Source organism: Chlamydiales bacterium (assembly GCA_016185065.1).
GTDB lineage: Bacteria > Chlamydiota > Chlamydiia > Chlamydiales > Rhabdochlamydiaceae.
The window spans coordinates 634,388-745,984 of sequence record JACPOL010000008.1 but is presented as its reverse complement, the minus strand read 5'-3'; the positions used below and the strand labels follow the sequence as shown (position 1 = coordinate 745,984).

Genomic DNA, 111,597 nt, shown 5'->3' with positions numbered 1-111,597 from the left:
TATCAGTAGCACTTTCCAGAGTCTCTTGGAGTTTTTTGATAGCAGCTAGGTCTTCTGCGGCTTTTCTAGCAGCGGCAGTCTGAGCTTCACCAAGCTGAGCAGTAAGCTCCTCGATTCTGACTTGGTCTTCGCCAGCTTTCCTGGCAGCAGCTGCTTGAGCAGCTTTGAGTTGAGTAAGCTCTTGCTCGAGCTCCTCTATTCTACTAGCAGAGGTTTCGCCAGCTTTATTTGCAGCGGCAAGTTCAGCAGTGAGTTTTTCGATAGCAGCTAGGTCTTCTGCGGCTTTTCTAACAGCAGCTTCTTGAGCGGCTAGGAGTTCTGCGATCTGGTTTCTAAGCTGTGCAGCTTCTTCAGCAGAGGTACCGCCAGCTTTATTTGCAGCGGCAAGATCGGCAGTGAGCTTTTCGATGGCAGCTCTGTCTTTGTCAGCTTGCTCGGCAGCAGTTCTTTCTGCGGCAGTTTGAGCTTGTCTGAGTTGAGCGAGCTCTCGCTCGAGCTCCTCTACTCTACCAGCAGAGGCTACGCCAGCATTATTTGCAGCGGCAAGATCGGCAGTGAGTTTTTCGATGGCAGCTCTGTCTTTGTCTGCTTGCTCGACAGCAGCTCTTTGAGCTGCTTGAAATTGCGCAATCTGCTGCTGGAGCTGTGCAGCTTCATCAGCAGAGGCTCTGCCAGCTTCTTGAGCTGCGGCAAGCTGAGTTTCTAGTTGTTGGACGCGTGCACGCGCAGTGGCGAGATCTGCGCCCATTTTTGCGGCGCGCTCTCGAGACTCTCTGTAGTCGGTGATGAGGGAGCGAGCGCCTGTGGCTACTTCTATTTGAAGGTTTTGAGGTAGCTCGTTGAATGCTTCTTGGTTAATGACTTCGTAATTTCTAACTGCATCAGCAAGTCTAGCTTTGGTTTGCCTAATTGCATCTTCGATGTCTGCGATAGTGACTTGAGCTTGTGGCACATGACCTAATGCAAGGGTGATGAGCTGTTGTCTCTCAGCCTGCTGAGCGGCTCGGAGGCGGGCTTCAGCATCAAGTGCATTTTGGAGTTGCAAGCGCAGGGCATCGAGACCTGCTTGATCGATGAGGGGAGCAGCGGCTCCAAGGCCTGGAGGGGGAGCAGCAAGTGGGGGCACGGGAGCGGGAAGCGCTCTCTGTTTTTCAAGAGCTCTTTGACCGGTGTACTCTTCAACAAATCTATAGAGGAAGTAGTTGCCGACGAAGGAGACGACGAGGGGGATGGCTGCAAAAAAGAGGAGGGCGTAGGCGCAGGCCTTTGTAAAGAGATTCTGGTCTTCCGCAGCGATGAAGAGAGCGACGAGCTCTTCTGTGAAGTTGTGAGTATAGATGTTTGCGGGTGCTGCTGGTACTCCTGCTGCTGGTGCTGCCATACTAGATCTCCATCGTATTTGTGTCGTGTCGTTTTGCGCGTAGCGTTCTTCAAAAAAGTTAGAAAAGCCTTTCTGAAGAGGGAGCATTAGAGCAAAAAAGTGTTTGAAAGACAATTCTTAAATTATTTTTTGCGCAGCCATTTCCTTTTCAATAATTTCTCTAGGATCTAAACTTACCGCCAAAATTGATGGTTTTTTTAACATGCGTTTTCTTCCTCTACTACTTACTGTTTTTATCGATAGTCTTGGCTTTGGCCTCGTCTTTCCGATGCTCGGCATGCTTATCATGCAGGCGGATGGCGGGATGATGCCGGTGGAGGCGTCGGTTGCAACGCGCGGGTGGGTCTTTGGTCTTCTGGTCTCCTGCTTCTGTATGGGGCAATTTTTTGGGGGGCCGATTCTCGGCGCTCTCTCAGACCGCAAGGGAAGGAAGAAGGTTCTCCTGGCAACGCTTGTTCTTGCTTTTTTCGGTTATATCTTAGGGGTTGTTAGCCTCTGGTCTCAGAGTATTTTTCTCTTTCTCTTCTCTAGAATTGTCTCGGGAGTGGCGGCGGGCAACTTTTCGATTGCGCAGTCGATGGTTGTGGATTCTAGCAGCGAAGATAAGGCGAAAAATTTTGGACTCATCGGCATGGCGTGGGGAGCGGGATTTATTCTGGGGCCCTACTTTGGAGGGCAGCTTGCGACTCCCGATCTCTGGAGAGGGGCGATGCCACTCTGTTTTGCAGCGGCGCTCTGTCTGGTTAATCTCATTTGGCTCTTGCTGGCGGTAAAAGAGACGCTGCCGGTTGCGCAGATTCGAAAAATAAACTTTATGGCGGGCTTTGAGGATCTTAAAAAAGCCTTCTCTCATCCAAAGCTGCGTGGAATTTTTTTAGTGATGTTCATCTTCTCTTTCGGATGGGGCTTTTTTACAGAGTTCTCAGCACTTTTTTTAATCAGACGGCTCGATTTCAATCAGCAGCAGATCGGCTATTTCTACGCGTGGGTGGGGATCTGGGTAGCTCTCTCTCAAGGAGTATTTATACGTCCCTTCCTTAAAAGATTTTCTCCTCAGGCTCTTTTAAGAGGCGCTCTTTTGGGACTTGGTCTGGTGCTTCCTCTGATGCTGCTTGTGCATACCTCGTTCTACCTCTTCCTCTTACTGCCGCTTCTTGCTCTATTTGAATCTTTTATTTTTCCTACAGCATCGACGATCGTCTCGGATCTGACTTCAAAAGAGGCTCAAGGAGAAATTTTAGGTGTACACAGCTCGATACAGTGGGCAGCAATCGGAATTGCTCCACTCTTTTCAGGTTCTGTCGTGGCTCTTTATCCTCATCTTCCGATCACGGTAGCAAGCGCCGGGATGTTCCTGGCCTATCTACTCTTTCTATGGATCTGGAGGAGAAAACCTGTAGAAACCTGAATAAAATCAATTCTCCTTGAAGTGGCAGGAAAAACCTGTTAGAGTTGGTTTAAATTTCTTTTATTTTTGTATTATTATGGCAAAGACTCTTCCTCAAGCTCAAAACCCTCTTATTCTGCGCTACCATCGTCTGATGGATGCGTTTGCTAAGTCCGATGACGAAAGGGACTTCTGCCTCGATCGAGTGGAGGGTTTTCTCTTTTTCATCGATCTCGATAAGAACGAAGAGGAGCTGCTGCAGCTAGATGAAGAGCTCACTCTTCACAGCGGTCGCTACTGTCTAATTCCCAAGATGACTTTCTATGAGACAAAGAAGTTCATGGAGGGGTTTGTAAACGAAAAAGTTTACGATATCGATACGAAAGAGAAGCTCTTAGATATTATTCAGTCAAAAGAGGCGAGAGAGAACTTTCTAGAGTTCATCTACGACCATTTAACCGAGCTTGAAAAGTGGCAGCAGTACTACCACGAGCGTTCGCGCATTCGCATCATCGAGTGGCTGCGCAGCCAAGAGATCCAGTTTGTTTTCGAAGAGGACCTCGATCTTCCTCCAGGTGTCATCGAGAAGCTCAAGCGCCACATCTTTGATGTGAAGGTGTCGAAAGACGTCTCTCTAGCGCGCGATGTGCTCTTTAATAAAGCAAAGACCTACTACTCAAATGAGGCGCTTAATCCTCGTCCGAAGAGAGGTCGTCCGCCGAAGCAGGTGGTGAAGGTTGAAACAGAGCCTCAGCTGACTCCGGATATGTACACGACGGTGCCTGCAGCAATTCGTCACTTCCTATTCCTTCCAGAAATCACGAGCTCTTCAGGTGTTACCTTCTCTGCGCGCTACGATACGGAAGCGCAGCTCTTGGCAAGTCTTCGAGGAAGTTCCCGCGTGAAGGTCGATGCGAAACTTCAAGCGCTCTCTGAGCGTCTGGAGTCATTGCGACATCTCTCTACGCGTCTTGTGGACATTCATGACATTACCGGCATCGAGAAGGAGCAGAAGCTCATTAAAGCGATTACTAAAGAGGTGGTCGAGCTTCCAGAGGCTACGGCTGAAAGAGAAGCTGCTGGCGGCGAGAAGAAGCGCAGCCTAACAGATGTAGTAAAAGTATTTCTTCCCAAGAAGCGTGAAAAACCTGTTAAGACTTCAGATGAACCTGTAGTTGCAAAACGCAAAGAGATTAAAATGGTCACGCAGCTTCAGCATAAAAAAGGCAAAAAGAAGTAGGCGGGTCATGTTTAATAGTAGCACAAACGAGAAGAGCTCTCTCCTCGACGATCTTCCACTGAATGGAAAAGAGAAGTGTCTAAGGACCTACGACGCGATGCTGCAGACGCGCGCGCTCGACGATAAGATGTCTAAACTCGTCCGTCAAAATAAGGGCGGCACTTTCCATATTTCAGTTGCAGGTCATGAGATGGTGGGAGCTGTCTCGGCGCTCAGTTTAATTCCTGGCAAAGATTGGGGTCTTCCCTACTACCGCGACCGCGCCTTTGCAGTTGGGCTTGGCTGCTCATCAAAAGATCTATTAGGAGCCTTCCTTGCACGTGCAGTTCCGCACCATTCTGGCGGACGCATGATGCCTGAGCACTTCTCTCATCGCGGCCTCAGAATTCCCTGTCAATCGAGCTGTGTAGGTTCGCAGTTTCTTCAGGCAGTTGGTGTTGCTAAGGGTGTGCAGCTTGCAGGTCATGACGAGGTGGTCTATGTCTCAGCAGGCGATGGAGCGACCTCTCAGGGCGACTTCCATGAGGCTCTCAACTTCTCATGCATACACCGTTTACCTGTCATTTTCGTCATTCAAGATAATGGCTGGGCGATCTCCGTTCCTGTGGCAGAGCAGACGGCCGGTGGCTCAATTGTTAAAATGGCTCGAGGCTACGAGGGTCTTTCTGTGTTCGATGTGGATGGCTGCAATTTCGAGCAGCTCTCTACGGCTCTTGCGTCGGCAGTTTCAAAAGGGCGTGCAGGAGAGGGTCCAAGTCTCGTTGTAGCAAAGGTGCCAAGACTCGGTGCTCACAGCAGCAGCGACGACCCGACGAAGTATAAAGAGTCGCACCAGAGTGAAGCTGAGAAGGCGCGCGATCCAATTCTTCTATTCGAAAGCTGGCTAAAAGAGATGGGTCTTGCGACCGATGAGGAGCTAAAGCATAGGAGAGAGCTGGCCTTTGCTCAGGTGGAGCTCGCTGCCCAAGAGGCGGAAGAGATTCCCTTTCCACCTGTCGAAACCGCTGCAACGCGTGTTTTTAAGGATATTGCAGAGATTGCCGAAGAGGAGAGCTCCTCTCAGGCTGAGTCGATCGTCATCGTCGACGCGCTCAACCACGGTTTAGATGAAGAGATGGCAAGAGATCCTCATGTTGTGGTCTTTGGTCAGGATGTGGCTCACGGAAAAGGCGGGGTTTTTGGCGTTACACGGCACCTGACTGGAAAGTATGGCAAAGAGCGCTGTTTTAATACGCCTCTTGCCGAGTCTACAATTATCGGCCTTGCGATTGGTCTCTCTTGTACTCATGGCTATAAGCCCGTCGCTGAGATCCAGTTTTCAGACTACGTGTGGACGGGGATCAATCAGCTTTTCAATGAGCTTTCTAGCATCTACCATCGTTCAAATGGCGAGTGGAACTGTCCAGTGGTTATCCGCATGCCTTCAGGTGGATATATCCAGGGCGGGCCCTACCACTCTCAGAGCATCGAAGCATTTCTGGCTCACTGCCCAGGTTTAAAGGTTGTGATTCCGAGCAATAGCGCCGATGCAAAGAGGCTGCTTAAGGCGGCTATCCGCGATCCTAATCCTGTGGTCTTCTTAGAGCATAAAGCGCTCTACAGACAGCGCGTTTTCTGCGCGCGTCCTGAAACGGGCAGCGAGGAGATCCTGCCTCTCGGAAAAGCAAAGGTTGTCCGAGAAGGCGACGAGCTCACACTCGTGGCTTGGGGGATGACCGTTGTCATGGGCTCCGAAGTGGCTGAGAAGCTTGCAAAAGAGGGGATCTCTGTTGAACTGATCGATCTTAGAACGATCGTTCCTCTCGATCTCGAGTGCATCCTTAAGTCTCTTCGCAAAACGGGCAAGCTGCTTATCGCGCATGAGGCGCCTGGAGCCGGCGGTTTTGGCGCTGAGATCGCAGCGCGTATCATCGAGGAGGGCTTTGCTCTTCTAGATGCGCCGATTGCACGGGTCACCGGCAAAAACTGCATGGTGCCCTACTGCAAAGATCTAGAAAATGCGGTTCTTCCTCAAACGGAAGATCTCGAACGAGCAGCTCGCAAGCTCGCCCGCTATTAAAGAGCGTCTTTTTTAGTGCAGAGGTCGCGAATAGCGTGGAATAAGAAGATAAAGAAAGATGCCATTAGTGTTTTGAGAGGCGGCTTTTGCGGAGGTGCATGGGTCTTTTTCCCGTAGGGAGAAAGCGCTCTTTTATCTGGCGAACGAGCCTCTCATTCAAAAGTCCAAAACGCTCGACCTTTTTCTGAAGATCTTCGCTTTCCGGCTTTCTGTTAAGTAGCTCTTGTCTATGGATAAGACGCGCGTGCAGACTCTGCTGCGTTTTATGTAGCGCTTCAACCTCATTCTCTTCCAAGAGATGAAATGAGAGTCCTTCTGCTACTTCAGCATTTCTGATGAGCTGATCTAATGTTCTATCGATCTCTGCGAGGAGATCTTCTCTGGTTTTCCGCATAAATATCATTCTTAATATAGAGTTTGATCTATGTCAAATAAATAATTGAATTATTTTTTTGATTGAATCGCTTTCTGAATTATTTAAAGATACTTTTCATGATTGGATTCTGTCCTCTTGCATCCGGTTCGAAGGGTAACTCTATCTATTTGGGTACTCCTGAGACGAAAATTCTGATCGACGCGGGGATAGGGCCCAAGAGCCTGATTGCACGCCTCGCAGAGATTGGGGTGGAGCTCAGTCAGATCGATGCGATCCTCATCACTCACGAGCACACAGACCATATCCACGGGCTTGCAACGCTAGGCTGCAAGTTAAAGATCCCCATCTTTGCCAATCGAGAGACGGCAAAGGGGATCTACTCAATTCTAAAGGAGTGTCCAAAATTTAAGATCTTCTCCACAGGAGAGGCCTTCGAGTTTGGAGATCTAGAAATTTTACCTTTCTCAATTAAACACGATGCTCTGGACCCTGTGGGGTTCACAATACGACATGGCGGGCTCAAACTGGGCTTCTGTGCGGATCTGGGCTTTGCATCGACGCTTGTGAAGAAGGCTCTGATGGATTGCGACTACCTCTACGTTGAGGCGAACCATCAGCCCTCGATGGTCCACGCCTCCTCAAGACCTGCTGTTTATAAGGAGCGCGTGCTCAGCCGCCAGGGGCACCTGTCGAATGAAGAGTGTGCAGATCTGCTGATCGATATCTTCCATCCTAATTTAAAGCATGTGCATCTGGCTCACCTCTCTTCCGAATGTAATAGCGAAGAGATGGCACTACACGTCATTCGATCCAAGCTGGGAGAGAAGAACCTCTCTGTCGATCTCTCGATCGCCTATCAAGACAGGATCAGCAAGCCTATCTTTTTCTAAAAATCAGTTACTCGACTTTCGTGTTGAGTTTTAATCTAAAATGTTGATTTTTAGAGCTATAGGGGGAGTTTTAAGCCGTCGAAGGCGAAGCGGACTCTGCACGTGATCTTGCAGTCGTCTAAGATGTCGTGGTGGCACTGGAGCTTGCGCTGGAGATCCTCGTCAGAGTGGCTCGGGTCGTGGTGGGTAACAACCCACTCTTTGATGCCGGTGTGCTTAACGAGAGCGGTAGCATTGGTGATGGAGGAGTGGCCCCAGCCTATCTTTTTTTGGTATTCAGCAGGGAAGTATTGCGCCTCGTGAATGAGGAGGTCGCAGCCTTTCAAAAACTTGAGCATGCTCTTATGCGGCTCTAAGAGAGGATGTTCGCTATCAATTTCATTCGGATCTCCCTGGTATCCCATGAGCATCTCATTGTCTGTCACATAAGCGATGGTCTTATTTCCGGGGGTGGAGATCTTAAAGCAGACAGTGGCGCCAGGATGGTAGGTGTAGTGGGTATCTATCTCGATATCTCCAATAGAAAAGGGGACTCCCTCGGTGATATCTTTAAATGAGATGCGCGCGCGTATGTCATCGAGTCTAACGGGAAAGTAGGCGTAGGCGAGCATCTCTGTAAAGAGCTCTTTAGTGGGTTTTTCAAAGCCGACGGGTGACCAGATTGTGACATGGCAGTCGGGTCGATAGAGGGGAGTGAAGAAGGGAAAGCCGATGATGTGGTCCCAATGGGTGTGGCCCACAACAAGGTGAATCATGTTGGCGTCTTGGATAAATGGGGTGCTTCCAAGCGGGCGAATGCCTGTGCCTGCATCGATAATAACGAGATCTTTTCCATGTCTAACTTCGAGGCAAGAGGTGTTTCCTCCGTAACGGATATACTCTTTTCCTGAGACCGGGTTGGAGCCGCGTGTTCCCCAGAATTTAATGTATGAGTTGTTGGAGTGGTGGCGAGGGTGATAATTAATTGCGGCCTCTCCATCTCCCGACTCTTGTCCTAAAAAGGGGGGCGGGGTCAGCGTCCCTGCAAAGTAGTGTTGAAAGATCTCAAAGAGGTGTTCGATCTCAAAGGGTTTTTCAAGGAAGTAGTCGGCACCTGCATTGAGTGCCGTATGGTAGTTCTGGATCATCGCCTGCGCAGATGAGAGAATAACACCGACATTTTTTCTGCTCTCATCGGCTTTGAGTTTTCTTAAGATCTCGATGCCATGCATTTGGGGAAGGAGAAGATCGAGGAGAATGAGGTCGGGTTGAAAGGTGTCGATCTTTTTCAGGCACTCTGTGCCGTTTAGAGCTGTCTCGAAGAGGTAGGTTTTGCTATCTGGGGCGTGCAGGATCTGTCGCATCAGCTCTTTGGACGGATCGGCTAGAAGGATCCGCTTCTTCGCCGAGCTCATTCAGCCCTCTCCTTCGGCAGGAGGTGCGTCACTGGTCACTTGCATGCGCTCTTTTTTTTTCCAGAAGTAGAAGAAGCAGGCGATGCCGATGAGTCCAAAAACTGAAGAGACGAGAAAGAGGTTGAGGCGCTGTCCTTTTGTAACTAAAAAGTCTGGCTGCTCTTCTAGATCGGGAAGGCCTATTCCTGCTTCTTCGACGGTTCTTTCGATATTCTGTTCGACAACGGCGGGGAGGTAGGGTTCTGAAAGAAGAGCGTAAGTGAGTGTAAAGAGGCAGAGAAAGATAAGAATGAATCCCATCATCCGAAGACGTGGGAGAAGAGCTTTTTCGATTTCTAGTTTATCCGAAGGGGTCTTCTTCATCTATTTCTCCTCGCTTATCTTGGTTTACCTGACCGCTCAATAAAACGCGACGAGGTTTACTTCCCTCTTGCGGTCCGATCACTCCCTTAGCTTCGAGTTCATCCATCAGAGAAGCGGCTCTTGCATAGCCTATTTTTAGCTTTCTCTGAAGATAGGTCGTCGAAGCTGTTTTGGTCTCCACGACGATGTTAAGGGCCTCGGTAAAAAGGCTATCCTTGGTCTCGTCCATCTCTCCCAACTGGGCTTCGTGGCCCATCTTATCGAATGATTCAATTAAATACTGCGTAGGAGTCTGGTCGCAGATGAAGTTAACGATGCGAGAGATCTCTTCATCGCTGACATAAGCTCCTTGAGCTCGCGTTAAATGCGAGGTTCCGGGAGGAAGAAAGAGCATGTCGCCATTTCCAAGAAGGCTGTCGGCGCCAGTCTCATCTAAGATGATTTGCGAGTTAATACGGCTGGCAACTTTAAAGGCGATGCGGGTGGGAAAGTTAGCTTTGATGAGGCCTGTAATGACCTCGCGCGAAGGGCGCTGTGTGGCAAGAATTAGGTGAATGCCGACAGCGCGCGCCATCTGTGCAATACGGGCGATGGGGGTCTCTAGATCGGAGCTTGACGCCATCATCAGATCGGCAAACTCGTCGATGATTGCAACAAGAAAGGGCATCTTATCAGGAACAGCAATGGGAAGTTCCGACTCGACCTCTTTGTTCACCTTCCGGCTGTTGAATGCAGAGATATTGCGAACGCCGAGCTGCTTTAATATATCATAGCGGAGAAGCATCTCTCTCACCAGCCACTGAAGAGCCGCATAGGCTCCATGCGGTTCTGTAATTACAGGCGCAAGAAGGTGAGGAAGCTGTGCGTAGGGTGTGAGTTCGACCTTCTTGGGGTCGACGAGTAGTAGACGCACCTCGTCAGGTCGGGCGTTCATGAGGATCGACAGGATGAGCGTGTTGATACAGACCGACTTTCCAGAACCGGTAGCTCCTGCAATGAGACAGTGGGGCATTTTAGCAAGGTCGCTCATCACAAAGTCGCCGGTTACAGTCTTTCCTAAAAGGACAGGGACCTGAAACTTGCGCGGGCTCTCTTGGTAGTTGACCAGCATCTCTTTGAAGCTTACCTCTTGTGGGACGAGGGAGGGGATCTCTACGCCCACTGCAGCTTTTCCGGGGATGGGTGCGATGATGCGGATCGATTTTGCCTGAAGGTTTAAGGCGATATCATTCTCAAGGGTGGTAATCTTCTGGACTTTGACACCGACCGCTGGGTGGACTTCAAAAGAGGTGATGGTGGGGCCGCAGTGGATGTCGCCTACTTTTGCTTCGATGCCGAAGCTCATGAGGGTCTCTTCTAGAATATCGGCTTGTCGGCGCAGATCTTTCTTAATGGAGGGCTGGTCGACTTTTTTGGGATTATTAAGAAGAGAGAGAGGAGGAAGGGTGTATCTTGTGAAGTCGCCATCTATTTTAGAGGCTTTCGGTGCGCGCGGTTTTTTTATAGCAGGGGCCTTTGAGATCTTCTCCTCTTCGATTTGCTCTTCGGTTTTTATAGCGAGTGCATTTGTAGGGGGATAGAGAGGTTGAGGAAAGCGGCGTGTGAGGGTGTCTTCGATCTCGGTCGGGCTCTTCTTCTCTAAGCTCTCCTCTTTTTTCATCGAATCCAAATGGAGTTTTAGCTTTTCAATGAGGTTTTGAGAGACTGCAAAAGCGCGCTTTAGCTGCTCCCAAACAGAGAGGGGTTTAATTTCGAATAGCAGCATGAAGGAGACGAGCGCAGTCGTGGAAAAGGTGAGGCCGATGCCTACATCGCTGAGTAGTTTTTGAAGGTTAAATGGGGTGAGGTCTCTGTAAAGGAAATAGAGAGGTGCGCCACCTAAATAAGTTCGGATAATGCGATGAGGATAGGGCCATTTTAACAGAATGGATTCATTTAAGATTTTTCCTTCCAGTAGCGGAGAGGAGATCTGCTCTGCAATCAGATTTAAAAGAAGAGCGGCCGAGATAATGAAGACGGAGAAGTAGACTGTTTTGAGAGGGAGCTTCTCCAATTTTTTTGCGCAGAGAAACCTCCATCCTATCCATCCCAGAAAAAGGGCTACGGGATAGCTCATCAAGCCAAAGATATAGGCTTGAACCCACGCGATTCCATGCCCGATGAGTCCTAACCAGTTTGATGCTGAACTCTGGGAGTTGAAGCTTAAAAGTGTAATTAGTAGGACGAAGGAGCCTCCCAAGAAAATAAGGCCTTTACCTTCGGGTTTTAAGCCGGAGCTCTTCTTATCGGATTTTCTGCTCTCAGATGTACGGCTCATGAACCTATCCGCAAATTATATGTTTTTGAGTTTTGATGGGTTTTTCGTCAGATTTTTGCGCTGCTTCGCAGGACATACTTAAATAAGTAGGCCAAGAAGCAGCGCGAAAATATGACGGAAAAGGCGCAAAAGGCAAGAATTTAGAGTTTGCGGATAGGTTCATATTGTTAGACACAGGGTTGTAATTAGTCCTAGGGCGAGGCAGTACCAAGCAAACGGGCGTAGATCGCCTTTTTCTAAGATTCTCACCGCAAAGCGGATGACGATAAAGCCAACACTGCAAGCTCCGAAAAAGCCGATGAGGCAGCTGCTAACTCCGAGGTTAGTTGATTGAGAAGAGGGAGATAGGAAGATTTTAAGAAGTTCGACGCTATTTCCTCCTAAAATTGTTGGAACAGAGAGGAGAAAAGAGAAGCGAACGGCATCTCTTGCGCTCCATCCCAGAACATGCGCGCAGGAGATGGTCGAGGCGCTTCGGGAGATGCCTGGAATGAGAGCTGCAGCTTGCATGATTCCAATCCAGAGAGAGTCTCTCATCTGGTGTTTAAGGGTAGGGGCTTCCGGACGGCTGATTCTAATGCGAGAACCGATGAATAGGATGAAGGAGGTTACGATGAGAAAGATTCCTAAAAACGACGCTTGAGAGGCCCAGTCGCGGAGAGGTTTAAGAAGGAAGTAGAAGGGGAAGAGAGGGATTGTTGCGACCAGAATCATCCAGAGTCTTTTTCGATCTGTGCGGAAGAGGGTTACGATATCTGTGCGTAAAAACAGGAGGAGCGCAACTAGAGTGCCAAGATGGCAGACTAGGTCGAAGACGACCAGGTTGTCTCCTTCAGCAACTCCTAGTAGAAGTTTACTGAGTTTTAAGTGGGCAGATGAACTCACAGGCAGAAACTCGGTGAGTCCCTGCAAAATTCCCATGATAAGTGCTTGGAAAGCTGACATATATAAACCTACTCCAACCCTTACTCTTCTCTCTTCTTATAATAAAAAAAATATTATTGATATAGGTGGGTAGGAAAAATGGGGCGATCGACGGGGCTCGAACCCGCGACATTTGGATCCACAATCCAATGCTCTAACCAACTGAGCTACGACCGCCACGAGCCACCACTTTTACCCCACACGCCCCGTTTTCGTCAATAAAACCCATGCTTTTAGTTTAATGCGGCGCGGCCGCATTTTGCTTTAAGGTTTTCGTAAGTCCTGAATAGACATGTCGGTGGTCCAGGAGAAAGGCCTTCGGCGTTCTCTCGGGGACCCCCAGCTGCCCCCTTGGGCCTAACTATGGCTTTGATCACCGCTCACTGACGTGAGGCTATCGCGTCTCGGGTTGCTCGCCGTGCGGAGCACTGTTCTTCGCAACTTCGACGCAATTGCTCTTTGCCCTAGCGGCCATCGGCTGCTCATGCGTTCATACCCCGCCGGACTAACGTCTCGGTTGCGGGGCCCCTTTCACGTCAATCGCAGGGCTATACAAAGAGTTTGAAGAGAAAAGTTTTCAGTCTCTTTATCTACACCTGCGACTGGACGCGAAAGGGACCCACGACGGAGGGAGTGGGATGAGCGCCTCGAGCAGCCAATCGATTCAGATCGCACAGCAAAACCGTAGCACAGAAAAGCCGGTGAGGCGTACAGGGTAGGGCAGTGGCCCACTCTGTTTTCGAGCACACGGTTTGGCAAAGCGAGGTGAAGCGCAAGAGGGTCGCAGGGAGGCCCCGAGAGAAAGCGAAGCTTTCCCCTGGCCTACCCGACATGTCTATTTTGGCCTTAAATAAGAGTCTCATCTGTCTTTTTTTAAGAAAAAAGGGAGGGCGAAGAGGAGGGAGAGGAGGAGGATGAGGAGCCAGAAGGGGAGGGTGTGGGTGCGGATGGAGAGATCGAGGAGGGGGGAGGCGTTTCCGATCATATCGAGGAGTCCTCCTGTGAAGGCGCTGTTGCAGGAGTGAAGGAGAGTGCCGAGAGGGGGAATGAGGAATGAGAAGATGATGGAGATGAGTAGAAGGAGGAGCGAGGCGCTGAAGCAGAAGGGAAAAAAGAGGTTGTAGATGAGGCTTTGCAGGGGAAACTTATGAAAGAGAAAGAGCAGAAGTGGAAGAGAGGCGAAGTGGACTGCGAGGTTGAGGGAGAGCGCTTCTCGAATGAGAGAAGAGAAGATGTAGCCATGCTGATGTAGGGGGCTCATCTCCACTGCTGTCTGCAAGGTGCGCTTGGGCAGAATTAGGTTTATGCCTCTTCTAAAGAGAGGGTAGAGGATGAGTATGGCCCAGGTGCAGAGGAAGCTCAGCTGAAAGCCGATCGTCGTGACCGAGATCGGATTCCATAATATCTCGACAGAGAGGCCAACTCCTAAAGCGTTTAAAGCGCTAGTATTGAGATGGAAGAGTCGCGCGACTAAAAAGACGCAGATAGCAACCCATCCACGGACGACTGCAGGCGCGCTTCCGACAAAAAAGAAGTAGAAGCTAAGAAGAATGAGGAGCAGAAGAGCCGTGGCTTTAAAAGGGAGAAAGAGACGAAGCAGAAAGCCGAGAAAAGCTGCGAGAAGGACGAAGTGAAAACCGGAAACGCCTAAGATGTGCTGGAGGCCGACCTTGGCAAATTCTAGGGAGAGAAGTCTATCGTCTAAATCGCCAATCGTAAGAGCAATAAAGAAGGAGGCAGCGCGAGGGTTTGGAATCTGCTCGTGTAAAAAGCTGCGCGCCCGCTCTTTTATCTGGTAGCGCCACTCTGCGAAGCTAAAGCTATTTGGCACTGGCTGCCAGATGGAGCTTTTTGCCGGTTTTAAGACGAATGTATGAGCTCTCTTTTGAAAGAGAGAGCCTTCGACAAGATAGTCGCAGCTGGCGAGCGGTCTCTCTTTTTTGTAAGGCAGATGGATGTTGCAGGGGATATTTTTTAGCTTTTCTCCCTCTTGCGTTTCGAAACTTCTGAGGCTTCCCTGATAGAGATAAGATCGATTGAAAGGCGATTGAACTTCCCGCACCGATTCGATCTCAAAATAGCCCGTTCCAGAAATCGAAGCTGCACCGATTTGAGGCTTATCAGTTTCAGATTGGGGAGGGTGGTAAAGATAGGAGAGGTGGGCAAAAAATAGAGAGCAGAGAAGAAGTGTTGAAAGGAGTTTTTTCCACTCTCTTTGTAGGGCGAGCGGGACCCAGAGAACGGCGCACGCGAAAATATAAGCTGGATGAGGGTAGTAGACCGCAGCAGCAGAGAGGAGAAGATTGCAACCGACAAATAGCGCAGGGGCCGCCCGCCAGAACTCCGAGAAGTAGATCAATAGACCTCTTGCGTAATTTGCTTTGCTTGGAAAAATTTGCAATTTTTATACAAATTTGCCGCAAAATTTTGAGAGCATATGTAGACATATGGTCGAGAAATTTTGCGGCAAATTTGTCAAAAAGTGCAATTTTAACGAGAAAATGGAATTACGCAAGAGGTCTAATGGTTCTTTTTCTTCAGCTCGGGATCAAGGGTGCGGTAGATGAGGCGGACGCCTCTTTCTCCTGTGAAGAAGTGGTAGAACCACTCTGTCATGACGCTCAGTCTATTGCGGAAGCCGATGAGATAGACGATGTGGACAAAACACCAGGCGAGCCAGGCGAGTAGACCAGAAAATCGTATCGAGCCGATTGCGACAACGGCTTTTGATCTTCCAATTGTAGCCATGCTTCCTTTATCGAAATAGACAAAGGGTTTTCTCTGCTCTTGAGGAATCGCATGTAGAATATTCTTTGCTACATATCTGGCCTGTTGAATAGCGACAGTTGCAACTCCTGGAAGAGGCTTGCCATCTTTACCAGGTGTATGTGCTGCGTCGCCGAGGACGAAGACGTCGGGATGGCCGGGGATCGACAGATCGGGGCCGACGATAACACGCCCAGGTCGGTCGAGAGGGACGTCCAAGCTTTTTAGAAGGGGAGAGGCCTGGTTTCCTGCCGCCCAGATTACATTTCGAGCTTCAATGAATAGTCCTTCAGTCTGCACTCCTTCTATGGTGACATCGGTGACTTTTGTGCTGACGAGTACTGTGACGCCTAGTTCTTCAAGATCGTGTTTAGCACGGATGGAGAGCTTTTCGGGATAGGTAGGAAGGATGTGCGGCGCTGCTTCTATCAGAAAGATGCGCGATTTTTCGGGTTTGATCCTACGAAAATTTTTGAACAGGGTGTGGTGAGCGATCTCTGCGATTGCACCTGCCATCTCAACGCCTGTTGGGCCGCCGCCAATCACAACGAAATTTAAAAACTTTGCAGCTTCAGCAATGCTATCCATCCGCTCCGCTTTTTCAAAGGAGACGAGGACCTGTTCGCGGATTTTAAGAGCGTCGGAAATCGTTTTTAATCCGGGGGCATTTTTTTCCCACTGGTCATTTCCAAAATAGGAGTGGCGTGCGCCAGGTGCAATGACAAGATAGTCGTAGCCGATGATATCGCCATTGGCAAGTGTGAGCTGTTTGAGAGTTTTATCTATCGAGACAACCTCCCCCATGATCACAGTGGCATTCTCTTGTTTGCTGAGAATCTCGCGGATAGGAGTCGCGATATCTCCAGGAGAGAGGGCTGCAGTTGCAACTTGATAGAGAAGCGGCTGGAATAGATGGTGGTTGGTCTTATCGATGATAAGAACATCAAAGTTCGCTTTTTTAAGCGCTTTCGCGGTATTCAAACCAGCAAATCCACCACCGACAATCACAACTTTTGAGTAGGCCATAAATAAGAAATATCCTTCATGACGTTTGTCTTCAACAAAAAAGCGCTTGTATCACTAAACTCGGGAGAGCCTATCCCATTCCTCTTTTAAAAAACAACGTGTGCGCCTAAAATCGAACCTCAATTTCAATTTGGTATGATTTTTGTCTATGTACCGTGTTCAAAACCTCTTCGATAAACATGGTGGGCCTCTTGGGCTTACGGTGATTGCCGGATCGAAAGGGATGCAGCGCATTATTAAATTTTCAGAAGTCTACTCTCCCGGTCTTGCTCTTTCAGGCTATCTGAAAAATTATGCTGGCAACAGGCTTCTTGTTTTTGGAAATCCAGAGCTTCTGTTTCTCAAGGATCTAAAAGATAGTCAGCTGAGAATGGAGCGTTTAAGGGGGATCTTGAAGAGCGAGATTCCCGCTGTCATTGTATCCGGACGCTACGCTCCTCCAAAGGAGCTAAGCCTGTTATGCGAAGAACTTGGTATTCCTCTTTTCCAAACGGCGATGAGCCAGATGAATCTCATGAGTCGGATGACCTTTATACTTAATGAGGAGTTCTCTCCGAGTGTTACCTGTCATGGAACTCTCGTTGAAGCTTTCGGGGTCGGGGTCTTGATTCAAGGAGACTCCTCTGTGGGGAAGAGTGAAGCAGCCCTAGGCCTTATCGAGAGAGGCCACCGCTTAATTTCGGACGATGTAGTGAGAATCAGGCTGAGAGAAGGGCCCTATTTGGAAGGGTGCGGGCCCGACCTTACGCGCCACTTGATGGAGATTAGAGGAATTGGAATCATCAATGTCGCCCACCTCTACGGAGCGGTATGCGTGCGCGATAGTAAAGCGATCGATATCGTTGTAAAGCTAGAGGGCTGGGATGACCGTCGCTTTTATGATCGAGTAGGGTTAGAGGAGAAGTACTGCGATATTCTAGAGGTTAAAGTTCCCTACCATATTCTTCCCGTTAAACCGGGAAGAGATGTCGTGCTTCTCATTGAGACGATCGCCCTCAACCATCGTCTGAAAGGGATGGGTTACAATTCTGCTAAAGAGTTTAATATAAAGTTGCTAGAGACGATCAAGAAGAAACAGACCTCAAGAAAATCGAAGGCACCACGTGAAACTGTCGCAAAAAGTAAAAATTAAGAATGCTCTTGGTTTACATGCAAGGCCAGCTACGGCTGTTGCAAGGCTTTTACAGAGTTACAAGTCCTCTGTCTGGTTTACCTGCCGCAAGGAGACGATCAACGCGCGCAGCATCATGAGCATACTCATGCTTGCAGCGAGTAAAAACACCCAGATTGTAATTACTGTTGAAGGTGAAGACGCTCAAGAGGCGTTGAACAAGTTAGTAGAGGCTTTTGAGAATAAGTTTGGGGAATAATGGATTTCAAAAAGGAAGATGAGAGCAGATTAGAGGGTTCTCCTGTTAGCGATGGAATCGCCATCGGATCTCCGTTTTTTCTCTCTATACCTGATCTAGACTACTCTCCTGAATTTCCGATTACTGTGGGAGAGATCGACCGAGAGATCTCTCGCTACCGCAAAGCGCTTTTTTCAAGCCGCGAAGATCTGCAGCAGCTGCAAACACACCTTGAAAATCAGGGCTCATTAGAAGCTGTTACAATCATCGATACGCATCTTCAAATGCTAGAAGATCCGATGATGACGACGCATGTAGAAGAGCGTATTCGGCTCATGCAGCGCAATACGGAGGCTGTTTTTCGTTCCGTCATCAAAGAAGTTGAGAAGAAATTTTCTAAAGTTGAAGACTCCTTTTTCAGAGAGCGTTTTGTAGACGTAAAAGACCTCTCAAAGCGCATATTAAACCATCTATGCCCAGAACCCGTAAAGTCGTTCGCTGAGATTCCCCCAAACTCCATTGTTTTTTCAAAAGAGCTAGCTCCCTCCTACACCGCAGCTCTGCAGGCTCATCAGGTTGCAGCCTTCGTCACGGAACTGGGAGGAGGAAACTCTCATGCTGCCCTCATCGCACGCGCTAAGGGCGTTCCCTACGTGGCGAGCATCGATATTGAGGATGTAATAGCTAAGAAGCCCGAGCGGGTGATTGTAGATGGAAGCCTGGGGCATGTGATCTTAAATCCGCTTCCGAGCACTATCCTTTTTTATGAAGAGAAGAGATCTAAATTTAACACCCACTATCAGCACCTTGAGTCGGATGCGCGCTTGAAAGCCGAAACTCCCGATGGCCATGCTGTAACGATTTTAGCGAATATTTCTAGCCTAAGCGAGGTCGAGTTCTTGCATATGCAAGGAGCGGCTGGCATAGGCCTCTTCCGTTCGGAGTACCTCTTTTTGCACCATCCTTTCCTCTTTGAAGCCGAAGAGGAGCAGTACCTGACTTATCGTCAGCTAGCTGAGCGCGCAGGTGGAATGCCTGTGGTGATACGCGTCATGGATCTAGGTGGAGATAAGAGTCATGCTCTTAGTGGTCTTCAGAAAGAGTCGAATCCTGTACTGGGATGCAGAGGCATCAGACTTCTACTTCGTTGTACAGAGATCTTCAAAACTCAACTTCGCGCCATTCTCCGCGCGACTCCCTATGGTGACATCCGCATCCTACTTCCTCTAATTTCTGACATTGAAGAGCTTCGAAAGTCTAAAGAGATACTGGAAGAGGTGAAAAGAGAGCTTAGAGCCAAAGGAACTACATTTAATGAAAAACTCTCTGTAGGGTGTATGGTTGAGGTACCCTCTGCAGTGCTCATCTGCGATTCTCTTGCAGAAGAGTGCGACTTTCTCTCTATGGGAACAAACGATCTTATGCAGTATACGCTAGGTGTGGATCGCAGCAATCCATTAATGAGCGACTTCTGTTTTCCCGCGCATCCGAGTATCATTCGCATGATTAAGCATACAGCTGAAGAGGCGAAGAAGAAGGGGAAGAGAGTTGCTGTCTGTGGCGAGATCGCCTCAAACCCACTCTTTATTCCTCTGCTTCTGGGACTTGGAATTGATGAGATCTCGTGCGCGCCCCGCTATATTCCATTTGTAAAGAAGGCCGTGCGCAGCTGCCCGCTTAAAAAAGCAAAAGCTCTGGCTAAGATCGCTCTTGGTCTGAAAACATCCTCCGAGATCTCCGCCCTTCTCACTAAAAACGTCGCACTAATTGGCCAATCTCTTTTTGCAGACTCGACTTTGTGATTTTTTTTAGGACACATACAGGATCCAGCGAAGGGATCCTGTTTTTTTTCTGAATCTATTTCTTAGAGGCCGAAGGGGAAGGAGAGGCCAGATGCGGCGCCTGATTCGGCATCGATTTTTTCGTAGGCTTCTTTGCAAGCCGCTCTGATTAGATCTTGTAGACCCTCTAGATCGCTAGGGTCGACGCATTCTGGGCGAATCTGAATCGACTGAAGCTCTTTCTCTCCATTTAGAGTCACCTGAACTAAACCGTTGCCGGCAGATCCAATAACTTGTTTTGCCTTCATCTCTTCGCGCATCTTCTCCATCTGCTCTTCCATTTGACGCGCCTGCTTCTTCATCTTAGAAAATCCGCTTCCCATCACTTTTTACCTTTCTATAGTTCCTTCTAATTCAACTGCTGTAAAACGCAAAAGCGTCTCGTGTTTAACTGTACGTTTATTCTCAACCGGGGTCACCTCTTTCCATGAGAGCGGAGTCGGGGGAGAGGGAGGCTCAAACTGGACGGCCTCTCGCCGCAATTCCGGCTCCTTCAGGGCCGGGTCTAGGCGGGATTCATATTCTCTCTCATCCTTAGCCGAAGAGGATCTCCTTTCTTCAGGAAGGAGTTCTTTAACCTCCTGCTTAGCTGCTGGAGGTAGAGCTAGGGGAGGTGCAACCTCAACAGGAACTTCTGCAACCTTAGAGACTGGCTTAGGAGGTGGCGCTGCTTGCTCTTCTTTGACTTCTGGCAGGCGAGTAATTTCTATTTTTTCTTTAAGCGCTTCTTCAATTGTTCTAATCTTTACTGGAGCTTCTTTTATACCGTCGTCCGCATGAAATGTTGGTTTTTGACTGGCTGCGACATTATCGGTAGAAAAAGTGCCTTCAAGCTCTGAGAGGCGTCTGACTAGGCTATCTAAGGAGACGCGTGATCCAGTGCGCAGAAGGTGCAGTAGAATCATTTCGAGCGTCACTCTCTTAAGTAGAGTTTTAGAGAAGTTCTGCCACTCTTTTTTCAAGAAGTCGAGAATATATAGACACTGCTCATCAGTATACTTCTGAGCTGAAGCAAGATAGCTGGCTTTCTCACGCTCTGTAAGAAGAGGAAGCGGCTGGCGTAGCTTAATAAGCAGCAGGAGGCGGAAGTGGTCCATCAGCCCTTCTAAAAAGCAGCCCAGATCTCTTCCCGCATTAAAGATCTCCTCAGAAAGGGTAAATGCGAACGAGAGATCCCCTTTAGAAATGGCCAGATCGAGCTCAAAATAGGAGCTCTGAGGAGTGAGCCCCAGATGGGCCACAACCTTCTCCTCTGTGATCACACCATCTGAGTAGCAAGAGAGCTGATCTAAGAGAGACTCCGCATCGCGTAGAGACCCTTCAGATCTCTGGGCAATTCGAAGCAGCGCCTCAGGCTCCACTTCAATTTTAAGTTCTGCCGCGATGGACGAGAGTTTTTTTACGCACGCCTCTTCGGAGATTCTGCAGAGGTCGAAGCGCTGGCATCTGCTGGTAATGGTAGGTGGGACCTTGTGCGGCTCTGTAGTAGCAAAAAAGAATTTAATTTGAGCAGGGGGCTCTTCGAGAGTTTTTAGGAGAGCGTTGAACGCCTCCTTTGTAAGCATATGAACTTCATCTATGATATAAATTTTATACTTTCCCGAAGCTGGCGAGTAGCCAACGGTCTCGTTGATCTCTCGAATATCATCGATGCCGCGGTTAGAGGCTCCATCGATTTCGAGCACATCTAAAGATCTGCCGCTGCTAATCTCAAGGCATGAAGTGCAGCTGTTGCAGGGCTCTTGTTCAGGAGTAAGATTTTGACAGTTTAACGCTTTTGCAAAAAGCCGAGCGAGAGTCGTTTTACCTGTTCCTCTGCAGCCGCAGAAGAGGTAGGCGTGGGCGAGCCTTTCAAAGCGCAGCGCATTTTTTAATGTTGTGACTATAGCTTCTTGGCCGACCATTGATGCAAAGGTCTGCGGGCGGAAGCGGCGCGGAATCACCAGGTAAGGTCTGCTTTTGCTCATGCCCGAACTATACCTTGAATTTTGTAAATCTTGAAGAATTTAAATATTTTCTATCATTTCAAGAAGGTCTGTTGCGAGTATAATGCTCACCTCTGGTATAAGGGAGAGGTATGGAAAATCTATCGAGTGAACGGGTAAAGGGGAGAAGCTGGCGGCTATTTATCGGCCTCTCATTTCTCGCCGCACTCTCCCTCTTTTTTCACTTTCGCAACGACACATCGTATACTCCAGAGCTAGGGACGATCTCTCCAAGATACGTCACGAGCCAGATCGACTTTGACTTCCCCGATGATGAAGCAACAGGGCTTCTAAAACAGGAGGCGGCTAAAGATATCGGTTCTATCTATGCAACCTGCGTACAAGATGTAAAGAAGCGCTGTGCTGAGGTAGGTTTAAAACTTAGGGATGAGAAGGTCTGGAGAGAGCACTTTCCGGAGATTCCTTATGAGAAGCTAGCTCAGAGCATCGACTATATCGAAGCCGCTCTAGTGCAGGCGCGCCACACGGATGCGCGCACCTACTACCGCGCGCAGACCCTCTTTGCAGACCAGTCTCCTCTTTACATATCTTTCCCAGTCAAAGAGGGCAGACTGCCCGAGAATTTCTGGAAGAAAATTCAGGAGAGTTTAAAAAGCAAAACGGGATTGGAAGGAAGAGCCTCCGACTACCTCCTCTCTTTTTTCGCCAATTCGGAGTGGAAGCTTGAAGAAGATGACTTGGCAGAGAGAAATTATCGCGAGAGCGCCGAGAGAGCAATTGGTCCCAAGCTGACAAAAGTAAGTGCGGGGAGCCACCTTATTCGCACAGGAGAGCGCGTTACACCGCGGCACGTTGCGATGTTCGAAGCGATGACCGCATCGATGAAAAAGATGAATGAGCCCTGGTATCCTCTCTCATTTATCGGTAGTTTTCTTTTTAGCTCACTCTTCACCTTTTCAACCGTTCTCTTTCTCTATCGTAGACACCCTAAAGTTTATCAGAGCCTGCAGCAGCTCTCCCTCCTTGCTTCAATCGTGCTTATCACTCTTATTTTTTTTAAAACAGGAGAGCACTACCTCTTTGGATCAGGAAAGCCCTTTGCCGATCTGATCCGCTATCCTCTGGTTGTTCCTTTTGCTTCGATTCTTATTGCGATTTTCATGGGCTGGGAGGTCTCCCTATTCGTCTCTCTCTGTCTAACAGCCGCTCTTGCGCTTACAACCTCTGGCGATCAGATAAAAGTGTTTATCTTTAACGCCTTCGCCTCATTCATCGCTCTCCTCTGCTGCTTCAGGCTGCACAAGAGACGAGAGGTTTTTGTTATCTGTGGAAAGATCTTCATCTGCACGATGCCGATGCTTCTAGCATTTCATCTCTGGGATCACACCCTCTTCAACCCTGGCCTTCTGGTCGATCTTACTGCCACATTTGGATTTCTCTTTTCAACGGCAGCTCTCGCTGTTGGCTTTTTAACTGTTGTCGAGTCTCTCTTTCCTGTGGTTACAGACATGGCCCTCATCGAGTACATGGACCCGCAGCATCCACTGCTGCGCAGGCTCAGTGTAGAGGCCCCCGGAACCTACCAGCACAGCCTGGTTGTGGGAAATCTGGCCGAGTCTGCAGCGCGGGCAATTGGAGCCAATGGCCTCTTCTGCCGCATTAGCGCCCTCTACCACGATGTTGGCAAGCTCTTTAATCCCCACTATTTTACTGAGAACCAGCTGGGTGGATTTAATATGCACCAGCTGCTCACACCTCTCGAGTCGACTCAAGTGATTATTGCTCACGTTGCAGAGGGAGAGCGCCTTGCTCGCAAACATAGACTGCCTCCTCCATTCATCGATGTGATCCGCGAGCATCACGGCACGCAGCTCGTCTACTACTTCTATTCAAAACAGAAAGATTTAGATGGCGAAGAGAAGGTCTCAACAGATCAGAAGAAGTTTCGCTATCAGGGACCCAAACCGCAGACGAAAGAGTCTGCGATTCTCATGATTGCAGACACCGTTGAGGCTGCCTCTCGCTGCCTGGAAGAGGTGAGCGAGGAGAGCATCACTGCTCTAGTTGAAAAACTCGTAGAAACAAAGATCCGCGATGGTCAACTCGAAAGATGCGAGCTCTCATTCGAAGAGCTCGAGCGCGTCAAAAAATCGATGATACAATCCCTCATCGTCGCCAACCACCTCCGCATCAAATACCCCCCCAAACCCTAATCCGCATAAACGCGTTTTTTTGAAAAAAACGCACAATATTCTTTTATTGTTATCCAGAGAGACATGTCGGGTAGGCCAGGCGAAAGCTTCGCTTTCTCTCGGGGCCTCCCTGCGACCCACTTGCGCTGCATCTCGCTTTGCCAAATCGCGTCCTCGGAGAAGGGGCGTACCTCTGTACGACCCCTGACGCGCTCGCCGCGCTTCTCCTGCGGGTGCAATTTTGCTGTGCGATATGCATCGATCGGCTGCTCGAGGCGCTCATTCCCCGCCGGACTAACGTCTCGGGTGCGGGGCCCCTTTCGCGTCCAGTCGCAGAGGCAATGAGAAAGGCTAAAGACTTTTCTCTTCAACCTCTTTGCATAGCCCTGCGACTGGACGCGAAAGGGACCCACGACGGAGGAAGTGGGATGAGCGCCTCGAGCAGTCGATCGATTCAGATCGCAAAGCAAAACCGTAGCACAGAAAAGCCGGCCAGGCGTGCAGGGTAGGGCGAAGGCCCACTCTGCTTTCGAGCACACGGTTTGGCAAAGCGAGGTGAAGCGCAAGGTGGTCGCGGGAGGTGTGGCGCCAGCGCACACCATCCGACATGTCTATTTTGGCTCTTTTCAAAACTTAATAAAAAAACTAATATTGACTTCTTCCTCAAGGAAGGAGTTCTTTAATGTTGCTAGATTTTGGAGAAGAATTTGAAGCTGGGGATGAGAGTGTCGAGCTTCTTTTCTCAAAGCGCGACACTCTGGTTGCTCGACTATTGATTACACTTGTTCAACATGAGAATGGTTTCTCGGAACATCACGCCTAGGTTAAAGGGCTCTTTATCAGGGCCTGCAAGGTATCCTTGAATATAACCATCATCATCGAGTTCGAACGCGAGTGGGAGATTCACAGTTTGGCCATCCATCTCTTGAGCTGTGCAGCCGGGATAGGCCTGAGCAGCTGAGCAGAGAAGATTACCTAGGTTTAAAGGCTCTTCTCTTCCATCTTTATCAAAGAGACGCGCTTGGATAGAGTTTCCATCTCTATCGAGTCTGAACATCGCAATAGCATTTGGATCGAGCTTCGTTTGGCCACCATTTTTTGCTCCTCCATCCATCCACGCTTCAGCTGTGGCGTTGATTAGTGTTCCCATGGTGAGCTTAATCTTTTTTCCCTTTGCATCGATTAGATAGGGTATTTTGTTTCCTTTGCTATCTGTATCTAAGAGAAATTGAATCACTTTTCCCTTTACCATCCCGTTGTCTGACGAAGCAGCTTGTAGTGCCATTGGCGATGCGCAAATCAACAGCGCTAACATTTTTGATAAATAAACTCTCATAACCCCTCCTAAAGGATTTCTGTGTTCTATCATCCTTTTAGGGGTGGGCTGACATTTAGTCAAAAATTTTTATATTTTGGCGAAGGACTTGAAGCTCGAGATGAGAGTATCGAGCTTCTGTTCGCAGAGGGTGATACCCTGGTCGACCGAATCAAAGGCTTTTAGGCGCACTCCTACGTAGAGCTTTACCTTGGGCTCTGTGCCAGATGGACGGATGATGAGCTTGCTCTCATCTTTCAAGCGGAAGAGGAGGACGTCGGATTTTGGAAGAGTGAGAGCCTCTTTCTTACCTGTGATGAGGTCTCTTTTTTCGCCTGTTTCATAATCTTCGATTGCGACAACTGGCTGTCCGGCGATCTCTTTTGGAGGATTCTTTCTTAGCCCAGCCATCAGTGTTTTGATCTGCTCCATCTCCTCTTTGCCAGATGCAAAATTAAGAGAGTACTGCTTCTCTCTGAAGATTCCATAGGTCTTGTAGAGGGCGTGGAGACGATCGACGAGCGTCTCTCCATGCAGCTTCGCATCTAGGGCCATTTCTGAGATAAAACAGGTAGAGATGATCGCATCTTTGTCTCTGGCCACAGTACCGATGAGGAAGCCGTAGGACTCTTCCGCACCGAAGAGGAACTTGTAGCCATCTTTGGAGAGCTCCCACTCGTGGATCTTTTCGCCGATATACTTGAACCCTGTAAGCACCTCAAAGCAGGGGATATTATAGGATGCGGCAACCGTTTTCATGAGCTCGGTGGATACGATCGTCGTAACGAAGGCTCCTTTTGGAGGCATCTTTTTGCGTTTTTTTAGAATTTCACAGATGAAGTGGACGCTCAAAGCGCCGATCTCATTGCCAGTGAGGATAACAGACTTTCCCTGATGCATTGCGACAAGACCAGTGCGATCGGCATCGGGATCGTTAGCAATTAAAATATCTCCCTTCTCTTTTTCTAAAAGAGCGATGCCCATAGCGAGCGTCTCCTTAAACTCTGGGTTAGGAAACTTCACAGTCGGGAAGTCGCCATCGGGTTTGATCTGCTCTTCAACAAATGAGAGATTGGTGAAACCCCACTCTTTCAACGCTTTTGGTACGAGAGTAATGCCAGTTCCATGGAGGCTCGTATAGCAGATTTTTAGACTGCTCCCTTTTTCGCGGTTCTGTTCTGGAAAGAATTGTAGTGGGCGGATCTGATCTAGATAGGTCTGGTCTAGCTTCTCATCGACCATTTCGATGAGTGGAGAGGGGAGCTCTGCAAGCTTCACCGATTTTAAAACAGTTACTTTTCCGACCTCTTCCATGATCGCGGTGTCGTGAGGAGGAACGACCTGTCCTCCATCTGCCCAGAACACCTTGTATCCATTGTACTCAGCGGGGTTGTGAGAGGCGGTAATCATGATGCCGCAAAGGCAGTGGAGCTGTCTAACTGCAAACGAGACGTAGGGAGTGGGGCGCAGCTCTTTGAGAAGCATCACGGAGACGCCATTACCCGCAAGCACGCGAGCGGCCTCTTCTGCAAAAGCCTTTGAGTTGTGACGTGAGTCATACCCGATCACCACTCTGCGATCTTCTTTCTGTTTGAGGATGTAGTTTGCAAGGCCCTGAGTCGTTAGGCGGATCGTGTAGATGTTGAGGCGATTTGTTCCGACTCCCATAAGACCGCGCATTCCACCGGTGCCAAAAGAGAGGCGGGTGTAGAAGGCGTCTTCAAGGCCTTTCGGATTTTTTTCAAGAAGAGAGCGAACGGCTTCTTTGCTCTTCTCATCGTAGGGGCCATCCAACCACTCTTGAATTCTCTTTTTAAGTTCTGAACCAAAAGTTGCTGGAAAAGTCACGCGCTACTCCTCTTCGATGTTTAACTGCTCCTGAATAACTTTTAGAGGGACGATAGGAGCATCTTTGCTGATCCCTTCGCAGCGCTTTGCTGCACTCTTCCAAGCATGCTCTGAAGTGAGATTTTCTCGCCACCAAGGAAACGTACGGCACTGGCTTGGCCTAGCGTGGTAGACAGTGCAGCGATTCTCTTTTAAGAAGACGCAGTCGAATGTAGTTGGGTGTTCGATGAGAGAGAGCCTTCCATTCACCAGTCTCGTATACTTTCGAATGAACTCCTCTTCCGAGATCTTCAAGGTCTTTGCCATCTCTGTGATCTCATTCTCATTGATCCAGACGTAGCCGGGAGCTCCAGTGCAGCACTGACCGCATCCTGTGCACTCGAAACGAAGACCCTCTTTATACCAGGGCAGCGGCGCTGCTTTTTTCTCTTTCACAGTTGCACTCTCCTTTTTTCTTGGGGCTGCCATGCGGAGTTTTTCCAGAAGAAAGGCTCAATCTCGCACGAGTTTCCTTGAATTTCAATAAGATTCCACGCCCCATGTTTCTGATGAGAGCTGCTTCCGCTATCGAGCATAATCGGTAGGCCGCTTGGGCGGAGGTCCGCGATGGCATGGCGGTGGGTGTGGCCATTTAGATAGAATTTAATTGCAGGGTTTTTCATGAGCAGCTCTCTTAAAAAAGAGCTTCTCATGAGCGCCTTTCTCGGACCATCCACATCGAAGAAGGGGAAGTGGTTAACCAGTATCACAGAGCTATTTGGAGGCAGGCGTCCTAAGGTCTCGTTCAGTGCATTTTCAATCTCGCAGGAGAAGTTGCCACGGGAGGAGATCGGGCTCGTTGCAAGGGCGGTATCCAGCGCAATCAGGAACCAGCCATCTTTTAACTCTTTCACAGCTATTCCATGCTCTTTTAGGTTAAGCGGCACATCGCTGAATTTTGCTGGGAAGTAGTCGTAAAAGAGGCGCTGCCTGTAAGCCGCTTTAGTGTAGTGGTCGTGATTGCCTGGGATGGCCACTACCTCGATACCCTCTTTTTTAAGAGAGCGGATAAACTCTACCGCCATCTCAAACTCTTCTGGCAGCGAAGTCGTTGTCAGATCCCCAGAGATCACGACGAGATCTACTTCGAGCTCTTTAAATAGGCCAGCTAAAGGAGCGAGCAGCTCTCTTTTGTACTCGTGCTTCCGATGAAAAAAGAGGTTGAGGTTTCCCAGCCATCTCTTTGAGAAAAACTGCAGAGGGCTAAGTGTTACCTTCCCAAAATGAAGATCTGAAATATGTGCAATACGCAAGACGTTAGACCCTAGCTTTAACTTTTTTTCGTCTCGCTTTATGCTTAACGGGTTTTTGTTTCTTCACTGGTTTTTCTACTTTCATTATTCCTCTCTTAATCGATCTAGATACGGGATGTCTAGAGTAGACTTTGATCTTTATGTTATATCCGAGCAGGGTGAGATAGTTCATCAATGTGTCATTACTGAAATCATTGATTTTACCAGACATCAGAGCAGAGACTTTCGGCGCGCTGATACCTAGAATCGTGGCTATTTCTTTTTGAGGAACATCGCTGTTGCGGATGATTTTAACTACTTCTGACATCAAGTCAGAGCGTATTCTCATCCCTTCAGAATCTTTTAAGCCAAGGTCTGCAAAAACGTTATCCTTACTTACGACGGCTCTTTCTTTCATCTTTCCCTTGAGATAGGCATCTATAATTATCAATATTGGTAATTCTCGTAAATGGCAGAAATTATTTTCTAGGTGTTGTCAAAGGTAAGATGAAATTTTTTCTTTGATTGCAAAAATACCGCTGGCCGCTTTTTTGCGTTTTCACCGATTTTTCAAGAGTAATAAAACAGGATCCGCTTCGCTGGCAGGATCGCCTCCTAGCTAAAGCTAGGGGCGGCAGGATGAGAAAGACAAGAGATCCCTTCTCTCTCCCTTCTTATCTTTCTCATCCTGCCGCCCCGAATGGGGCGATCCTGCCAGCGAAGCGGATCCTGTTATTTTCTCTTCATATAACCGGGACTTTTGCAATTACCTCTCCAGGGACCTCTCTTCTTTCGTTCAAAGAAAGAAAATGTTTTTCCAAGTCGAGTCTATGCTTTGCGCTTGGACTCTGTAGATTCGGTCTTGGATCTAGCTGGAGAAGAAGCGTTTATTGCATTTAGAACTCCTTCTACGTGCTGACGCCCCATGATAACCACTCTTACTTTGTCAGTTGGTTTAATGACTTCTGATCTAGAGAAAGGAATCGGGAGTTCGGAGCACAAGACTTTCGCAAAATGGGCCTCTCTTTTGCGATGTTGCACGAGATCTTTAAATACGAGGAAGGAGTCGTGGTTTGTAGGGGAGTGCAAAACATCTCTTATTGCGGCATACTCTTCAGAAGTAAAATGGCTTTTATATTTCTGGAGGGCTAAAGAAGAGAGATCGTGGTAGAGCTCTCTTAATTCTTTAAGAGAGTATCTGTCTTCAAATCCTTTTGTAATTGCGGAATCAAATCTTTCAATCCCAGGCACGTGACCGGACAAAGACCACGAAGGATAGAATTTTTTTGTGTGCCTAAATTCATACTCATAACTGTTGATCTCACTATGTAAGTGTATAGAACCCCAAGTTCCTCCGGTTCCACCCAGTTCTTCCCATAGCTGGACAAATAGTGGATTGCGATTGAAATTACGGAAAATTTCTATCACAAAAGCGCTTGTAGATAGAACGGGTCTTACCTCTTCATTCTGTGCTAGTGCAACAGTACTTGTAACGAGTTTAGATAGAGTGCAGGTAATAGGGTCACCAAGTCCCACCAGCCAAGTGTTCGTTTGCTGATCGCCTTGATACTTATGATAATTGTCCCCTTTTCTATACTGCTCTTCATGGAGGCTATCTCGCGCAATATCTTCATAAAAACCGACCACTAACTGGCTGCGAACCAGACCGAGGGCAATTGAGCGAAGGTCATCAAAGCGGCTTTCTGTACGGCAATCTCCAAAAAATATGAAAGGAACGCTGTTAATAACACATGGTGTTATATTTCTCAGATCTTCTGCAGACCAATCAAACAGCTTAGCCCAACCCACAAGCCTTTCATAGGCCGACCAATCGCAGGTCTCTAGCACTTCAACTTGGCCGCCTTTAACAGAGGGGGGCTCCAAAATTTCTGGACCATAATACCTCGCAAAGGCTCCTCGTACTCTCTGCCGAAGATCAGTAGGGTCGGTGAAAAGATCGGCGATGCTCTCTTGCAGATTGGTGGGCAAGTAGGGCTGACTATCGCTCGCAGCCTTTTCTTTGAAGAGTTTAAAGAGCTTATCTTGAGGTTTTTCACTTGTAGCTGCGTCGAGAACAGCTCTCAGTTTAATTTGCGCGGCTTGTAGAACATCAGGAGCTAGAGCTGTAGTTGTCATAATATTTTATGGCGTTAAGAAATAATTAAAGAGGAATTGTACGTTTTTTATTGTTTCTTGTAATTAACGAAAATTCTTTCTTTGATTGGGCGGGAGCGAAATCCTTGGAGTGCGGCGCTCGCGTGTCTAGCTGCTTTTCTAGAGAAAAAAGAAAATCCCCTTCGCTAAATCAAAGGGGATAAGATTTTGCAATGACTATCTTTTTTTAGCTGAACGCAGCTTATTCATTTTTTTCGTATCCATCTGCGTTCTCATGCGCGCCTGCTTGTTCAGAGTTTTAACCCAGCGAGCACCCTCGGGGTGGATGTGGGCAGGAGCAGACTCTCCAGGAAGCTCATTCGAAGTAGCGGTGCGCTTGCTTGTCTTCTTGTGATGGTGCTTTGCTTGCTCTTCTGCAGATGCTCCTTTTGGAACGAGCATCTTCTTTGCGCGAGCGTAGACGATCTCTTTGGGTTCCAGAGGTTTACGCTCTGCTGGGAGAGGATTAGCCGGAGCTATGAATACGTTAGCGTTTCTCTTTTTATCCAACTCTTTTTCCATCGCTTTTGCCTGCCTGTGCGGCATGGGACGCTTTCCTCTGTACATAGAACCTCTGTGAAGTGTTTTCGGTCTTAGTGTCAAATTAATTTTTTAAATGCATTAAATGCAAGAAGAAGTGGGAGAGAATAGAATCTTAAACTGAGAGGGAGCGCAGGGCGCGGCTTACGGAGATGAACTGCTGCCAGCGGTTTTTCCGGAGGCGGAGCCATTTGGGGTTGGGTATCCAAGAGGGGGGAGTGATCACTGTGCTGGGAGTCCAGTCGGGTCGCCAGAGCTGCATTCTCTTGGGATCGTCTGCGAGGATGGTGGTTGGGAGGCCAAGGTTTGAAGCGAGGTGTCCCATGAGGGAGTCGTTGCCGATGAGCGCGTGCGACTCATATGTGAATTCAGCGAGGGAGCTAAGTGTGGAGAAGTGGGGCAGAGGGAAGCCTGCGCTTTCGACCTCAAGCCAAGAGGATCTCTCTTCAGGGCTGACAATAAAGACAGGCGAGACTCCTCGCTTTTTCAAGCTGCAAGCAAGCGCAATATATCTCTCTTTCGTCCAGTTTTTTTGTGGAGAGCTGCTCATGGGGTGAATGAGGATCCGCTCATGATAGTGGCGGTGAGTGAGATGGTGTGGAGGGCGGATCCCATTATCTTTAGATGCTCTCTCTTTCTGCAGGAGTTTGGAGATAGCGCGTGAGGCATTTTCGGCGAAGGAGCTGGAGGGGTCGAAGCTCTGGTCTAGCGCATGAAGCGCTCCATGCTTCTTCTCCAAATAAGTTGGATAGAAGATGCTGATAGGAAGGCGGCTCTTCTCTCTCTCAGACTTTAGGTTCTGTATCTTGGGAGAGTTGTCATTTTCAGCGATGATAAGGTCCCACTCCTCGAGCGAGGAGGGGATCTCTTTTGCAAAGTTGTGATTGGGAAACCACTCCTTTAATTCAAGGAGAGCAGGGTGGACGGTAGTTACGCGGTAGCCTGCCAGATAGAGCGCCTGAGAGGCGATCATCATGAGCAGGCCGTCACCGATACCGCGCGAGGGTAGGACAAGTGCGGATCTCATTTCGCTTGCGCTACTTTTTCTCGTCGTTATCTTCAGGAGCGTTTCCAATGAGCGCTTCAGAGAGAAGAATGATTCCCGCTGTAGAAGCTGCAAATACAAGCGCGCTTCTTACCACCTTCGTTGGATCGACAATTCCAGAAGCTAAGAGGTCTTCTACCTGCTCTGTATGAGCATTGAAGCCGAAATTTGCTCCTTTGCCTAGTACCTGTTCTAAAACAACCGAGCTATCGAAGCCCGCGTTAAAGACGATCTGTTTGAAAGGGGCTTCGCACGCGATCTGCACGATGTGCGCGCCGATCTTCTCTTCAGCAGAGAGCTTCAGCTTATCGATCGCCTTGCCAGCTCTAAGGAGCGCAATGCCGCCGCCGATGACGATACCATCTTCTAGCGCTGCTCTTGTAGAGTTTAAGCTATCTTCAAAGAGCTGCTTCTTCTGCTTCATCTCTGGCTCTGATGCGGCGCCCACGCGGATAACGGCAACGCCGCTTCCGAGCTTCGCTCTACGCTCTTCGAGCTTCTCTTTATCATAGGTGCTTGTCGTCTCTTTAATTTCTGCTTCGATCTGCTTGATGCGGTCCTGGATAGCTTTTGCTTCGCCAGATCCATTAATCAGCGTTGTCTTCTCTTTGTTGACAACTAGCTTCTCAACGCTTCCAAGCACCTCGTTTGTCGCATCTTTAAGGGACATGCCAGTATCTTCTGAGACGACGGTTGCACCTGTGAGGATGGCAATATCTTCAAGAAGAGACTTTCTGCGGTCGCCAAAGCCTGGAGCTTTTACTGCACATACTTTCAGCGTGCCGCGCAGCTTGTTGACCACGAGTGTTGAAAGAGCATCTCCTTCGAAGTCGTCAGCGATGATCAACAGGTCTTGTCCAGCTGAGGCAACTGCTTGAAGAATGGGTAGAAGCTCTTGAACGGAGGCGATCTTCTTATCTGTAATGAGAAGGCGCGCATTCTGCATCTCCACTAAAAGCGCCTCTGCATTCGTGCAGAAGTAGGAGCTGACGTAGCCGCGGTCGAACTGCATTCCCTCTACCATTTCAATAGTGGTATCGGTTCCTTTGCCCTCTTCGATTGTGATCACGCCCTCTTTGCCGACCTTCTTGACTGCCTCTGCAATCAGTGTGCCGATCGATTCATTTCCTGAGCAGGAGGCGATAGCGATGTTTTTGATCTCCTTGTCGCTCTTGATTGCGATTGAGGAGCTCTCCAGCTCTTTCACTGCAGCTTCAACTGCTTTTTCAATGCCGCGTTTGATATGGATCGGGCTAGAGCCAGAAGCGATGTTTTTTACGCCGTTTTGAACAAGAGCTCTCAAGAGGAGAATGCTGGATGTGGTTCCATCGCCGCACTTCTCTTTCATCTTGCTAGCGACCTCTTTCCCCATCGAGACGCCCATGTTGGCGTACTGATCTTTGAGTTCGATGTCTTTAACGATGCTGTTGCCGTCGTTAGTAACTTTTGGAGCTCCCCAGGATGCTTGGAGTCCGACGTTACGTCCTTTAGGTCCAAGTGTGACGCTTACAACATCTGCAAGCTTATCGACGCCTTCGCGGAGTTTATTTCTTGCTTCTTCTTCAAAAATGAGCTCTTTTGCAGATCCTGACATAATAAAATCTCCTTTAACTATGAAGGTCCGACTATATCCTAAAAAAACAAAATTAGCAATCTAACCAGAAGAGAAGAAAAGAAGATCGGGTGGAAAGGAGAGAGAGAGAGGATCGGGCGCGGGCACGCACACGGGCACGTTCACGAAAGAGGGAGAGGGGATAGAAGAGGGCGGAAAGGAGAGAAGATAGATGGAGACAAAAAGTTTGTTGGTCTTTTCTTTCGTGAACGTGCCCGTGTGCGTGCCCGCGCCCGATCTTTTCTCTTTTTGGTTATTCTTGGCCGGGGAAGAGGAGGACGATTTCGCCTTTAGGTTTTTTTGCGGTGAAACGGGCGATGAGCTCTTGAGGGGTTCCTCGCGCATTCTCCTCGTGCAGCTTTGTGAGCTCGCGGATGACGGCAACCTGCAAGTCGGGAGCTATTGTGTTGAGGATCTCAAGCGTTTTTAAGACGCGGTAGGGGCTCTCGTAAAAGATGCTCGTTCCTGGATAGGCTAGCTGCTCTTCCAGAATTCGAGTTAACTGCCCCTTCTTTTTGGGGAGAAACCCGAGGAGCTGGAAACGTTCTGTTGAAAAGCCGGAGATAGAAAGGGCGGTAACTGCTGCGCAGGCGCCCGGAATGGCTGTAACTTCAAGAGAGTTTTCATGGCAGAGCTTAACTAAAATTTCGCCCGGGTCGCAGATCCCAGGAGTGCCAGCATCGGTCACAAGGCCAACGTTCAAACCCGCCTTTAAGTCGGCAATGACTTCGGCAGAGCGGCGTCTCTCGTTGAATTTATGGTAGCTTTTAAGCGGCTTGCGAATCTCGTAATGGGCGAGCAGTCTCTGGCTTCTGCGCGTGTCTTCACAAAGAACGTAATCGCAGGCGCGCAATGTTTCGAGAGCGCGGAGGGTGATATCTCCGAGATTGCCAATAGGAGTTGCGATCAGATATAACATAAGTAAAAAGGTGGCACCCAGATTTGAACTGGGGTATGGGAGCTTTGCAGGCTCCTGCCTTACCACTTGGCTATGCCACCAGAAAATGTGCAAAATTATGCGAGATCTCATTAATGAGGTCAAGAGGAGAAGATGAAAGAGAGGCCTTTATCCTGGTTTGCAAAAGCAATAGGGATTGCTGCTTTTTGCAATAAAGGGGTGACAAATGTGCAGACCGACAGCAGAAAAATTCAGCCTGGTACTCTTTTCTTTGCTTTGAAAGGAGCTAGGGTCGATGGGCACGCCTTTTTAAAAGAGGTGGCTGAGAAGGGAGCTGTGGGCGCCGTGGTATCTATAGACTATAGAGGCGAATCTCATGGGCTTGAGCTTCTGATGGTCGATGACGTGATCGAGGCTCTTCAGACTCTGGCAAGAAAAGAGATTGAAGATCGAGGCGTTCGCGTCGTTGCCGTGACAGGATCTGTAGGTAAAACGACAACTAAAGAATTTCTTTCAACGCTTCTCTCTGCCAAGTACCGGGTGGCAAAGACCCCAGGAAACGCGAACTCCCAGGTGGGAATTCCGCTTAGCATTCTCAATTCCGATGGGGATGAGGAGCTGTTTGTGATGGAGATGGGAATGACAGACGCTCACCAGATTGAAAAGCTGGTTCAGATCGCACCTCCCTATCTATCGCTCATCACCCGCATCGGCTTGGCTCACGTCGGCTCTTTTTCAGATGGGATCGAAGGCGTTGCAAGAGCAAAGTCTGAGATCTTTTCACACCCCAAGACGCGTTTTGGTCTATATAATGCAGACTCAGGAAACTTTCGGGCTCTTGAAGAGACGGGTAGATGCGAGAAGAGAAGCTTCGGCTATCAGAAGATCTGCCCAGCACGTGCGGACTATCTCCTGAAAAACGAGGGGGATCTTTTTGTCATTGAAGAAGAGGGGAGGGCTGTTTGCAAATTCTCGCTCCCATTCGAGGCGACCCATCTTTGTGAGGATTTTATCGCAAGCGCCTCTGCGGCGAATCTGCTTGGTGTAGACTGGTCTATCATTGCAAAGATCGCACCAACCCTTACTGTCTATGAGTCGCGATTTGAAAAGATAGAAAGAGCAGGGGTCACCTTCATCAACGACGCCTACAATGCAAACCCGACCTCAATGCTCGCCGCATTTGCCAACCTGCCAGTTCGGAAAGAGGGTGGTCGTCGCATCGGGGTGCTGGGACCGATGGCCGATCTTGGAGCTCTCTCCGAACACTACCATCGAGAGATTGGCCTGGAGGCGCTGAGCCACTTTGACCATCTGCTCTGCATTGGGAGCGAGTGCCTTCCAATCCAAGAGATCTTCTCTAAAAATGGAAGGGCTGCGGAGCATTTTGATGAGATCTCTGCGCTGGGAGCACGGATGATGAGTCTTGCTAAAGAGAATGATCTCGTCTTGATTAAGGGAAGAAATTCGGCTAATTTGTGGAAGCTGCTCGAAATGTTTATCTCTCTGTAGCAATTTTTTCGGCAAGTTTGTACTATTTCGCTTCATATCTTTTTCTGGATGTTTTGTGCTACTTCTTCTACTAGAGTTTTTTAATAATGTGCTGGGAGTTAAACTCCCCACCGTTTTTTCGTACGCATCGACGCGCATGATGCTCGCTGCTATCACGACCCTTCTCTTCACCGTTGTTCTGGGACCTCGCTTTATCCGCTGTCTCTACCAGCTGAAGACGGGCCAGTCGATCCGGGTTGAAGACTGTCCAGTACTTGCCGAACTGCATCAGAAGAAGAAGGATACTCCCACGATGGGAGGGATTCTAATCCTCTCCTCCATGCTTCTCTCTCTTGTTCTCTGGATGGATCTGCGCAGCTCGTTCACTCTTCTTCTATTCGTGACGACCATCTGGCTTGGGCTTGTGGGGGGGTATGACGACTACCTGAAGCTGAAGCATAAAAATTCGAAGGGCCTCTCGGGAAAGAAGAAGCTCTTTTTCCAGATGCTTTTGGCGGCGCTCATCGCCCTTTATAGTCTATCTCCAACTGTCGCACACTCGATACACGTCGGTAAGTGGTTCGCACCTCCCTCTGCAAGAGAGCTAACACAAGCGCCTGTCAAGAGCGCGCCTTCTGTAGCAGCTTCCGAAGAGAAGAAGATCGAGCTGAAGGGAACTTCTCTATCGACACGCGAGTACATGGGCTACTACTTTACCCCCTTTTTCAAAGATCCTCTCTTCATTCTAAAGGGTGGGCTGGTCATCTTAGCTTTCTTCATTACACTCATCGTGATTACAGGCGCCTCAAACGCTGTCAATTTGACGGATGGTCTCGACGGCTTAGCCGCCGGCTGTTTAATGATGGTTTCGGGTGTCCTCGGTTTTGTCGCCTTTCTCTCGAATAACATCGAGATCTCCCGCTATCTCAACATACTCTATATAGAGGGGAGCGGAGAGATCGGTATCTACCTATTTGCTATGATGGGAGCGTGTCTTGGCTTCCTCTGGTATAACGGCTACCCGGCTCAAGTCTTTATGGGCGACACGGGATCTCTTGCTCTGGGAGGCGTGCTTGGCCTTGCGGCTGTGCTGCTTCGCAGAGAGCTGCTCTTCGCGTTAGTGGGGGGTGTGTTTGTAGCTGAAACAGTTTCTGTGATTCTCCAAGTGGGAAGTTATAAGCTGCGCAATCGGAAGAGGATCTTTCTATGCACTCCTCTGCACCACCATTTTGAATATAAGGGGTGGCCAGAGACGAAGGTGGTATTAAGATTCTGGATTGTGAGTCTTCTCCTCGCGATTGTAGGTATGATCTCTCTCAAGTTCCAATAAGCATAATTGCATGAAAAAGGCACTCATACTCGGGTTAGGCGTGAGCGGCAGGTCCGCGGCAGAGTTCCTTCTTAAAAAGGGGTACGCCGTCACCGCAGTAGAGAAGAGCGCCGATCTCTTAGAGTCGAATCCCGAGATCAAGCAACTGATAAAAAATGGCCTTACTTCCCATAAAGAGTCTGCGGTATTTGAGAAGTTCGATTTTGATCTTCTAGTTCCCTCCCCAGGCGTTCCTCAAAAACATCCTCTTTATGCAAGGGCAATAGAAGAGGGGATAGAGGTAGTAGGAGAGGCAGAGCTGGCATTTCGCCACATGAAACAGAGAGCTGTTGCAATCACCGGAACGAATGGAAAGACGACCGTAACGCTCCTGGTTGAACACATTCTTAATAAGAGCGGCCGAAAGGCCAGGGCCCTTGGAAATGTCGGCGAGCCACTTACGCGTTATTTTTTGAATCCCGACCCAGACGAGATCGTTGTAGCAGAACTCAGTTCCTATCAATTAGAGACGATGAACTCTCAGGTGTTTGATGCGGCCGCCTTGCTGAATATCACGCCCGATCATCTCGACCGCTATCCCGATATGGTCTCTTATGCGAAGGCCAAGTGCTCTATCGAGAAAAATCTTAAGCCCAGATCTCCTCTTTTTGTCCATGAGCAGGTTCTTCCGGAGTTCGGTTCTCTTTTTGAGAGTAGAGCCTTTTTGACCTTTGGATCTAACCCCACTTCTCACTTCTGGACGGACAAAGAGAAGGTCTATCAAGGCGAAAAAGTTGAATACTTATTACCCCTGGTCTATAGAGGGAGGGGGAGTCATGAGAGTGAGAACGCTCTGGCTGCCTGGCTGCTGGTTCGAGAGTTCGGTGTAACTGGCGAGCAGTTTATCCAGGCGCTCAATAGCTTTAGCAAGCCCTCTCACCGGATCGAGTTTGTTGCGAAAATAGAGGAGGTCTCCTATTTCGACGACAGCAAGGGGACCAACCTAGATGCAGTGATCCGCGCGGTGGAAGCTGTACCCGATCCTGTAATTCTTATTGCAGGAGGAGTGGATAAAGGTGCATCCTATACGCCCTGGATTCAAGCCTTTCAGGGAAAAGTGAAGAGGATCGTCGCCATGGGACAGGCGGCGCAGAAGATTCGAAGTGAACTTGGAGAGGCTATCCAAGTAGAGATCGTGACCTCGATGGAGGAGGCTGTCTGCTTCGCCGAGCAGAGAGCTGAGAAGGGGGGAAGCGTCCTACTCTCTCCCGGATGTGCGAGTTTTGATATGTTTCGGGATTATGCCCACAGAGGCGAAGAATTTAAACGTTGCGTTAACGAATTAGAAGAGAGGAGTGAAAAAAACACATGAGCCGTAGAGATCTCATCATCGTCGCCGTACTGGTCAATGCCGGTTTAATGACCATTTTTTTTGTAAGTGCCCTTAAGTCAAACAGCGCGGATGAGGGAGCTCTTGCTGCCAACTCTGCTTCGATTTCAAGCATCTCGGAAGTGAGCGTTGCGCCAAACAGCGCAGCTCCATCAGATGAGATCGATCAGGTCTTGAAAGAGCATAATAACAACCCTGCCACCTCTCCGATAGCGATGGTTGCACCATCTGCGACTCTCATGCCGACATCTCCTCCTCTTGCAGGGTCACAGACTGCTCCTAGCTTTGCGGATGACTTAAAAGCGATTTCAATGGGAGAGAGCTCTCTTGTTCAGAACCAGACTGCACAGGCTCCTCAAATGACTGAAGCCTTCGAAGCTCCAGCTGCTTCTCTCAAAGAAGTAAAGGTGAAGAAGGGAGATGTGCTCGAGAAGATCGCTCGTCAGAATGGAGTGAGTGTAGACGACCTCATGAAGACAAACCAGCTCGCTTCTACTCGCCTGAAAATTGGCCAAACGTTGAAGATCCCAGCAAAAGGCGCTTCAAAAAGTGCTCAGAGCACATCTTCAGCTGCAGGCGAATCTGCTGCTCAATACTACACTGTGAAAAATGGCGATAATCCCTGGACGATCGCGGTAAAGAACCACTTGAAAGTTGAAGAGCTCCTCAAACTTAACGGCCTCAACGAAGAGAAAGCACGCCGCCTGAAACCCGGTGACAAGCTCCGCATCAAGTAACGGAGAGAAATGAATCGCGCGTGTCTGGCTCTCATTTTCTGCGTCGTGCTCCTGTTTGGAATGGGACTTGTGATGGTCTTTAATACGACATCAGCCGAGGTGCTAGACCGCGGTCTGGATCGCAGTACAACCCATGCCCTAATTAAACAGGTCTGCTACTCAGCGGTCGGTTTTTTTGGGGCATTTCTCGTCTGGAAGGCTGGCTACCACAAGCTGATCAAGATGAGCGGAGGTCTACTCATTGTCGGGTGCGTCTTTCTTCTTCTTGTTTTTGTTCCGGGCATTGGACAGCAGCTCAATGGCGCCAATCGCTGGATTAATCTTCTAGGGCTCTCTTTTCAGCCCTCTGAGATCGTAAAGTATTTAATTCCTCTCTATGCGATCTTCGTCTTCTCTAAAGCCGAAGCTCCACTCACTTTTAAACAGTTTCTCATTCTACTTGGAAAAATTGCTGTTCCTACAGCACTAATTTTAATCGAGCCGGATAATGGCACGGTCTTCATCTTGATTGTCACGCTAGTTGTGCTCTTTGTACTTACAAAGCTCAAGTGGGTCTACTGGGCGCTGCCTCTTTGTATTTTAACACTTGTGGGAGGGGTAGCAGCCTCGCAGATGAGCCACGTTCCAGATAGGATCCGCATCTATCTCCATCCTGAGCTGGATATCAAAGGGAAGGGGCACCAGCCGCACCAGGCCAAAATCGCAGCCGGCTCGGGCAGACTTGCAGGACGAGGACTCGGCGAGAGTCTCCAGAAGTTAAACTACCTTCCAGAGGCGCGCAGCGACTATATCGCAGCTATCTTTGCAGAGGAGTTCGGCTTCATTGGGATGATGCTTCTCATGCTCATCTACATGCTCATCGGCTGCTTGGGATTTTATATCGCTGCGAATGCGTCCGATACGAGCGGCTTCTACCTGGCATCAGTTTTGACCTTTCTGCTCTGTTTTCAAGCCTTTCTAAATCTGGGCGTCGTCTCCGGTCTTCTGCCCAGCAAGGGGACCAACCTACCCTTTTTTAGCCACGGCGGCTCATCTCTATTAGCTAATTTTCTTGCTCTCTCACTATTATTAAACGTAGCCAAAGAAAAAACATGTCCTCACCCTCAAAAATCCTAATCGCAACTGGTGGAACGGGCGGCCATCTCTTTCCCGCGCAGTCGCTTGCGAAAGATCTACTCAAAAATCAAGAGAGAGTCCTCTTTGCAGGGGCGGGTCTATCTACAAATCGCTACTTCCAGAAGGAGCAGTTCGCATATGAAGATGTCTCGAGCGCCTCGCCTCTTCGCGGAAATATCTTCCGCGCAGGAGCGCAGATCGCAGGTGGGATTTTAAAGAGTCTAAGACTTCTTAAAACCTTCAAGCCGGACATCGTCGTGGGATTCGGAAGCTACCATAGCTTTCCGCTTCTTGTTGCAGCGCTCATTTGCAGAGTTCCGATCGTCCTCTTTGAAGCGAATGCGGTTCCCGGAAAGGTGAATCGGCTCTTCTCTCGCTGGGCGACGATGACAGCGGTCCATTTTGCCCACGCCTCTCAAAAACTGTCTGGAAAGACCTTGGAAGTTGAGATGCCGCTTTCGATCCGGAAGGAGAAGGTAGAGCCAGATCTTGAAAGCGCCCGTGCCTACTTCGGCTTGCACCAGGATCGCTTCACATTTCTCGTTTTCGGAGGCTCGCAGGGAGCTCTTTCGGTAAATAAGATCTTCTGCCAGGTCGCAGCACAGCTCTCCTCTTCGATTTCAGGTTTTCAAGTCATCCACCTTACAGGTCATAAAAAGGATACTGAAGAGGTGCGGCGCGCCTACGGGCTTTTGAATATTCCGGTTTGCATCAAAGAGTTTGAAGAGAATATGGCACTCGCTTGGAAGGCTGCCGATATCGCCATCTGCAGATCTGGCGCTTCGACTCTTGCAGAGCTGCTCGCGTGCAAAGTTCCTGCGATTCTAATCCCCTATCCCCATGCGGCAGATGACCATCAACGCATCAATGCTGAGATCATGGAAAGAGAGGTGGGGGGAGCGCGCATGCTGCTTGAAGCGGACCTCACTGTCGAACGGCTCTATGCACTTATCCATGAGATGAAGGCGGATGAGAATCTAGCTCTTCAGAAGATGCAGAATTCGATTGCACAGTACAAAGTGCGCGGCCAGAAGGGCGAGCTCTCACAGGTTGTTAGTGAAATTTTAGCGGGGATGAAAAGATGAAAAAAGAGGCCTACCACTTCATAGGAATTGGAGGGATTGGAATGAGCGCTCTCGCGCGCATCCTCCTTCAGAGAGGATACCCCGTTTCAGGGAGCGATCAGACAGCGTCGCCCATTGTTGAGGGTTTAAAAAGCGAAGGTGGAGAGATTTTCATCGGTCATGCGGCATCCAACGTATCCAAACCCGCCACTATTATCTGCAGCACAGCCGTTGTGAAGGGGAACCTCGAGTATGAGGAGGCAAAAAAACGGGGCTACCCGATCTGGCACCGCTCCGACATGCTGCGTAAGCTCATGGAGGGATCTCTTCCTCTTCTCATTGCAGGCACTCACGGAAAGACAACCACCTCCTCAATACTCGCGCACGTGATGACAGAAGGCGGACTCGCTCCCTCTTTTGCTGTAGGCGGCATTGTCAGCAGCTTGGGAACGAATGGAAGAAGTGGCAAAGGAGAGTATTTTGTCGCAGAGGCCGATGAGAGCGATGGCACCTTTTTGAAGTACAGCGGATTTGGCGGAATCATCACCAACATCGACAACGACCATCTCGACTACTGGGAAAATGATGAGAAGCTAGAAGAGGGCTTCTGCCAGTTTGCAAAGCAGATCGAATCGCCAGAGCACCTCTTTATCTGCATCGATGATGAGAGGATCGAGCGCCTTAAACTTCCGGGCATCACCTATGGATTTAATGAGAAGGCGGATCTTTTCATACTCAACTTTAAGCAGGAGGGGTGGAAGACCCTCTTTGATCTCTCTTTCAGAGGTAAGGAGTATATTGATATTGAACTTCCTCTTATCGGGGGGCACAACGTATTAAATGCGGCTGCAGTTTTCGGTCTCTGTCTTACGCTTGAGATGCCAGAAGAGGCGATCCGCAGAGGGCTTATCACCTTCCGAGGCGTAGGAAGAAGAGCAGAAAAGAAGGGAGAGCATGGTCAGATCGCTATCTATGACGACTACGCCCACCATCCTACCGAGATTTTTGCCACACTGCGCGCTGTCAAGAGCGCTGTTGGAAAGAGGCGCCTCATCGTCGCATTTCAGCCCCACCGCTTCACGCGCACGAAAGATTGCATGGAGCTCTTTGGCGAGGTCTTCGACACCGCAAACGAGCTCGTCATCACCGATATCTACTCAGCAGGAGAGAAGCCGATTGAAGGAGTTACGACAGACGCTCTTCTCGAGAAGATCCGCAAGAGGTGTCCCGTCGAGCCGCGCTACTTCCCTCGCCCCCAGCTTGTAGAGGGGCTTCGTGGGATGCTGAAAGAGGGAGATGTCCTTTTAACAATGGGTGCAGGGGATATCACAAAAGTGGGACCGGAGCTCCTCACCAAACTATCACAGGCAGATGCGTAATAAGACGACGATTCCCACTTTCAAAGCTCTGCTAATCCTTACCGTGACGACGACTCTAGTCTCAGGCGGAGGCTACCTTCTTCTGAATAAGAAGAAGCGCATGGCAAAAGCAGAGCAGCCAGTTGGGAATATTCGAGCGATCGTGCAGACCGGACCTCAGAAGGAGGCTCTCAGCACCTCATACCTCGCCGAGCTGCTCAACCTCTCTCAGGATCGTCCGACGCCTGCGTCTAGTTTTAATCTCAAGATAGCAAGAGAGAAGCTGCTCCGCTCTCCAGTTGTGAAAGAGGCGAAGGTCGAGAAGCTGCCGCCAGATGCACTCTTCATCTCATACACAGTTAGACAGCCCGTAGCCACGCTTTACGATGTTGAGAATGGAGCGCTAGATACAGAGGGGTTCCTCTTTCCTCTCAAGCCTTTTTTCGCTCCTAAGAACCTTCCTGAGATCTACCTTGGCATCGCCAAGTTTAACAAGCAGGGGAGGTTCGCCTGGAATCAGAAGCTCGCTTCGCCCTCGCTTACATTGGCGCTCGACCTTCTCCAGCTTCTCTCTGCACAGCCCTACTGCGACCTCTTCACTGTAAAACGCATCGATCTTTCGAAAGCGGCAGAGAAGAGCTACGGAGCGAGGGAGATTGTGCTTATCATCGAAGAGAGTTTTAAAGAGCAGAAGCGGATCTACCTGCGCCTCACCACTAAAGGATATGCTCAGGAGCTGGGTAATTACCTAGAGCTCAGAAGAGAGCTTGCACAGACGAAAGCAGAAGACAAGAGCCGTGCAGCTCTTGTCGATCTGCGCATTTCTAAACTCGGCTACATCAAAGATCTCTAATTTTAAGCTGCTCCAGTCATAAATGCGGCTCTGCCTATTTGCGATGCTTGTCTATGTAGTTTTACAGGACTCTCAACATACTGTCTAAGCTCAGAAGATTTAACCTGATGTTCTATTTCTGCCATGTCTCTGCTCTGAATTTTAACGGCATGAGCGAGTTGAATCTGAAACTCTTCGAGGTTATCCCAGATCGTCTGAATGATTAAGACAGAGAAGGAGATGAGAGGAATTCCCGTAATTAGAGCTGCAATAAAGGTGGGCAGAATCTGAGAGATTCCAAAGAGGAGAAAGACGATCGCTGTGATGACCGCAATCAGCGGATTTTGCATCACAAAAAGGTAGACGCCATCTCGGGCAGAGTCCCAGTAAACAGAGAAGAGCTCCCATGTAAGAGAGCAGCAGCCCAACGCCGCTTCCGCCATCGCTTGCTCCCCAACGCCCTGAGCTGCCCGTTCAAGAGCGGGGCTTGGTGAGGGAGATTCTTGCAGCGCTTGCAGAGGTGCCCCAGGAAGAATGCCTGAAGGTCTTCGCGCATTCTGAGGAGTATTTAGTGCAGCCATAAATCCAGCCGCCGCTGCGAGCTGAGAGGCTCCTTCCTTGCCATCCCCCCTGCCTGCCTGTCCGCTGTTTGTTCGTATATGTTTTGGCGGTGGACTCAGTAGATTGCTGTCATGTCGATTCTGTGGTCCTCTTGGTGGTTGGGTCATACTTATTCTCCTTGAAAGAAAGTTTTAGAGGGGAGAGTCTAACTCAATTCAAAACTTTAATTCTCTTAAAATCTCTTTGCCGCAGGCAGCATATTGATTCTTATCCCTCAGGAAGATAGACTCGGTCATCTAATTTCTAATTTTGTAAAAAGGAATGTCCTATGAAAGAGTTCATCGCGTATCTGATTAAAAATCTGGTCGATAAACCTGAAGCTGTCGATGTGAAAGTTATAGATAGCGAAGAGGGAACGCTTGTTGAGATCCGCGTCTCTCCGGAAGATGTCGCAAAGGTGGTTGGACGCCAGGGAAGAACAATTAAATCGCTGCGCACAATTGCCATGACAGTCGGCGCACGTTTTGGTCGCAGAGTTCGTCTCGACGTTCTCGACTAGACGAATTTTGGTTCGTGGAAAAAGAGGCGTTTGCTACGATCAAGTTTTTATTTAACACACACGCGGCGTTATATGGCACTTGGTCTAAATGTTTCTGTCGAAGAGAAAGATAAGCACAAGATAGTAAGGCTAGAAGGGCGTTTAGACGCCACCACAACTCCTGCTTTAGAAGGAAAGATCTCAAAGGTTCTCGAGCAGAATAAGGTCCATATGCTGATGGACTTTTCCAAGGTCGACTACTTGAGCAGCGCGGGAATGAGACTACTTCTATCTGCAGCAAAGAAGGTTAAAGCGCACGGGGGCAAGCTCGTCTTCTGCGCGATGAACGACGAGGTGATGGAGATCATCAAGATGGCGGGATTCGAACGCATCTTGGCAATCTATCCCTCTGAAGAGGCGGCACTAAAAGCCTGCGGTTGATTCTCCAGTTTTGAATAGGAGGGAGAGGAGCGTGTGCTCTGGTACGATTCTAGAAGAGTCCAAAATTCTCATCTCTCCTTTTGAAGTTACTCAAAAGCAGAAGACCCCTCCCTCCATCCATAAAAAAAAGGTCATCGTCATTGCCGGTCCTACTGGTGTAGGCAAGACGGAGATCTCTCTTAGAATTGCAAAAGTTTCAGGAGGAGAGGTCATCTCTTCCGATTCAATGCAGGTCTACCGCGGGATGGATATCGGCACCGCAAAAGTCACCGAGGAGGAGAAGCTCCAAGTTCCCCACCATCTAATCGATATTCGAGACCTCTCTCAATCTTTCAATGTAAAAGACTTCTACGACGAGGCGATGGTAGCGTTAAGAAGTATCCACATGCGCGGCCACGTTCCCATCGTCGTTGGAGGAACGGGCTTCTACGTGCATGCTCTTATCTATGGTCCGCCGGCAGGTCCCGCTTCGATGCCTGAGGTGAGAGCCCGCATTGAACAGGAGATGGATGAGAAGGGAACGCTGCACCTCTTCGACCGCCTGAAAGAGCTCGATCCCGAATATGCGAGCAGCATTACACACCGCGACCGTCATAAGATCATCCGCGCCCTGGAGATCATCACTATCACGAATGAGAAGGTATCTAAGCTTGAAAGAGGAGCCTCCGGCTCGCATGAGAACTACGACTTCCGCTGCTGGTTTCTCTACAAACCCAAAGAGCTGCTCTATGAGCGTGTCGATCGAAGATGCGAAGAGATGATCGCCATGGGATTCGTTGAAGAGGTGAGGAAGCTGGAGCGAGAGGGGCTTAGAAATAATAGCTCCGCCTCTCAAGCGATCGGCTACCGCCAGTGTCTCGAGTTTCTGGCTTCTCCGCAGACCAAAGAAGATATGGATCACTTCGTCGACGCCTTCAAGCGCGCTTCGCGCCGCTACGTCAAGAGACAGTTCACCTGGTTTAAAAGAGAACCCCTCTTTCGCTGGCTCGACATCGACGCCACCTCCAAAGAGCACGCCATCGAGCTCATCCTCCAAGACTACGAAACCTCCTAGCGCGCTTCGAGAAGCGCGCTAGGATGAAGAGCCCGCTGGGGAAAATGGACGCGAATGGACGAAAACGGACAGGAAATGGACGGTAATGGACAAGCGGGCAAGAAAGAGAAGAGAACTCTTATTCCCTCTTCGGCGCGTGTCCGTTTTTGTCCATTTCCTGTCCGTTTTCGTCCGTTTGTGTCTGTTTCTTTTCCGAGCGCCTCCTCAGGGAAGGCCTTCAGGCCCTTCCCTGAAATCTTGGTAGAGGAAAACTGGGAGTTCGGGGTAGGGTGAGGAAGATCTAGAAAAATTTTGACAGGGGATCTTCCATGAACGCAAGACAGACCGCATTAAGAGACGCTGCAAGCAGAAAACCACGCATCTTCTACACAGAGAAAAGACGTGCTGTGGAAGAGTTTGGCCGGCTAACTTTCAGTCGCGCTCTGATGGAAAAGATCCTGCCTAAAAAGGTGTTTGTAAACTTTCTTCAAGCAATTGAAGGGAAGGGGAAGATCAATCCCGAGTATGCGGATGCGATCGCAATCGCGATGAAAGATTGGGCGGTTGGTCTCGGAGCTACTCACTTCTGCCACTGGTTTCAGCCGCTCACAGGCTATGCCGCAGAGAAGCAGGACGCCTTCATCGACTGGAAGAGCGAAGACACTCTCATTGAGAAGTTCTCAGGAAAGAACCTGCTCCGCGGCGAGCCTGACGCCTCCTCGTTTCCTTCGGGAAGCATGAGAAGCACCTTTGAAGCGCGCGGCTACACCACCTGGGATCCCTCTTCGCCAGCCTTTCTCTGGCACTCGGGCGGAGCTGTCATCCTCTGCATTCCCTCCATCTTCTTCTCTTGGACCGAGAAGGTTCTGGATATGAAGATTCCGCTTCTTCGTTCGGATGCAAAGATCAATCAGGCAGCACTGCGCCTACTAAACCATCTGGAGATCGAAGCGGATCACGTATACTCAACAGTTGGCTGCGAGCAGGAGTATTTTCTTGTCGATCGCGCGCTCTACTCTCTGCGTCCAGACCTCTTGATGGGAGGAAGAACAGTTTATGGAAGCTCATCTGCAAAGTCGCAAGAGCTAGAAGACCACTACTTCGGCATCTTAAAAGAGCGCGTCCTAGCCTACATGAAGGAGTTTGAAGATGCGGCGTTCGCCCTCGGAATTCCTGTAAAAACACGCCACAATGAAGTTGCCCCTTCGCAGCATGAGATCGCACCCATCTTTGAAAAGTCGGCGATCGCTGTCGACCATAACCTGCTGTTGATGGAGCTCATGAGACAGCTGGCTGCTCGCCACGATTTTGCCTGCCTACTTCATGAGAAGCCATTCGCGGGAATAAATGGATCGGGCAAGCACAACAACTGGTCTCTCTCAACAAACACCGGCCTCAACCTCCTCGATCCCACTGCAAACCCAGAAAACAGCATCGTCTTCTTAGTCATGGTTACTGCTGTACTAAAAGCCGTGCATGACAATAGCGCTCTTCTCAGAGCATCGATCGCCTCTGCTGGAAATGACCACCGTTTAGGCGGCCATGAGGCTCCTCCAGTAATCATCTCTGTCTACTTGGGTGAGGCTCTTGAAAAGGTGTTGAATAATATTGAAAAAGATCTCGAGCATAAGCGCACGCACTCTATTACCATGGATCTCGGAATTCCGATGCTGCCAGAGCTGCCAAAGGATGAGACCGACCGCAACCGCACCTCTCCTTTTGCATTCACCGGCAACAAGTTCGAATTCCGCGCGGTGGGTTCAACCGCAAACTGCGCGCTACCAGTGACAATCCTCAATGTGATTGTCGCCGAAAGTTTGAATCAGATCATCGACGAGATCGAGAAGAAGATCGATAGGAAAAAGACGGAAAATGCCGCTACTTTCAAAAAAGCGGCAATGCCCGTAATTCGGAAGTATCTCAAAGAGTCGAAGCCGATTCGCTTCACTGGAGATAACTACTCTGCTGCTTGGGAGAAAGAGGCGAAAAAGCGCAAGCTTCCTATTATCAAAAAATCCTACTACGCCTTCTCGACTTTTACCGATAAAGATGTGGTAAAAGCGTTTAACGGGGTTCTCTCAGCACAGGAGTTAAAAGCGCGTAGAGAGATCATGGTCGAGCAGTACTCCAAAGTGATGAACATCGAAGCTAAACTCATGGTTGAGATGTTTCGCACACAGATTCTTCCAGCCGCGCTCCACTACCAGAAAGATCTCGCGTCTAGCCTAAAGAAGTTGGCGGCGTGCGGAGTGAAGGGAGCCGATGAGCAGCTCGCACTACTTAAGAAACTCACAAGAGCTCTTAACGAGGCGATGAAGCGCGCAGATCATCTGGAACTCAGAAGAGGAAAGGTGATGGAGCTCGCTGGGGAGAAGCGCGGCCAGCTCTTCTGCGACGAGATCGGGCCACTTTGCCACGTGCTTCGCAAGATTGTTGACGAGCTAGAAACTCTGGTTGATGATAAGCTCTGGCCGCTTCCAAAATATCGCGAGCTGCTCAATGTCATCTAAGAAGGGTAGGAGAATAGGTCTCTTTGGGGGGAGTTTCGACCCCATTCACTTTGGGCACCTAAATCTTGCACTTTCGTTAATCGAAAATGGCAGCGTGGATGAGATCATCTTCTGTCCTGCACACACATCGCCTTTAAAAAAAGATGAGCCTCCTTCGGCTTCTAACGAGGCGCGTCTGAAGATGATCTCGCTCGCCATCGCTCCCATAAAAGAGTTTTCTCTCTTGGATTGGGAGATTAAGAGAGCTCCGCCCTCCTATACCATCAATACGGTGCGGCACCTGCTTGCGCAAGAAGAGAATAGAGGGGCGGAGCTGCGTTTGATTCTCGGCGATGATGCTCTACATACGCTCATGAGATGGAAGGAGGTCGAAGAGCTCCTTCGTCTGGCGCCCCCATTAATTGGCAGTCGTCTAGGAGATTTTTTGACAGAGATTCCCTCTTCCCTCATTCAAACTGTAAAAAATAGTCTTGTTCATATCCCCGTTCTGGAGATTAGCAGCACAGAGGTGCGCAGTAGACTTCGACAAAAAAAATTTTGCGGCTATCTAGTTCCCTCGAAAGTTCTAGACTATATTGCCGAAAATAATCTATATTCTCTTTGATTTTATAATTTTTAAAGATGAAAAACGACTCATTACAAGTATTAAACGCAATAGCTCAAGCCATTTATGATAAAAAGGGCGTGAATATTCTTGCGCTCGATCTCCGTAAGTTTTCCACCATTACCGATTTTGTCATCATCGCAGAGGGAAACGTGGATCGCCATGTGATCGCAATCGCTCAATGCGTTAGGGATGAGCTCAGAAAGATGGGCGAGCTAACGGCGCATACTGAGGGCATGGATAGCGGCGACTGGGTCGTGCTCGACTATGTTCAAGTCATGGTTCATCTGTTTATGCCAGGGATGCGCGACAAGTATCATTTAGAAGACCTCTGGAAAGAGGGTGAGATCGTCGATCTCACTATCAACGTAAGTAGTTACAACACAACTACTTAATTTTTTCCCTTCCTGCGTATCCCCTCACAAAAAGAGTTGCAAGCTATAGAGGCTTTTGGTTATGCTTCTTGCTCAATTATAGGTGGATATATGGGTAAAAAACGCATCGTTGTAACAGGTATGGGACTCGTCTCCTGTTTTGGAGATAACGTGGATCTCTTCTATGAGAAACTCCTCGCTGGCGAGAGCGGCGTGCGCCCAATCGAGGCGTTCCCTTGTCAAGACTATCCAACCCGCTTTGCCGCCGCTGTTAGCAATTTTGATCCAGGCGAGTATATCGATAAGAAGCAAGCGCGTAGGGTAGACCCTTTCACTCGCTATGCGATGGTGGCAGGTAAGAAATCTCTAGAGATGGGAAAGCTCGGCCCAGAGCAACTTGAACTTCTCGACAAGACGCGCTGCGGCGTGCTAGTCGGTTCTGGAATGGGTGGGATGTCCGTCTTTTCTGACGGCGTAGAAACCCTCGTTTCAAAAGGTTTTAAACGTATCACTCCCTTCTTTGTTCCTTTCATCATTACCAACATGGCCGGCGCCCTTCTCGCAATCGACCTTGGCTTCATGGGACCCAACTACTCAATCTCCACAGCCTGCGCTACAGCAAACTACTGCATCTATGCAGCCGCAAAGCATATTCAGAATGGCGAAGCCGACCTGATGCTTTGTGGAGGATCTGAAGCCCCTCTTACTCCCATTGGCCTTGCTGGCTTCGTCGCATGTAAAGCCCTTTCAGAGAGAAACGACAATCCCAAAGCGGCATCTCGCCCCTGGGATAAGAACAGAGATGGTTTTGTGATGGGTGAAGGCGCTGGAGTGCTTGTGCTAGAGAGTTTAGAGCACGCCCTTGCACGCGGAGCTCCAATTCTTGCCGAGTATGTCGGTGGAGCGATCTCTTGCGACGCTTACCACATGACCGACCCTCGTTCAGACGGCCTCGGTGTTGCCCTCTCAATTGAAAACGCGATTAAAGATGGCGGCATCTCGAAAAAAGACATTAACTACATCAACGCTCATGCCACCTCTACACTAGTAGGCGACATCTGCGAACTCGATGCGATTAAGAAGGTCTTCGGCCCTCAGATTAGCGAAATTAAGATGAATGCTACCAAGTCGATGACCGGCCATTGCCTCGGTGCGGCAGGCGGCATCGAAGCAATTGCAACGATTAAAGCGATACAGACAGGAATGCTTCATCCGACGATCAACCTCGAGCAGCCAGAAGAGAAGCTGCAGGGGATCGACGTGATTCCAAACGTAGCAAAGGCTCATAAAGTTAATGTTGCTCTCTCCAACTCCTTTGGATTTGGCGGGCACAACTCTTCTCTCCTGTTTAAAGCTTATTCATAGGAGAAGAAACTTTGGGATGGATGGTCCAAGAGGAGTCTTTTGGGGTTGTTCCTTTATCGCAAGAGAAGGGGCGGTGGAAGATTTTTCTTATTCTTCATATCGCGGGAAGGCACTGGGGATTTCCTAAAGGTCACCTCAATGCTGGTGAAACGCCTCTTGAGGCTGCAAAGCGCGAGCTGAAAGAGGAGACAGGTCTCAACATTATCTCTCTCATTCGCCCGGAGCCCTTCATTGAAACCTACCGCTTTTCGAGAAGAGGAAAGCCCGTATCTAAAACCGTTCAATACTTCGCTGCCGAAGTTGAAGGCGAGGTGATCCTTCAACCGGAAGAGATCCGCGATGGAAGATGGTTCAGCTTTAAAGAAGCGATACGCGTCCTCAGCTTTCAAGAAGCGCGGGCAATCTGCCACGAACTCATCAAAATTCTAAATATTCCAGAAGGCGGATAGGTCGATGAACCTATCCATAGACTCAAAAAATTTATAATTTGAGGATAGGTTCATATGATCTGGCCTTTTGCAAAGAAGAAAAATAAAATTGAACTCTTTGTTAGACACTGCCACTTCTCAGCAATCAGCGGACACAAAAAACGTATCCCAAATCTCACGCGCGAGATCTGCTTTGAAAATCTCTTGCAGACGATCCAAGGCGAAGAGGTGAATGTCACCTTTCTGCTGGATACTTTCCATCCCATGGAGAGCGCCCACTTCGTTAAAGCACAGCAGCAGTTTCCCGTCGTTGAAATACGCGAGGGGACAGAGTCTGGCTCTTTTCTTCGGCTTCTCGAATATGTGGATTCGCTGAAACTAGATCCCGAGACGATCGTCTATTTTTTAGAAGATGATTACATGCACAAGAAGGGGTGGCCCGCAGTTCTTCGCGAAGGGTTTACAATCCCGGGAGTCGACTACGTAACTCTATACGACCACAAAGATAAGTACTTTTTAGAGAGCTACACCGATCTTCGATCTAAAATTTTCCTTACCGAATCGAGCCACTGGAGAAGTACACCTTCAACGACCAACACCTTTGCCACCCGCTTTAAAACTCTGCAAAGAGATATGCAGATCCAGCGCAGCTACTCTGAAAATGTAAAAATTTCTAAGGATCACGAGAAGTTTTGCGCGCTTGCAGAGAGGGGAGCCGTATTAATCTCGCCGATGCCGGGATGGTCCACTCATACAGAGCTTGCTTATGCATCGCCCTGTGTTGACTGGGAAAAGATAGTTGATGTCAAAAAATAGGTCGAATTGCTAATGTCTAGCTTTTTCCTAGACACAGCGGGTAAAAAGAAGGAATTTTTATGATGTACAATCAAACTCTCTCCCTTCCTCAGGCTATCACAGAAAAAACTTGGGTAAGAGATGCAGCTACAGTTGCTCTTGCAAGTCTTCTCATCTCCGCCTTTGCACCGCTTGCAATCACACTTCCCTTCTCTCCTGTACCTATTGCCACACAGAGCCACGTTATTCTTTTCATTGGAGCTCTTCTTGGACGTAGAAAAGGGGCGATGGCCGTTCTCGCTTTTCTCTTTCAAGCTGCGATCGGGCTTCCAGTCCTTTCCGGCGGAAGAGGCGGCATCCTCTGCTTTGTAGGTCCAACCGCTGGCTATCTAGTTGGCTACGTCGTAGCAGCCTATGTTACCGGCATGCTCTTCGAGAGAATGAAGAGCCGCACGCCTGCCAAGATGTTTGGAGCGCTTGCTATTGGAAACATTGCGATCTATCTGTTTGGATGTGCGCATCTGGCTAGTTTTCTCGGAGCAAGCAGAGCCATTGCCCTCGGAGTGCTACCATTTCTCGCAGGCGATCTACTCAAGACACTCTTCTGCACTCAGGTGCTGAAGAAACTATCTTCTTTTAGAAGAGCGTAAGGTTTTATTCAGAACCTTTGAGGTCATCTTCTCTTCATGAGACTCTGTCTTGTGAATGTAGAGAACCTCTCTCTTTTTTAAATCCTTAGTGGCCTGTTTCACTCTCTTGTCGAGGTGAGCATTCGGCTCAAGGATCTGCTTCATGCCGATATTAGTAATCGACTTCGCCTCTTTTTTCAGTTCTGCCTTTGAAGGCACTGAGGGCATCTCTCTTGGGGCTTCGCCTCTTCTTACTCTAACCATCTTCTCCTCCCTACTGCTAATAAAAATTTAACAGTAAGAAGGCTCTCTGTTTTTGACAATTAAAAAATTTATAAATTTGTTTTTTTAATAAAGTTGCGATAGGGGATTTACACAGAGATCACAGAGATACAGAAAAAGAAGAGAAGAAAAGAAGTAGGGAATTTACACAGAGATCACAGAGACACAGAGAAAGAAGAGAAAATACGGATGCTCTGCCGCTTCGCGGCAATTTTCTTCTCCTCCCCCTCTGTGTCTCTGTGATCTCTGTGTAAAATTTCTTAAAAACTTCTAGGAAGTCGAGGTGGGGACGAGGTTGAAGAAGGGCCGACGGTTCTCTTTCCCAATGTAGGTAAAGCATAGGTATGTGCGGAGCTTCTCGAGCATCTCTTTTGCAGTAGAGAAGGTCCGAACAATAGGTTCTGCGGTAACGGGGTCGATATCGTTAGGATCGACGAAAGTAGGAGGAGAGAAGCAGAGCATCATCGTATGCCCGCCGTCGCCCGCTTTAGTTGGGCTTAAGTTGAGCTTAAACTTACCTAATCGCTCCTGAACGCCCATGAGTAGTTTGTCGATTTTGCTCAATGGTTGATACTCTTTAAAGAGGAGATCTTGTTCTGTAACCCCGAGTTTGCTCATTACAAGCTCTGGGACCTTATTCTGGAAATTCTTTAGAGGCTTAAGCGCATTTAGAATGCTTTCGATGGATTTAACTTGCGCTGCCCCATCAACTAGCTCTGGTGCATTCTCATCCTCTTTTCTGATCTCTTCGATCTCTTGTTTTAATGCGGCGAGTTTAAATTCAAATGCTTCTTGAAGTTTCTGAGGCGAGTGTTTTTTTATTACCATTCTTCCAATTAAGTAGGGATTCTTTGCTCCCTCTTTACCGAGGATATCAAGAGCTTCGGAAAAAAATGGCTTAAACTGCTTCTTATTCTTGAGGAAATAAGATCCAATAGCGATGAGGTTATGCGGTGAGAAGTTTGGTTCTAGCATTGTGAGTATGTAGCCCGCCATTACAAAGCGCGCTCTGCTGGATACCTCTGCGGCCGTTTTAGGACAGTGGCTGCTTAGAAATGTAAGTGTGTAACCATTACAGATTCCAGGATGGCCCATAAGCTGTTGATCGAGTTTCGGTTCGGTATTCTGGTAAACTTTGTGTAGCGCTTCTACTTTTTCCAGATCTAGTTGGAAGTGTTTACAGAAGGCCTCTCTGTGTGCAGGTTCTTGCAAGAGAGCTGCAGCCTCTGGAGCGCTATCTAAAATACCCTTTGGCCAGATTGCGAGGTTTTTGATGAGAGTTTCAGGATAAGATTTCGCATAGAGTTTGATGAGGTGACGCGCAAAATCGAGATCTTTGAGGTGGTCATGAAGCGTAGAAGAAGCGATGAGCTCGTTTGCGAACTTATCATCTGGATCGTCAAAGAGGCGATTCAGAATATTCACTTTGCTAAGAAAAGAGAGTTCTCGCTCGTTTTCTGCTTGTATTTTCAGTACCTCTTCGCACTTTTTCTGAGCGATAGGGGCAAAAGTTTTTGTTAACTCGTCTAGGGCTCTCTTCGCTGTTCGTTTTGTCGCCGTATCGTTAAAGCAGAGCCACTTAAATCCGCCACCAGCTGCGATCGCGTTATATCTCTTGGTAATAGAGGCGTATAGAGTTGCTAGCTCTTGGTAGTGTCCATCGGTTGCAGAAGGCGAATCGAGCCTAGAAAGCGTGGCATGCGCGATCACTTCTTTACCGACTTTTTGGATCCTGCTGCGCAGATCCCCGCTCATCTTCTTATTAGAAGGAGCCTCTGTCAATAATGAATCTAAAGCCTTAGCTGAGCTTATAAATTGATCTAGTCTTTTTGCCATTATTATATAAACCTGTTATTACAATGCTAATTATATCAAATACTAATTAAAAAATAAACTAAATTATTTAATGCAACTAACTCATAATTAAGGTGTTGCGAACAATCTTAAGTGTCTAATTATTAGCTGTTAAGGTCAGGGAGGCGCTTGGAGAAGAAGTGGACACAAACGGACAGAAAATGGACCGGAAATGGACGAAAACGGACACGCGCCAAAGAAAGAAATTCTTTCCCTCTCTCTTGCCCGCCTGTCCATTTCCTGTCCATTCCTCGTCCATGAATGTCCATTATCGTCCATTTTCCTCGGCGGGCCTGGGCTCCGAGCGCTTAACGTGCGGGGGCTTTACGGCGAGGTGCTGGCTTCACAGGGCGTTTGGGGGAGGAGGCTCTTCGCTTGCTCTTTTTAGAGCGAGATTCATGAGCCTTTTTGCGAAGTAGGGCAGCGATCAGTTCGATCTTATGGGCAGAACCGCCTTGAGTCTTGAGCTGAGAGACCTTCTTGTCTTTTAAAGAGCTAACCTCAGAGCGTAAAAGGTGAGCGACCCCCTCGACAAAAGAGGAGAGAGAGCGTTCAGGGAGATCCTTTTTTTGCGAGCGGCCCATATCTTCAGTCTTTCAGGCAAAAACGATAATTGTCAATTAATTATTTTACTCAGTTTCTAAAAAATTGTAAGTAGGGCAATCTATCGATATGGCAAAAGAGAGAATAGTAGGTCTGCTCTGCTGGATCATCCGTGGCTGCATCGCGCTGCGCTACCGCGTGCAGGTGGTTGGGCTAAAAGAGGTGGAGAAGCGATTAAAAGGAGGGGGAGGAGTTCTCTTTCTTCCTAACCATCCGGCTGAGATCGATCCGATCATCCTAATGCTCCTTCTCTGGCGCCCTTTTCGCCCTCATCCGCTCGTGGTCGAGCACTTCTTCTATCTCAAGGGTTTTCACGCCTTCATGCGTCTGGTTGGAGCGCTTCCGCTTCCGACGATGGATGCGCAGGTTAACTCATGGAAGACGAAACAGATAAGCAAGCTATTAAAAACGATCGATGAGCGGAGAAGGGCGGGAGAGAACTTTCTGATCTATCCCGGAGGCAAGCTCAAGCTCACGGGGAGTGAAGTTTTGGGTGGAGCCTCATTTGTCCACAACTTGTTAAAAGATGCGCCTGAAACAGAGGTTGTCCTGGTGCGGACAACGGGTCTCTGGGGAAGCTCCTTCTCGAGAGCTCTCACAGGCAAGGTCCCTGGTTTTGGTGAGAAGTTAGTAGAGGGGATTAAGATCCTCTTGAAAAATGGGATCTTCTTCACACCGAGACGGACCGTAAAAGTGGAATTCGAATTTGCAGCTGAAAATCTACCAGTTAAGGCGAGCCGCTTAGACTTCAATCGCTATCTGGAGAACTGGTATAACCGCTATCCCGATCAGGGACCCGAGCCTGTCTCTCTAGTCTCCTACTCTTTCTGGAAAGAGGAGCTTCCAACAATCACCACAGTTGAAAAGAAGAAGAGGGTGCAGGGCGAGGCGCAGATCCCCGCAAAACTCGAAAGAGAGATCTTTGCCGAAGTTGCAAAAATCGCAAGACGACCTGTCGAAGAGATTAACCGCTCGATGCACCTCTCCTACGACCTGGGTCTCGACTCGCTTGATGTAACGCAGCTCTACCTGCTACTCGACGAACGGTATGGAATTGTGGATCTGATTCCCGGAGATATTCAGACGGTTGAGGATCTAATTGCAGAGGCCGCAGGAAGAAGAGAGGAGAGGGGAGAGTCTGAACAGCTGGATCGAATCGCCTGGCCGCAGGAGCTTGTGCGCGCAGTGCCGATCGCCCCTCTGGGCGATACGATCGCTGAGGCATTTCTACTCATGAGCGATAGGATGGGAAAGTCGGTTGCTTGCGCAGATGCTCTCTCAGGCGTACTCACATATCAGAAGGTGAAGAGAGCAGCGCTTGTGCTCTCGCTGAAAATTCGCGAGATGCCAGGAGAGAATATCGGCATCCTGCTCCCCTCTTCTGCCGCGGTCTACATCTTAATTCTCGCCACTCACCTCGCAGGCAAAACGCCCGTGATGCTCAACTGGACAGCAGGACAGCGCTCTTTGGACCATAGCGCGGAGATGGCCGAGTTAAAAACAGTGATCAGCTCGATGCGCTTTCTGGGAAGAAAGGAGATTGGAGAGCTGGGCAAGATCGATGAGAAGATACAGCTTTTGGAAGATATCCGCCTCTCCATCACTTGGAAGGATAAGATGCGCGGAGTTCTGCTTGCGCATAAGAGAGCGTCTAAACTGCTGAAAGCGCTTAAACTCGATCACAGATCGAAAGAGGAGAGAGCGGTGATCCTCTTCACCAGTGGAACAGAGTCTCTCCCGAAAGGGGTCCCTCTCTCTCATGGAAATCTGCTCAGCAATCAGAGAGCCGCCTTCTCGCGCGTCGACCTGAATGCTCAAGACCTTCTTTATGGAGTGCTTCCTCCCTTCCACTCTTTTGGCTTCTCAGTCACAGGACTTCTTCCACTGCTAACGGGATTGAAAGTGGTCTACGCTCCAGATCCCACTGATAGCCATGGGATGGCATCTGATATCGCACACTGGCAGCCGACCATGTTCTGCTGCGCGCCGAGCTTCATTAAGGCGCTTTTTCGCGCGGGCAAACCCGAAGAGCTCTCATCGATTCGCCTCTTTGTTACGGGAGCTGAAAAGGCCTCTCAAGATCTCTTTGACTTTGTCGAAAGCCTCGGGCCTGGCCATGAGATGATAGAGGGGTACGGGATCACAGAGTGCAGCCCCATTGTGACGATGAGCGATCTCTACATGCCAAGAAAGGGGGTAGGAAGAGCCATTCCTGAAGAGGAGCTATGCGTGATTGATGCCACCACTCTCGAGCCGCTGGCAAGCGGGCTAGAGGGGGAGGTGTGCGTCTGTGGACCCAACGTATTTAAGGGCTACCTCGACAAGCGACCTTCTCCTTTTATCAGCATTCAGGGAAGAGAGTGGTACCGCACTGGAGACCGCGGCTATGTCGACGGGGAGGGGAATCTCTATCTTTCAGGGCGTTTGAAGCGCTTTGTCAAAATTGGCGGAGAGATGGTGAGCTTGGGAGGCCTTGAAGAGGAGCTCCTCCGCCTAGCTCGGGATAAGAGCTGGGGGACGAAGAAGGGGGAGGGCCCCTCTCTTGCCATTGCAGTAAGGGAGAGGGAGAGCGAAAAGCCGACTATCGTGCTTTTTGCGACTTTCACGATCGATAAAGAGACTGTAAATGGCGCTTTAAAGGAGGGAGGGTTTGGAAAACTCGTTAAAATCGCCGAAGTGAGGCAATTAGAGGAGATCCCCTTGACTGGTACGGGTAAAACACACTATCGTCTTCTGGATGAAATGCTGAGTTAGAGACTCTACCCGTGAATACTATTCTAAAAATTTACAATACAGAGACGAAGGCGCAAGAGGGCATCGTGGGCCCTACGATTAAGTTGTACACCTGCGGCCCCACCGTCTACAACTTTGCCCATATTGGAAACTTCCGCACCTACGTCTTTGAAGACCTTCTGAAAAGAAGTCTAAAATTTTTTGGAATGGAGGTCATCCACGTCCAGAATATCACCGATGTAGAAGATAAGATACTCATCACGGCAAAAGAGAAGGGACTCACGCTCAATCAGCTCACCGAGCCCTACATTAAAGCTTTTTTTGAAGATCTAGAGATATTGAAAGTTGAGAAGGCGGACTTCTATCCCCGCGCAACAGACTACATCCCCGAGATGGTCGAGATCATCGAAAAGCTCCTTGAAAGTGGCGCCGCCTACCGCGGTCCCGACGAGTGCATCTACTACAAGATCTCCACCTTTCCCACCTATGGCCGACTCTCTCACCTAAATTTAGCTACCCTCAAACCAGGGGCTTCTGAACGCCTTAGCGCAGATGAGTATGAGAAGGAGAGCGTCTGTGATTTTGTTCTCTGGAAGAGCTACGACGCAAAACGAGATGGAGAGGTCTTCTGGGAGACCTCTCTTGGAAAAGGGCGCCCTGGATGGCATATCGAGTGCTCTGCCATGGCGATGAAGATTCTCGGTGAGACGATCGATATTCACGTGGGCGGAATTGATAACATGTTTCCCCACCATGAAAATGAGATCGCCCAGTGCGAAGCCTTCTCTGGAAAGCAGTTTGTGCGCCACTGGATCCACTGCGAGCACCTCCTTGTCGACCAGAAGAAGATGTCTAAGAGCTTGGGCAACTTCTACACGCTGCGCGATCTTATCAAGAAGGGGTACAAAGGCGTAGAGATCCGCTACATGCTTCTGCACGCGCACTACAGATCCACTCTCAACTTCACTTTCGAGGGACTGGATGGAATGGTGCACTCTTTGGAGAGGCTCTCAGACTTCGTCAGCCGCCTGCAGGGGATTGCGCATCTGGAAGAGGCTAATACTACTTCGAGTGGAGCTGTTCACCTCGTTCTGCAGAACGCGCTGCGCGAGTTTACACAGTCGCTTGCAGATGATTTAAACATCTCATCCGCGCTTGCTGCTCTCTTTGAGATGGTGAGGCAGATCAACGCACTTGCCGATCAGAATAAGGTCAGCAAAAAAGACGCCGAGGAGTCGCTGAAACTGCTGCATCGTATCAACCAAGTCCTCGCGATCTTGCCGCTTGAAGCCGAAGACGAGGAGATCCCCAAAGATCTCCAGGATCTTCTTGAAAAGAGGCAAGAGGCGCGCAAAACAAAAAACTGGGCGCTCTCCGATCAGTGCAGAGATCAGATTCTCTCTAGAGGCTATCTGATCGAAGACACCCCCGCGGGTGCGCGCCTCAAGAAAAAACGAGAGCTCTCATCATGAATAAACACGCCAAGAAGGGCAGTAAATCCGGAACGACCAAAGATGAGCTCTTCCTCGTCATGCTCCATAAACTTGCAACCGCACGCGGCGACCAGTTTATGGAAGTAGACCGCTATGAGATCGGCAGAGCAATCGGCCAGAACGATCACGGCATCGACACTATCGTCAAGCACCTCGCGCAAGCCAACTTCGTCATCAAAGGCGAAGAGAGCTCCGTCTATCTCACCCCTCATGGCCTCTCCCTCGTCGAACAGCTCCTCGACACCCACTGAAGAGTGCAGACGAAGAAAAGAGACTCTCTTTCTTTTTTGGAGTGCGCGCGACTTGTCGCCGCTTTTTCTCAACATCGGCTTGACGATGTTTCTTTAAAAAAGAGAGATCGCCAGGTCGATCTCGAGAAAAGCGGCGCCGAGTCGCCGCACTCCAAAAAAGATCGTTTCAATCTTAAAGTTTTTTGGACTAATAACTAATTAAATAAAAATTTAATTATTATGCATTTGATAATAAACATTTGTTTAGTGATGTGAATATTCAAATTTTATTAGCTGTTGTGGTAGAATACTTAGAAAAATATTAGGTGATACCCTATGGCATTAAGAGCTGTTTCTCGTCCACGCCCTCTAGAAGATACCGAGGGTGTTCTGCCGCTTATCTTGAGCTTCTGCGACAGGGAGAAGTCTCTCTCTCTCGTCAGCCGCGCTTTTCGCGATAGCAACAGATATCCCATGGTGGATGTGGGCCTGCAGATTCTCATGAGAGGTGCTGACTATGAGGCGCAGATGGTGCGAGAGAGCAGACGCTTCATCAATGCGGGCGAATCTCAAGAGCAAGCGTGCACGCGTCAGCGGGGTGAGCTAGCAGGACGTTTCAGTCTAATTAGAGCCCAGTTTTCACTAGTAGAAATGGGATTATTTGCAGAGCTCTTTTCTCGACTCTTTTCTAGACTTATTCATACTGATCCTAAGACTCTTATTTTTTTTGGCGAGATGAATGAAGCGTATCGCACCTTCAATCAAACTCTCGTCGAAGCAGAGGCCGCTCGAGAGGCTGCGAAAGATGCCATTCTGCAAATCATGAAGAGATATGTTTGTAGGGAGAGTTTACGCCTGCGTGCCGAGCACGTATTTCGAGGACGCCTAGACCCAGATGCAGAACTTCTCCATACTCAGAGTGCTGCTTGTTTAAGAGAGCTCCATCTAAGTCAACGAAATAGACTCTCTGTTCATGGGGAGATGTTTGCAGATTTTGTTCGCCACACAGAGACCAGCAAAAACTCATTTAGTGTAGAGAGATTTGTGCAGCAGGAAGGGCCTTGCATCGCAATAGAGTCTAAAGAAGACTTTGCACTAGTACGCCTATGGGATGACTTAAGACTAAATTCGCCAGCGATCTTCCCAGCTCAGGTAGCACGGGACGCCCAATCAATAAGAGAGTGGATGAATACGCATGATGCTGAGCTCCAGCAGATCACCTATTTGCCATTATTCAATTATGCCACTCTTCCTCCTGAGATAGGAAAATTTAGAGGCCTAACCCGGCTTGATATCTCAATAGTGCAAAATAACGAATTTGCCGCACCTTATATGCTTCTGCGCACTCTTCCTGACGAACTTGCAAATTTGACAAATCTCACACGGTTAACAATTCGCGTGTCGGATTTTGAGTCGATCCCAGAGGTGCTAAGCAGGGTTAATGCGACTGTAACAATTGAACGCAACCTGACACGTGATGGTAACCTAAGGCGTGCGATTCTGCCCGAGTCTGTGGCTCGTCAGCACTGCAGCGGCATCATGTCGCATTTAAGAGAGTTTCACTGGGGAGCAATTGGCCGTGCGGCTCGTCGTGTAAATATTGGAGACGAAGAATTTCCTCTATTTATGGGACTAAAACGTCCGCAGGAGTTGGCTGAGATTCCCTTCTTTCTCTGGTTTAGAGATACCTTCTCTATTCCTTACTTGCACCAGTTAGGGGACCCGTTTTTCAATACGATGTATGTGATTGAAAACACGTTGCGCGAATTAATAGAGCGCGTACCTTTTTTAGAAATCCCCGTTGGAATCGCAATGATGGTGGGCATTGCAGCTACGGGCCTCACCTTCCTGCCTCCCATGTTTCTTCTCAACCTGCCCATCTTACTCTTTAACCTCCTGCTCGACTACACCGTCCAGCCGGCCGTCACCCTCTGCAGAAGTCTCCTCGGCTATAACCCGATGGTCCGGCTTCCCGCTTAGCGCTGTGTAAGAAGAAAAGAGATTCTCTTTCTTTTTTGGAGTGCGTGCGACTTGTCGCCGCTTTTTCTCAACATCGGCTTGACGATGTTTCTTTTAAAAAGAGAGATCGCCAGGTCGATCTCGAGAAAAGCGGCGCCGAGTCGCCGCACTCCAAAAAAGATCGTTTCAAGTTGAAAGTGCTTTTTGGCGGGAGCGAGCGGCGAGGAGAAGGCCGAGGCTGCTGGTGAGGGCGAGGGCGATCCAGTACCAGGCGGCACTGGAGACTGAGCCTGTCTGTTTGAATGCCCAGAGAGTGAGGGCTGCAGTGGGGCCTCCAAAGAGCTGCGATCCGAGTGCATATCCAAAAGAGATCAGAAGGTAGCGGTGAGCAGGAGGAATGAGCTGCTGCGACCAGGCGTGGAAGCTAGCGAAGAAGGAGACGCCCAGGACAACAAAGCAGATGCGTACGCCGATTACAGTGAGAAGCGTGGCTCCCTTCAGAAGAAGAAAGAGGGGAATCGCACTAATTGCAATGGCGAGTGCAGAGCCGATCATCACCTTCTCCCGTGAGACTTTCGAAGCGAGCCATCCAAAGAAGGGGAGGATCGCAAAGTCGAAGACGAGCAGCGAGGTGTTGAGCGCAATCATCTGCTCTTTTGTGAGGTCGGAGATCAGCGGAACAAAACCATTCATCACTACAAGCGCAACCGAATAGTTGGCATAAGCGAGTCCTGAAACGATTGCAATGAGCAGGAGGCTATTGCGATACTCCCAGAAAATTTTGAGTGTCTTCGTAATAGAGGGTGTGGAAGGCTCTGCTGCATTGGGAATCTCGACATTTCTGCGCAGGAGGCAGCCGAAGAGGGCTGTGATACATCCAAAAACATAGAGAAGGCGCCAGCCGCCTTCAATCACATGGTAGTAGCTGAGAAGTGCAGCGCCCGCAGAGGCGAGCAGGATTCCGCCGATTGTAGAGGCGTTGTAGAGGCTGCTGAGGAGGTCGTGGTGCTTCTCTTCCGTATTCTCAAGAAGGAAGATCGCGCCTCCCATCGTCTCGCCCGCAGCGAGGAAGTTCTGCAAAATTCTTCCTAGGCAGAGAAGCGCCGGCGCAAAGAATCCAACCTGGGCGTGGGTGGGGCATGCAGCGATGAGTGCGGAGACAACAGCCATGCCGCTCAGAGTTAAAAAGAGTGCATTTTTGCGTCCATATCTGTCGCCGATGTAACCGAATACGAGCGAACCGATCGGACGAGCAAGCATCCCCATCGGAATCATAGAGTAGGTGAGGATAAGCGCCGTGATCGGATCCTGCTTGGGAAAGAAGAGGGGAGCGAGAAATGGCGAGAGGAAGCCGAAGAGCGCCGTGTCGTAGTGTTCAAACAGGTTGCCTAAGCAGGCGCTCCAAAAACGAGATTGCGACTTAAACATCTTAAACATCGTTCTACTCCTCTGGTCTAGTCAGCGGGAAGAAGAGGACCTCCTTGATCGTGGAGGCTCCGGTAAAGAGCATCACGAGCCTGTCCATTCCAATTCCTACGCCGGCACTTGGTGGCATTCCCTGGCAGATCGCTTCGATAAACTCCTCATCGAGGGGATGGGCCTCTTCATCTCCAGCAAGCCGCTTTTCGGCTTGTGAGAGAAGAAGGTGGCGCTGCAGCTCCGGGTCGTTTAATTCGCTGTAGGAGTTGCAGAACTCATTTCCGTTGATGAAGGTCTCAAAGCGCTCAACCACGTTTTCCAGGCGCACTTTCGGATCGCGATGCAATTTACAGAGAGGCGTTGTTTCGATCGGATGGTCGATGATGTGGTGGGGTTGAATTAGGTGCTTCTCAACAAGCTCTTGGAAGAGGTGGGAGATCAGAAGACCTCGCGTTGCTTTCGCAATGACCTTTGGATCTACAGACCCCTTCTCTTTTAAAACTGCTCTTAGCTGCTCGTCAGTGAGCGCATCGACATCGATACTTGCATAGACGCGGATGCTCTCTTTCATCGTGAGCCGCTTCCAGGGGGTCTTCATGTCGATCTCGGTCTCTCCGTCGCCAGAGTGGGTCTTCACGCGGATCTTTGTGGTGTTGAAAAGGGAGAGAGCGATCTCTTCGAAGAGCTTCTCCGTAAAGACCATCATGTCGTTATAGTCCCAGTAGGAGGCGTAGGCTTCCAGCATTGTAAATTCTGGGTTGTGCGTGCGGTCGATACCCTCATTGCGAAAGACCTTGCTGATCTCAAAGACCTTCTCCATTCCTCCGACAACCAGTTTTTTTAGTGAGAGCTCGAGCGCAATGCGCAGGTACATCTCCTGGTGTAGAGCATTTAATTCGGTTACAAAGGGTCTGGCCTCTGCGCCGCCGTAAATATGCTGCAGAATCGGAGTTTCAACTTCTAGAAATCCCTGCTTTTGAAAGTAGCCGCGCACAAAGTGGAGGATGCGGCTTCGCATCTGAAAGCGCTGAAGAACATCTGGGTTGCTGATCAGGTCGAGCCAGCGCTTGCGGTGGCGAACGCCCACATCTGCGATTCCGGCGTGCTTGTCCGGCAGAGGAAGTAGAGATTTGCAGAGAAGAGTAACCTCTTTAGCAAAGATCGTAAGCTCGCCCTTCTGTGTGCGGAAGAGGTGTCCTTCAACTCCCACGATGTCGCCTAAATCGAGCTTCTTCTCGATGAATTTAAGCGGAGTGAGCTCCTCCTCTTTGCCATCTAATCCACGCACCTTTGTTAGGTCGCGGTTGAACATGATCTGCACGCGCGATGCGCCATCTTGAACCTGTCCGAAAGCGTTCTTTCCCATCGCTCTGAATAGAACCAGCCTGCCTGCAATCGTGACCTTCTCGGTTGCGCCATTTCCAGCCTCTTCGCTATGCCCCACCTCTTTATCATTGTATTTGGCGAGTAGGTCTTCGATCGAAGTCGATGGCGTATACTTGTGAGGGTAGGGATCGATCCCCATCTGGCGAATCTCTGCCAGCTTCATGCTGCGATTGCGGAACTCCTCATGCTGATGGTAATCTGGCTCAGGAAAGCTCATACGTCTCCACTCAATTTAAAATTTAACCTCCCAAGTATACCGTGGCCTCCGCAAAAGCGCAACCTCTCCCACCTTCCACTTGGATTACTCTTTCTGATCGCTGAGTTTTTATTATAAACATCAAGAGAAAGTTCACTCTTAGCCACGGAAGTGGCGTAAGGCGCTAGCCCCGCGTGTAGCGAAGCGGAACGTGGGGAAGGGAGATCCCCCTATCAAAGAGCCGCGGTAGCGGCGACATAAATCTCTTTCGCCGCTACCGCGGCTCTTATGTGTTTAGGGGTCCGATGTTCCCCACGTTCCGCTTCGCTACACGCGGGGCTAGCGCCTTACATCGCTTCCGCGATTAAGAAAGAAAAAATCTTGAAAAATGGATGTTGAATAATAACAAATCGATATAAAAAGGATGTTTTAATTGATTATCATTAGGAAAAACATATGCTACCTACACACAGAAAGCCGACCTCACCAGGAAAAATTTTGTTAGAGGAGTTCCTAATCCCCCTGGGGATCTCCCAGTCGGAATTTGCATTACATTTGGGGGGAAGATGGACCCAAGCAAAACTGAGCGCCATCATTCATGGTAAGCGTTCGATTACTGAAGAAATTGCTCTGGATTTTTCTGATGCATTGGGAACTTCACCCGAATTTTGGATTGCCCTTCAAGATTAAAACTTAGAAGAAGGTGGTTTCGGGGTTGATGTCGATGAGGGTGCGGATGTCACCTGGAGGGGGAGGGAGCTGCTGCTGGGTGAGCTTGAGCTTCTGGGAGAGGAGAGTGGGACTGCTGCCCTTGATCAGAAACTGAAAGCGGTAGCGGGTCTGAATTTTAGGATGCCCACAAGCGACAACGGGCATGAGTTGGAACGAGGGGGGCAGGTTTGTGATAAGGGTAGAGCGAAATCGCTCTAAGGCCTCTTGGGTCTTGGCTTGCGATGAGCCAGAGAAGACGACCTTTGCAAGATGCGAGAAGGGAGGGAAGTTGAAAAGTTTTCTCACCTCCAGCTCTTCTTGGAAGAAGGCCTCGTAGTTCTGAGCCGTTGCAAGGCGCATCGTGTCGTGTTCTGGCATGTGGGTTTGCACGATCACCTCTCCTTCAAGCTCGGCTCTTCCCGCTCTTCCTGCGACCTGCGTGAGGAGTTGAAACGACTTCTCCTGAGCGCGGAAGTCGGGGATATTCAGCGAGCTATCGGCATTGAGAACGCCGACAAGCGTAACCGAGGGGAGGTGGAGCCCCTTGGCAACCATCTGCGTTCCGATAAGCACATCTGCTTTTCCCGATCGAAATTGTCTGAAGATGAGCTCGTGGCTGCCCTTGTGGCGCGTGGTGTCCGCATCCATTCTGAGGGTGCGCACCTCTGGTAGAACCGCGTGCAGGGCGCGCTCTGCCATCTCGGTTCCCGCTCCCTTAAATTTGATCGTCTCTTCCGCCTTACATTCGGGACAGGAGCGAAGCGGCGTCAGTCGATGGTCGCAGAGGTGGCAGGCGAGGATCTTCTCGCCTAGGTGGTAGGTGAGTGCAAGGTCGCAGTTGGGACAGCGCGCAATGTATCCACAGCTGGCGCAGAGGCAGGAGGTGTGGTAGCCGCGCCTGTTGAGAAGTAGGATCGCCTGTTCGCCTAGTCTGCACCGTTTTTTGATCGCTTCGATCAGTCTTTCCGAGAAGAGGGTGAACCCCTTCGCTTTTGCAAATTCGAGACGCATGTCGACGAGAACCACAGGTGCAAGTGCCGACTGCTCGGCGCGGCTGGAGAGGATGGAGAGCTGATACTTTCCCTGCAGAGCGTTCTGGTAGCTCTCTAAACTGGGAGTTGCGCTGCCAAGCACAACGGTCGCCTTTTCGATCTTGGCGCGCATCAGAGCAACCTCACGCGCATGGTATGAGGGCTGCTCCTCTTGCTGCTTGAATGCGCTCTCATGCTCCTCATCGACGATGATAAGTCCCAGATCTGGCATCGGGCTAAAAATAGCCGAGCGCGCGCCCATCACGATGCGGATCGTTCCATCTTGGATCTTGCGCCAGGTGTCGTGCCTCTCTCCGTCGCTTAAGCGGTGGTGGATCAGGGCAATTTTTTCAGAGAAGCGCGTGCGTACGCGCTCCAGCGTCTGCGAGGTGAGGAGAATCTCCGGAACGAGGAAGATCACTCCCTTGCCAAGAGAGAGAGCCTGCTCCATCGCCTGGATGTAGACCTCGGTCTTCCCGCTTCCCGTTACGCCGAAGAGAAGATGGGCGGCGAACTCGCCGCTGTGCAGACTGCTGCTGATCTTTTGCAGAGCTTCCGCTTGTTCGCCTTTTAACTCTTTAGGCTTCGTTGCAAAGACCTCCTGCTCATCGATCGGAGAGCGCTCAGATGCGATCGCCTCTGCGTGGAGAATCTTCTTCTTAATCAGCGTCTGCAAAGGGCTGTTTGAGATCTGCGCTTTTTCCAGAAGATCGGTAAGAAGCAGTCCTTTCGGGTGCATGAGAAGAGCATCCAGCGCCTGCGCCTGCTGCGGGTACTTGCCTCTAATCTCTTCGCATTTTGAGGCGAGCTCCGGTCTTGAAAGGAGAGAGGTGATAAAGAGCTGCGTGCGCTTTTTTGCATCTTTACGCATGCCAGGCGGGGTCATCACTTTAAGAACGCGCCGCATCGGAGTGCAGTAGTAGCGCGACATCCACTCCGCAAGAGTAAAGAGGGCGGGCGAGATCGCTGGCTTCTCGGAGAGGAGCTTTAAGATGCTCTGCACATTTGCAATTTCGGGCGTCTCTTTGAGGGTGATGATCGTGCCAGGCTTGGGCCTGCCGCGCAGAGGCACCATCACGCGCATGCCGATGCCGCATCCCGTAATCTCTTGAGGGATCTTGTAGTCGAGAGGCTTGTCGATGCCATCGTCGAGAAGAACAGAGGCGAAGCTCATGCCGTTTTCAGGATCAGACATATCTTTTTCCAGAGAGCAGCTTTATCGAGTTTGACCTCGGGATTAAGAAGAATGAGAGGCACTTTTGAGACCATCGGCAGCGAGACCGATGTTGGAGCTTGATAGAAGCGCTTCAACTCTGGCAGCTTAAAGAGGCTAGCCTCATCGGCAATGATCAGCTCTAGCTGATTGAGCTGAAAAGTCAGCTCCCACTTCTTCTCTTTCTCTAAGCTGAGCGCATCTAAAATTTTTGTTGGCTTGATCTGTGTATGGATCGCCTTGGCGAGATTCTTTAGGTAGAGGAGCTCCTCTTCTTTTTCTCCAAAATAGAGGATAAGAACAGAGGCAGAGAGAAGGTGCCTCTTCCAGCGAGAAGAGATCTCGATTGCACGCGCATCATCCGGAGGACGATCGACAGTGGGCATGCTCGGGAAGTGGCGCGCGAGCGCAAGCTTCCACTCGTTTGCAGGAACCTGGGGCGCTGTCCGCACAGGTTGCACAGAAGTCGCCTGCGCTTTTACCGGCAGGGCAGCAGCAGCTGGCTGCGGAGCTGCAGACGGCGGCGCCTCAACAGGCCTCTTTACTACCGCTACCTGAGGGGCTGGAGGCTCTTGCGTCGGCGCAGCTCTCTTCGGTGCAGAGAAGATGATCTGCGTCGTCTGCACCTTCTCAGGCGCCACGCTTCTCTTAAAGTAAGCGGCGTTCTCCCTCGAGGTCAGAAGCGAGCTTCTCGCCTTCGCCTCCTCCTTCACCAGCAGCTGAGCTCCTTTGACGAGCTCCTTAAAAAGTTCTCTCTTCATGTTCCCGAGTATGCGCACCCGCCCGCAAAATTGCAATCAGGCTCTATATTGGCCATCTACGGATTTTATTGACTGTCCGTAAGTATGCTATTAAGATTTTTTAAAAAATTATGAACGGCCCCTCGCCGCAATCTCGGCTCTTCAGGGCCGAGTCTAGGCGGGATTCATATTCTCTTTTATCCTTAAGCCGAAGAGAATCTCCTTTCTTTAGGAAGGAGTTCTTTAAAATCTTTCTCCTCTTTGATTGAGCGGAGCGAAATCCCTGGAGTGCGGCGCTCTGCGCCGCCCTAATTTTTTGAGATCTTGTTAACAGTGCTGCTCGAAGAGGAGTCGGGGCGGCGCAAAGCGCCGCACTCCAGGGACCTCTCTTCGCTCGGTCAAAGAGTAGGAGGTTTTTAGTCGAGGGAGAAGAGGGGGTTTGCGTAGGAGTCGCGGTCGAAGGGGAGGAAATCCTCTATCTTCTCGCAGACTCCAATTCATCTGATCGAAACCTGATATTAGGATTTATTTCTGAAATAAAATCCCTTGCCCAAAATTGAGATTTGCAGGAGTGTTTTCTCATCAAATAACTTCGTAATTGATTATGACAATTCGTTTTGTTTTATTTTCGCTAATTTTCTTCATCAGGGCTGCGAGCTCTCAAGAGCCGCATCTTCAATGTTCCTATGGTTGCGGAACAAGCGAAGATAAGCGAGTCTTTGGTGTCATTCGCACTTTTGAAGGTCTTATTGATCAAATCCAGGCGACTTCTTTTAAGCATGTGTTTAATGGAATGAAATTTGCAAGCAACACATTTCAAGTCGGAAAGCCTGAATTTTCTTTGCTAAGCAACGTATCCTGGCCTCCTTTAAGTCGATTTTCCTATTCTTGGAAAGATTCGCCTCATGATTTCATGACAATTAAAAGAAATGGTGAATATGGGGGGATGAAGAGGCTATTTCCTTATGATGAGGGATATGCAACTGTTAGTAATGCTTTTGTCTTATTTGACCATGATATTCAAGATTGTTTCGTCACCTATCTCGACTTCTTGCGTCTTTCATGCCAACGTTGCGAAAATAGGATTCGCGAAATTCGCCTTATCATTAAGCGTGAAGGGAATGGTTATTATGATGATGACGATGATTATGCTTATCGCACAGGTGACATCGTTACATGCGAAGAAGATCTTGCGCGCCTAAATCAGCTTATTGACTTACTCGAGCAGCAACGTAGTGTAGTTACCAGACTTATAGAGAGGGCACGTGAGGATGTGCAAACCTGTTATTTTGGAATTTATGATGCTTGCATAAAAAATCATCAGTCTCTGAAGGCATTATATGAGCGAGGTCTTCTCAATTATGACCAGGGCAAATTTTTTGAGGCTTTGGAAGATGTTTTTGCTCTTATAGAAAAAGCTGGACATTTGGAAGAGAATAACTTGCCTGTTGAAGCCTATTTTTGTAAGGGCGTTGCAGAGTCGGAACTAGGCCTTTATCATGAAGCGATTCAGTCTCTTAATTCAGTAATAGAAAAAAAGCCAGAATTGAAAGATGCCTATTTGGAGCGAGCTATAGCCTATTTTGAAACAGGTCAAATAGAGTCTTCATTAAAAGATTATTTGCAGTCGGGGGTCAAAGTCACGCCTCTTGGTGATGTTTTAGGCGCTGATAATTCAGACAGCCGTTTGGAATATGCTACTGGGCTGATGCAAGCAGGTATGGCCTGGGGTGTTCTGCAAGGTGGAATTGAAGGAGCTATAGACTTTATCCCTTCCCTCGCACATTCTGCGTCAGGTCTGGCCAATGGCTTGATCTCATTTGCATTGAACCCCAAGCAAGTATCCGTTGAGTTTATCTCAAGCTGCAAAGAATGCGTAAAAGATCTCAGAGAAAATCCTTCTCTGCTTAAAGAATGTATTCCAGAAATCAAAGAGCTTGCTGACCGTTTCGATCAGCTTGATGAGTTTCAAAAGGGAACGCTTACAGGCAAGATCATTGGAAAATATGGAATTAGTATTTTTGCGGTTTCTAAAGCAGCGAAAGGTGTTCAGGCCTACTTGAATCTAAAAAAGGCCAATAGTGCTCTATCTTTCGAAACCTTGGCTAGATCTGCTGTTCATGAATCGGAAGCCCTTCTTCAAACTTCTCAAACTTGGCGCACTCAACATAATGCAGCAAAAGCGATCAAAACTGCACAATTGGAAAAAGAAGTATCGGATTGGTTAGGCGAAGGAACAAATTTGATCAGAAATTCAGCAGGGGACTCAGTATTTCTTTCTAAAGATAGGTTGAGGAAAGTGAGGTTTGATTTTAATAGACCGTATCCACATGAGAGTCCTCATTTGCATTTGCAGCACTTCGTTGATCATGAATGGCGAGAAATCAGTCGAGTGTATCCGATCGACGTTCCTCATAAATAGGAGGTAATATTTTGAGAATTTTAGATGATGAATCTGATAAAAAGTTAGACAATGTTAGCATCTTTTTAACTAAAGAAGAGGCTATGCAGTTGCGAGGTTATTTGAACCAACTATTGGACAATCCTAAGTTGCAACATTCTCATTTGTCGAGTGATGACTATCAAAAAGAGATCACTATCTGTTTGTACGATGAAAAAAACTTAGAAAATTTCAATCCTAGATCGATAAAACTGATAAAAGAAGATAAGTGAAAGTAAAGCCTCATATCATTGCACCGGGGAGATATTAATGAGATCCATCATCGTTTTTATGTGTTTGGTTTGTTTGCCGAGTTGTGGTGTAAATCAAGACAATCGAACAGCAGCGTTAGGCCCCCTGAATCAAATGAAGGAGTTTCAAGTTGTCCTTCATGCGGAATTCGATCGAGAAGTGATATTTAATAATGTTGTGGAATCGCTGAAACACTTGGGAAGTGTACAAATAGTAAAGATCTCTGAATGTGATCTTGACTCCGCTGCCAACTCCTCTTCGATACTGATATCTATCGAAGGAGGTCAAGATAGAGCTGAGGGTGCTATTCGAGTGTTTGGAGAGGTTGCAGTTCAGCCGAATCAGTACAAGACGGTTTCTCAAATTTGGGAAGCAAAAGACCAAGAAGAGAGCGGGGTCTATCCCGTGCTTGAAAATAATAGGGTCTCTTTCGAAAGAAAAGATCTGCAAATAACAGAAAGAGATGTAACTGCGTCTGCTGTCGCAATTCGCATAGTTAAGCAGTTTGCTGAACAGTATCGCAAAGACAATCCAGGAGATGCGAAGCCTGTTTTTCGCGTTTATGAACAGATTTTGTGAATTATGAGAATCTACGACCTAAATTCAGAGAAGAAATTCGATAAGGTTACGCTTTATTTAACGCCTGAAGAGGCTCGGGAATTAAAGGATTCTCTTGAGCTGCTCTTAAATAATAAAGCACACCACCACGAACACATTCCTGATAGAGAGAGTGATTTTAAAAGAGAAATCACGGTGTGTATATACACGGAAGACAATTTATCCAGTTTTGATGAGCGTTCGAGAAGGCTTATTTTGACTCAAGAGTAGTATGTAATAAAAACACCCGCACAAGATGAATGGGTCTTTTTGTTACATAACTGGAACATTTGGTTTTCATCTTGACATCAGGGAAAGAGGTTTATTTCGCCGCTACCGCCGGCTCTGGTGTGTGTGGGCAGGATTCTCTTCCCCACGTTCCGCTTCGCTCCATGCGGGGCTAGCAAATGTCACCGCTTCCGCGGTTAATCCTCTCTCAACTTCTCCGTTTAAAGAACTACTTAGCTAGGGGAATTGTAGGTGTCAAAAGTAAAATAATTATTTTAATTATAATGTGGTTGTGGTGGATGTTTAATATATTAAAGATAAGTTAATTACGTTATGTGTTGAAATGTAATATATTATAATTTACAATATTATAGATTTTTTAATGAGGGAACTATGACAGCAGTAAGTGGTGCAAGTTCGACAAGAATGGTGCTCAGAAGCAGTAGTAAGCGCTTAAAGGTGGAGAAAGAAGCTCCTCCCCCCAAAAAAGGAGAGCCTTCTAAATCAAGGTTAATGAATCTTCCTCGGGATCTCTTAGATAAAGCGCTCTCTTTTCTTTCTCCAAGCGACTTCGCAGGAACTTTACCTGTGTGTTACGATTTTAGACAGTCAGCAAAAAGAGTCTTTGAACTCATCTTGAGGCAGCCACGCACTATCACTTATCGTGGATTTCTTCCTTACGATAAATTTACGAGAGAAAGCATAGGAACTCCCTGGAGAGAAGTTTCTCACCTCTTAGGCAAGATGAGCAATTTAACCTGTTTTGAGAGCTTAAAACAGGGAGACTATCAGTTGCAATATGTTGATCGCATTCTTACAGAAAGACCTGCGTCTTTAACAGAGCTCCGCCTTTCTGATGATTTTTGGCAGGCTCCTAATCAAGGAGATGATGATTACAGATATACATATGTTGGCGGCGCGCTTCTCATGTCACTTGCGCAAAAATGTTCTGGGATCACTACTTTCTCTTTTGACGGGTGCTACTCTTTAGACGATGAGCAGATGGGCTATCTTCTCTCTCAAATGCGTAAATTAAAAAGGGTATCTCTTCGAGATAACTGGTCTGATGTTGTTGAGAAAAATGCAATGAAGGCGCTTGCTCAAACTCCTTCTCTCACGTCGGTAGATCTCCACAAATGTTGGGGGATTAGCGCCCAAGATGTGACCCATCTGGTTAAAAGTCTTCCTAAGTTAACCTTTTTAGATATTAGCATTAGCATGGGCAAGTACGTCGAAGTGAGAGCTGATGGCGTTCACATTGAAGGGGCAGCGCTGCTCTTGGAAGCCATCACAAGGCATGGAACGCAGCTGACCACATTGAAAATGGACGATCGCTTATGTAAGAGCCATGATCTAGACGTGATAAAAAAGAGCTGTACAAAGCTTCAGTGTGTGGAAGTGGTTACGCCACGTTTTCGCAGACAATAGCTTCATTCAATGCTGAAGAGGGCGTTTGCGTAGGCTTCGCGGTCGAAGGGGAGGAGGTCCTCCATCTTCTCGCCGACCCCAATCCAGCGGATGGGGATGCCGAGCTGCTTGGTGATGGAGAGTGCGATGCCGCCCTTTGCGGAGCCATCGAGCTTAGCGAGGATGATGCCGGTTAAGGGAGTGAACTGGTGGAAGACGGTGGCCTGATCGACGGCGTTCTGGCCGGTGGTAGAGTCGAGAACGAGGAGCGTCTCGTGTGGCGCTGTGGAAACGACTTTTGCACAGACCTTGCGCATCTTCTCCAGCTCGCGCATGAGCTCGGTCTTATTCTGAAGCCTTCCAGCCGTGTCGATGATGACAACATCTGCTCCGCGCGCTTTTGCAGCGGTGAGGGCGTCAAAAGCCACTGCTGAAGGGTCGCTGCCAGGTTGAGACTTTACGATTTCGCAACCGAGACGTTCAGACCAGGTGGTTAGCTGCTCGATGGCTGCAGCTCTAAATGTGTCGCCAGCCCCCAGAAGCACCTTCTTGTTCTGCACTTGAAACTGCTTGGCAAGCTTGGCAATGCTGGTCGTCTTTCCGCTTCCATTTACCCCCACAATCAGAATCACCAGAGGCTCTCCTGCTTTTGGTGCTTGCGGCGTCACCTTCGCGGGAGCCTCCAGTATTTTCAAGGCGAGATCGCGCATGGAGGTGATCAGCTCCTCTTTGGGCGCATCGGCATTTTTGCGCAGGAAGTGTTTGGCGTGCTCGACAAACTCTTGCACGCAGACAGAGCCTAGATCGGCTTCATACAGAATGGCCTCGAGCTCTTCAAAGGTCTTCTCATCCCAGGGCTGCCCAAAGAGTGCGCGGATCTTTCCTCCCAGCAGGGAGCGCGTTTTTGAAAGAGCCGACTTGACTTTTTGGAAACTCGATTTAAGAAAACCCAATACCATGCGATACACCTTGATAGAAATGTGATTCTATCAGATAAAGAATTTTAACACTTACTATAACGAAACGAATTAAATTTTTGAGTTCAAGATGAATATTCACGAGTATCAAGCCAAAGAGATCTTGTCCCGCTACCACATCCCGATTCCTCCATTTGGAGTGGCGGGCAGTGTGAAAGAGGTGGAGCAGCTGGTTAAGGAGCTCGGCCTAAAAGAGGCTGTGATCAAGATTCAGGTGCATGCGGGTGGAAGGGGAAAGGCGGGCGGTGTGAAGTTTGCAAAGACGCCTCAAGAGATCGCGTCTGTCGCCTCGAAGCTCATCGGCATGAAGATGGTGAATAATCAGACGGGGAAGGAGGGGGTTGTTGCACACAAGGTGCTCGTCTCCAAACCGCTTGAGATCAAGAAGGAGTACTACCTGGGCGCTGTGATCGATCGCGACAGAGCAAGACCTGTGCTTATCGCCTCTCCCGAAGGGGGAGTTGAGATCGAAGAGGTGGCAGAGGCCCATCCAGAGAAGATTTTAACTCTTCCCATCGGATTTGATGGCAGCATGAAGTCCTTTCATCTTCTGCGCCTCTGCAACTTCATGGGCTGGAGTGGAGAGACAGCAAAACAGGGAAGACACATAGCTCAAGGCGTCGCAAAGGCCTTCATCGAGAATGATGGCTCCCTTTTGGAGATCAACCCGCTCGTGGAGGATCCCGAGGGAAATCTCTGGGCGCTAGATGCTAAGTTTGGAATCGACGACAACGCTCTCTTCCGCCACCCGCACCTTGCGGCCTACTACGACTCGACACAGTACTCGAAGAATGAGGTGATGGCGAAGGAGTTTGACCTCGCCTACATCGCACTCGATGGCACGATCGGCTGCATGGTCAACGGCGCAGGCCTTGCGATGGCGACGATGGATATTATCAACTACTATGGAATGAAGCCCGCCAACTTTCTCGATGTGGGCGGAAGCGCCACTAAAGAGAAGATCTCGGAGGGCTTTAAAATCCTTCTTCTCGACCCTCAGGTGAAGGGGATTCTCGTGAATATTTTCGGCGGAATCATGAACTGCGCCACCCTCGCAGAGGGGATCATTCACGCTGCATCGGAGCTCGCACTTAAAGTGCCTCTCATCGTCAGAATGGAGGGAACTCATGTCGAAGAGGGAAAGAGGCTTCTCAAAGAGTCGGGCCTGCCAATTACAACAGCGGATACATTAGAAGAGGCGGCCAAAAAGTCGGTTGCCGCAGTGAAAGGAGTATAGATTCATGGCCATTCTCATCGATAAAAAGACGCGAGTCATCACACAGGGGCTCTCGGGAAAAGCGGGCAGATTCCACACTGAGCAGGGGCTTCTCTATGGTTCGAAGTTTGTCGGCGGGGTCACACCGGGCAAGAGCGGACAAGAGGTGCTGGGCCTTCCTCTCTTCGATACCGTCTATGAAGCTAAGAAGGCGCTGAACTGCGACGCTTCGCTCATCTTCGTGCCTGCTGCCTACGCGGCTGATGCGATCTTGGAAGCAGAAGACGCAGGCGTTCCTCTCATCGTCTGCATCACAGAGGGAATTCCCGTGCGCGACATGCTGGAAGTGAGCCGCGTGATGAGAAGCAGCAAGAGCCGCCTTATCGGCCCCAACTGCCCGGGAATCATCACTCCTGGAGAGTGCAAGATCGGCATCATGCCCGGATACATTCACAAGCGCGGCAAAGTGGGAATCGTCTCGCGCTCTGGGACACTTACCTACGAGGCTGTCTGGCAGACGACGCTCTCGGGTCTCGGACAGACGACCTGCGTCGGCATCGGAGGAGATCCTCTTAACGGCACAAGCTTCATCGACGTTCTTAAACTCTTTGAAAAAGATAAAGAAACAGAAGCGATTCTGCTCATCGGAGAGATCGGAGGCAGCGCCGAAGAGGAGGCTGCAGAGTGGATTAAAGCGCACTGCACCAAGCCCGTTGCTGCATTCATTGCTGGCGTCACCGCACCTCCAGGCAAGAGGATGGGACACGCAGGCGCGATTATCTCTGGTGGAAAAGGCACTGCGAAAGACAAGATGGATGCGTTAAGAGCTGCCGGCGTTATCGTTACCGAGTCGCCAGCAGAGATGGGAAAAGCAGTTGAAAAAGCGCTAGCTGGAAAATAGAAAAATGGCTCGCATCGCAAGGCGCATTCCGCTAACGATCTCTCCGATGTTCTGGCTTGTTGCAGCACTCATCGGATATGTCAATAGCCAGACCTGGATGGGCACTCTCATCTGGATGGGAATCATCCTCGTCTCTGTGCTGTTCCACGAGTTTGGCCATGCCCTCACTGCTCTTCTCTTTGGGAGGCACCCGCGCATCGAGCTCGTCGCCTGGGGAGGCCTCACCTACCACGAGGGAGAGAACCTCTCATTTCCCAAGCAGTTTCTCATCGTCTTTAACGGACCACTTTTTGGCTTTATTCTATTTATCCTCGCTACTCTCGTGCTTCAATTTGTTCCTCCTTCAAACGAGCTTATGCTGGGAGCTGTTGGAACACTTCAGTGGGTCAACCTCTTCTGGACGCTTTTAAACCTCCTTCCTGTGATGCCCCTCGATGGCGGACAGCTGCTGCGCATCGTCTGCGAGGCCTTCTGGGGAGTGCGCGGATTTAAGTATGCGCTTCTTACCAGCATGGCGATTGCAATCGGCATGAGCCTCTTCTTCTTTCTCTATCAAGCGTTTCTGGTAGGCGCCCTCTTCTTCCTTCTGGGCTTCCAGAGCTTTGAAACATGGAGAAAGAGCAGGCAGCTTTCGGAAAAAGACAGAGACGCCGAGCTTAAAATGATGATTCACGAAGCGGAGACTCTGCTGCACGCTGGCCAAAAAGAGCGCGCTCGAGAGACTCTGAATAAAATTCTCAGCCGCACAAGAGAGGGGATGATCTACCTCCTCTCCACGCAGTATCTTGCCTACCTAGACTACGAAGAGGGAAGAGCCAAAGAGGCGTATGAGCTTCTTCTTCCCATCCAGGGCGAGCTCTCTTCCGACGCTCTCTGCCTGCTGCACAAAGCCGCCTTTGATCAGAAGGACTACCCCCTTGTGATCGAACTCGGCGGCAGGTGCTTTCAGACCTGGCCAAGCGTAGAAACTGCCCTCAGAAACGCCTACGCCTGCGCTTCTTTTTCCCAAACAAATGCTGCCATTGGCTGGCTCCAAACCGCTTTAAAAGAGGGCCTTCAGAACATTCAAGAAGTTCTTTCACAAGAGGCATTTAACCCCATTCGACAAGATCCCGCCTTCCAATCTTTCATTCTAAATATAATAAAAAATTAAGTTATCTGTTTTAGCTGATAATTAATTTTTGAACCCCCATTTGCTTTTTACTTGTTTTGCAAAATTTGATATAATTTTTTGCAAATCACAACGAGTTTATCCATGAGCGTAGAGTTCAAAGAGAGCAAAGGAGCAATAGCAGCCACCGCAGCTCCGTGCCGATCAGCAGTGCCCCCACAGAACGGCTCATGTCCTGCGCGCTTGCTCGTGGAGGATTGTCTTGAGAATATCTTCTTTAAATTTCAGCTTCCAGAGAGGCTTGCATTTCTTTCATTTTCTATGGATGGAGTGAGCGATCTCGCTGCCTGTGCAGCCACATGCAGAGAGTGGCGCAGGGTAGCAGAGAAGCCACTCTGGGAAGAGGTAAGACGAAGATCACTTCCCTCCTTGCCTCCTGGGGAGAATCTGAAAGAGCGCTGCCTTGAACGATTGAATAGAATTCAAAGAAACCTGGACGCAGGCCACTTTACCCGGACGCTCATTGAAACAATACCAGATACTACAGACTATAGACCATCAGTCGCCGAAGGAAGCTCTCGTAGCCTACCTGTTTGGAGAGGTGAAAGGGACACCCTCTTTTGTACGATCAAAGGAGGGCTTGTTGAACTAAGAGAATTCAAGGCCCCATTAGGAATTGTAAGATCTATAGATGTAAGTTCTCATCTGCTCATGATGTATTCTAATTGTGGAGATGCGCTTCTATTTGAAAAGTTTGCACCTCTCATTGCTTATGGGAAGCTGATTGTATACGGACGTACCTTAGAAAACAGAAGTCAGTGTGTGCTTTGTATCTGGGATCTTTTAAACTCAAGTACAGCTCCTGTTTTGCGGATAGAAGATCCTGGATTTGTTGCCGGGAGGGAGTGCTATTTTAAGGTTGTGGATAGAAAGCTTGTATGTGCGATGGAAGATGCCAAAAAAGAGAAGCTAACTATTCATGTTTACGACCTTCCAACCTGTAAAAAAGTGGGAGAGGTTCCCTCTGCCCCTTATCAGAAAGAGCGTCCATTTGTGTGTATTACTGGATGGCAAGGAGGAGTCTGCGTATATCTGAGTAGTGTAGGTAACGACTACATCAAGGAGCATTTCAATCTCTCAACTCTAAGATCAGAAGGAACAGATGTGAAACTTCCGGCTTTTTCTGTGTTAAAGACCGGCAAATCCGAAGGAGTAGGATTTTCAAATAGTTTGCAACTAGTCAAGGAAGAGACCTTGTCTTCGGGACAAGGAAGAAGAGTGACAACAGTAGTTCTTCCAGGAACATTTTATAGAATTCTAACTCCGGGCCTTATTCCTTTTGGAGGAAGAGTAGTTGTTGTTGATGATTGCATCAAGGATGCAGCCAAGATCACTCTTTTAAATCTCAAAGCTAGATCCTCTCATGACATAGTTAAAATGAGAGAAGAAACAAACTTCATGAATCATCCTAATTATGCTCAATTTTCTGATGGAGTTTTAAGAATACAAGAAGGTTGTCAAGACGTTTACTGTTACGATTTTAATCGGCCAATCCAGCCCTTTCAACCAGCTTCTGCAGCTCCCGCTGCCGCAGCGCCTCAGGCGCCTGTTGAGCGTAGCCTCTTCGACTGCATTTTAGACTTCTTCAGCTGGCTTGCCAGCTGCGTGCGCAGCTGCCTCGGGATGGAGGAGCAGCCATGAGCAGCGGATTAGGATTAGGTTTAGAGTTCATAGAGAGCAAGGGAGCAATAGCAGCCACCGCAGCTCCGTGCCGATCAGCAGTGCCTCCAAAGGACGGCGCATCCCCTGCGCGCTCTCTTCCTGTGGAGATGCTTGATCGTATCTTCTCTTTTGCGATAGATGCGCAGGGACATTTTTCTATGCGTAGACGAGAGCTTATCGATCTCGCCGTAGTATGCAAACAATGGGCAGCGGGTGCTGCCGATCTGCGCGCAAAAGATCTTATTGCGAGGTGTTTTCCTTCGCTGCCGCAACTTCCAACGGAAGAGGGAGTAGAGGTAGAAGGAGAGGGCGACATACGAGCGCGCTACCGCGCTTGGGAAGCTCTGATGGTGCGCAATCTGCTTGCAGGGCGGTTTCCTCTCTATAAACATTTTCCTCCTCCTAACTTGGACAATCCGAGGGAGCCCACTAGAGAGATCTACATTCAGAGGGGAGGGCTCTTTTGGACGGCAGCAAAAGATGGTGAGGGTTATGAGTGGCGCTTAAGGGATTTTAAGAGTTGCGAAATGCTAAGAGGGTACGAGAGGGGGTATGATGTTGAACATTCTGGACTAGAAGGGCTAGCGATAACTCCTTGGATAGCCCAAGAAAAGTTCTTTTCCATAACTCCTACAGCTATCCGAGTGGAGGATCTTACAGATAGCGCTCAGCGGAGCTCTTATCCCATCGATAAAGTGAGTTGTTCCCATTTTGATTTCCGCTACGCGGTTTCACAAAATAGACTTGTAATTGCCACCTCTTCTTCTCTTGATATCTACGATCATAATAGAAGAAGCCACTTGGGAAGTGTCCGCATGCCGAAGGGCTTTCAAACGCACAGACTGGTTTGTCATGACAACCTGGTTTTCACACATGGAAGCTTCAAAGATCCAAGAACGGCGGATGAGATACATATTTTCAATCTTCAGAAAATGGCTTATCTGGGAAAATTACTTAAAAGTGATTACATCTCTATTCATGATAGTGCTGTGACAAGTGAGGGTGTCTGGATAAGAGTCCAAGAGATAAAAGAAGATAGCGTTCTTGAATCCCTACAATTATTGAAATTTTCGGATCTCTTTGCCACTCCAACAAAAAAGATAATTATTGATCAAAGAGACCATCTACCTTTTCGCTTTGGTACGAGTTATCAGGGATCAAATCTGCTTCGATTAGGCGCAGGTCTGCTCGTTTTAGGAGCAGCATCTCTTGCCTTCTACAACGAGCAGGGAGAGAGAAGGCAGATCTTAGGTGTGGATGAGTTCCAGAATGCTCGAGCGATGAGCTTCCAGCTCTTTGATGGCATTCTAAGAGTTTACAGATACCAGAGCACGGTCATTGAACTTAACTTGAGGCTGCAGGAAGGGCTTGAACCCGACTTTCCTCTGCCAGACTATCCAGAAGAGGCTCCGCTTCAACCTCCCCTTATATCCGCTGAAGCTCTTCAGCAGGCAGCACCTGCAGCTCCTGCTGCCGCTGCGCCTCAAGCGCCCGTCGAAGCTCCTCAACGGGCAGCACCTGCAGCGCCTGCTGAGCGTAGCCTCTTCGACTGCATTTTAGACTTCTTCAGCTGGCTTGCCAGCTGCGTGCGCAGCTGCCTGGGGATGGAGGAGCTGTCATGAGTACAAGAGCAGTCTCTAGCATGTCGCTAGATGCACAGTCTGCTTGCTCTCCTTCGATAGTAGGGCTGCCCGATGACTGTTTGATTCACATTTTCTCCTGCTTTCAAGGAAGTGGAGAGAACAATATAGCCGGATTGGAAGAGCTGGCTCGAATTGCTGCAACTTGCAAAAAGTGGGCCCAGCTTACCCACTCCGATAGATGGAAGATCATTATCCAGAGAACACTGCCCTCCGTAATTCCCGGTGATGATCCGAAGGTTAGCTGTCTGGAAGCGCTGAACCGGATTGGGAGAACTCAGAGATCTTTTCATGCAGCTTCGCTTCCCGCAATGACAAACGCTTTAGGGGCTCCCTTGCGAGGTTACATGACTGGACGAGGGGATCTTCTTTTTACCGTTGAGGGAGAGAATCTTTGTGTCAGAGACTCTTCTACAAGAGAGATCACAAAGACAATCAGATGGAAGGATCTATTTCCGGTGTTGCGGCTTCCAGGAGGAGTACCTTCAGAGTATGATCAAGGTCAGATTGTAGATGGTCAGCTCTATCTGTTTGGAAATAAGGAAAGAGACATAGGAGTCATAGGAGTTCGGCTCGATCCATATGTAGCGCACTGGTCTTTAACTGATACTCAGAGCCGCCTGATAAAAGGACCTGAGGGGTGTTATGGTTTTACGGTTTTGGGTGGCAAGATCGTTTTTGCAACTCCCACTAAAATCAGCGTCTGCCAAGGGTTTGTTGAAGTGACGAGAGATGGAGAGTACCAGTATCACAATCCAGATCTTCTCCATATCCCTCTAACAGATCCTATCTATTTTGGGCGCATCACTAGCCGATGCGGAAGAGTACTTGTCACAGGGACATTTGAGAGTGAGAAGCGCACAGAGATCTTTAATCTTGAGACGATGCGTTCAGAGGGAGTTGTGCGCGGTAAGATCTTTGGCGATGTGGTTCAGACATCAAAAGGAAATTGTGCAAGAGTTGAAACTGAGGATAGCGATCAGCTGCTGCTGCTCGATCCAGAAAACATGGCAGGCGAGCCGCTGAAGGTTATAGAAATCGATATTGGAAACGAGCTTGCTTATCATGAAACAAGACAGACCAGGTCCACCATGCTCGCGCTGGGAGATAGGGTCTTGCTGCTTGAAGATACCCGCCTTGGCATTTACGATTTAGAAACAGGAGAGCGCCGCGCGATCCTAATAGGACAGCAGGTCCATGCAGAATTTCAGTTCAATAGAGGAGTTCTTACAATCCGTTGCCTTAACGGTACAGATGTCAGGATTGATTTTAACCAGCCTCTTCAAGGCCCCTTACCCGAGCCTGAACGCAGCCTCTTTGTGCAGTTCTTCGACTGTATCCTAGACTTCTTCAGTGCGATCTGGAATCTCCTGTTTCGCTCGTGACCAGCTCATCTTTTCTTAATCGCAGAAACAATGTCAGGCCGCTGCTGTAGTTGCCGGCTGGAGTATTTGATTACAACATTCTGTTGTCTTGTCACAACATTTTGTTGTGTAACAAACTTAACTTAAGAAGCCAGAGCGGCGCAAAAAGCGCCGCAGTCCAGGGACCTCTCTTCGTTCGGTCAAAAGAAAGTGTGGGTAGTTCCTTCTAGAGGCCTACTTTGTAAGAATATTGGCTTTGTTGACAAATGTAATCTAATTGATTACATTGATATAAACGAGAATTTCATGGCGATTAAGAGTTTTAAGCATAAAGGGTTGAAGAAGTTCTTTGATTCTGGAAGTAAAGCGGGGATTCAGGCAGCCCACGCAAAGAAGATCGAACTTGTTTTGGATCTGCTTAACTCTGCGATGGAGGCTAAAGACATGAACTTTCCTGGATCCGACTTTCACCTTTTAAAAGGAGGTCTTAAAGGCTTCTATTCGGTTCATGTCAATGGTAATTGGACGATTATTTTTCGCTTTGAAAATGGTGAAGCAATCGACGTAAATTTAATAGACCACCACTAGAGAGAATGTAATTTATGGCAAAGAGAAGAAAGCCTACACATCCGGGAGAAGTTTTAGACAAACTTTATATCGAACCCTTGCAACTAAATTTGCAAAAGTTTGCTGATAGGTTGGGCATCGCTCGCAATACTCTATTTAAAATCAGAGCTGGCGCAGCAAGCATTACTCCTTCTCTTGCGCTTTCATTAGCAGAAGCGCTCGACACAACCCCGCAACTTTGGCTTAATTTACAGCAGAACTACGATTTATGGATTGAAGAACACGAACGCAAGCATGTTCAGGTTAAGCCGATTCTTAAAAATGGCGAGTTCCTTCATATCAGGCAAAATATTGGAATCGCAAGAATATCCCCGTCTTTTAGTTAACAATTGTCAGTAGCTCGTCCCAGCGCGTTGTGTAGCGGGGAGAGCAGTTTTCTGCGGGTCTCTTCCACTCTTTCTTGATGCCCTCTGCGGCGAAGTGGAGGTGGGCTCCGGTTGAGGAGTTCACCTGATCGATAAGCGCCATGGCGCGCTTCTTCTTCTCATGTACTTCTGGATGTGTGGTGGCCTGTGTAAAGAGGTCGGACTGGTGGGCAGTTGCAGAGGAGATCTCTGCAAAGGTGATGCCGACCTTTTTGTAGAGGAAGCCCTCGCGGTAGATCTTCTTAAGCGCCTCTTTGGCAGAGCTGATGAGCAGGGGAGTGTAGGAGGTGGGCTCTGGAAGGGTGATCGAGAGTGTATTTGCGTAGTAGTCGGGAGGAGAGAGAAAGGGGGAAGTGGTGAGGAAGACGGAGAGGGAGCGGCAGGATAGCTCTTCACTGCGCAGCTTTTCTGCGGCGGAGGCGACGTAGGAGGAGAGGGCCTCTTCAAGCTCGCTGAGTGCTGTGACGCGGTGAGAGAAGGAGCGCGCGTGGGTAAGCGACTGTCGTATTTCGGGGATCTCCTCAAGGGAGAGAGCGGGGATACCGCGGAGTTCAAGCGCAGTGCGCAGCAGCATGACAGAGAAGCGCTTCTGCAGCCAAGGATCGGAGGCGTTTTTAAGCTGGAGCGCGGTGCGGATGCCCTCTTCTTTGAGCTTTGTATTTAGGCGCGATCCGACGCCCCAGATATCGGAAGGAGGGATCTTGCGCAGGTGGGAGTCGATCGTTTCAGGCTCTGTGAGTTGAAGGATGCCCGAAGGGAGTTTTTTAGCTAGGTCGTTGGCGACCTTAGCGAGAGTTTTAGTGGTGCCGATGCCGATGGAGACGTGAATGCCTGTCCACTTGAAGACTCGCTCTTTTATTGCCAGCGCTTCCTCTGCAGGGGCCAGCAGGAAGGCCTCATCGACCGAGTACTCCTCAATTTCTGTTCCAAAGCTGCGCAGAGTCTGCATGACGCGTTGAGACATATCGGCATAGAGGGCGAAGTTACAGCTGCGCGTATGCACGCCTCTCTCTTTGAAGAATTGCGCCCACTGGTAGACGGGTGCTCCCATGGGAATGCCGAGGGCCTTTGCCTCTTTTGAGCGCGCGAGGATGCATCCGTCACTACTCGAGAGTACAACGACTGGCTTTCCAAGCAGATTGGGATTAAAGACTTGCTCGCAGGCGACAAAGAACTGGTTGCAGTCGACAAGTAGATAGAACATTAGCGCATCTGGTGGATGACGTGGGTGACTACGCCCCAGACCTGGAAGTCGCTGGCTGTGGAGATCTCGATGGGCTTGTAGTCGGGATGCTCTGCAACAAGAGAGATCTTTTCACGGCGTTTGTGGAGGCGTTTGACGGTGAACTCTCCGCCTAGAATTGCAACGACGACCTTTCCATGGACGGCTTCAAGCGAGCGGTCGACAATGAGAATATCCCCAGAGAAGATGTTCGCCCCCTCCATCGAGTTTCCCTGCACGCGGACAAAGAAGGTGGCAGCAGGGTGGGTGACGAGGAGTGCGTTCAGATCAAGTGTCTGATCGATGCTGGTCTCAGCAGGGCAGGGAAACCCTGCGGAGACACTGCTTTCAAAGAGAGGTATGGCAGTCATTTCACTAACTTCTCTATTCGAGTTTAAGCGAGTAGAAGCGAGTTGCTGTGCCTTGGCGTACAAGCAGAAGCACGCGCTTCTTGTTGCTAAGGTCGTTGAGCGCTTCGTTGAACTCTGAGACGTTTGTGATCTTCTTATGGTCGATCGCTTGAATCAAGAATCCGGGGCGGAGGCCTGCTCTCGCGCTGATTGAGCCGGGCTTAATCCTGGTGATGACAACGCCCTCTTCGCCTCTTGGATAGCCGATCTCTTTTGCATTTTCAGGAGTGAGAGCCTCTACCTCTAAGCCGAGCTTCTGAACGATGCCTCCTGTCGAGAGCTTATCATCAGATGCTGAACCGAGGGTGACTGGAATGTTTAAAATCTTTCCTTTGCGATTGACCTTAAGATCGATCTTAGAGCCTGGTGCCATGAGAGAGATCTCATTTCTAAAGCCGCCGAGAGACTTGATCGAGTTCTTATTGTACTCAAGGATGATATCTCCCTGTTTTAAGCCAGCCTGATCTGCAGGAGAGTCTTTGATGACCTCTGAGACGAGCGCGCCTTCTGCTTTTTCAAGATTGAAGGCATCGGCGATATCCTTATCCACAGGCTGAAGGGAGACGCCGAGGAAGCCGCGCGTTACAGACCCCTTGTCGATGATCTGAGTCATGATGTTGCGCGCCATATTGCTTGGAACGGCAAAGCCGATTCCCATATAGCCGCCCGAGCGAGAGACGATGGCTGTGTTAATGCCGATGACTTCGCTCTTCAGGTTTAGAAGAGGTCCGCCAGAGTTGCCGGGATTGATGGCAGCATCTGTCTGGATAAAGTCTTCAAGGTCGTTGATGCGAAGGTTCTGTCTTCCTTTAGCGCTAATGACCCCAACGGTGAGTGAGGCCTCGAGCTGAAACGGGCTTCCGATTGCAATTACCCACTCTCCAATGTCCATGAGATCGGAGTTTCCGAGGACGATAAAGGGGAGGTTCTTGTCATCGACTTTAATGATGGCGATATCAGTGTGAGGATCGGATCCAACAAGTGTAGCATCGAGCTCGCGGCCATCGTTGAGGACAACTGAGATCTTATCCGCTCCTTTAACCACGTGGGCGTTGGTCATGATGTAACCATCTGCAGTGACTATGAAGCCAGAGCCCTGACTCATCTGCGGCTGTGGAGCTCTACCCTGTCCCTTTGGGGAGAAGCCGAAGAAGCGATTGAAAAAGTCGTCGCCATAGTAGTCAAAAGGATTCTGCTGGTAGTTCTCGCCAGGTCCAGCCTCTTCTTGAACGTTGCTCTGTATTTTCACGAAGACGACAGCTGGCATCGCCTTCTTGGCGACCATCGTGAACGCCTTCGAGGTCTGCTCTGCCGAGCAGCACTCTTTCGGCATCGTGTCGGCAGCAGCGGGTTTCGGTGCAGGCGCTGCAAATGAAGAAATTGAGAGAAGAAGTGTGGATGCGATTAGGTAGTGTTTCATAGCCATGGTCTCCTCGTGATATAAGCCGGAACGCCTCAATATATCGCCGACCTCAGAAAAGCACAAGGGGGTAAAAATTACAGAGGGAGGATGGGGAGGAGGTTCTCTTTTTCGAGGAGTTCGCGGCCGGCAAAAGAGATGGTAATGCCAGCATCTTTTTGAGGAAGGATCTCTTTTTCTACCGCTTGCATAATCTGTTTTTTATTCAGGCTGAGGAGGCTGTCGCGGTAGAGCTGCCGACGCTCTTTCGTCTTTCCATCGCGCCAGTTGTTATAGGCTGCAATCGCTCTGCTGCCGGGGGCGATAGGCATATCCATCGATTGAATAACGCCGAGTTTAGCCTCTTCAAGATCGCGCTCATCGAAGCTTCCTGAAGCGATTGTTTCAATAGATTTTGAAAATACTTTTAACGTCTGGCCAAGGTGAGGATCGCGGTAGGCGTAAAAATAGAAGTTTCCAAAAGAGGAGCTATAGGCAGCGCCCGTTCCATACGCGCCTCCCTCTTCTCGAATCTTGCGATGGAAGATCTTATTTTCAAACAGGGGCATCGCGCAGCTTATCGCAGGAGAGTGGGGATGGATGTAGTGGACGGATCTAAAAGCTTGAACGGTAAAGGCAACTGGAGAGGAGATCGGTCTTGCATGTGAGGCGACGGGTTCTAGGGGGAAGTCGCTCTTCCAGATAGCGGGAGGTTTGAGAGGGAGTTTAGCGAGTCCAAAGAAGCCCTCTTTCTGAAGCTCTCTGTACATCTTCTCATCGCAGCTGAGGATGAGGTGGGGGGACTTGTGAGAGAAGACCTTATCTTTAACTGCGAGCAGCCGGTCGATGATGACGTCGGGTTTCTCTTGAGCCAGTTTTGCAATATGCTGTACCTCTTTGAAGTAGGTTAACCCGTAGAGGGAGTTAGCAAGGTGAGAGGCGTGAGAAAAGCTGCTTAAAGCTAGCTGAAGCGCATAGCGGAGCGCCTGGCGATTAAAGCGGTTCTGCATCGAGGTGTCGAGCTGCAGAATAAGCTCTTGAATCCTCTCTTTCTCATTGAGGCGCGGAGAGACAATGATCTCTTTAATAAGATCAAAAAGCTTGTCTGCTTTTCGATAGAGGGCTTTTCCGCGGATCGTAAATGAGGGCTTTAACACCTGCGGCATTTCGATCTGGGGATGGAGAGAAGTTACAGCTCCTATGCCGCCGGTGTGTGATTGGATATACTCTAGGTTGCTTCTCCAATCTCGTGGTCCGGCTCCGATCTCTGAAAGAAGGGAGACGAGGAGCTGGAGATAGGGGAGCTCTTCTTGGGAGAGCTCTGGCAGGTCGAGCACGAGATCGACATAGAGGATCTGATTCGTAAAACAGTTGTGGTGAAAGATGCGGAGGTCGCCAAAATTCTCCTCGTGGAGTTTAAAATCGGTGACAAGCAGCGGAACATCTTCTAATCCAACTTTTGGAAGGAGGTCGATATTCTGGCTCTCCATCTTCTTCTGGTAGAGAGTGAGATTCTCCGCCTGTTTAACAATCGAGCTGACCTCACTTTTGGTTAGGGATTTTTTGATCTCTTCAAGCAGAGCCTTCTCTTGAGCGAGCTCTTGCGATGCGAGGCCCGGATCTGGGCTCATCACGAGGCGGACTCTGTGAGGATTGTCGATAAGCAGCTTTCTGATGAGGGAGGGGAAGTATTTTGGATCTCTACTCTGTCTGATCAGCTTTTCGAAGTGAGTGTGGACCTTTAGAGCGTTCTCAGGAGGGCAGCCGTGCTGTTTAGCAAGGGCTGAGCGCATAAATAGAGTGAGTCCAAAAGGCGAAGAGTCTCCAGAGATCTCGGTGCGCGCGAATTCGAGCTGGTGGATTGCGGTGTCGATGAGGTGAGGAGGAATTCCATCTTCAGCGATCTTTTCTAGAGATGAGAGCAGGAGCTTTTCCAGCTCGTCAGCGTTCTTCTTTTCGCCTCCTTTACAGACGATCAGGTAGGGGACTTCGCTCATGTCGACATCGATGTGGGCATCCGCATGCACACAGAGGCCCGATTTAAGAAGGGGAAGTTTAAGCAGGGAGGCGTCGGTGTCCATCAGAATAGAGTCGAGCACACAGAGAGCGAGGACATCATCTTGCTCAAGAAGTGGGAGTGTGAGCCAGCCGAAGGCGATGATCGTCTTGTTCTCAAGGCTCTCGCCTTCGTTGATGGGGAACTGGTATTCGAAGGTGCGAGGGGCGTCAAACCGTTTTTGAAGTGGAATCGGAGGAAGTGGGGGCTCTCTTCTGCTGTTTTTCAGCGCTTTTTCAGCGATAAAATCGAGGTGTTTTTTAAGGGGAAGGTTCCCGTAGAAGAAGAAGAGACATCTGCTCGGATTGTAGTAGGTCTCATGAAAAGCGATGAGCTCTTCATAAGTTAGTTTGGGAATCTCTTTAGGATCTCCACCTGAGTTGAATCCATAGGGGAGGTTAGGAAAGAGGGCCGCCATCATCTCATACCAGAGACGAGAATCGGCAGAAGAGAGACTTCCCTTCATCTCATTGAGAACGATTCCTTTATATTCTAATGGAGAGGTGGGATCTTTTGGATCTGCGAATTCAAGCCTGTGGCCCTCCTGTAAAAAGCTGACCTCTTTCAACTCTGGATGAAAGACGGCATCGATATAGACATCCAGGAGATTGTAGAAGTCCTTCTCCACTTGAGAGGCTGCGGGATAGCAGGTGAAATCGGAGCCGGTAAGCGCATTCATGTAGGTGTTTAGACTGCGCCTGCTCATTGCAAAAAAAGGATCTTTAATAGGGAATCTGCGCGAGCCGCAAAGAACAGTATGTTCTAAGATGTGGGCTACACCATTCGAGCTGTCTGGCAGTGTTTTAAAAGAGAGAGAGAATAGGTTTTCAGGGTCGTCAGCAGCGATATGCATCACCTGCGCGCCTGACGGTTCGTGCGTCAGCTCGCGCAGTGTGCTACCCAGTTCTGTGATCGCAGCAACTTTTGTTACGACGAAATCGCCGTAGCGGTCACCGACATCCTCTAGAAACAGATCTCTCGTCATTTAGGTCCAAGAGAGCGTTGCAGAGGACTGATACTCATTGACGCGCGTTTCGAAGAAGTTCTTCTCTTTACCGAGGTCGATCGTCTCGCTCATCCAAGGGAATGGATTTTTAGAGCGGTAGATCGCCTTAAGTCCAATGCGCTCTAAGCGTCTATCGGCAATGTACTGCACGTAGTCGCGGAACATCGGAGCTGTAAGCCCCAGAATTCCTTTTGGGAGGCAGTCTTGTGCATAGAGAACTTCTAGTTCAACAGCCTCTTTCACGAGCTCTGTGATGTGCGCTTGGAAGGCGGGTGTCCAGACCTCTGGATTCTCCTCTTTAATGCCGTTGATCAGGTCGATTCCAAAGTTGAGGTGGACCGTCTCATCGCGCAGGATGTACTGGAACTGCTCTCCAATACCTGTCATCTTATTCTGGCGGTGGAAGGAGAGGATCATGACGAAGCCGCTGTAGAAGAAGATCCCTTCCATAATGATGTAGTAGCCGATCAGATTCTTTAAAAACGTCTGAGCGCCTTCAGGAGTTGCAGTATTGAAATCTCCTTTTACCATCTGCTCTGTCAGCTTCATCTCAAAAGCATCTTTAGCGTGGATCGTGTTGATCTCGTTGTACATGTTGAAGATCTCACCCTGGTCGAGAGAGAGAGACTCTACGATGTAGTGGAAGGTGTGAGTGTGGATCGCCTCTTCAAACGCCTGTCTAAGAAGGTACTGTCTAACTTCTGGATTGGTTACATATTTGAAGATCGCGAGAACGATGTTATTGCCAACCAGACTCTCAGCTGTGCTGAAGAAGCCGAGGTTGCGCATGATCACGCGCTTCTCATCGGCAGTTAGATCGCCCGACTTCCAGGTCTCGATATCCTTTCCCATCGGAACTTCAGTAGGCATCCAGTGGTTTGCACATCCGTTGAGGTAGTGCTCCCACGCCCACTTGTATTTAAGCGGCATCAGCTGGTTAACATCCACTGTGTGGCAGTTGATGAGCCTCTTTTCTTTGACATCAACTCGTTTATTTTTTGCTTCGACTTCTGCGATAAGCATGATTTTTTCTCTCTTTATTAAAATTTATTGGCAACTCTCACAGCCCTCTTCCAGGCTGCAAACCTTGGGAGCGCTGAGTTTTACTTCTTCTGCTAGAGGCTGCTGCTCCTCACTGCGTTGGAGCTGAACTCCGCTCGACGCGGACTTGTTTTTCATCCAGCGCGGCTGCAGGCCTCTGGCATTGATATCTGTTGTCGATTTTTCAATCTGAGTGGCGGCCAGTGTGCGGAGATAATAGGTTGTCTTCAAACCTTTAGTCCAGGCGAAAAGGTACATCTGATGTAATTTCTTTCCGCTCGGTTCTGCCATGTAAAGGTTCAGAGACTGTCCCATGTCAATCCACTTCTGACGACGGCTTGCGCACTCGATGAGCCACTCGGGATCGATCTCGAATGCGGTTAGGAAGAGCTGTTTCACTCCATCTGGAATGCGTTCGATCTCAGTGATCGACCCGTCGAAGTATTTCAGGTCATCTAGCATCTCGCTATCCCAGAGTCCAAGCGCTTTCAAGCGATCGACGAGGAAGGTGTTGACGATAGTGAACTCTCCAGAGAGGTTGGATTTCACGAACAGGTGCTTGTACATCGGTTCGATCGACTGGGTGATCCCTGTGATATTTGAAATCGTAGCAGTAGGTGCAATCGCCATCGTGTTGCTATTGCGCATGCCATATCTTTTGATCGACTCGCGCACTGGTTTCCAATCGAGAGAGCAGCTGCGATCTACATCGAGGAATCCGCCGCGCTCGCTTTCTAGAAGCGCAAGGGTGTCGATCGGAAGGAGGCCGCGCTCCCACTTGGAGCCTTTGTACGATGCATAGGTGCCGCGCTCTTTAGCGAGTTCACTCGATGCCAAGATCGCATAGTAGGAGATCATCTCCATGCTAGTATCTGCAAACTTCACAGCCTCATGGCTTGCGTAGCTGATGTTCTGCATGTAGAGCGCATCTTGGAAGCCCATTAAGCCGAGACCGATTGGTCTATGGCGCAAGTTGGCATTCTTCGCTTCTGGGGTTGGATAGTAGTTGATATCGATCACGTTATCGAGCATGCGGACCACAGTGCGGACAGTAGAAGAGAGCTTCTGCTGATCCAGGCCCCTATTGTCTGTCATGTGCTCGATCAAGTTGATCGAACCCAGGTTGCAGACGGCTGTCTCTTCCGCCGAAGTATTGAGGAGAATCTCGGTGCAGAGGTTTGAGCTATGCACAACGCCTGTGTGATCTTGCGGAGAGCGGATGTTTGAAGGATCTTTGAAAGTGATCCAAGGATGGCCAGTCTCAAAGAGCATGCTGAGCATCTTGCGCCAGAGCTGGAGAGCTTCGATCTTTTTGAAGAGCTTAATCTTGCCCTCATCTGCCATCTTCTCATATTCGCAGTAGCGCTTTTCAAACGCGGATCCATAGAGATCATGAAGATCTGGAACTGTGCTTGGGCTGAAAAGTGTCCAGGTGCCGTTCTCAGAGACTCTCTTCATGAAGAGGTCGGGAATCCAGTTGGCTGTATTCATGTCGTGGGTACGTCTACGCTCGTCGCCCGTATTCTTGCGGAGGTCTAGGAAGTCTTCGATGTCGAGGTGCCATGTTTCCAGATATGCGCACATCGCTCCTTTGCGTTTACCACCCTGGTTGACGGCAACGGCTGTGTCGTTGGCGACTTTAAGGAAGGGGATCACGCCCTGGCTGCGTCCATTTGTTCCCTTGATGATAGCGCCCGTTGCACGGACGTTTGTCCAGTCGTTACCGATGCCCCCAGCCCACTTAGAGAGCTGCGCATCATCCGAGACCACTTTAAAGATATGTCCCAGATCATCCATCACTGTCGAGAGGTAGCAAGAGCTCAGCTGAGGATGTAGAGTTCCAGAGTTGAACAGAGTTGGAGTGCTGGAAACGAAGAGGAACTTTGAAAGCACGTCGTAGAATTCGATCGCACGCTCGTTGCGTCTCTCTTTTTCACAGAGAGCAAGGCCCATTGAGACGCGCATCCAGAAGATCTGCGGTGTTTCCAGTTTCTTCTGAGTGTCGTGGATGAAGTAGCGGTCGTAGAGAGTTTGGAGACCGAGATAAGCGAACTGATCATCTCTCTGAAGTTCGATCGCTTTAGCGAGCTTATCGAGATCGAACTCGAGAAGATCGGGGTGAACTCTCTGCAGAGCTACAGCCTGCTTCAAGTAGCTTTTAAAGTATTCGCGATGCGCAGATTCTAGCTGAGGATCTGAAGCGGAAAGCCCCACTGTTTCGCGATAGAGGATATCGAGAAGTAGGCGCGAAGCGACTTTTGAGTAGGCGGGCTCTACTTCGATTTTTGTGCGAGCCGCCATGATGTTGGCTGTGTCTACTTCTGTCTCTCTCATGCCCTCATAGAAGTTGCCGATCGAGCTCTCAAGTAGCTCTTCGGAAGAGACGAGATCTTCAAGCGCTCTGCAGGCAAACTTGAGACGAGCATGGAGCTCTTTTTCGCTTAACGTGTGCGAAGTGCCATCTGCTTTCTGGATTGTAAACTGTCTTAGAGACTTCTCTTCATCAAAAGTGCGCATTGCAGCTTCGGGAAGAGACTGCTCTCCAATTGAAGCTCTGTAGAGGATGAACTCTTTTGCTACATTGAAATAGCCTTCGCGCATCAGCTGCTGTTCGATCTCATCTTGAATCAGAGAGATTGTGAGTTCAACGCCATGTTTTGCGAGAGAGGAGATGCGAGCGACCATCTTTTGAGTCAGGAGGTTGACAGCATCGATCATCTCTTGGGAGGCTTGGCCTTCGACCTGGCGAGTGCGGCGGAATACTGCTTCGACAGAAGAGGCGATCTTCATCGGGTTGAAGCGCACCATCACACCATCTTTACGGCGGATTTTTAGATTCTCAGGGGCATCTTCGCGGCGGGCTTTGTGCTGGTCGCGGTAGATGATATAGTCGCGTGCAACGTCGTGGTGGCCGCACTTCATGAGGGTCACTTCGACCAGATCCTGGATGCCTTCAACAGTAAGAGAGGCGCCTTTAGAAGCCAGGGTGATCAGCTGGATAACCACCTCATCGGTCACCTCTGCTATCAGAGCTGTGAACTCTTCCGGCATCGGCTCATCTTTTAAAACTTTTTTTGTGTCGCGGAAGGCAGCTTCAAGAGCGCGGTCGATCCTCTCCTTTCGGAAAGGGACGATCGCCCCGTTGCGCTTCACAACAGTGAAGGTCTGCACGGCATCGGCGCTTATCGATTTATCTTTTCTTTGAAGGGTCGTTTTCAGTGTGGAAACGAGGTCAGCTACGGCAGATTTTACTGACGAAGAGGGTCTATCGGACATGAGGTTGCTCTCCTATGTATATGGGCGTATTAACTAGATCTGGTATGAATTTGCTTCTGTATACACCATATATAGTAGCCAAAAGCTTTTAGTCCACAGAAATGATAAAGCAAAAAAAAATGAGTTGCTAAACGGTTGAGAGTCAATTGAGTTTGAACCTTTTTGAGATTCTGCTATGTTTGAGATTGACACGGTTTTTGACCATTTTGGAATGAGAGGTGTTTTTTGCGCAGAATCTATCTGATCCCCAATATTATCACAGCGTTTGGACTCGCTTGCGGTCTCTTCGTTATTTTTAAAGTCAACATGGTGGAGCCCGGCTCTGGGAGCTACCAGGTCCTTCACACTTCTGTGCTGCTGCTCCTCGTCGCAGCTTTTGCCGATTTTGTCGATGGAGCTGTCGCCCGCGCCTTCCATGCACAGAGCGAATTTGGGTTTATGTTCGACTCTCTAGCGGATGCCGTCTCCTTCGGGGTTGCCCCCTCTGTACTGCTCCTGAAGAGCCTCTCCCTAGAGCAAGGAACCTGGCTCTCATTTTTTGCAATATCTGGCGCGATGCTCTATTCGATTGGCGGAGTTTTACGCCTCGTGCGTTTCAATGTAAGAGCAAATGAAGCGAAAGGAAACGCCGATCTAGAAGCAGCTCAAAAGAAGCACTTCACTGGCCTGCCGATTCCTGCGGCGGCGATGGCGGCAATCTCAGCTAACCTATTTCTCTCTTCTCCTATCTGTGAGAAGATCTGTCCTCTAAAACCAGAGACGCTTGCTATAGTTCTCTCTTCTTTGATGATCGTGCTGGGTTATCTGATGGTAAGCCGCTGGAAGTTCCCAAGTTCTAAGATGCTCCACTTTCGCGTTCCCTCATTTCAGCTCCTCTTTTTAACGGTCATCTCAGCGATCTTTGTCCTCTATGGAATCCTCTACTTCTTCCCTGCGGTTCTAATGCTGACAGTCTGGGGATATATCATCCTGGCTCTCATCCTTTCAGTCATTCGCCTCATCGCGGGTAAAAAATCGAAGACACTAGAGGATTTCGAACCCGAACAGGAAGATCTGGATTAATTCTATGCTACTAGTCTTCTCGTGTCTGGGTCTGGTCTCTCTCGCTCTACTCTATCTCCACGAGAAGGGTAGGAAGAAGGAGGCCCTTCTTCTCCTGTCTATTGCCGAGAAGAGGATTGCCCAGATTCCAGAGATCGAGCAGCAGCTCAAAGAGAAAGAGGAGCTTCTGACCTCTCTCAAGATTAAGTTGAGCTCTCTAGAAGAGAAGTATGAATTCGTTAAAAGAGCAAATGATAACTTCTCTCAAACCTTCAAAGCTCTCTCTCACGAGGCTCTCGAAAAGAACAGCAGCTCTTTCCTCAATCTCGCAAATGCCACCCTCGAGAAGTTTCAGCAGGCAGCAAAAGGCGATTTAGAGAAGCGCCAGCAGAGCATCTCTGAGATGGTCGCTCCCATGAAAGAGTCGCTAAATAAACTCGACCAGGGGCTCAGGCTAATTGAGAAGGAGCGTAAAGGCGAGCAGCAGGTGATTCATGAGCAGCTCCGCTCACTTTTGGAAACTGAGAAGCAGCTGCGTCAAGAGACTGCAAGCCTGGTTAAAGCATTGCGCTCTCCCATTGCCCGAGGAAGATGGGGAGAGATTCAGCTTAGACGCGTGGTCGAGCTCGCTGGCATGCTCAACCATTGCGATTTCACCGAGCAGAACCACATGGAAGATGAGGAGGGAAAGTTAAGACCCGATCTTATCGTTCACCTCCCTGGAGGCAGGCAGGTGGTTGTCGATGCGAAAGCGCCTCTAGAAGCATATATGGAAGCGATTCAGACCAGCGATGAGACAGTGCGGGAGGCGAAACTTAAAGATCACGCTCGCCATGTCAGACAGCACATCACTGCACTTGGGAAAAAAGCCTACTGGGAGCGGTTTCATCCGACTCCAGAATTTGTCGTCCTCTTTCTTCCTGCCGAAACTTTTTTCAGCGCCGCTTTAGAGTTCGACCCTTCACTTATCGAGGTAGGAGTGGAAGGGGGAGTTATTCTCGCTACGCCCACGACGCTGATTGCGCTTTTGCGCTCTGTTTCTTATGGATGGAAGCAGGAGAGCCTCTCTCGACATGCAGAAGAGCTCGAGCAGCTTGGACAGGAGCTCTACAAACGCATGGTCGATATGTGCGGCCACTTCACCAAGACGGGTAGATCTCTCGGAACCGCCGTAGAGTCGTTTAATAAGGCCATGGGATCGTTCGAATCGCGTGTCCTAGTCTCAGCGCGGAAATTTAAAGAGATGGGCGCCACAAGCTCTGCAATCGAGCTCGACTCGATCGATCTCGTCGAAAAAATCCCCCGCGAACTCCAACTCCCCGAAACCGAAAAAGCTTTTACCACCTCTCCTGAATAACCCATTGTTTTTTCATTTTTATAATTGAAAAGACATGTCGGGTAGGCCAGGAGAAAGCTGCGCTTTCTCTCGGGGCCTCCCTGCGACCCTCTTGCGCTGCATCTCGCTTTGCCAAATCGCGTCCTCGGAGAAGGGGTGTACATAGTACTACCCCGTTGGCGCGCTCTCCGCGCTCTCCTGCGGGTGCAATTTTGCTGTGCGATATGCATCGAAGGGCTGCTCAAGGCGGCTCATCCCACGCTTACCAGCGCGGGTCCCTTTCGCGTCCAATCGCAGTTGTAGATAAAGAGAGGGGAGAGAAGATCGGGCGCGGGCACGCACTCGGGCACGTTCACGAAAGAGAGAAAGAGAGGGGACACGGAAGAGGAGAAAAGAGAAGAGCGTACTCTATTCTCCTCTCCCGTCTTTCTTTCGTGAACGAGTGCGTGCCCGTGCCGGTGCCCGATCCTCTCCTTTTGCATGCACCCTCATTATGTTAGATGAGGGAGCGGAAGCCGAGGGCTTCCATAAGGTGGTCGGGGGTGATGGAGGGGCTGCTTTCCATGTCGGCAATCGTACGAGAGAGTTTTAGGATGCGCGTGTAGGCACGCGCAGAGAGGCCCATCTTATCCATCGCTTGGCGAATGAGACTCTGCCCTTCGCTATCTAGGGTGCAGAAGCGGGTTACCTGCGACGGCGTCATCTGTGCGTTTGTTTTAGCCCAACCAAAGCGCTTCTGTTGAACTGAACGAGCTCGAATCACGCGTGCGCGCACTTCGAGGCTCGTCTCGGTCTTTTGTGTCGACGAGAGATCTAGAAAGGGAACGTGAGGCACTTCAACATGCATGTCAATTCTGTCGAGAAGCGGCCCTGAGATCTTGCTTCGATAGCGGTCGATCTGCGTCTGAGTGTCTTTGCACGCCTTCTGCGGATGACCGGCGTATCCACAAGGACAAGGATTCATCGCGGCGACGAATAGGCAGGAGGTTGGGAATGTGAGGGTGATGTTTGAACGGGTGATCATTACCTGTCCATTTTCCAGAGGCTGACGTAGAACCTCTAGCGTGTGTCGTGAAAATTCTGGAAGCTCATCGAGAAAGAGGACTCCCAAGTGGGCAAGAGAGAGCTCTCCAGGTCTGGGCACCTTACCTCCACCGACCAGTCCGATGGCGCTAATCGTATGATGCGGATTTCTAAACGGGCGCTCGCGCACAAGAGAGGTTCCATTTGGAAGAAGCCCGGCAAGCGAGTGGATCTTTGTGATTTCAAGAGTCTCATCTAAAGAAAGAGGGGGAAGAATTCCGCTGAGGGCTTTTGACATCAGCGTCTTTCCTGTTCCCGGAGGGCCAAAGAGAAGCAGGTTGTGGCCGCCGCTTGCTGCAACTTCGAGTGCCCGCTTAGCGGTGAGCTGTCCTTTAATCTCTGAGAAGTCGACAGAAGGGGCTCTCTCCTCATTTTGGGGAGAACTGTGAGAAAAGAGTGCGGGTTTGATGGAGGCGGGGTTCTCTAAAAAGTGGGCTGCTTCCTTTAAGTTTTCTACCCCGATGACCTCTATGCCGGTTACTGCGGCGGCCTCTCCTGCATTCTGCTTTGGAAGTAGAATGCCTCTCTTGCCCAGCCTTTTAGCCAGAAGTGCAGCGGAGAGAGCTCCGCGCATTGGGCGCATCTGCCCAGCTAGAGAGAGCTCGCCTGCGTAGAGAAAAGAGGAGCTAATGGAAGAAGTGAGCTTGCCGTGAGTGAGGAGGAGCGCAAGAGCGATGGGAAGATCGTATAATGCTCCTTCTTTTTTCAAGTCGGCGGGAGCTAAATTAATCGTGCATTGCAGAGAGTCGAGAGCAAATCCAGAATTTTTTAACGCCGCAAGCACGCGGTCTTTGGACTCTTTTACGGCAGTATCGGGCAAGCCGACGATTACAAAGTGGCTCTGCCCCTTCTCTCCCTTTTTTGCATCCGCTTCAACCTCCACCAGCTGGGCATCAACCCCTAAAAAAGCGACAGACTGGAGATGTGAAGGAATCATGCTTTTAATCCTTTTTTTAAAAATTCAATCCACTCATCGGGAATGCCCGCTCTCTTGCGGTTCTCTTCAAAGAGTGTAAAACCACAGGCGCGATCGGGCGTGAGTCTTTCCGGGACGCTCTCTCTCCACTCTTGCCACTCTGAAACATCGGGCCTTTTAAGCTTCTGGAGCCAGCGGTAGCCAAAAGAGACGTGCGAGATCTCATCTTCCAGAATTGTGCGCATGAGTGCTGCTGACGCCTCATCTCCATGTTGTAAAAAGGAGGCGCCATAAAGAGGAGCAAAGTCGAGGTTAGCCATTTCAAAGGTAAGACTCATCACACTCAAGTAGTGAATGGGCGATTTTAAAAAAGGAACATAGTTCCAGAAATGGCGATAAAGGGGAAGGTCTCCAAATGCGACGCCCATTTCGGCCAGTCTCTTTATATAGAGTTGGACATGGCCCTGCTCTTCTTTCAATGTATTTGCCACACCCTTTCGGAAGTGCTTAGGAGCATCTGGAAAGGCGAGCAGTGCGTAGGCCATGATCTCGACAGCCAGAAGCTCATGCCCTGCAAAACGGTGTAGACAGACAGCTCTCTTATCGGGATTTCCATGCTGATGAAACTTGGGGAGCTTCTCCCTTGCAGTGTGTTTTTTAAACTGCATTCCTACTGGACGAGTAGGCTCTTGCCAGATAAGAGGTGGCCCTGGTTGAAAATCGGTGAGTACCTCAGGAGCTAGAAGTTTCTCCTCTAAAGTGTCTCCACTTAAAATGCGGATCGCCCAATCTCTAAGTTCCATGAAATTTCAGAGAAAGTTTTTTCAAGTTTTAAAAATCACGATTTGGCTGAAGGGATATGCGGATGGTGTGGGTTTTACTAAGGAGTTTGGGTTTCTCAAAAACACACAGAGAAAAGAAAAACAGGATGGTGAGGATCGCCGCCAGATGCGGCGGCAGGATGCGCAGTCTGGGAACTTCTTTATCCTATATCTCCTGCCGCCGCATCTGGCGGCGATCCTCATTATCCTGTTGCTCTTCATCTTCTATTCAAAATCTTAAATTTTAGAAATTAAGGGTTGTTCGAAGCGCACACCATCCGACATGTCTTTTTAGGCTTTTAATAAGGTCCAAGAAGAAATCCTTTAAAAAGAAAAAGAGAAGGGAGAGGTCTCCCTTCTCTAGGGTGGAAAGATTACTCTGCAGCGATGACGAAGTATGCAGGGAAGGCAAAGTTGTTGTTCGATCTTGGGCATCCAAGAAGCGTCACTTTTTTGCCGATCATGTTCTGCAGGTTAACTCTCGTGCTGTAGACATACGCAACAGGCATATCTTTATCGCGGATGATGAAGTCGCCTGGCTTGTTTTTCACTGGTGCAGTGTAAGCCTCAACGATTCCAGTGATTGTAGCTGCCGCGAGCTTCTGCTCCTCGTAGAACTGCTCCTGGTTTCTGTCATCATTGGCTTGAGACCAGCTGAGATAGAGAGCCTCTTCGACTGGCTCCCACATCTTCATTTTGTCGTTAACCAGCGCGCTAGCCAGGGTTGAATTGCTAGTCTGGAGGTTGTCGCTCTCATCAGAATGCTCTTGAGCGGTTGCTATCGCAAGTTTTGCGTCTGCTTGTGCCAAACGTTTTTGAACATATGCTTCTTGCAAGCTGGCAAGCAGCTCTTTAGCTTTCTCTACATGTTCTGGAAAATCTGTGTACTCATTGATCACAGTCTTGTAGCTCTGGGTAATGCGCTCGATATCAATCTCGTGATAAGGCTTGTGTAATTCTGCTTTTCCAAGAAGAGCAGCTGCTTCAACAAGCTGTTCAACGTTTACACGTCGCTTGTCGGCTTGAGCCTTAACTTCTGGACCGCCGATATTTTCGAGATAGTCTTTAGATACGTAAAAGCGGGTATTTGCAGGAGCGCTGATCTCTAACCACTTGTTGTTAGAGGCGCAGATGGTTCCCTGAATTTTGTCGCCTGCGTTTAGATGGCTGATGATGGGAGCTTCTGTATTGGGTTCGAGGCGGATATTTACGCGGTTGCCTTCGATGACGTTATCTAATACAAAGCTGCGGAAGACGTAGGCTTTTGTGCCGGCTGGAGCTTGGACTGCCCAGAAGTCGCCTTTTTCAGCTACAACTGTCAGGAGCTCATTTTTGCTCAGTTCGCGCACGACAGGGCTGTCTAAATCGGCTTTAACGCGGAGTCTTACTTTTTTGCCTTTCACTTTTCCTGTGAAGGCGGAGACTGGAACCTCTACGACTTTAGCAGGTACAGGAGCTGCTGCTGTCTTAACGACAGGAAGAGCTGCTGGAGCTACCTCTGCTTCTACTGCTTGTGGTTCTGACGCTGGAACAGAGAATGAGACCTCTTGCGAAGGCTGAAAACTCTCTCCCATTCCGTCAGCAAAGAGACAGGAGGTGCAAACTGTGGCGCTTAATACGGCAAAAAACTTTGACATGGTGGAACTCCTATGAGCTAAAAACTAAAACGCCATTCTAGGAACTCCCATTTTTTTCCACCATGTAAAAAAAATAAAACCTCCTAGCCCATGGGATTAGGAGGTTTAGAATGGGAGGGGTTTTAGCTTTTTAGGACAGCAACCACATGTTCGCAGGTTTTTTGGCCGCAGGTGCAGCCGACCGGATCGCCTAGAAAGACGGAGTAGCTCTCCTTCTCATCCAGGGGGTTGGTTACATTGAAGAGATTTGGAGATGTCTGCTGAATATCCCAGATGCGAAATTTGAGATCTTCATCCGAGACCTCTTCGTCTATGCAAAGGGGGTGTTCTTCTTCCACCTCTTTTGTCTCGCCCTTTACCGCACGAGAGATCTGGCAGTGAATGCAATTGCAATGAGGTTCAGCATCGGGAACTAGATCCTCTTCGATGCCAGCCGTTTTAGATAGAGAGGCGATCTTGTTTAATATATCGGCGGGAAGGGGAGGGGCGTCCGCCTGCTGAGGGTTGTGCTGAAGAAGGGGGCCTAGGTTGTCTAGATTCATTGAAGAGATTTTTATAGGGAAGCTGAGGCTGAGCTGTTCCATGAGAGAAGGCATCTCCGCTTCGCTCTCTCGTGGAGCTGGTCTTTGCAGGATGCTGCTCTCTTGATCCATGGATTTTGCATGTGCTTGGAAGATCGCATCGATAATGGGCAGTTCTAGGTTTGGCACCTCTATGCACTGGCCGTTTAAGAGGCCAATTGTGAGAAGGGGAAGGCTCGTTCTGTATTCAACGTGTAAAGAGATGACGTTTTTCCAGGAAGTAGAAATGTAAGGGGGGAGGCTTAATATCTTATGGTTGATTCGCATGGTTTTTTACCCTCAATATAATAAGACTGCGCTTCAAAATCCATTTTACCTCAAAGGTATTTTGAATGCTATAGAATTTAGCACAGTCTGCTGTTGAGTGCTTGTTTTTGTGTTTAAGTCGTTTATTATTAATATTTTACATAATTAATTAAAAAAAGATTGTAGGAAGGGGGGAGCTTGGCTATTCTCGCCTTTTGGTGTCCTAAATTCTCGAAAGGAGCTTAAGCAGTGAATAGAAAGACCTTTGTGATAGATACGAACGTTCTGCTTCATGACCCAGACGCGATAGGTAAGTTCAAAGAGAGCGACGTTGTCATTCCCCTTGCGGTAATTGAGGAGTTAGATGGTTTAAAACGCTTATCTGATGAGCTCGGAAAGAATGCCCGCCATGTGATTCGCTACATCAGCAGCCTTAAGCTGCGCAAAGCGGGGGCTCTACATACTGGTGTGCAAATTGAAAATGGCACAGTTGTAAGAATCCATGTTGAGACTAGGGCGATGGAGAAGAAGAACTTTCCTCTTGCCGTAGACCGCAACGATCATCGGATTCTCCTTACAGCATTTCAGCTGCAGGAAGCGGGACAGACGGTAGTTCTCGTTTCCAAAGACTTTGTCATGAGGGTTAAAGCCGAGGCGATCAATATCGAGGCGGAGGATTATGAGAGTCTTAAGGCCTCCTATGAGAATATGTATCGAGGCTACCGCAAGCTCGAAGTGCCGAAAAGAGAGATCGACACCTTTTTAAAAGATGGCTACCTATCCACAGAGATCAGCGACCTCTTGCCAAATGAGTACTGCCTTCTTACCTCTCCAGAGCAGTCGTCTGTGATCACAAAATATAATTCGCGCGCAAAAAGGCTCGAGCCTCTAATCAAGCTCTCTAGAGACATCTGGGGGATCTTCCCTCTAAACAATGAGCAGAAGTGCGCTCTCGATCTGCTCCTTCGCGATGACATTAAGCTGGTAACGCTTGTAGGCCCTGCGGGAACGGGTAAGACGCTGATCGCACTAGCGGCAGGTCTTCGGAAGGTCTTTGATGAGGGGCTCTATACTCGTATTCTAGTGAGTAGGCCTGTTGTTCCTCTGGGTAAAGATATCGGATACCTCCCTGGAACCAAGGAGGAGAAGCTCTTCCACTGGATGCAGCCGATCTACGACAACTTGGAGTTTCTCTGCCAGTCCACCAGCGGAGAGGGTAATGGGACCGAAACGCAGAAGTGGATCATGGAGAGTAAGAAGATCGAGATGGAGGCGGTGACTTATATCCGTGGTAGGTCTCTACCTAAAATGTATATCATCATCGACGAGGCGCAGAACCTGACCCCTCACGAGGTGAAGACGATCATCTCTCGTGCTGGCCAGGGAACGAAGGTTGTCCTCACCGGAGATGCGACGCAGATCGATAATCCCTATCTTGATAAGGACTCAAACGCTCTTACATATGTGGTCGGTAGATTTAAAAACCATCCGGTTTTTGGACACGTCTTCCTCGACAAAACAGAGCGCTCTGAGCTTGCCGCTCTCGCAGCCGAAATCCTTTAGGGTTGTGTGTGAATAGGAGTTCCGTATAAAATGAAGTTCAACTTCAGATTGTACGGTTTTTATGTTTGAACGAGACATAGTCATTGAGCTTAAGCAGCTTGAGTTAAAATATCCTGTTGTCACGGTCATAGGACCGCGGCAATCTGGGAAAACTACGCTTGTTCAAGCGGTCTTTCCAGACAAACCCTATGTCAACCTTGAAGCCCCAGATGTGAGAGATCTCGCAGAGTCGGATCCAAGGGGGTTTCTAGATAAGTACCCATCTGGGGCCATATTAGACGAGATTCAGCGCCTTCCTCAGCTTCTTTCTTACATTCAAGTTATCGTAGATAAAACATCGCTGAAGGGGATGTTTATTCTAACGGGGAGTCATCAGTTGGAGCTTCACCAAGCAATCTCACAATCGCTTGCTGGCAGAACAGCTCTTTTGACTCTTCTTCCGATGAGTTTAGGCGAGCTATTGAAAGCTGGTATCGACCTGCCTCTTGATGAGATGCTATTAAAAGGGGGATACCCGAGAATCTATAAAGACAACTTAGACCCGACAAGAGCCTATCGTAACTATTTTCAAACCTATGTAGAAAGGGATTTGCGCCAACTTATTAACATTAAAGATCTAAGCCAGTTCAATCGTTTTGTGCGTATCTGTGCAGGACGTATTGGAAGTGTTCTTAATTTGGCAGAACTTGGAGGTGAGATAGGAGTCTCTTCTCATACTGTAAAAGAGTGGCTATCTATTCTAGAAGCTTCTTTTATCATTTTCCGTTTACAACCCTACTTCGAAAATTTTGGCAAAAGAATCATTAAATCTCCAAAGCTCTACTTCACAGATGTGGGTCTTGCAACCTACCTTTTGGGAATCGAAAATGAGGTGCAGATCAGTCGTGATCCATTGAGAGGGCATCTGGTTGAAAATCTGATAATACTAGAACTCATGAAGTCGAGATTAAATCGCGGATTGGATCCGCAGCTCTATTATTACCGCGATACTCAAAAAAATGAGATCGACGTGATTTTTAAAGATGGCCACAATCTAGTTCCGATCGAAATCAAGTCTTCAAAAACATTCAATCGAGAGTTTTTGAGACGGCTGCACTTTTTCCAAAATCTTACCGGTGATCGAGCTCCTAAGGGCTATCTGATTTATGCAGGGGAAGAGGAGCAAAGGGTTCAATCGGTTGATCTACTCAATTACAAAAAATCTACTCTTTCTATCAAATAACTTGCGATTTGTTCTTCATTGTTTAATATGAGGAAAAATTGGGAAGTTTATGAATAGATACATTTGTGCAACTATATTTACTGTATTGGTTGGTTTCTCGCAATTAGAGGCGAATCAATCCGATCCAAAACAAGTAGTGTCGGAGATTGTTGGGCTTGCCGATGTAGAGATCAACGGGAGTCGGATGTGGGATATTCAGGTTTTTAACGACGGGTTTTATAACCGCGTCTTAAAAGATCAGTCTCTTGGATTTGGAGAGTCCTTCATGCAGGGCTGGTGGGATTGCGAGGCGCTCGATGAGTGTATCTACCGCATCATGAGGATGGACCTGGAGAAGAACTTTAAGCCGACGCTCGCTATGAAGTGGGCTGTGATTAAGGCGAAGCTATTCAATCCTCAGACGAAGACGGGAAGCATGGATGTGATCGACATTCACTACCAGCTGGGGAACGACCTCTTTGAGAATATGCTAGATTCGCTAATGGCCTATAGCTGCGGCTACTGGAAAGACGCAACTACTCTAGATGAGGCGCAGCAAGCGAAGTTCGATCTGATTGCGAGAAAGCTGGGGCTAAAAAAGGGGATGCGCGTTCTTGATATCGGCTGCGGATGGGGTGGATTTGCCAAGTATATAGCTCAAAATTATGGTGTAGAGGTGGTTGGAATCACGCTCTCTGAGAATCAGGCGGAGTATGCGCGTAAGGTGTGCGCGGGGCTTCCGATTGAAATTCGGGTTCAAGACTACCGAGACGTGCAGGACTCTTTTGACCGTGTGGTCGAGATCGGAATGTTTGAGCACGTGGGAGAGAAGAACTACCGCACTTTTATGGAGATCGCCCACCGCTGTCTTAAAAGCGATGGGATGCTCATGCTCCACACGATCGGCTCCAATGTCTCGACTTCGACATGCGACGCTTGGATCGACAAGTATATCTTCCCAAAAGGTCACCTGCCCTCCATTGCGCAAATCGGAAAATCGATCGAAGGGCTATTTGTCATGGAAGATTGGCACAACTTCAGTGCGGACTACGACAAGACGCTCATGGCCTGGTTTAAGAATTTTGATAGTAGCTGGGATCAGTTAAAAGGGGCCTACTCTCCTGAGTTCTACCGCATGTGGAAGTATTATCTTCTCTCGTGCGCGGGGGCTTTCCGCGCGCGTCAGATTCAGCTCTGGCAGGTGGTCCTTTCTAAAGAGGGAGTTCTCGGCGGTTACAAAACTGTAAGATAAGAGACTGCTTAAAAACCTTGCGGCAAAATGATTAGCGCCTTAGAAGGTGGAGCAGGACCTAAAATATTTTAGGTGCTCCAATCAAAAACAGGGGAAAGTCTATGAAAAAACAGAAGATTTTGAATTTTGCGATGTGTTTAGCAGCGGGTGCCTGCTTTTATACTGGTGAACTCGCAGCGTGGGAAAGAAGCGCTGAGAAGAGCTGCAAAAAAGAGTCAAAGAGCTGCAAAAAGAGTTCTGCTGAGTGCAAAAAACAGCAGGAAGATTGCATGAATAGCGTTGTTGAAAGCGATAACGCCTCTTTTGAGCGCTCTTTAGCTCCTTATGCCAAGTCTATCTTTGTAAGTTTCACTCCTGAGAGAAAGAAGCAGGCTCTAGACATGGCCGATGGTTCAAAAATGACTCCTGATGAAGTTGTAGCGAAAGTTGCAGGCGACTGCTACTGCCCAAACAAGAAGTAGTATAAGCTACAAGCCTATCCGCTTTAAATCTATGCGGATAGGTTCTTCTATTTTAAGCTTTTTTAGGCGGCTGGAGTGGCCAGAGATCAGGGTGATCTGGCTCTTGGATATTTTAAATGTCTCGGCTAAAAATTCGATTAACTCCTCGTTGGCCTTCCCTTTATCGGGAGGAGCCTTAATTTTTACTCTGAGAACGTCTCCTTGATATCCCTCGATAGAGTTTTTTCTGGAGTTTGGTGTGACCTTTACCATTAGAATCATCTCTTACTCCTGAGGGCGCTCCAAGAGTTTTTGAGGCCCCATTCGGGAATTCGAAAGAGGAAGCCGAGAGTTGCAGCGGGATTGATCCAGAGGAGGTGGAGCGGCGAGTGCCACCTGCTTACATATAGTTTGAAGCTGCGCGTCATCTGTAGATACTTCCATGCACTTGTCTGTTTAAGAAAGCTTCTTCCAAAAAAATCGATGCAGCTGATGAGAGGGGTGTAGACTACTTTGTAGCCGAGTCTGCGCACCTCTCTGCAGGTGTCGATATCCTCGAAAAGAATGAAGTAGCGCGGATTAAAAGCGAATCCGAGTTTTTGGATGACCTCGCGCCTGATTAGCATGAATGCACCGCGCACCACTTCGACCTCCTGCTCCTGGTTGTCATCAAAGGTTGGATAGAAGAACTTTGGGTGCACTGAACAGAAGAAGGGTCTCAACTTTAAGAGCGCGGGCAGGTAGGGGAGCAGAGAGGGGAATTTAGAGGGCCTAAGCGCTGGGTGGGGTGTCTCTGAGGAGCATAATAGTTTGCAGCTTGCAAGCCCAACTTCCGGCCTCTTCTCTATCCAGTTGAGGAGGCTGTCGAGGGTGCCCTCATGGAGCTGCATGTCCGGATTGAGAAAGAGTAGGTAGCGTCCCTTTGCCTCTTTCACTCCTTGTTGATTTGCTGAGGCAAAGCCGTGGTTGCTCTGGTTTTTGATAAGGCGTACATAACTTGAGTAGCCGCCTTCGACGAGCTCTACTGTTCCATCTGTTGAGGCGTTATCGATGATGATGTGCTCGTAGGTGCAGTTGAAGGTGCGTGTGACGACCGAGAGGATGCATGCATCTATATACTCTTTCGACTGGTAGGTGACAGTGATGATGCTCAAATCAAGAGGAGGCATATTTTCTGGACTATATAAATTTATTTTTATTAAAAGGAAGCTTAAACAAGGAGAGACTCCTAATGAAAATTACTCTGGAAAAGCAGACGGCGGCATTCATTCAAGAGCTAACGCAAAAAGGGGGAGCGCCAATCTATAAGCTTCGTCCTGTAGAGGCGCGCCAGGTGCTTGAGAAGCTGCAATCTTCTCCTATTGAAAAGGCGGATGTATCTGTCGAAGAGAGGGTGATTGTAGGTGGTCCGAAAGGTGAGGTCTCTATTCATATTCTGCGCCCGAAAGGAAGCCAGGAGAGGCTGCCAGTCATCATGTATTTTCATGGCGCGGGATGGGTGATGGGAAGTAGAAACACTCACGATCGTCTTGTCCGAGAGCTGGCTGTAGCAACAAACTCTGCCGTGGTCTTTGTTAACTACTCGCGCTCACCTGAAGATAGGTTTCCTGTTGCGATCGAGGAGGCTTACACTGCAACGAAATACGTGGCGGATCATGCGGAGATGTTCAATCTCGATGCATCGCGGTTTGCAGTTGCAGGAGATAGCGTAGGTGGCAATATGGCAATTGCGGTAACGCTTCTTGCAAAAAAGTGGTCGAGTCCAAAGATCGACTGCCAGATTCTCTTCTATCCCGTGACTAGCGCTGCAATGAACACCCCTTCCTATAAGCAGTTTGCAGATGGCCCTTGGCTTACAAAGCCTGCGATGGAGTATTTTTGGAACGCCTACGAGCCCGAGGTTTCAGAGAGAAAAAAGATCATGCTCTCTCCTCTCTTGGCAACCTCCGAGGAGCTCAGAGATCTGCCTCCAGCACTTGTGATTACAGCCGAGAATGATGTTCTTAGAGATGAGGGCGAGCTCTATGCTGCGAAACTCATGGAAGCGGGAGTGAAGGTAACAGCCACGCGCTTCCTGGAGACGATCCACGACTTTCTCATGCTCAATGCCTTAGCAGAGACGCCAGCTGCGCGTGGAGCTCTCCAGCTAGCTACCACTTACATCAATGAGGCGTTCAACAGGACGGCTCAGAAGGGCGCAAAGACGAGAAAGCGCGCCGCCTGACTCGCTTGCAGACACTCTCTTACGAGCCATTGACAATGAGGATTCCGATGGTGGTTCCAGCTCCAGGCTCTTCCCCTTGCTTATCAGTCCAGGTGAGTAGAGCATCCTTTTTATAGAGGGTGTTTGCTACGCGGAAGCGCAGCTGATAGAGGCCCGTCTTTTCAGGAGCTTTGAAGACAAACTTCTCGTGGCTTCGCTCGGTCAGAAGGCAGAAGGAGTTGTAGATGCTTGTGAGGGGCCCTGTTCCTTCAATCCCAATAACGATGCGGTAGAGGGAGAATTTAGAGCAGTGTGCTCGATCGAAGCTGCACTGGACTTCAGCTTGAACCTCTTCTCCAGGCTTCACGATCGCAACGCGGCTGTGGCCGTTCAACTTCAAATCGCTGAGCGTCACCACGCCAGATGTCGCCTCATCCTCAACCAGCCCCTTCCACGGATAGCTGTCGACACTCTCATCAGCTCGTGCATTTGCAATCAAACAGCAGAATAAAAGCGCAAAGGAGATAATCTTCTTCATATTTATACATCTATCTATAAGTAGTTAATTTTTCTAGCAGATTTAGATGCTTAATAAAAATTGTCGACTTTTCCGCAAGCTATTGCAGAAAAGTCTCGACTATTCCGCAATAGCTTGCGGAAAAGTCAGGTTTTGTCAAATTTTCTATTGACTTGTCATGGGATTTTTTGAGAGCCTTCTCGCTCCTTTTAAGGGTGGGATATGTTCAGATTCCTTCTGCTGCTACTTGCTGCCACGGCCTCTCTTTTTGCAGAGCTAAAAGACCCCTCCGTTCTGGCTGCAACAGATGGCGATCCGCAGATCACAATTAGCCGGCATGTGAATGCCCTCACCGGCGACTTTACCCTCTTCCAAGATGATCATGTGATTCAGGCGGTAGAGCCGCTCTCTCTTCGCAGATTCTACGTGAGTGGAGATGGAAGGGGCAGCCGAAGCGGCTGGATCTTTTTTCCTCAGACTCAGCTCACTTTCTCTCTATCGGGTAAAACCTGGAGAGCCTACGTCGGTCAGCCCTCCGGCGGCGTTCTGGTATACAAAGATAGGGGCAATGACATCTACCTTCCGGACTTGAGAAAGCATGGGAAGGGGGTGACCAACACAGCTCATGGCGTTATTTCGGGGCGAACTAATTTAAAAAACAGCCGTCTGATCAATCTCAAAAAGGCCTCGTACAAGCTGGTCTGCGCGGATGGAACGGAGAGGTTCTACAAGCGAAAGAGGAAGAACAATGTGATGAAGGAGTACCTTCTTCACTCCGAGCGCCTTCCCAACCAGAATCAGATCTTTTACGAGTATGATACTTATCATAGGCTTACTCTTGTCAAAACAACCAACCCCTCCAATACAAAGACCTATGCGTGGGCGCGCTTTCACTATCTAGAGGAGAGCAAGAAGAGGAGTCCGGCAGATTTTAATATCGAGACGAGCGATGGGAAACTTCTCGAGTACCGCTTTGTTGAAGAGGTGAATAGAGAGGGGATCTCCTCTTTTCGTTTAAACTCGATCAAAACTCCTGAGCATCCAACGGAGACCATCGAATACACGAAGGAGAGAAAGAGCTCGGATAAGCTGCTAAGAAAACGCCTCTTCCCCGAAGGGAGAGAGCTCTTTGTTGAGTACTACAGCCAGGGAACAAACGATGTTGCGGGCCAGAAAGTTAAACTAAAAGACATTGAAGACCCGCGCTGCGACCGAGTTAAAACTCTCTATGAACAAGCCGGCCCGAATGGAGAGCTGATCCCCGCCTACCACTTTCTCTATCAGGTCGAGCGGAAGAAGAAGCGAGATGAGTATGTCTATAAAGAGCATGGCGTAAGCGAGGTGATCGATGCCCTCGGATGCAGGACAGCTTTTCGTTTTAATCCCTCTCTTTTTCCCACATCGATTGAGAGCTTTGACGAGAAGAATCAGCGTCGCCACTATCTCCACATGGCCTGGAACGAGGCGGGCGAACTCCAGAGTAAAACTCTCTCTGGTCCCGATGGAAAGGAGATCTGGACGCGGGAGTTTTTCTACGATGAGAAGGGGAACGTCCTTGAAGAGCGATTTCTCGGCGATCTCACCGGATTGGGAGGCCGCGACTCCTACACCAAAAAAACAAGATACACAGAGGAGAACCTCCCTTCGAGAGTGGAAGAGGAGAGTGGCGCTGTAACCCTATTTACCTATCTTCCCGGCACGCCGCTTGTGAGGTCGCAGCTTCAGTGCGACGGCGATAAGATTCTTAAAAGAGAGTTTCACCAGTACGATGCGGACAATCTACCTATCCGCACGGTTGTTGATGATGGCGCAGGGTTTGATGAGGCTGATCTAAGCGGCGTCACCTATCGAAAGATCGTCGAAGTTAAACGCAGGCAGACGGGGCCAGCCCTCGGATTTCCAGAGGAGATCGAACAGAGGTATCTCGATCTCATCTCTGGTAAAGAGAAGCTTTTAGGTAGGTGCATCATCTCCTACCGCGCGGATGGACGGCCGATTAAGCGGGAGATCTACGATGCTGAAGGCCTCTTTTCTCATGCTCTGCGGACAGAGTATGACGCGATGGGAAGGCCTTGCGAAGAGACCAATGCGATAGGTCAGGTCCAAAAAATAGCGTACGACCTTTTTGGCAATCGTGTGCGGCAAGAGAGCTTTTGCGAGCAGCTGATTAAAGAGATGGTCTACGACAAGATGGACCGGCTGCGTCAAGTTACAGAGACGGGCTTTGATAAGCTCGTGCATACGAGCCGCTTCGAATATGACACAAAAGGCCGAAAGAGCGCCTCCATAGACCACTTTGGAAATGCGACTCGCTACACACACAATCCCATCGGGAGCTCTGTTGAAACTCACTATCCTGAAGTCTTCCCCTGGAGCCCGAAGAGCAGCTCGACAGTTGATGTATTGGGAAGAGAGATCTTGCGAGTCGATGAGAGAGGGGATTCAACAGAGATCTCCTACAATGCGTATGGAAAACCGATACGCACACAGCATCCCGACGGCTCGGTTGAAAAGCTGATCTATCACAAAGATGGAAGCTTAGCAGAGAAGATCGATGTCAAGGGCGCGGTCTCTGTTTTTTCGTATGACGTCTTTGGTAGAGAAATAGAGAAGAAGATCTACGATGAGAAGCGGACGCTTCTCTTCTCTGAACGGGCAGAGTATAAGGGCGATCTTCAGATCTCGAAGACCGATCCCGTGGGGCAGACGGTCTACTACTTCTACGATGGAGCAGGAAGAAGAGTCTCTCAAGAAGATGGTTTTCAGAAGATCACTTTCGGGTACGACTCTTTAGGACGCCCCTCCACAACGGCTACCTCTGACGGCACTTCTCCCTTGATCACAGTGAAGGAGCACGATCTTCTGGATCGCGTCATTGAAGAGAGAGCAGAGGATGGAGAGGGAAATACGCTGACAAGAGTTCTCTACTCTTATGACGCCTCTTGCA

General features: G+C 49.1%; 96 protein-coding genes and 2 tRNA genes (1 of these 98 running past the window's edge). 53 read left to right on the top strand and 45 right to left on the bottom strand.

Features of this window, described 5'->3' with window-relative positions:
• Positions 1-1,381: hypothetical protein (locus HYX48_07325; GenBank protein ID MBI2743711.1), on the bottom strand; the 1,381-nt coding region annotated here is incomplete at its 3' end.
• Between the two features lie 202 nt (positions 1,382-1,583).
• Here HYX48_07325 and HYX48_07320 point away from each other — a divergent pair.
• The 3 genes from HYX48_07320 (at position 1,584) to HYX48_07310 (ending at position 6,067) form a co-directional block, all read left to right on the top strand.
• A complete protein-coding gene (locus tag HYX48_07320) occupies positions 1,584-2,789 on the top strand; it encodes an MFS transporter (GenBank protein ID MBI2743710.1) in 1,206 nt (401 codons plus the stop codon).
• A gap of 76 nt (positions 2,790-2,865) precedes the next feature.
• A complete protein-coding gene (locus HYX48_07315) occupies positions 2,866-4,008 on the top strand; it encodes a UPF0158 family protein (GenBank protein ID MBI2743709.1) in 1,143 nt (380 codons plus the stop codon).
• A 7-nt stretch (positions 4,009-4,015) separates the two neighbouring features.
• A complete protein-coding gene (locus HYX48_07310; protein ID MBI2743708.1) occupies positions 4,016-6,067 on the top strand; it encodes an MFS transporter in 2,052 nt (683 codons plus the stop codon).
• A gap of 64 nt (positions 6,068-6,131) precedes the next feature.
• Here HYX48_07310 and HYX48_07305 read toward each other — a convergent pair whose 3' ends face one another.
• On the bottom strand, positions 6,132-6,461 hold the full coding sequence (locus HYX48_07305) for a hypothetical protein (protein MBI2743707.1): 330 nt from the start codon (positions 6,459-6,461) through the stop codon (positions 6,132-6,134).
• A gap of 98 nt (positions 6,462-6,559) precedes the next feature.
• On the opposite strand from HYX48_07305, the gene HYX48_07300 reads away from it, so the two are divergent.
• Complete coding sequence (locus tag HYX48_07300; GenBank protein MBI2743706.1) at positions 6,560-7,333, top strand: MBL fold metallo-hydrolase; 774 nt, start codon at positions 6,560-6,562, stop codon at positions 7,331-7,333.
• A 56-nt stretch (positions 7,334-7,389) separates the two neighbouring features.
• Here HYX48_07300 and HYX48_07295 read toward each other — a convergent pair whose 3' ends face one another.
• The 7 genes from HYX48_07295 to HYX48_07265 all read right to left on the bottom strand — a co-directional run bounded on the left by HYX48_07295 (position 7,390) and on the right by HYX48_07265 (position 16,123).
• Positions 7,390-8,727: a response regulator gene (locus HYX48_07295; protein MBI2743705.1), complete on the bottom strand. Its 1,338-nt coding sequence runs from the start codon at positions 8,725-8,727 to the stop codon at positions 7,390-7,392.
• Positions 8,728-9,090: a hypothetical protein gene (locus HYX48_07290; protein MBI2743704.1), complete on the bottom strand. Its 363-nt coding sequence runs from the start codon at positions 9,088-9,090 to the stop codon at positions 8,728-8,730.
• Complete coding sequence (locus tag HYX48_07285) at positions 9,068-11,407, bottom strand: DNA translocase FtsK (GenBank protein MBI2743703.1); 2,340 nt, start codon at positions 11,405-11,407, stop codon at positions 9,068-9,070. Before HYX48_07285 ends, HYX48_07290 begins: the two co-directional genes overlap by 23 nt.
• A gap of 159 nt (positions 11,408-11,566) precedes the next feature.
• Complete coding sequence (locus HYX48_07280) at positions 11,567-12,352, bottom strand: undecaprenyl-diphosphate phosphatase (GenBank protein ID MBI2743702.1); 786 nt, start codon at positions 12,350-12,352, stop codon at positions 11,567-11,569.
• 79 nt (positions 12,353-12,431) lie between these two features.
• Positions 12,432-12,508 (bottom strand) — tRNA-His (locus HYX48_07275).
• 682 nt (positions 12,509-13,190) lie between these two features.
• Positions 13,191-14,690 carry a ComEC/Rec2 family competence protein gene (locus tag HYX48_07270; GenBank protein ID MBI2743701.1) on the bottom strand — a complete coding sequence of 500 codons (1,500 nt, stop codon included), beginning with the start codon at positions 14,688-14,690 and terminating at the stop codon, positions 13,191-13,193.
• 161 nt (positions 14,691-14,851) lie between these two features.
• Positions 14,852-16,123 carry an NAD(P)/FAD-dependent oxidoreductase gene (locus tag HYX48_07265; GenBank protein MBI2743700.1) on the bottom strand — a complete coding sequence of 424 codons (1,272 nt, stop codon included), beginning with the start codon at positions 16,121-16,123 and terminating at the stop codon, positions 14,852-14,854.
• Between the two features lie 148 nt (positions 16,124-16,271).
• Between HYX48_07265 and HYX48_07260 the strand changes: the two genes are divergently transcribed.
• The 3 genes from HYX48_07260 to ptsP are packed head-to-tail and all read left to right on the top strand — an operon-like array spanning position 16,272 to position 19,274.
• Entirely contained in the window at positions 16,272-17,255 is a 984-nt protein-coding gene (locus tag HYX48_07260) for an HPr kinase/phosphorylase (protein MBI2743699.1), read from the top strand.
• Positions 17,227-17,493: an HPr family phosphocarrier protein gene (locus HYX48_07255; protein ID MBI2743698.1), complete on the top strand. Its 267-nt coding sequence runs from the start codon at positions 17,227-17,229 to the stop codon at positions 17,491-17,493. The genes HYX48_07260 and HYX48_07255 overlap by 29 nt, the downstream gene beginning before the upstream one ends.
• Positions 17,493-19,274 (top strand): phosphoenolpyruvate--protein phosphotransferase, encoded by a 1,782-nt coding sequence (gene ptsP / locus HYX48_07250; GenBank protein ID MBI2743697.1) that lies wholly within the window; start codon positions 17,493-17,495, stop codon positions 19,272-19,274. Before HYX48_07255 ends, ptsP begins: the two co-directional genes overlap by 1 nt.
• Before the next feature lie 62 nt (positions 19,275-19,336).
• Here ptsP and HYX48_07245 read toward each other — a convergent pair whose 3' ends face one another.
• Together HYX48_07245 and dnaX are read right to left on the bottom strand one after the other, a co-directional pair.
• On the bottom strand, positions 19,337-19,615 hold the full coding sequence (locus HYX48_07245) for a YbaB/EbfC family nucleoid-associated protein (protein ID MBI2743696.1): 279 nt from the start codon (positions 19,613-19,615) through the stop codon (positions 19,337-19,339).
• Between the two features lie 27 nt (positions 19,616-19,642).
• Positions 19,643-21,280, bottom strand: coding sequence for a DNA polymerase III subunit gamma/tau (dnaX, locus tag HYX48_07240; protein MBI2743695.1), 1,638 nt, complete (start codon positions 21,278-21,280; stop codon positions 19,643-19,645).
• Positions 21,281-21,390: 110 nt separating this feature from the next.
• Between dnaX and HYX48_07235 the strand changes: the two genes are divergently transcribed.
• The gene (locus HYX48_07235) at positions 21,391-23,472 is read left to right on the top strand and encodes an HDIG domain-containing protein (protein MBI2743694.1); all 2,082 of its coding nucleotides are present in this window, start codon (positions 21,391-21,393) and stop codon (positions 23,470-23,472) included.
• Between the two features lie 330 nt (positions 23,473-23,802).
• On the opposite strand, the gene HYX48_07230 is transcribed toward HYX48_07235, so the two are convergent.
• The 12 genes from HYX48_07230 to HYX48_07175 form a co-directional block, all read right to left on the bottom strand.
• Positions 23,803-24,060 (bottom strand): hypothetical protein, encoded by a 258-nt coding sequence (locus HYX48_07230; GenBank protein MBI2743693.1) that lies wholly within the window; start codon positions 24,058-24,060, stop codon positions 23,803-23,805.
• A gap of 160 nt (positions 24,061-24,220) precedes the next feature.
• Positions 24,221-24,787, bottom strand: a complete 567-nt coding sequence (locus tag HYX48_07225) for a hypothetical protein (GenBank protein ID MBI2743692.1) — start codon at positions 24,785-24,787, stop codon at positions 24,221-24,223.
• A gap of 69 nt (positions 24,788-24,856) precedes the next feature.
• Positions 24,857-26,614, bottom strand: coding sequence for a phospho-sugar mutase (locus tag HYX48_07220; GenBank protein ID MBI2743691.1), 1,758 nt, complete (start codon positions 26,612-26,614; stop codon positions 24,857-24,859).
• Between the two features lie 3 nt (positions 26,615-26,617).
• Positions 26,618-27,082 carry a YkgJ family cysteine cluster protein gene (locus HYX48_07215; GenBank protein MBI2743690.1) on the bottom strand — a complete coding sequence of 155 codons (465 nt, stop codon included), beginning with the start codon at positions 27,080-27,082 and terminating at the stop codon, positions 26,618-26,620.
• Positions 27,046-27,906 carry a metallophosphoesterase gene (locus tag HYX48_07210; GenBank protein MBI2743689.1) on the bottom strand — a complete coding sequence of 287 codons (861 nt, stop codon included), beginning with the start codon at positions 27,904-27,906 and terminating at the stop codon, positions 27,046-27,048. Before HYX48_07210 ends, HYX48_07215 begins: the two co-directional genes overlap by 37 nt.
• A gap of 4 nt (positions 27,907-27,910) precedes the next feature.
• Positions 27,911-28,303: an XRE family transcriptional regulator gene (locus HYX48_07205; protein ID MBI2743688.1), complete on the bottom strand. Its 393-nt coding sequence runs from the start codon at positions 28,301-28,303 to the stop codon at positions 27,911-27,913.
• A 410-nt stretch (positions 28,304-28,713) separates the two neighbouring features.
• Positions 28,714-30,021 carry a hypothetical protein gene (locus HYX48_07200; GenBank protein MBI2743687.1) on the bottom strand — a complete coding sequence of 436 codons (1,308 nt, stop codon included), beginning with the start codon at positions 30,019-30,021 and terminating at the stop codon, positions 28,714-28,716.
• Positions 30,022-30,216: 195 nt separating this feature from the next.
• The gene (locus HYX48_07195; protein ID MBI2743686.1) at positions 30,217-30,606 is read right to left on the bottom strand and encodes a hypothetical protein; all 390 of its coding nucleotides are present in this window, start codon (positions 30,604-30,606) and stop codon (positions 30,217-30,219) included.
• 88 nt (positions 30,607-30,694) lie between these two features.
• Positions 30,695-31,606, bottom strand: a complete 912-nt coding sequence (locus tag HYX48_07190; GenBank protein MBI2743685.1) for a hypothetical protein — start codon at positions 31,604-31,606, stop codon at positions 30,695-30,697.
• Between the two features lie 10 nt (positions 31,607-31,616).
• Positions 31,617-33,218 carry a chaperonin GroEL gene (gene groL / locus HYX48_07185; protein MBI2743684.1) on the bottom strand — a complete coding sequence of 534 codons (1,602 nt, stop codon included), beginning with the start codon at positions 33,216-33,218 and terminating at the stop codon, positions 31,617-31,619.
• A 271-nt stretch (positions 33,219-33,489) separates the two neighbouring features.
• Positions 33,490-34,155, bottom strand: a complete 666-nt coding sequence (gene rsmI, locus HYX48_07180; GenBank protein MBI2743683.1) for a 16S rRNA (cytidine(1402)-2'-O)-methyltransferase — start codon at positions 34,153-34,155, stop codon at positions 33,490-33,492.
• Between the two features lie 8 nt (positions 34,156-34,163).
• Positions 34,164-34,235 (bottom strand) — tRNA-Cys (locus HYX48_07175).
• 52 nt (positions 34,236-34,287) lie between these two features.
• Here HYX48_07175 and murF point away from each other — a divergent pair.
• From murF to HYX48_07135, 8 genes are read left to right on the top strand one after another with little or no spacing between them, the layout of a single operon-like run.
• The gene (murF, locus tag HYX48_07170; protein MBI2743682.1) at positions 34,288-35,643 is read left to right on the top strand and encodes a UDP-N-acetylmuramoyl-tripeptide--D-alanyl-D-alanine ligase; all 1,356 of its coding nucleotides are present in this window, start codon (positions 34,288-34,290) and stop codon (positions 35,641-35,643) included.
• Between the two features lie 55 nt (positions 35,644-35,698).
• The gene (locus tag HYX48_07165) at positions 35,699-36,952 is read left to right on the top strand and encodes a phospho-N-acetylmuramoyl-pentapeptide-transferase (GenBank protein ID MBI2743681.1); all 1,254 of its coding nucleotides are present in this window, start codon (positions 35,699-35,701) and stop codon (positions 36,950-36,952) included.
• Positions 36,953-36,962: 10 nt separating this feature from the next.
• The gene (gene murD, locus HYX48_07160; protein ID MBI2743680.1) at positions 36,963-38,303 is read left to right on the top strand and encodes a UDP-N-acetylmuramoyl-L-alanine--D-glutamate ligase; all 1,341 of its coding nucleotides are present in this window, start codon (positions 36,963-36,965) and stop codon (positions 38,301-38,303) included.
• The gene (locus HYX48_07155; protein MBI2743679.1) at positions 38,300-39,058 is read left to right on the top strand and encodes a LysM peptidoglycan-binding domain-containing protein; all 759 of its coding nucleotides are present in this window, start codon (positions 38,300-38,302) and stop codon (positions 39,056-39,058) included. Before murD ends, HYX48_07155 begins: the two co-directional genes overlap by 4 nt.
• Before the next feature lie 9 nt (positions 39,059-39,067).
• Complete coding sequence (locus HYX48_07150) at positions 39,068-40,174, top strand: cell division protein FtsW (protein ID MBI2743678.1); 1,107 nt, start codon at positions 39,068-39,070, stop codon at positions 40,172-40,174.
• A complete protein-coding gene (murG, locus tag HYX48_07145; protein MBI2743677.1) occupies positions 40,150-41,259 on the top strand; it encodes an undecaprenyldiphospho-muramoylpentapeptide beta-N-acetylglucosaminyltransferase in 1,110 nt (369 codons plus the stop codon). The genes HYX48_07150 and murG overlap by 25 nt, the downstream gene beginning before the upstream one ends.
• Complete coding sequence (locus HYX48_07140) at positions 41,256-42,617, top strand: UDP-N-acetylmuramate--L-alanine ligase (GenBank protein ID MBI2743676.1); 1,362 nt, start codon at positions 41,256-41,258, stop codon at positions 42,615-42,617. Before murG ends, HYX48_07140 begins: the two co-directional genes overlap by 4 nt.
• The gene (locus HYX48_07135) at positions 42,610-43,449 is read left to right on the top strand and encodes an FtsQ-type POTRA domain-containing protein (protein ID MBI2743675.1); all 840 of its coding nucleotides are present in this window, start codon (positions 42,610-42,612) and stop codon (positions 43,447-43,449) included. The genes HYX48_07140 and HYX48_07135 overlap by 8 nt, the downstream gene beginning before the upstream one ends.
• Positions 43,450-43,451: 2 nt before the next feature.
• Here HYX48_07135 and HYX48_07130 read toward each other — a convergent pair whose 3' ends face one another.
• Complete coding sequence (locus tag HYX48_07130; GenBank protein MBI2743674.1) at positions 43,452-44,156, bottom strand: hypothetical protein; 705 nt, start codon at positions 44,154-44,156, stop codon at positions 43,452-43,454.
• A gap of 161 nt (positions 44,157-44,317) precedes the next feature.
• Here HYX48_07130 and HYX48_07125 point away from each other — a divergent pair, with 161 nt between their 5' ends.
• From HYX48_07125 to HYX48_07080, 10 genes are all read left to right on the top strand, one after another.
• A complete protein-coding gene (locus HYX48_07125) occupies positions 44,318-44,548 on the top strand; it encodes a KH domain-containing protein (GenBank protein ID MBI2743673.1) in 231 nt (76 codons plus the stop codon).
• A gap of 72 nt (positions 44,549-44,620) precedes the next feature.
• Positions 44,621-44,968: an STAS domain-containing protein gene (locus HYX48_07120; protein MBI2743672.1), complete on the top strand. Its 348-nt coding sequence runs from the start codon at positions 44,621-44,623 to the stop codon at positions 44,966-44,968.
• 46 nt (positions 44,969-45,014) lie between these two features.
• Positions 45,015-46,022 carry a tRNA (adenosine(37)-N6)-dimethylallyltransferase MiaA gene (gene miaA / locus HYX48_07115; protein MBI2743671.1) on the top strand — a complete coding sequence of 336 codons (1,008 nt, stop codon included), beginning with the start codon at positions 45,015-45,017 and terminating at the stop codon, positions 46,020-46,022.
• A 308-nt stretch (positions 46,023-46,330) separates the two neighbouring features.
• Positions 46,331-48,511, top strand: a complete 2,181-nt coding sequence (locus HYX48_07110; protein ID MBI2743670.1) for a glutamine synthetase III — start codon at positions 46,331-46,333, stop codon at positions 48,509-48,511.
• On the top strand, positions 48,501-49,115 hold the full coding sequence (gene nadD, locus HYX48_07105) for a nicotinate (nicotinamide) nucleotide adenylyltransferase (protein MBI2743669.1): 615 nt from the start codon (positions 48,501-48,503) through the stop codon (positions 49,113-49,115). Before HYX48_07110 ends, nadD begins: the two co-directional genes overlap by 11 nt.
• A 17-nt stretch (positions 49,116-49,132) precedes the next feature.
• Positions 49,133-49,510, top strand: coding sequence for a ribosome silencing factor (rsfS, locus tag HYX48_07100; GenBank protein MBI2743668.1), 378 nt, complete (start codon positions 49,133-49,135; stop codon positions 49,508-49,510).
• 90 nt (positions 49,511-49,600) lie between these two features.
• The gene (gene fabF, locus HYX48_07095) at positions 49,601-50,854 is read left to right on the top strand and encodes a beta-ketoacyl-ACP synthase II (protein MBI2743667.1); all 1,254 of its coding nucleotides are present in this window, start codon (positions 49,601-49,603) and stop codon (positions 50,852-50,854) included.
• Between the two features lie 20 nt (positions 50,855-50,874).
• Positions 50,875-51,303, top strand: coding sequence for an NUDIX domain-containing protein (locus tag HYX48_07090; GenBank protein MBI2743666.1), 429 nt, complete (start codon positions 50,875-50,877; stop codon positions 51,301-51,303).
• Positions 51,304-51,357: 54 nt separating this feature from the next.
• Positions 51,358-52,098 carry a hypothetical protein gene (locus HYX48_07085; GenBank protein MBI2743665.1) on the top strand — a complete coding sequence of 247 codons (741 nt, stop codon included), beginning with the start codon at positions 51,358-51,360 and terminating at the stop codon, positions 52,096-52,098.
• 59 nt (positions 52,099-52,157) lie between these two features.
• The gene (locus HYX48_07080; GenBank protein MBI2743664.1) at positions 52,158-52,727 is read left to right on the top strand and encodes a biotin transporter BioY; all 570 of its coding nucleotides are present in this window, start codon (positions 52,158-52,160) and stop codon (positions 52,725-52,727) included.
• Here the strand turns inward: HYX48_07080 and HYX48_07075 are convergent.
• From HYX48_07075 to HYX48_07065, 3 genes are all read right to left on the bottom strand, one after another.
• Complete coding sequence (locus HYX48_07075; GenBank protein ID MBI2743663.1) at positions 52,704-52,970, bottom strand: hypothetical protein; 267 nt, start codon at positions 52,968-52,970, stop codon at positions 52,704-52,706. The two genes, HYX48_07080 and HYX48_07075, sit on opposite strands and share 24 nt — an antisense overlap.
• Before the next feature lie 288 nt (positions 52,971-53,258).
• The gene (locus tag HYX48_07070; protein ID MBI2743662.1) at positions 53,259-54,824 is read right to left on the bottom strand and encodes a hypothetical protein; all 1,566 of its coding nucleotides are present in this window, start codon (positions 54,822-54,824) and stop codon (positions 53,259-53,261) included.
• 326 nt (positions 54,825-55,150) lie between these two features.
• Entirely contained in the window at positions 55,151-55,426 is a 276-nt protein-coding gene (locus HYX48_07065) for a hypothetical protein (protein MBI2743661.1), read from the bottom strand.
• 88 nt (positions 55,427-55,514) lie between these two features.
• On the opposite strand from HYX48_07065, the gene HYX48_07060 reads away from it, so the two are divergent.
• The 4 genes from HYX48_07060 to HYX48_07045 all read left to right on the top strand — a co-directional run bounded on the left by HYX48_07060 (position 55,515) and on the right by HYX48_07045 (position 61,881).
• Positions 55,515-58,199 carry an AMP-binding protein gene (locus HYX48_07060; protein MBI2743660.1) on the top strand — a complete coding sequence of 895 codons (2,685 nt, stop codon included), beginning with the start codon at positions 55,515-55,517 and terminating at the stop codon, positions 58,197-58,199.
• Positions 58,200-58,210: 11 nt separating this feature from the next.
• Positions 58,211-59,650, top strand: coding sequence for a cysteine--tRNA ligase (locus HYX48_07055; GenBank protein ID MBI2743659.1), 1,440 nt, complete (start codon positions 58,211-58,213; stop codon positions 59,648-59,650).
• Positions 59,647-59,922 carry a hypothetical protein gene (locus HYX48_07050; protein MBI2743658.1) on the top strand — a complete coding sequence of 92 codons (276 nt, stop codon included), beginning with the start codon at positions 59,647-59,649 and terminating at the stop codon, positions 59,920-59,922. Before HYX48_07055 ends, HYX48_07050 begins: the two co-directional genes overlap by 4 nt.
• 315 nt (positions 59,923-60,237) lie before the next feature.
• Positions 60,238-61,881, top strand: coding sequence for a leucine-rich repeat domain-containing protein (locus tag HYX48_07045; protein ID MBI2743657.1), 1,644 nt, complete (start codon positions 60,238-60,240; stop codon positions 61,879-61,881).
• Between the two features lie 165 nt (positions 61,882-62,046).
• Here HYX48_07045 and HYX48_07040 read toward each other — a convergent pair whose 3' ends face one another.
• Positions 62,047-63,297: an MFS transporter gene (locus HYX48_07040; protein ID MBI2743656.1), complete on the bottom strand. Its 1,251-nt coding sequence runs from the start codon at positions 63,295-63,297 to the stop codon at positions 62,047-62,049.
• Positions 63,298-63,301: 4 nt separating this feature from the next.
• Positions 63,302-64,882: a lysine--tRNA ligase gene (lysS, locus tag HYX48_07035; protein ID MBI2743655.1), complete on the bottom strand. Its 1,581-nt coding sequence runs from the start codon at positions 64,880-64,882 to the stop codon at positions 63,302-63,304.
• Positions 64,883-65,317: 435 nt separating this feature from the next.
• On the opposite strand from lysS, the gene HYX48_07030 reads away from it, so the two are divergent.
• Positions 65,318-65,551: a HigA family addiction module antidote protein gene (locus HYX48_07030; protein MBI2743654.1), complete on the top strand. Its 234-nt coding sequence runs from the start codon at positions 65,318-65,320 to the stop codon at positions 65,549-65,551.
• A 3-nt stretch (positions 65,552-65,554) separates the two neighbouring features.
• Here HYX48_07030 and priA read toward each other — a convergent pair whose 3' ends face one another.
• Positions 65,555-67,777, bottom strand: coding sequence for a primosomal protein N' (gene priA, locus HYX48_07025; protein ID MBI2743653.1), 2,223 nt, complete (start codon positions 67,775-67,777; stop codon positions 65,555-65,557).
• Positions 67,774-68,577, bottom strand: a complete 804-nt coding sequence (locus tag HYX48_07020; GenBank protein MBI2743652.1) for a hypothetical protein — start codon at positions 68,575-68,577, stop codon at positions 67,774-67,776. Before HYX48_07020 ends, priA begins: the two co-directional genes overlap by 4 nt.
• Positions 68,578-69,160: 583 nt before the next feature.
• On the opposite strand from HYX48_07020, the gene HYX48_07015 reads away from it, so the two are divergent.
• The 5 genes from HYX48_07015 to HYX48_06995 all read left to right on the top strand — a co-directional run bounded on the left by HYX48_07015 (position 69,161) and on the right by HYX48_06995 (position 73,501).
• Positions 69,161-70,978: a tetratricopeptide repeat protein gene (locus HYX48_07015; protein ID MBI2743651.1), complete on the top strand. Its 1,818-nt coding sequence runs from the start codon at positions 69,161-69,163 to the stop codon at positions 70,976-70,978.
• Between the two features lie 11 nt (positions 70,979-70,989).
• Positions 70,990-71,229: a hypothetical protein gene (locus HYX48_07010; GenBank protein MBI2743650.1), complete on the top strand. Its 240-nt coding sequence runs from the start codon at positions 70,990-70,992 to the stop codon at positions 71,227-71,229.
• Between the two features lie 37 nt (positions 71,230-71,266).
• Positions 71,267-71,827: a hypothetical protein gene (locus HYX48_07005; protein ID MBI2743649.1), complete on the top strand. Its 561-nt coding sequence runs from the start codon at positions 71,267-71,269 to the stop codon at positions 71,825-71,827.
• A 3-nt stretch (positions 71,828-71,830) separates the two neighbouring features.
• The gene (locus HYX48_07000) at positions 71,831-72,076 is read left to right on the top strand and encodes a hypothetical protein (protein ID MBI2743648.1); all 246 of its coding nucleotides are present in this window, start codon (positions 71,831-71,833) and stop codon (positions 72,074-72,076) included.
• A 390-nt stretch (positions 72,077-72,466) separates the two neighbouring features.
• Positions 72,467-73,501 carry a hypothetical protein gene (locus HYX48_06995; GenBank protein MBI2743647.1) on the top strand — a complete coding sequence of 345 codons (1,035 nt, stop codon included), beginning with the start codon at positions 72,467-72,469 and terminating at the stop codon, positions 73,499-73,501.
• A gap of 2 nt (positions 73,502-73,503) precedes the next feature.
• On the opposite strand, the gene ftsY is transcribed toward HYX48_06995, so the two are convergent.
• Positions 73,504-74,439, bottom strand: coding sequence for a signal recognition particle-docking protein FtsY (ftsY, locus tag HYX48_06990; protein MBI2743646.1), 936 nt, complete (start codon positions 74,437-74,439; stop codon positions 73,504-73,506).
• Positions 74,440-74,527: 88 nt separating this feature from the next.
• On the opposite strand from ftsY, the gene sucC reads away from it, so the two are divergent.
• The 8 genes from sucC (at position 74,528) to HYX48_06950 (ending at position 83,364) form a co-directional block, all read left to right on the top strand.
• The gene (sucC, locus tag HYX48_06985) at positions 74,528-75,694 is read left to right on the top strand and encodes an ADP-forming succinate--CoA ligase subunit beta (protein MBI2743645.1); all 1,167 of its coding nucleotides are present in this window, start codon (positions 74,528-74,530) and stop codon (positions 75,692-75,694) included.
• A 4-nt stretch (positions 75,695-75,698) separates the two neighbouring features.
• Positions 75,699-76,574 carry a succinate--CoA ligase subunit alpha gene (gene sucD / locus HYX48_06980; GenBank protein ID MBI2743644.1) on the top strand — a complete coding sequence of 292 codons (876 nt, stop codon included), beginning with the start codon at positions 75,699-75,701 and terminating at the stop codon, positions 76,572-76,574.
• 4 nt (positions 76,575-76,578) lie between these two features.
• The gene (locus HYX48_06975; GenBank protein ID MBI2743643.1) at positions 76,579-77,727 is read left to right on the top strand and encodes a M50 family metallopeptidase; all 1,149 of its coding nucleotides are present in this window, start codon (positions 76,579-76,581) and stop codon (positions 77,725-77,727) included.
• Between the two features lie 102 nt (positions 77,728-77,829).
• Positions 77,830-79,386, top strand: coding sequence for an F-box protein (locus HYX48_06970; GenBank protein ID MBI2743642.1), 1,557 nt, complete (start codon positions 77,830-77,832; stop codon positions 79,384-79,386).
• A complete protein-coding gene (locus HYX48_06965) occupies positions 79,383-81,029 on the top strand; it encodes a hypothetical protein (GenBank protein MBI2743641.1) in 1,647 nt (548 codons plus the stop codon). Before HYX48_06970 ends, HYX48_06965 begins: the two co-directional genes overlap by 4 nt.
• Positions 81,026-82,432 carry an F-box protein gene (locus HYX48_06960; protein MBI2743640.1) on the top strand — a complete coding sequence of 469 codons (1,407 nt, stop codon included), beginning with the start codon at positions 81,026-81,028 and terminating at the stop codon, positions 82,430-82,432. Before HYX48_06965 ends, HYX48_06960 begins: the two co-directional genes overlap by 4 nt.
• Before the next feature lie 285 nt (positions 82,433-82,717).
• Positions 82,718-82,999 (top strand): type II toxin-antitoxin system RelE/ParE family toxin, encoded by a 282-nt coding sequence (locus HYX48_06955; protein MBI2743639.1) that lies wholly within the window; start codon positions 82,718-82,720, stop codon positions 82,997-82,999.
• 14 nt (positions 83,000-83,013) lie between these two features.
• Positions 83,014-83,364: a HigA family addiction module antidote protein gene (locus HYX48_06950; protein ID MBI2743638.1), complete on the top strand. Its 351-nt coding sequence runs from the start codon at positions 83,014-83,016 to the stop codon at positions 83,362-83,364.
• Here the strand turns inward: HYX48_06950 and HYX48_06945 are convergent.
• The 6 genes from HYX48_06945 to HYX48_06920 all read right to left on the bottom strand — a co-directional run bounded on the left by HYX48_06945 (position 83,357) and on the right by HYX48_06920 (position 93,813).
• Entirely contained in the window at positions 83,357-84,607 is a 1,251-nt protein-coding gene (locus HYX48_06945; GenBank protein ID MBI2743637.1) for a Y-family DNA polymerase, read from the bottom strand. The two genes, HYX48_06950 and HYX48_06945, sit on opposite strands and share 8 nt — an antisense overlap.
• Complete coding sequence (gene umuD, locus HYX48_06940; protein ID MBI2743636.1) at positions 84,607-84,996, bottom strand: translesion error-prone DNA polymerase V autoproteolytic subunit; 390 nt, start codon at positions 84,994-84,996, stop codon at positions 84,607-84,609. Before umuD ends, HYX48_06945 begins: the two co-directional genes overlap by 1 nt.
• Before the next feature lie 13 nt (positions 84,997-85,009).
• A complete protein-coding gene (locus HYX48_06935; GenBank protein MBI2743635.1) occupies positions 85,010-86,455 on the bottom strand; it encodes a DegQ family serine endoprotease in 1,446 nt (481 codons plus the stop codon).
• 77 nt (positions 86,456-86,532) lie between these two features.
• Positions 86,533-89,475: an insulinase family protein gene (locus tag HYX48_06930; GenBank protein MBI2743634.1), complete on the bottom strand. Its 2,943-nt coding sequence runs from the start codon at positions 89,473-89,475 to the stop codon at positions 86,533-86,535.
• The gene (locus tag HYX48_06925) at positions 89,476-90,519 is read right to left on the bottom strand and encodes a ribonucleotide-diphosphate reductase subunit beta (protein MBI2743633.1); all 1,044 of its coding nucleotides are present in this window, start codon (positions 90,517-90,519) and stop codon (positions 89,476-89,478) included.
• A 24-nt stretch (positions 90,520-90,543) separates the two neighbouring features.
• The gene (locus HYX48_06920; GenBank protein MBI2743632.1) at positions 90,544-93,813 is read right to left on the bottom strand and encodes a ribonucleoside-diphosphate reductase subunit alpha; all 3,270 of its coding nucleotides are present in this window, start codon (positions 93,811-93,813) and stop codon (positions 90,544-90,546) included.
• Between the two features lie 225 nt (positions 93,814-94,038).
• Here HYX48_06920 and HYX48_06915 point away from each other — a divergent pair, with 225 nt between their 5' ends.
• Together HYX48_06915 and rmuC are read left to right on the top strand one after the other, a co-directional pair.
• Complete coding sequence (locus HYX48_06915) at positions 94,039-94,875, top strand: CDP-alcohol phosphatidyltransferase family protein (GenBank protein ID MBI2743631.1); 837 nt, start codon at positions 94,039-94,041, stop codon at positions 94,873-94,875.
• 4 nt (positions 94,876-94,879) lie between these two features.
• Entirely contained in the window at positions 94,880-96,211 is a 1,332-nt protein-coding gene (gene rmuC, locus HYX48_06910) for a DNA recombination protein RmuC (protein MBI2743630.1), read from the top strand.
• A gap of 475 nt (positions 96,212-96,686) precedes the next feature.
• On the opposite strand, the gene HYX48_06905 is transcribed toward rmuC, so the two are convergent.
• Positions 96,687-98,210 carry a YifB family Mg chelatase-like AAA ATPase gene (locus tag HYX48_06905; GenBank protein MBI2743629.1) on the bottom strand — a complete coding sequence of 508 codons (1,524 nt, stop codon included), beginning with the start codon at positions 98,208-98,210 and terminating at the stop codon, positions 96,687-96,689.
• Entirely contained in the window at positions 98,207-98,992 is a 786-nt protein-coding gene (locus HYX48_06900; protein MBI2743628.1) for a DUF455 family protein, read from the bottom strand. The genes HYX48_06905 and HYX48_06900 overlap by 4 nt, the downstream gene beginning before the upstream one ends.
• A gap of 67 nt (positions 98,993-99,059) precedes the next feature.
• Here HYX48_06900 and HYX48_06895 point away from each other — a divergent pair, with 67 nt between their 5' ends.
• Complete coding sequence (locus tag HYX48_06895) at positions 99,060-99,251, top strand: hypothetical protein (protein MBI2743627.1); 192 nt, start codon at positions 99,060-99,062, stop codon at positions 99,249-99,251.
• A gap of 133 nt (positions 99,252-99,384) precedes the next feature.
• On the opposite strand, the gene HYX48_06890 is transcribed toward HYX48_06895, so the two are convergent.
• Both HYX48_06890 and HYX48_06885 read right to left on the bottom strand, forming a co-directional pair.
• Entirely contained in the window at positions 99,385-100,647 is a 1,263-nt protein-coding gene (locus HYX48_06890; GenBank protein MBI2743626.1) for a hypothetical protein, read from the bottom strand.
• A gap of 122 nt (positions 100,648-100,769) precedes the next feature.
• Positions 100,770-101,495, bottom strand: a complete 726-nt coding sequence (locus HYX48_06885; GenBank protein MBI2743625.1) for a hypothetical protein — start codon at positions 101,493-101,495, stop codon at positions 100,770-100,772.
• 228 nt (positions 101,496-101,723) lie between these two features.
• Here HYX48_06885 and HYX48_06880 point away from each other — a divergent pair, with 228 nt between their 5' ends.
• From HYX48_06880 to HYX48_06865, 4 genes are all read left to right on the top strand, one after another.
• A complete protein-coding gene (locus tag HYX48_06880) occupies positions 101,724-103,037 on the top strand; it encodes a PhoH family protein (GenBank protein ID MBI2743624.1) in 1,314 nt (437 codons plus the stop codon).
• 61 nt (positions 103,038-103,098) lie between these two features.
• Positions 103,099-104,259 (top strand): ATP-binding protein, encoded by a 1,161-nt coding sequence (locus HYX48_06875; GenBank protein MBI2743623.1) that lies wholly within the window; start codon positions 103,099-103,101, stop codon positions 104,257-104,259.
• Between the two features lie 49 nt (positions 104,260-104,308).
• Positions 104,309-105,490 (top strand): cyclopropane fatty acyl phospholipid synthase, encoded by a 1,182-nt coding sequence (gene cfa / locus HYX48_06870; protein ID MBI2743622.1) that lies wholly within the window; start codon positions 104,309-104,311, stop codon positions 105,488-105,490.
• Positions 105,491-105,591: 101 nt separating this feature from the next.
• The gene (locus tag HYX48_06865) at positions 105,592-105,951 is read left to right on the top strand and encodes a hypothetical protein (protein MBI2743621.1); all 360 of its coding nucleotides are present in this window, start codon (positions 105,592-105,594) and stop codon (positions 105,949-105,951) included.
• Between the two features lie 6 nt (positions 105,952-105,957).
• Here the strand turns inward: HYX48_06865 and HYX48_06860 are convergent, their stop codons facing one another.
• Together HYX48_06860 and HYX48_06855 are read right to left on the bottom strand one after the other, a co-directional pair.
• Complete coding sequence (locus HYX48_06860; protein MBI2743620.1) at positions 105,958-106,212, bottom strand: YggU family protein; 255 nt, start codon at positions 106,210-106,212, stop codon at positions 105,958-105,960.
• Positions 106,209-107,099: a glycosyltransferase family 2 protein gene (locus HYX48_06855; GenBank protein MBI2743619.1), complete on the bottom strand. Its 891-nt coding sequence runs from the start codon at positions 107,097-107,099 to the stop codon at positions 106,209-106,211. Before HYX48_06855 ends, HYX48_06860 begins: the two co-directional genes overlap by 4 nt.
• A 62-nt stretch (positions 107,100-107,161) precedes the next feature.
• Here HYX48_06855 and HYX48_06850 point away from each other — a divergent pair, with 62 nt between their 5' ends.
• Positions 107,162-108,154: an alpha/beta hydrolase gene (locus tag HYX48_06850; protein MBI2743618.1), complete on the top strand. Its 993-nt coding sequence runs from the start codon at positions 107,162-107,164 to the stop codon at positions 108,152-108,154.
• Between the two features lie 19 nt (positions 108,155-108,173).
• Here HYX48_06850 and HYX48_06845 read toward each other — a convergent pair whose 3' ends face one another.
• Positions 108,174-108,671, bottom strand: a complete 498-nt coding sequence (locus HYX48_06845; protein ID MBI2743617.1) for a hypothetical protein — start codon at positions 108,669-108,671, stop codon at positions 108,174-108,176.
• A gap of 201 nt (positions 108,672-108,872) precedes the next feature.
• On the opposite strand from HYX48_06845, the gene HYX48_06840 reads away from it, so the two are divergent.
• Positions 108,873-111,597: the 5' portion of an RHS repeat-associated core domain-containing protein gene (locus HYX48_06840; GenBank protein ID MBI2743616.1), read on the top strand. The gene runs 2,549 nt beyond the window's last position; only the first 2,725 of its 5,274 coding nucleotides appear in the window; its start codon is at positions 108,873-108,875; the stop codon falls past the right edge of the window.

Excerpts from the sequence above, each read along its gene's own strand:
- HYX48_07320 (MBI2743710.1), top strand. The coding sequence starts at position 1,584 with ATGCGTTTTCTTCCTCTACTACTTACTGTTTTTATCGATAGTCTTGGC.
- HYX48_07315 (MBI2743709.1), top strand. The coding sequence starts at position 2,866 with ATGGCAAAGACTCTTCCTCAAGCTCAAAACCCTCTTATTCTGCGCTAC.
- HYX48_07310 (MBI2743708.1), top strand. The coding sequence starts at position 4,016 with ATGTTTAATAGTAGCACAAACGAGAAGAGCTCTCTCCTCGACGATCTT.
- HYX48_07305 (MBI2743707.1), bottom strand. The coding sequence starts at position 6,461 with ATGCGGAAAACCAGAGAAGATCTCCTCGCAGAGATCGATAGAACATTA.
- HYX48_07300 (MBI2743706.1), top strand. The coding sequence starts at position 6,560 with ATGATTGGATTCTGTCCTCTTGCATCCGGTTCGAAGGGTAACTCTATC.
- HYX48_07295 (MBI2743705.1), bottom strand. The coding sequence starts at position 8,727 with ATGAGCTCGGCGAAGAAGCGGATCCTTCTAGCCGATCCGTCCAAAGAG.
- HYX48_07290 (MBI2743704.1), bottom strand. The coding sequence starts at position 9,090 with ATGAAGAAGACCCCTTCGGATAAACTAGAAATCGAAAAAGCTCTTCTC.
- HYX48_07285 (MBI2743703.1), bottom strand. The coding sequence starts at position 11,407 with ATGAGCCGTACATCTGAGAGCAGAAAATCCGATAAGAAGAGCTCCGGC.
- HYX48_07280 (MBI2743702.1), bottom strand. The coding sequence starts at position 12,352 with ATGTCAGCTTTCCAAGCACTTATCATGGGAATTTTGCAGGGACTCACC.
- HYX48_07265 (MBI2743700.1), bottom strand. The coding sequence starts at position 16,123 with ATGGCCTACTCAAAAGTTGTGATTGTCGGTGGTGGATTTGCTGGTTTG.
- HYX48_07260 (MBI2743699.1), top strand. The coding sequence starts at position 16,272 with ATGTACCGTGTTCAAAACCTCTTCGATAAACATGGTGGGCCTCTTGGG.
- ptsP (MBI2743697.1), top strand. The coding sequence starts at position 17,493 with ATGGATTTCAAAAAGGAAGATGAGAGCAGATTAGAGGGTTCTCCTGTT.
- HYX48_07245 (MBI2743696.1), bottom strand. The coding sequence starts at position 19,615 with ATGAAGAAGCAGGCGCGTCAAATGGAAGAGCAGATGGAGAAGATGCGC.
- dnaX (MBI2743695.1), bottom strand. The coding sequence starts at position 21,280 with ATGAGCAAAAGCAGACCTTACCTGGTGATTCCGCGCCGCTTCCGCCCG.
- HYX48_07235 (MBI2743694.1), top strand. The coding sequence starts at position 21,391 with ATGGAAAATCTATCGAGTGAACGGGTAAAGGGGAGAAGCTGGCGGCTA.
- HYX48_07230 (MBI2743693.1), bottom strand. The coding sequence starts at position 24,060 with ATGTCGGATGGTGTGCGCTGGCGCCACACCTCCCGCGACCACCTTGCG.
- HYX48_07225 (MBI2743692.1), bottom strand. The coding sequence starts at position 24,787 with ATGAGAGTTTATTTATCAAAAATGTTAGCGCTGTTGATTTGCGCATCG.
- HYX48_07215 (MBI2743690.1), bottom strand. The coding sequence starts at position 27,082 with ATGGCAGCCCCAAGAAAAAAGGAGAGTGCAACTGTGAAAGAGAAAAAA.
- HYX48_07205 (MBI2743688.1), bottom strand. The coding sequence starts at position 28,303 with ATGAAAGAAAGAGCCGTCGTAAGTAAGGATAACGTTTTTGCAGACCTT.
- HYX48_07200 (MBI2743687.1), bottom strand. The coding sequence starts at position 30,021 with ATGACAACTACAGCTCTAGCTCCTGATGTTCTACAAGCCGCGCAAATT.
- HYX48_07195 (MBI2743686.1), bottom strand. The coding sequence starts at position 30,606 with ATGTACAGAGGAAAGCGTCCCATGCCGCACAGGCAGGCAAAAGCGATG.
- HYX48_07190 (MBI2743685.1), bottom strand. The coding sequence starts at position 31,606 with ATGAGATCCGCACTTGTCCTACCCTCGCGCGGTATCGGTGACGGCCTG.
- groL (MBI2743684.1), bottom strand. The coding sequence starts at position 33,218 with ATGTCAGGATCTGCAAAAGAGCTCATTTTTGAAGAAGAAGCAAGAAAT.
- rsmI (MBI2743683.1), bottom strand. The coding sequence starts at position 34,155 with ATGTTATATCTGATCGCAACTCCTATTGGCAATCTCGGAGATATCACC.
- murF (MBI2743682.1), top strand. The coding sequence starts at position 34,288 with ATGAAAGAGAGGCCTTTATCCTGGTTTGCAAAAGCAATAGGGATTGCT.
- murD (MBI2743680.1), top strand. The coding sequence starts at position 36,963 with ATGAAAAAGGCACTCATACTCGGGTTAGGCGTGAGCGGCAGGTCCGCG.
- HYX48_07155 (MBI2743679.1), top strand. The coding sequence starts at position 38,300 with ATGAGCCGTAGAGATCTCATCATCGTCGCCGTACTGGTCAATGCCGGT.
- HYX48_07150 (MBI2743678.1), top strand. The coding sequence starts at position 39,068 with ATGAATCGCGCGTGTCTGGCTCTCATTTTCTGCGTCGTGCTCCTGTTT.
- murG (MBI2743677.1), top strand. The coding sequence starts at position 40,150 with ATGTCCTCACCCTCAAAAATCCTAATCGCAACTGGTGGAACGGGCGGC.
- HYX48_07140 (MBI2743676.1), top strand. The coding sequence starts at position 41,256 with ATGAAAAAAGAGGCCTACCACTTCATAGGAATTGGAGGGATTGGAATG.
- HYX48_07135 (MBI2743675.1), top strand. The coding sequence starts at position 42,610 with ATGCGTAATAAGACGACGATTCCCACTTTCAAAGCTCTGCTAATCCTT.
- HYX48_07130 (MBI2743674.1), bottom strand. The coding sequence starts at position 44,156 with ATGACCCAACCACCAAGAGGACCACAGAATCGACATGACAGCAATCTA.
- HYX48_07125 (MBI2743673.1), top strand. The coding sequence starts at position 44,318 with ATGAAAGAGTTCATCGCGTATCTGATTAAAAATCTGGTCGATAAACCT.
- HYX48_07120 (MBI2743672.1), top strand. The coding sequence starts at position 44,621 with ATGGCACTTGGTCTAAATGTTTCTGTCGAAGAGAAAGATAAGCACAAG.
- HYX48_07110 (MBI2743670.1), top strand. The coding sequence starts at position 46,331 with ATGAACGCAAGACAGACCGCATTAAGAGACGCTGCAAGCAGAAAACCA.
- nadD (MBI2743669.1), top strand. The coding sequence starts at position 48,501 with ATGTCATCTAAGAAGGGTAGGAGAATAGGTCTCTTTGGGGGGAGTTTC.
- rsfS (MBI2743668.1), top strand. The coding sequence starts at position 49,133 with ATGAAAAACGACTCATTACAAGTATTAAACGCAATAGCTCAAGCCATT.
- fabF (MBI2743667.1), top strand. The coding sequence starts at position 49,601 with ATGGGTAAAAAACGCATCGTTGTAACAGGTATGGGACTCGTCTCCTGT.
- HYX48_07090 (MBI2743666.1), top strand. The coding sequence starts at position 50,875 with ATGGTCCAAGAGGAGTCTTTTGGGGTTGTTCCTTTATCGCAAGAGAAG.
- HYX48_07085 (MBI2743665.1), top strand. The coding sequence starts at position 51,358 with ATGATCTGGCCTTTTGCAAAGAAGAAAAATAAAATTGAACTCTTTGTT.
- HYX48_07080 (MBI2743664.1), top strand. The coding sequence starts at position 52,158 with ATGATGTACAATCAAACTCTCTCCCTTCCTCAGGCTATCACAGAAAAA.
- HYX48_07075 (MBI2743663.1), bottom strand. The coding sequence starts at position 52,970 with ATGGTTAGAGTAAGAAGAGGCGAAGCCCCAAGAGAGATGCCCTCAGTG.
- HYX48_07070 (MBI2743662.1), bottom strand. The coding sequence starts at position 54,824 with ATGGCAAAAAGACTAGATCAATTTATAAGCTCAGCTAAGGCTTTAGAT.
- HYX48_07065 (MBI2743661.1), bottom strand. The coding sequence starts at position 55,426 with ATGGGCCGCTCGCAAAAAAAGGATCTCCCTGAACGCTCTCTCTCCTCT.
- HYX48_07060 (MBI2743660.1), top strand. The coding sequence starts at position 55,515 with ATGGCAAAAGAGAGAATAGTAGGTCTGCTCTGCTGGATCATCCGTGGC.
- HYX48_07050 (MBI2743658.1), top strand. The coding sequence starts at position 59,647 with ATGAATAAACACGCCAAGAAGGGCAGTAAATCCGGAACGACCAAAGAT.
- HYX48_07045 (MBI2743657.1), top strand. The coding sequence starts at position 60,238 with ATGGCATTAAGAGCTGTTTCTCGTCCACGCCCTCTAGAAGATACCGAG.
- HYX48_07040 (MBI2743656.1), bottom strand. The coding sequence starts at position 63,297 with ATGTTTAAGATGTTTAAGTCGCAATCTCGTTTTTGGAGCGCCTGCTTA.
- lysS (MBI2743655.1), bottom strand. The coding sequence starts at position 64,882 with ATGAGCTTTCCTGAGCCAGATTACCATCAGCATGAGGAGTTCCGCAAT.
- HYX48_07030 (MBI2743654.1), top strand. The coding sequence starts at position 65,318 with ATGCTACCTACACACAGAAAGCCGACCTCACCAGGAAAAATTTTGTTA.
- priA (MBI2743653.1), bottom strand. The coding sequence starts at position 67,777 with ATGAGCTTCGCCTCTGTTCTTCTCGACGATGGCATCGACAAGCCTCTC.
- HYX48_07020 (MBI2743652.1), bottom strand. The coding sequence starts at position 68,577 with ATGAAGAGAGAACTTTTTAAGGAGCTCGTCAAAGGAGCTCAGCTGCTG.
- HYX48_07015 (MBI2743651.1), top strand. The coding sequence starts at position 69,161 with ATGACAATTCGTTTTGTTTTATTTTCGCTAATTTTCTTCATCAGGGCT.
- HYX48_07005 (MBI2743649.1), top strand. The coding sequence starts at position 71,267 with ATGAGATCCATCATCGTTTTTATGTGTTTGGTTTGTTTGCCGAGTTGT.
- HYX48_07000 (MBI2743648.1), top strand. The coding sequence starts at position 71,831 with ATGAGAATCTACGACCTAAATTCAGAGAAGAAATTCGATAAGGTTACG.
- HYX48_06995 (MBI2743647.1), top strand. The coding sequence starts at position 72,467 with ATGACAGCAGTAAGTGGTGCAAGTTCGACAAGAATGGTGCTCAGAAGC.
- ftsY (MBI2743646.1), bottom strand. The coding sequence starts at position 74,439 with ATGGTATTGGGTTTTCTTAAATCGAGTTTCCAAAAAGTCAAGTCGGCT.
- sucC (MBI2743645.1), top strand. The coding sequence starts at position 74,528 with ATGAATATTCACGAGTATCAAGCCAAAGAGATCTTGTCCCGCTACCAC.
- sucD (MBI2743644.1), top strand. The coding sequence starts at position 75,699 with ATGGCCATTCTCATCGATAAAAAGACGCGAGTCATCACACAGGGGCTC.
- HYX48_06975 (MBI2743643.1), top strand. The coding sequence starts at position 76,579 with ATGGCTCGCATCGCAAGGCGCATTCCGCTAACGATCTCTCCGATGTTC.
- HYX48_06970 (MBI2743642.1), top strand. The coding sequence starts at position 77,830 with ATGAGCGTAGAGTTCAAAGAGAGCAAAGGAGCAATAGCAGCCACCGCA.
- HYX48_06965 (MBI2743641.1), top strand. The coding sequence starts at position 79,383 with ATGAGCAGCGGATTAGGATTAGGTTTAGAGTTCATAGAGAGCAAGGGA.
- HYX48_06960 (MBI2743640.1), top strand. The coding sequence starts at position 81,026 with ATGAGTACAAGAGCAGTCTCTAGCATGTCGCTAGATGCACAGTCTGCT.
- HYX48_06955 (MBI2743639.1), top strand. The coding sequence starts at position 82,718 with ATGGCGATTAAGAGTTTTAAGCATAAAGGGTTGAAGAAGTTCTTTGAT.
- HYX48_06950 (MBI2743638.1), top strand. The coding sequence starts at position 83,014 with ATGGCAAAGAGAAGAAAGCCTACACATCCGGGAGAAGTTTTAGACAAA.
- HYX48_06945 (MBI2743637.1), bottom strand. The coding sequence starts at position 84,607 with ATGTTCTATCTACTTGTCGACTGCAACCAGTTCTTTGTCGCCTGCGAG.
- umuD (MBI2743636.1), bottom strand. The coding sequence starts at position 84,996 with ATGACTGCCATACCTCTCTTTGAAAGCAGTGTCTCCGCAGGGTTTCCC.
- HYX48_06935 (MBI2743635.1), bottom strand. The coding sequence starts at position 86,455 with ATGAAACACTACCTAATCGCATCCACACTTCTTCTCTCAATTTCTTCA.
- HYX48_06930 (MBI2743634.1), bottom strand. The coding sequence starts at position 89,475 with ATGACGAGAGATCTGTTTCTAGAGGATGTCGGTGACCGCTACGGCGAT.
- HYX48_06925 (MBI2743633.1), bottom strand. The coding sequence starts at position 90,519 with ATGCTTATCGCAGAAGTCGAAGCAAAAAATAAACGAGTTGATGTCAAA.
- HYX48_06920 (MBI2743632.1), bottom strand. The coding sequence starts at position 93,813 with ATGTCCGATAGACCCTCTTCGTCAGTAAAATCTGCCGTAGCTGACCTC.
- rmuC (MBI2743630.1), top strand. The coding sequence starts at position 94,880 with ATGCTACTAGTCTTCTCGTGTCTGGGTCTGGTCTCTCTCGCTCTACTC.
- HYX48_06905 (MBI2743629.1), bottom strand. The coding sequence starts at position 98,210 with ATGATTCCTTCACATCTCCAGTCTGTCGCTTTTTTAGGGGTTGATGCC.
- HYX48_06900 (MBI2743628.1), bottom strand. The coding sequence starts at position 98,992 with ATGGAACTTAGAGATTGGGCGATCCGCATTTTAAGTGGAGACACTTTA.
- HYX48_06890 (MBI2743626.1), bottom strand. The coding sequence starts at position 100,647 with ATGTCAAAGTTTTTTGCCGTATTAAGCGCCACAGTTTGCACCTCCTGT.
- HYX48_06885 (MBI2743625.1), bottom strand. The coding sequence starts at position 101,495 with ATGCGAATCAACCATAAGATATTAAGCCTCCCCCCTTACATTTCTACT.
- HYX48_06875 (MBI2743623.1), top strand. The coding sequence starts at position 103,099 with ATGTTTGAACGAGACATAGTCATTGAGCTTAAGCAGCTTGAGTTAAAA.
- cfa (MBI2743622.1), top strand. The coding sequence starts at position 104,309 with ATGAATAGATACATTTGTGCAACTATATTTACTGTATTGGTTGGTTTC.
- HYX48_06865 (MBI2743621.1), top strand. The coding sequence starts at position 105,592 with ATGAAAAAACAGAAGATTTTGAATTTTGCGATGTGTTTAGCAGCGGGT.
- HYX48_06860 (MBI2743620.1), bottom strand. The coding sequence starts at position 106,212 with ATGATTCTAATGGTAAAGGTCACACCAAACTCCAGAAAAAACTCTATC.
- HYX48_06855 (MBI2743619.1), bottom strand. The coding sequence starts at position 107,099 with ATGCCTCCTCTTGATTTGAGCATCATCACTGTCACCTACCAGTCGAAA.
- HYX48_06850 (MBI2743618.1), top strand. The coding sequence starts at position 107,162 with ATGAAAATTACTCTGGAAAAGCAGACGGCGGCATTCATTCAAGAGCTA.
- HYX48_06845 (MBI2743617.1), bottom strand. The coding sequence starts at position 108,671 with ATGAAGAAGATTATCTCCTTTGCGCTTTTATTCTGCTGTTTGATTGCA.